This is a genomic window from Vibrio fortis, from assembly GCF_024347475.1.
GTDB classification, from domain to species: Bacteria; Pseudomonadota; Gammaproteobacteria; order Enterobacterales; family Vibrionaceae; genus Vibrio; species Vibrio fortis.
Genome location: NZ_AP025487.1, coordinates 1,268,772 through 1,384,114 on the forward strand (window position 1 = coordinate 1,268,772; position 115,343 = coordinate 1,384,114).

The following is a 115,343-nucleotide window of genomic DNA, read 5'->3' on the forward strand; positions in this document are numbered from 1 at the left end:
GAGTTGGAAGCAGTTCGCGATATCTACGGTGACGCACGTCGCACAGAGATCACTGCAGCTAGCCACGATATCGACATGGAAGAGCTTATTGCTCAAGAAGACGTTGTTGTGACGCTGTCACACGAAGGTTACGTTAAATACCAAATCCTGAGCGACTACGAAGCACAGCGTCGTGGTGGTAAAGGTAAGAGTGCGACTAAGATGAAAGATGAGGATTACATTGAGCGTCTGCTTGTTGCTAATACTCACGATAACATCCTATGTTTCTCGACTCGTGGTAAGACGTACCGTCTGAAAGTTTACCAATTACCACTAGCAAGCCGTACCGCTCGTGGTAAGCCAATCGTGAACATTCTTCCTCTAGAAGAAGGTGAGCGTATTACAGCAATCCTACCTGTTTCTGAGTTCTCTGAAGATAAGTTCATCTTCATGGCAACGGGTGACGGTACTGTTAAGAAGACATCTCTGGATCAGTTCGCAAACGTACGTGCTAACGGCCTAATCGCAGTTAACCTACGTGATGATGACTCGCTAATTGGTGTAGACATCACAACTGGCGATAGCGATATCATGCTGTTCTCGAAGTCGGGTAAAGTCGTTCGTTTCAACGAAGACAAAGTTCGTCCGATGGGCCGTACAGCGGCGGGTGTTCGCGGTATGAAGCTTCCAGAAGATGACCAAGTTGTGTCGTTGATTGTTCCTTCTAATGAAGGTGACATTCTAACTGTGACTCAAAATGGTTACGGTAAGCGTACTGAGCTAGCAGAATACCCAACTAAGGGTCGTGCAACGCAAGGTGTTGTATCTATCAAAGTCTCTGAGCGTAACGGCCCAGTTGTTGGTGCTGTTCAAGTTGAAGAAGGCGATGAGATGATGATGATCACCGACGCAGGTACGTTAGTACGTACTCGCGTAGCGGAAGTAAGCCAAGTTGGCCGTAATACGCAAGGTGTGACGCTAATCCGTACTTCTGACGATGAGAATGTTGTTGGTCTACAGCGCATCGACGAAGTAGAAGAAGCTGAGATTGTAGAAGGCGAAGTTGTTGAAGGTGAAGTTGCAGAAGGCGAAGCGCCAGAAGCAACAGCTGAACAACCAGCTGCAGACGCATCTTCAGATGAGCAAGACGCAGAATAAAATCTTTCGTTTAACGTGATTTTATTAATAAAAACCGAGCCTTAGTGCTCGGTTTTTTTGTGTTCTGAATTCAATACCAAAGTCAGGAAAGTTCGTAAACTCGATCAAAGTATCTCGCTGGATAAATAGGTAAAGTAAGACTTCTAGCCTAGGAGAATTACATGGAAAACTGGTTGTTGATCTCGATCCTACTTACAAGCCTCTTTATCGTTTCGATGATCATTATGAGTAGTCGCAGCAAGAAGGTACGCCATATAAACATACGATTGGGATTGCTCGCTGTTCTGGGAACCGTTGCTCTGTGGTACTTAATGAAACAAGAGGTACCGAAACCTGAGCTTTCCGACTCACAACCCGTTACCTTCGCGAACTATCAAAGCGAACTGCAGAGCAAGCTAGAGCAAGATCCTAACCAAGCGGAAATCTGGTTTAAACTTGGCAGTGTCTACCTAGAGCAAGGTGAATTTTCAGCAGCAGTAACAAGCTATGATTATGCCATCCGATTAGAGAATACCCCTGTAGCGCGCCTGTTTGCAGCGAAAGCCACGGCATTATACTACGCGAATAAGCAATTGATGGGGGAGGAGGTTACTTCGCTGCTTGATCGATCGTTAGATCTGGATCCAAATGATCGCACGGCTTTAATGCTGATTGCGAGCGATCACTTCATTAGTATGCGATATCAACAAGCGATCGATGTCTGGACTCAGTTGCTGGACTCGAACCAACAAGGGCTCGACAGAGTTTCAATCATCCACTCAATTAACCAAGCTAAGCAGATGCTTTAAGAAAAAGCCTAATACTGATTAGCTTGTCAGGATCAATTTGCGATCTTGCTTGAGGGTTGTGCTCTCGGTCTGAAATTTGAGAACAGGTGAGAGCTTATTTGTTTTGTTGCATCTCCACCAAGCCACCAGCATTGTGTAGATTGGTAAAGCCTTGCCTTTCTAACCATTGATAAGCTTGCCCTGAACGATTGCCACTGCGACAGTACAAGACGATTTGAGTGTCCTTGTCGATTGTTGCAAAATGCTGCTGTATCTCTGACAGAGGATAGTTGATCGCATTATCTAAGTGACCGTCTGCGAACTCTTGTGGCGTTCTGACATCAACAACCAGGGCGCCTTGTTCTATCCATTCCCATCCCGTTTTTGCTCGCTCTGAAGCTTGAGCAATACCACAGGTTAAGCTTACACACAGTGCAGTGATGACGAGTGTTGTTTTCATTGATTCTCCATCGGCTCTCAAGTGGATTGATAAAATAAAGAAAGCCACACATAGAGTGTGGCTTGATTTGATAATGACGTCTATTTTAAAGCGTTAAAAAGCAGCTTTTGGTCATAGAGTATGGATACTCTCAACTTGAGCTGTCGTCAGCGCTTGCAGGTGCCGCTAATTAGTAGTCGTAATTTGCTTCACGTTTCTCAGCCGCTTCATCCCATTTTGGAACGACAGTATCTAGGAAGTGCTTCTTATCAGCATTCATCTTATCCATGTCCATTCCCAATGCTTTTTGTGCAGCTGCTTTGGTTGAGATATCTGGGATCTCTACAGGATCTGTGATTCCTTTCTTCGCTAACAGACGAACCAACTTAGTACGAGCATCTGCAGCTCTATCAACCGCGGTGCCTAGTACTTCTAGTGCAACTTCAGGAGCGTGCATATGTACACCGTGAGAGGCAATCGCATAGTCCCAACGCCATTGAGCATGACGAATGTCTTGTAGGATGGGCTGCATTTCTTCTTCAGTTGCACCCGCATCCCACGCAGCGCCCGCTTCAAAGTGTGCGGCAACGATCTGCTTCTCGGCTGTTAGCTTCATGTTCAGTACTTGCGCTTTGCGACTAGAAACGATGTTCTGCATGGTCTCTTTGCTTTGAGTGTGACAATTTGCACAAGTGTCTTCAAAACGGTCGAACGGGTTTCCGACTTTGTGATCGGTATAAACTGTGCCATCTTCTTTGGTCACTTTAGGCATGTGACAGTCGACACAAACAACTTTGTTTTTGCCATGGATGCCTTCACGCCATGTTTCATAGCCTGGGTGCTGTGCTTTCAACATTGGTGCTTTGGAAACTTTGTGTGTCCAATCTTTGAAGTTAAGCGCATCGTAGTAGCGCTCCATATCTTCAACGGTTGTACCTTGATCCCAAGGGAACTTAACACTCTTGTTTGGACCGGTGAAGTAGTACTCAACGTGACACTGAGCACATACAGACGCTTGTTGATCGAGTCGACTCTGCTCATCAAACTTTTTACCGATGGCTTCGAATGCGCGCTCTACGTAAGGTCGAGTGACTTTCAAAGCTGGTTCGCCGTTTTTAAAGCCTTCGCTTTGAGTATCATGACAATCAGAGCAACCAATTGGGTTGACGATCTCTTCACCTAAGCGCGCCCATTTACCCTCAAAGTAACCATCTTCACCGCGCTCTTCGATAACACGCGCGACGTCTGGGCTTTTACAGCTCCAACACGCCATTGGCATTGGGCCAGATCCTTCGTCCATTGGCGCACCAGTACGAAGTGTTTGTCTTACATCGTCGAGTGCATAGAAGTGGCCTCTGGCTTTGTTGTAGTCTTTTGCAAAGCCATAGCCCGCCCACATGATCACCATATTAGGGTCTTCATGTAGCGCGTCTTCAATGTGTTCACTCTCTGACGTTTGTCGCCAAGAGTGGTATTGGTCAGGGTGGTTTTGCTCGAATTGATCGTTACGAGGGTCACCAATTGTTTTTTGTTCTGACGCAGCAAGGCTAGCTGCACTTACTAAAGAAGTGCTCACCAACAATAAGGCTGTGACGGAATTACGTATCCAGTGCTTTTTCACAGTGATATCTCCAATATACTGATTTTTATACCAAGCGTTGTGAGTTTGCTATTTCAAATTAAGAATTGGAGAATTCCTGTTTATATTAATTCATAAACAAACACATTTTGTTACGTCTTGAGGCATTGTTGTTTTAGATCAATTATCACTAGTGATATAAATCACGCTAACTCAACAATAACCCTAAAGGGGTAGGTGGGTGGGTTTTTGTGGGTGAGTTATAAGAATTATTCTCATTAAAGAACAATAACTTACGCATATAACCATAAATTAAATATGGTGATTTTGGTCACATAATCACCGATGCAAAATTCAACTTAACCCATTAGAGGTATATCCTTATTAATAGAAAGCGTTGTGGCTTTTCCAAAATAAGAATTGATATCATTTAGACGGTAATAGTGCTGTTTAAGGATACTTTTGTTTAATCGGATTTTTATTTAGTTGAGAGTTAAATAAATCCGATATAAGGAAAGGATAAAATGGGCAATATAAAATTGGCCATAGTCATAATGCTTAAATCCCTTCTAGCATTCTGCCTCTATGGTTATTCCATTCATGCTGTTGCCGAATCCGTTGAAATAACATCAGCGGAATCAAATAGACATGAAGTCGAATTAATTCGCGATAAAGATTATAAGTGCGTTCAATGTCATAAAGATTCCAAAGAAACATTATTGGGTTCACATGGCGTAGATGCACATAATATTGTTGGACGAGAAATTAACTGTACTGATTGTCACAGTAATATAAGTCCTGATCACCGAGAAGGGGCTCCAGAGGTGATCAAATATCGATCCGCACAGTCGCAAGAAGGAACAAATAAAGTATTTTTGGATCCTCAAAAGATCTTACAGGCAAATAGTGGGTGTACAGATTGTCATAAACCTGAATATTTGCAGGAAGATAACTGGACGCATGATGTTCATGCCAAAAACTTAACTTGTTCGAATTGTCATGATGTGCACGCTAATAAATCTAAGGTATTGAGTTTAGATAAGAAACAAACGATCAAACTGTGCGTTGATTGTCACTCAGACTTTAACCAGAAGAAAGAGGAGGAGTAATCTATGAGCTGTTCTAGAAGAAACTTTTTAGCTGGTGCCGGCGCTGTGATTATGACGACTGGAATAGCAGGTACCTCTGTTGTTACCAGTAGAAAAACATTGGCGAGCGTACAGACTGATGGCAATAAGCGCTATGGAATGATCCATGATGAAACGGCTTGTATCGGTTGTACGGCGTGTACCGAAGCGTGTCGTGAGGTGAATAAAGTTCCAGAAGGCGTTTCAAGGTTAGAAATTGTGCGCAGCGAGCCACAAGGGGAGTACCCAGACGTTGACTACCGCTTTACTCGAAACTCTTGTCAACACTGTGACAACGCACCGTGCGTCATGGTGTGCCCAACTGGTGCTGCTTATAAAGATGAGAAGACTGGCATTGTCGATGTACACAAAGATAAGTGTGTAGGTTGTGGTTATTGTCTGTTGGCTTGCCCTTATCAAGTTCGCTTTTTCAATCCAAAAGACGGTTCAGCCGATAAGTGTAATTTCTGTCGTGATACTAATTTAGCGCAAGGAAAACTGCCTGCTTGTGTGGAATCTTGTCCAACAACAGCGCTGATATTCGGTGATCTTAATGATCCAAATAGTCAGATCAATCAAGTGCTGAAATCCGAAGTGGTTTACCGAGATAAAGTCCATTTAGGCACTCAGCCTAAGCTTTACAAAGTACCACATCAGAAAGGGGAGATTTGATTATGAGTGCATGGGATACAGCTTTCCAATCTGGAACCGTGGTATGGGATTGGATCATCGCTATCTATCTGTTTTTAGCAGGTATGTCAGCAGGTGCGGTGATGATCTCTATCTACCTTAAGAGGAAGGTTATTGAAGGCGATGCTGCGAAGAATGGTGTGCTAAAGGCGACCGCATTTCTTGCGCCATTTGGCATCATTTCGGGCTTGTTGATTTTGGTGTTTCACCTAACTAAGCCACTCTCTTTCTGGAAGATCATGATCTTTTATAACCCAACGTCTGTGATGTCGATGGGTGTGATTTTATTCCAAGTGTATATGGCGATCTTATTCGTTTGGATCGGAATCATCTTTAGGGATCAAATCACCCTGTTTTTGAGTGAACAGACTTGGCTTAAAGGACGTTTAGACTTTGTTGGGAAACTCATTGGGAAATTTGAACCCCTTGAAAACGCGACAGAAATTCTGTTGGCTGTGTTGGCACTTCTGCTTGCGGCATACACAGGTTTCTTACTCTCAGCGCTAAACACGTTCCCAATGTTGAACAACCCGGTATTACCAATACTGTTCTTGTTCTCTAGTCTATCGTCCGGTGCGGCAGCCTGTATTTTGTTCGGGGTTCTGGTCTTTAAAGAGTCTCCTCAAGGGCCTAGTATCTCTTGGATCCACGGCTTTGAGCGTCCAGTAGTGATGTTTGAGTTGTTCGTCCTCGTTACGTTCTTTACAGGCTTGATTTTCGCTGGTGGTCAAAGTGAGCAAGCTGCGTGGAATGCAATTGGCAGTGGCTTCTGGGCGAGTTGGTTCTGGTACGGAGTGATAGGTGTGGGTATGGTTCTACCATTGCTGCTGAATGCTTTCACTCCTAAAGCGGTTCGTCATACCGGAGTGTACATTTTCGCTGTGACATGCTTGAGCTTGGCCGGTGTTTTAATGCTTCGTACCTTTGTACTTTATGCTGGTCAATTAACTTTGGCATAAAGTAGGTTATGTTTGTTCTTTTCGGCCCCTTCATTGGGGCCATATCGAGGTGATATGCTGGGTTCTTTAGGGCTATTCAATCTCATCGCTGTCGCAATACTCAGTAGCTTGGTGAGTATTGTATATCTGACGGGGCTGTATACTCAGTCAAAGCGTTACTCTGCCTTCATTCGTAGCGCAACTCAAACCGGTTCTCTGTTATCAATTGCTGCCGTGGTAATGCTTGCGGTGGCTTTCTATCAAGATGATTTTTCAATTCTTTATGTCGCTGAACATTCGAATACCCAACTGCCGAGCGCCTTCAAAATAGCGGCGGTGTGGGCTGGGCATGAAGGTTCATTGTTATTTTGGGTACTGACCTTAAGTTGTTGGGCAGGGCTTATCGCGAAGCAAAGTCACTACCGAGCAGATTATCACGACGCTGTCCTCTGGGTAATGAACCTGCTTCTGACGGTGTTTGCTTGGTTTTCCTTAGTTGCTTCCAACCCATTCGAACTCAACTCCGTGCTCGTGAGTGAAGGGCGCGATCTTAACCCTATGTTGCAGGATGTTGGGTTGATTTTTCATCCTCCGTTGCTCTACCTAGGGTATGTCGGATTTTCTGTCGTTTTGGCATTTTCAGTTGCGGCTTTGATGGTAAACCCTATTGAGCTCGAATGGGTAAAACATTGTCGTACATGGTGTTTAGTAGCTTGGTGTTTTTTAACAGCGGGTATTGCGCTTGGCTCTTGGTGGGCGTATTACGAACTGGGTTGGGGCGGCTGGTGGTTCTGGGATCCGGTCGAAAATGCGAGTTTATTGCCTTGGTTGACCGCGACCGCACTCCTGCATATTTTGGGCGTAGCTAATGGTAAAAAGCAGCTGTTGAAATGGTCTTTCAGCTTAGCCTTTATCACGTTTAGCTTAAGTATTTTAGGCACCTTTATCGTCCGATCCGGACTCCTTACATCGGTACATGCGTTTTCGGTTGACCCAAGCAAAGGGTTGGCGCTACTGACGATTTTAGTGGTCGTGTTAATGAGTTCGTTTTCTCTGTTAATTATTAAAGGTGAGCAATTCGAATCGCAAGCAATTAGAGGCTTCAAGAGCAAAGGCTTTATAGTGCTAATTGCTGCATTGATGCTGATATTGGCGATGTCGATTGTTCTATTTGGTACCTTCTATCCTATGGTTTTCGAATTGCTGGGTTTAGGGACGATTTCTGTTGGCGCACCTTATTTTAATTTGCTGATTGCCCCATTGGGGCTGCTCGCTCTGGCGGCGATGGGGGTTTCTCCACTGATTATTTGTAAGCCTCAATGCACAGCAAAATTGATGGTTGTTTTGGCCGTGATTTCGATACTCAGTGGCTCACTTTTCTACCTGTCACAAGTATTCACGAGCAACTGGTTATCAACGTCATGGATGGTACTAGTCACTTGGTGTTTAGCTTGCTGGGTAGTAACGACACATGGTTATAGTCTGTGGCGAACGCGAAACACACGTTATCAACATAAGTTACTTGGGATGTCGATGGCGCACTTTGGCGTGGCTCTGCTTGCGGTAGGAGCGGGGATGAACAGCTTCCACTCCTTTGAAGCAAGCTATCGTTTGGCACCAAGCAGCCAAGTTGAATTTATGGACTGGACGCTTAACTATCAACAAACTGAGTTGTATGTTGGGAACAACTACACTGCTGAGCGCGGCGTTATCGAAGCTGAAAGTGGCGCAAATCGTTTTGTCATTGCCCCTGAACGTCGTCATTACCCAGTGCGGGTGATGAATATGAGTGAGCCCGCAATGAAGTGGTTCTGGCATGGTGACATCTACATCACAATGGGAGAGAAAGTCGATAGCCAGGGTTACGCATTTAGAGTCCAGTATAAAGCGTATGTTCGTTGGATCTGGTTAGGTGCACTATTGATGATGTTAGGAAGCATAGTGTTAGTAGCACAAAGGTATAAACGACGAATAAAGGAGACGAGTTATGAAGTCCAATGTTCGCAATAAAATAGTGCTTCTGTTTGCATTAAGTGTCTTGGTGGTCGCAGTCTTTGGCTTAGCTTTGAATAAGACACAGAAAGTCAGCGTGACTGAGCAACACCCAACAGATTTCCCTGAGTTTTCGCTCCCAAGTTTATTGTTGTCTGATGGCAGTGCGCTAGGGGACAAATCATCAACAGCGGATAAGGTGTCGGTGACTTTGGCTAAAGAAGATGTTACCGCACACCCTTATCAATTGGTTAACGTATGGGCGTCATGGTGTGGCGTATGTAAGAAGGAGCATTCAGTCTTATTACAGCTTGCCGACGATAATATTCCTATTATCGGCTTAAACTATCGCGATAAGGCCACGGCGGCGATTAGAGAGCTTCAAACGGCGGGTAACCCATACCGCAAAGTGATAAGTGACTCGAACGGTGAGCTGGCGTTAGACCTAGGGGTGATTGGTACTCCAGAGACGTATTTAGTTGACCGGCAAGGTAAAGTGATAAAAAAACTAGTGGGCGCTATGACACAAGAAATTTGGCAACAGGAGTTTGCTGACTATTTTACGAATAAGGCGGCACTATGAATTACGTAGCCTTGGTATTATGTTTTTTGAGTGTATTAACTATAAGTTCATCATTAAAGGCGGATGAACTATTTGTCTCTAATAACAAACAGGTAGCGATAGAAGTAGAGCTATTTGAGTTTGACAATTTAGCTCAGCAGCAACAAGCAATATCATTAGCTAAAACATTGCGTTGTCCTCAATGTCAGAATCAAAATTTGATTGAGTCAAATTCGCCGATAGCAAAAGATTTACGACTTCATGTATTTAAAATGGTTAAGTCTGGAAAAACCGATACACAAATCATTGAATATATGACAGCGCGCTATGGTGAATTTGTTCTATATAAGCCTGCGTTCAATATGACAAACGGGTTACTTTGGCTATTCCCACTTCTTTTATTGTCTCTATTTATATATTTATTAATTAAAAGTGTTAAGGCGAGTCCATAAAAATTTAAATTAATTGTTTACCTGATGATCGGTATTTTGTAACATATCCCACTCGTATATGACTTAGCACTTTAATATAAGGACGTATTGGTGGAAAACGTAATCTCAAATCTAAAAAAAGAGTTTTATAGCCATGTCCAGTCAGAGCAGTGGGCAGACAAGTACAGTGCTAAGTCAACAGTATCTCTTCTGACGCAAGAAGAGTTGGCTGAGTTGGAAAATGCCTGGATTCAACTCGTGATCTGGAAGCAGAAACAGATCGGCTAAGTTAAGCTAACTGTCTAATTTTTAACCCCATGTCAACCTAGTTGGCATGGGGTTTTTTAATGCCGTTAACAAAAAGTGTTATATTATAACATTTTGTTGGCTCGGAGCCTTGAAAAAAGTGATCAACGGCGCCATAGTGTCTATCATTAGATTGTTCGCTACAAAATTATTACTTAAATGAATAACGTAGCGCTGTTAAATACAACGAATTGCAAGTGAGTGTAGATATGGCGGAAGTTCGTGCCAGAGTAGATTTTAAAGTAGGGGCCAGCAGCAACATTGATGCGGAGCTTCTTTCATTCCACGGCTTAAAAACAGACAAAGAACACGTTGCTGTGATCTTCAAAGCAGCTGACACAACGCAGGACATCCCATTGGTTCGTATGCACTCTGAGTGTTTAACTGGGGATGTGTTCCACTCGTCACGTTGTGATTGTGGCGAACAACTAGACGAGACGATTCGTCGTATGGGTGAATCGGGCGGTATCATTCTTTACCTTCGCCAAGAGGGCCGTGGTATCGGTCTTTATAATAAGATTGATGCATACCGCTTACAAAGCGAGGGTATGAACACCTATGAAGCGAATAACCACTTAGGTTTTGGTGATGATCTGCGTGACTTCACTGAGGCGGCAGAGATGTTACGCGCGTTAGATGTGACTAAGATTCGTCTGATTACTAACAACCCTAAAAAAATTAATGAGCTGAAATCGTACGGTATTGAGATCGAAGAAGTTGTAAATACAGCAGCCCACATCAAATCGGGTAACGAAAGTTACTTAAAAGCAAAAGTGTCTCACGGTAAGCACAACTTAACTATTGAGTAGTTTAGCGTGTCGCACCTAACACAAAATGAAGCAAAAACCTCACAAATGTGAGGTTTTTTTGTATTTGCCTTGCAAATAAATTGTAACTTTGTATTATCGCAACAAGTAGTGCAAATGATAATGGTTTGTACTACCAATATAAATAATAATTCAAGCTCAACAAGGATGCTTCATGACCATTAAATCTTTAGTGACTAAAGCGGTTACTTCGTCACTCATTTTTGCTTCTGCTTCATCTTTTGCAGCAGTGACCCAAGATCAAGTTGTCGAGCACTACGCTGACATCGCTCACGCGGTATTTGCTGACTCTGTGATCACAGCGAAAGCGCTTAACTCTTCTATCGACACATTTTTAGCTTCGCCGTCAGCGAGCAACTTCGAACAAGTTAAACAAGCTTGGCTGGAGTCTCGTGTTCCTTATCAGCAATCAGAAGTGTTCCGTTTCGGTAACGCAGTGGTTGATGACTGGGAAGGTCAACTGAACGCATGGCCACTAGATGAAGGCCTAATCGACTACGTTTCAACAAACTACCAGTACGAGCTAGGTAATGAAGGCGCAAGTGCAAACATCGTTGCAAACGAAACCTTCCAAATTGGTCAAACTAAAGTTGACGCATCAAACATCACACCAGAGCTAATCGCTGAACTAAACGAAATCGGCGGCTCTGAAGCGAACGTTGCATCAGGTTACCACGCGATTGAATTCCTACTTTGGGGTCAAGATCTAAACGGTACTAACGCTGGCGCTGGTGCTCGTGCATACACAGACTTCGTTGTTGGTGCTGAGTGTACAAACGGCAACTGTGAGCGTCGTGGTGCTTACCTTAAAGCGGCTGCGGAACTTCTAGTTCAAGATCTAGAGTGGATGGAAAAGCAGTGGTCTGCAGACGAGAAGGGCAACTACCGTCAAGAGCTACTGGCTGAATCTAGTGACAATGGCCTTCGTAAGATGCTATTCGGCATGGGTTCACTGTCTCTGGGTGAACTTGCTGGTGAGCGTATGAAGGTAGCACTAGAAGCGAACTCTACTGAAGATGAGCACGATTGTTTCTCTGATAACACGCACAACTCTCACTACTACAATGAGCAAGGCATCTACAACGTTTACACTGGTCTGTACAAGCGTGAAGACGGCACATTGCTTTCTGGTCCAAGCATCTACGACCTTGTTGAACAAAAAGATAAGCAAGCAGCAAAAGAGATCCAGAAGCAGTTTGATCTAGCACGTGCACAAGTGGGTCAACTTGTATCTTCAGCAGAGAAGAACAATGAGTACTTCGACCAGCTAATCGCGGCAGACAACGCTGCAGGTAACGCACTAGTGAACAAAACTATCGTTGCTCTGGTATCTCAAACAGCAGCAATCGAGCGTGCGGCAGGCATCATCGGTATCGATAGCCTAAACCCAGACACGGCTGATCACGAGTTTTAATCTCTTGTGATATCCCACTATTGATAAGGGCTCGTTTGAGCCCTTATTTGTTGAGGTCGAATAGGTTGCGACGAGTTGAAATGCTCTTATGTCCAACCAAAGATGACAGCTCACCTCGGTCGTCAAAGTTTAACCAATCTAATGAACCTAAGTATTAGCCCATAAAAAGTACAACGAAGCTAAATACTCACCAACTTAGCAAAGGCAATGTATGAAGTCGTATCTTTCCGCCTCGTTATTATCCGCTCTGTTTTTTGTGTCTCCATTACACGCCCATGATGTTTACTCTGGCGGCAAAACTACCGTTAAAAAAGAGGGAGCGAATGCATTCTCTCTACCTGCTGCCAATCTACCGATGACCAAACGTCTCGATTTCAGCGTAGGTAACAGCTTTTTTAGAAACCCATGGGTGCCAGCTCCATCATCCACCGATGCGCGTGATGGCTTAGGTCCGCTATTTAATACCAATGGCTGTCAAAACTGTCATATTAAAGATGGACGCGGGCATGCACCCGAAAGTGGTGATGAAAATGCCGTTTCAATGTTGGTACGACTGAGCATACCAGCAGAAACGCCAGAGCAGAAAACAGCCTTTATCCGTGATGGGGTGATCCCAGAGCCTACTTATGGCGGCCAACTCCAAGATTTTGCAATTCAAGGTGTTAAGCCTGAAGGCAAGGTCAACATTTCTTATACCGATGTACCCGTAACCTTTTCGGATGGCACAGTTGTGACACTTCGTAAGCCAACACTGACAATCACAGAGCTAGCTTTTGGAGACATGCACCCTAAAACGCAGTTCTCTGCACGTGTTGCGCCACCGATGATTGGTCTGGGTTTGCTTGAAAGTATTCCAGAAGAGACAATTCTAGGTTTTGCTAAACAACAAAAACAAGCGAATCAAGGTGTGTCAGGCAAAGCAAACCAAGTGCTAGATGTGCAAACAAATGAGATGACTCTAGGCCGTTTCGGATGGAAAGCGGGACAGCCAAATCTCATGCAGCAAAATGCCGCTGCGTTTAATGGTGATTTAGGCTTAACAAGCAATCTGTTTCCAAATGAAAACTGTACATCTGCTCAATCGACCTGTACTGAATTTCCTGACGGTGGAAAACCTGAAGTCAGTGACAATATTCTCGACTTTGTTGAGTTCTACTCTCAACACTTGGCGGTTCCAATTCGCCGAAATGTCGATGATCCGCAAGTGATTAAAGGACAGGCATTGTTTGCACAGTCGGGTTGTCAAAGCTGTCACCAAACCAATATTCGCACCATGGAGCGAGAAGGTTTACCGGCACTCTCTAAACAGCTTATTAGCCCTTATACAGATATGCTATTGCACGACATGGGCGAAGGTTTAGCGGATAACCGACCTGAGTATTTAGCCAATGGCCGCGAGTGGCGTACTACACCGCTTTGGGGCTTGGGTTATACGCAAGAAGTCAACGGTCACACCTTCTTACTGCATGATGGCCGAGCTCGCAACGTGATGGAAGCTGTTCTGTGGCATGGTGGTGAGGCTGAGCACGCAAAACAGAACGTACTTAAATTGAATAAGTCTGAACGTGACGCGCTTATCGCATTCCTAAATTCGTTATAATTTTAGGCTTTATATCTTTATCGGAAATTCACAATAGCGATACCAGCTTGTGAATTTCCTTTGCTATGCGCTAAGTAAATCTATAATCAAAAGCGCAGCCATGCTCAACATTAGGTAACAACATGAAAAATAAACAATTCATGAAAAGTAAATTGTGGGCACTCCCGTTATCAGCTTTGGTTGTAACGGGGTGTCAATCTTCTGGTGGATCAAACTCATCAGATGAAAATAACTTAGGCTTTTCGGCCGATACCGCTCAGCACTTGAGCACAAGCGTCTACCTGACAGAATTCAATTCAGCGGTAAACTTTGCAACACAAGCGTCAGAGCTCGAAGCGGCAGTTGAATCGTACTGTCAAAGCGATGCTGTGACGTTGGAGCAGCTGAAGTCAGAATGGCAACAAGCAATGACGGCTTGGATGGCGTTGCAGGGGCAGGAGCGTGGTCCTGTTAAAGCGCTTGAAGAGAGTTGGAATGTCCAGTTCTGGCCAGACAAAAAGAACACGACCGGGCTGAAAATGAGCCAACTCAACCAACAGAACAAGCTCTGGACACAGCAAGATATCGCAATGCAGAGTGTGACAGTTCAAGGGCTAGGTGCGCTTGAGTGGTCTTTTTACGACAAAGCGTCTCCACTTTTGGTTGATAAGGCGTCAGGTTGTCAGAGCGTCACTGCGATTGCGCAAAACCTAGCATTAAAATCTTCAAATATCGCCTCTGCTTGGCAGGTGAACCCATGGACATCTCTTGATGAGAAACAGTGGGAATCAGAATACATCGCGTTGATGACGAATCAGCTTGATTACAGCATGAAGAAATTGAGCCGACCGTTAGCGAAAATTGGTAAGCCGCGTCCATACTTTTCGGAGTCGTGGCGTGCGCAAACGTCAATGGCTCAGCTAAAAGCGAACGTTGTGGCCTTAGAGGCGCTCTACTTAGCTGACGGCAAAGGTTTAGATGCGATTTTACGCGAGCAAGGACATCAAGATCTTGCCGATCGCGTTTTTTCTCAATTTGAACTCACCATTGATACATGGCCAGAGCAAGAGAGCCTGTTTGAGTTGCTACAAAGCAAAGAAGGCTATCGCCTTGTGTTGTCGCAATACAATAAATTAGAGCAACTGAAATACCTTATCCATGAAGAAGTAGCCATAGAGCTTGGTGTTGTAATAGGATTTAATGCAACCGATGGTGACTGATTCTACACGCAGAAACCTGTTGAAGGCGGCGCTAGGTTGCGCCGCTGTTCCAGTGCTACCGTTTGGCTGTGCCGCTACGCAATCTGAGACCTCACTTACAGATAATTCGCCTAAGCTGATTGGTTGTGCATTGAATGGAAGAGATCGCTTCTCGGCGGTGGTTGCGAACCAATTTGGTCAACCACTTACTCAATTGCCTATTCCGGAGCGAGGCCATGGGGTCGCGATAAGCCCAAATCAAAATCATGCGGTGGTCTTTGCTCGCCGTCCGGGTAACTTTTTTGTTGTGTTTAATTACGTTACAGGACAACAAATCAAGATGACCGTGAAGGGGAATAATCGACACTTTTATGGTCATGGCGTGTATTCGTTAGATGGTCGTTATCTCTATGCGACAGAGGGCAAAAGTAACACCAGTGAAGGCGTAATCGGAGTCTACGATGTCCAGCAAAACTACATCAAAGTAGAGGAGTTTAGCGGTTTCGGAATTGGTCCACATGAAGTGATCATCATGCCAAGTGGTGATTTGGCGATTGGCGTGGGCGGCGTGCACACTGATGGGCGAACACCGAAAAACCTAGATACCATGAAACCAAGCCTGACTTATCTCTCTCCTACGGGGCAGATTATTGATCAAGTGGGGTTGCCAGATAAGAAGTTGAGTATTCGACACCTTGCGCACGATGGGGCTCAAACCGTGTTATGCGGACAGCAGTATCGCGGCGAACCTGACGAGTATCCTTCGTTGCTTGCGATGCACACCAAGGGCGGTGAATTTGAAAGCTTGAATGCTGAGCCGGAGCAGTGGGCGAGGTTTAATCACTATATCGCGAGTATTGCTGCTTCGGATGAGTGGATACTGGCGACCTCTCCGAGAGGCAATTGCTACGGAATATGGTCTAAAGCGACGAGAGATCTTGTTGAGCTTTCCTACCTTGCCGATGCTTCTGGTGTGGTACTACTTGCAGATGAATTTCGACTAAGTTCAGGTGCTGGTGGCGTCATAAGCCAGTCTGTTCCTCATGATAAGTCTACACTTCAATCGGGTATTCAATGGGATAACCACTGGAGTGCAACTTGATGCTTAAAAATCGTTAAAAAATAACATGCTTGCTCCAATTCTTTGCCATACTTAAAAGATGATTTGGCATAGGAGCATCGCATGTTAGTGAAGTATATTTTCGCCATATTACTGGTGGTCTCCACACATTCGTGGGGTTCTGCCAGTCATCAGATAAGACAGGATATTAAGCCTAGCTCTGACCTATCATTTTCGCTCCTATATCCAGAGTTAACGCAGCGTATCTATCAAGATGCTTCTTATCCTGTGGTTTGGGAGTCATCTACCGCTTTTAATGCATTTGAGTTTCAACTATCGCTGATCGATAAAGCGCAGTTTTCTCCACTGTTTAGTGAGCAATTTAAACAAATTGAGAGGTATAAAGCCTCTGGTGAGTGGGATAAGGTCGATATCTTAACCACAGATGCGCTTCTGCATTATCTAAGTTATGTAGAGAATGCACCACTAATCGGTAAAGAGTGGTATTTCTCTGAGAAACTTCAAGACCGATTACCTGAGCCCGCCCCTGAAACCATAGTTCGTGTGCAAGACAGCATTGATAATGGCTATTTATTGGAGCTAGTTCTTTCTCACGCTCCACCGGTGGGTAACTTTGACCAGTTTAAAGAGTCTTACGCCGTGCTCTCTCAGGCTATGAATGAAACCTTTCCTCTTTATGACCAACTCGGTCTAAAACGCTTGGAAGATGAGATCACACAAAAACCGATCTTGTTAGAAAGGATGGCTTTAGTGGGTGTCGATATTTCTCATGTCGATCCGAATATTCCTATTTTCGATCTAGAGCTTGAAATAGCAGTCAAATCTTTTCAGAAGATCCATGGAATAAAGTCAGACGGGATTATTGGTCCAGATACGATGAAATGGATCAATATGCCGTTTGAAGATCGCTTGCGTGCGATTGCTCTAAATGCTGAGCGAGCGCGTTTATGGCCCAAAGATAGAGACTCTCTTATTGTCGTCAATGTGCCTAGCTTCGAGATGAAGTATTGGGAAGGGGGTAAAGAAGTCTTTGAATCTAAGGTGGTAGTAGGCCGAAAATCTCGCAAAACACCTCTATTAGAGATCAATCTTGATTCGGTGATTCTTAATCCAACCTGGAACGTTCCCTGGAAGATCATGGTGAAAGACATTTTGCCTAAGGTTCGCGCAGACGAGAGCTATTTAACCAGCAACAACTTTCGAGTGATCGATGGTTGGAGAACGATGGAGACCATCGATCCCGAACTGATTGATTGGCAAAGCATTAACTTTAATTCTTTTCCTTATCGCATGAGACAAGAAGCCGGTTCACGCAACGCTTTAGGCTTGTATAAGTTTAATACACCAAACAATCGCGCCATCTACTTACATGACACTCCGAGTAAAGGACTGTTTAATGATGATTTTCGTGCCTACAGCTCAGGTTGTATACGCGTAGAGCATGCGGAAGAGCTTGCAGAGCTGTTGTTCGAGACGAAAGCGAGAAAAGCGCCACGACAAGATGGTTCGTTGGCACCTAACACCAAAGTGAGGCTCAAAAAACGAATTCCAGTGCATATCATCTACCAAACCGTTCTGTTTGAAGAGGAAGGGATTCAGTATCGCGGAGATGTCTACCAATATGACAAGGAAGGCGGAGAAGGGTGATCTTGACCAAAATTTACAAACAAAACTTTATTGATGAAATTATAATGCCTATCAATAACTAAGAGTTTTAAGGCATCAAAAATAGCGTTCTTGAGCAAATTTTGCTCATTGACGTTACAATACCCATTATGTATCGTGCGTTTTTTGTTCGATTTAATGGGATTTTTTGCTGTATGTCTCAAAATGTATTCTCTCGCCGTCAGTTTCTCACTCTTGCTGGTGGTTCTGTGGTCGCGGCTTCTCTCACACCTTCACTCGCGTTTGCTTCATACCCAGACCAACCAAGAGTCATTAGCATGAATAATCTTCATACTGGTGAAAGCTTGGAAAGCTGCTACTTCGATGGCAAGAACTACGTTGGTGATGAAATGGCTCGCTTGAGTAAGCTGTGTCGTGATTTCCGTCGTAATGAAATCCACCCGATGGATAAGAACCTGTTTGATCAGATTACGCAGATCCAAAATATCCTTGGTATTCAAAAAGAAGTACAGATTATTTCAGGCTACCGTTCTCCGGCAACCAATGAAGCACTGCGTTCTAATTCAAGTGGCGTGGCGAAAAAGAGCTACCACATGCTGGGTAAAGCGATCGATTTTCGCATTGATGGTGTGAACCTAAAAGAGTTGCGTGACGTCGCGAAGAGCTTGAAAGCGGGTGGTGTGGGTTACTACGCTCGCAGTAATTTCATTCATATTGATACAGGCCCTGTACGCAGCTGGTAATGACAGATAGCCAAAGTATGGCTTTATGTGTTTGGACATCCCAAGCTCAAAACTTGTCAAAATAGACATCCAATGTCATAGTTTGCGCCAGATTATGTAATGGAACGCTAAATTAGCCATTATTAAGTTTGCTTTCTAAGGTTTGTATATGTCTCTTAAGTATCAAGTTGTACCGGTTACCTCTTTCTCCCAAAACTGTTCGATTGTGTGGTGTGATGAAACCATGGAGGGCGTTGTTGTTGACCCAGGTGGTGACGTAAAACAACTAGCGGCAATCATCGAAGAGTTAGGTGTTAAAGTGGTGAATTTGGTACTGACTCATGGTCACTTAGATCATGTTGGTGGTACAGAACCGTTAGCTGATATTCTAAAAGTAGAAATCGTTGGCCCACACAAAGCCGATAATTTCTGGTTGCAAGGTTTAGAAGGCCAGAGCCAAATGTTTGGTTTCCCACGTTGTGAAGCTTTTGAACCCAACAAATGGTTAGAGCAAGGCGATAAGATCACGTTCGGCAACCAAGTGATGGACGTAATTCATACGCCGGGTCACACACCAGGACATGTCGTATTGTTCAGTGAAGAAGCGCGTTTAGCCTTTGTAGGCGATGTGTTGTTCAATGGTGCGATCGGTCGTACAGATTTCCCTCAAGGTGACTTCAACACGCTAATCTCTTCAATCAAGACTAAGCTTTGGCCGCTAGGTAACGACGTAACGTTTGTACCGGGTCACGGCCCTGAATCGACCTTTGGTCGCGAGCGTGCTTCGAACCCATTTGTTGCGGATGAAATGCCACTTTACTAATTCGGTATTTCCAGTCTCTAATTAAAATAAACAGCTCGCGCCAGAGCTGTTTATTGCTCACGCTCTGCTGCTGCAAGATAGCGTCGAGCTAATCCTACGAACTCCTCTCCACTCATTTTTAAGTCATTGGTAGATATGAAGATATCGTAGCCATGATAACCTCTTTGATAACGCATCCTGTTAGCCAACATTGCTTGCAAACCTGAATAGTGCCAACGCTTGTCTTTCTCTTTAGCTAGGGCTTGTGCTTTTGACGCACAGAGGGCGTCTTGGTCGATGAAAATAGAAGCCTCATCGTCGTTGAAGCGCACTTTTCCGTTGAATTGTGATGAATCCAAAACAATATCTCCAAACTTAGACTCTTGCCCGGCCTGCTTAGCACCAAGGTAGAGTAGTGCCCTTTGATTCAACAGCAACTCACACGTGATCTTAGGACAGATTGAATCTAGGTAAGGGGCGTAATCACGAATCTTTACCCCTATCCAAGGGAGTGGTTGGTGCCAGCCATCTTGTTGGTAGGTGCATAAACCGATTTTCTCTATGTTTGACCATTTCAGTACCCAGCCACCTTTGTAAAAGTGTTGCTGAAAGTGGGTGGGCGTTAACGTAAACAGAACTCGGCTTCGCAACATTAAATAGTAACCAGCGACAAGTAACACGATAACCAGAAAAGCACCAACAAAAAGGAGTCGAGGAGCGTCATAGTAGAGTGCAACGAATAAGCAGATGAAGCCCAAAATTACAGCGACATAACGATAGGCGCTTTTGAACTTCGGCAGTGAAAAGTTTGCAATATGACGTGTTTCCATAGGGTTCACCAAGTTTCATATTTTGGTCTGGATGAATAACCAGTAGATATGACCTCAAATTAATAATGCTATGTCTAAATAATAGACGTTGATAGACAATATCGTTATTTTTCGTCGACTTTCGACGCTTCACTCTACAAATAGCTCCTGTTTTTTGGTATAAATCGCGCTTCAAATTTTCACCACTGCGAGTAAGAGCAGTGAACTGGAGAAATATTCAATGAGACTTGCTCATAAGCGTAAGGTGCAGGCGAAGCTGCAAAAGCGCATTAAAGCGGCTGTAGCAAAAGTAGAAGCAACGCCAAAAACAGCAAAGCCTGTCGCAGAGAAAGTTGTAGCAGAAAAAACTGTAGCAGCAAAACCAGCGGTAGAGAAAACAGTAGCAGCACCAAAGACAGTGTCTGTATCACTGACTCCTAAACAGCAACAAGTTCTAGACATCGTTGCGAGCAATGCTGACGGCATCAACCCTAAAGGTATCGGCCTAGCAGCGGGTCAAGAAGATGCGAAAGCTGGTTCATGGGCAACAGGCGCATTGAAAAAACTTCTTGAAGAAAACCTAGTAGCGAAAGAGCAACTAGCAGGTAACAAGGTTATCTACAAAGCTATCTAATTCCTTTTGGAATAACTCGCTTGTCTAAGTTTTAAGCCTCGAATTGTTCGAGGCTTTTTTGTATCTGGCGTTTTGTATCACATCTGCTGTCGTTTCACGGCTTTGCTGTTATTTCGCTGGCTTTGCTGTTACTTCACTGGCATTACTATTGTTTCATCGGCGTTACCGCGCCTTTTATCGTTGTTTTATAAGAGCTTGTGTTCATATTTAATTTGCTCTCTACACGATGCTCGTCACGTTCTCGTAAAATGTTATTAACTTTATCCCTAGATTACTACGTACGAAGTTTTCTTTGAGATCTCACTTTTTATTTTCTGTTATCTCTCTGTATAAGGCGATTGGAGTTAATGTCCTACGTACTAATACTTAATTCTTTAGTCTAATACTGAGTTTTCGAGCTGCGTAGCCTGCGTGCTCATTCCCATTTCTTATTAACAGATGTCGATGCATTCTTTTGTTGAATCATAAAAGTACTCATAGAAAGAGTATTGAAACCCAACAAAGGACGTGAACATGAGTCTTATTTCTAACTCCCTCACTCGAGTGTTTAAAAACGTTGCGATAACTGCGACAGCTTGTTTAGCAATGGTTGCTACATGTGCTACAGCTGCTGAAAAAGTCTATCGTTTAAAATTGGCGGAAACTTGGGGTCCAAACTTCCCAATTTTCGGTGATGCAACGAAGAACATGGCCAAGATGGCTGAAGAGATGTCTAACGGTCGCCTACAGATTCGTATCGACTCTTCGAATAAACATAAAGCACCTCTTGGTGTTTTCGATATGGTGAAGTCTGGTCAATACGATATGGGACACTCTGCATCGTATTATTGGAAAGGTAAGGTGCCAAACACGCTTTACTTTACTTCGATGCCGTTCGGTATGCTACCAACAGAGCAATACGCTTGGTTCTACTACGGTGGCGGTATGGAGCTGATGGAGAAAGTGTACTCTCCACACAACTTGCTTTCGTTCCCAGGTGGTAACACGGATACTCAAATGGGTGGCTGGTTCCAGAAAGAGATCAACTCAGTGGAAGATCTACAAGGCCTGAAAATGCGTATCCCAGGGTTCGCTGGTGAGATCTTGGCAGAGCTAGGTGCGAAACCTACGAACATTGCACCGGGCGAACTGTATACGTCTCTAGAGCGTCGTACGATTGATGCATTGGAGTGGGTAGGTCCATCTCTTGATTTACGTATGGGTTTCCACAAAATCGCGCCTTACTACTACACAGGTTGGCATGAGCCAGGTACAGAGCTTCAGTTCCTAGTTAACAAGCGTACTTGGAACAAGTTACCTGACGACCTTAAAGCAATTCTACAAGTGGCGATGAAGACTGCGGCTTACGACATGTACACGCAATCTAAGCACGAGAGTGGCAAAAACTGGGCTTCTATCCAATCTGAATACCCAAATGTTCAGGTAAAAGATTTCCCAGTTGAAGTAATGACTGCACTTCGTGAAGCGAATGACCGCCTACTAAAAGAGCATGCAGAAAAAGACGCAACAGCGAAAGAGATTCAAGCTTCGCAAGCAGCTTACATCGAGCAAGTTCGTCCATGGTCAAACATTTCACACCGTGCTTACCTAAACAGCCAAGCACAATAATCAGCTTACGCGCTAAAGCGTAATCGAAAAAATCGGTAGCTTGGGCAAGTCTTAAGCTACCGAGAAGCCCAAGAAAACCTCTTTGTAGTTTCACCTTAAATAATAAAGAAACGCTAAGAGCCCACAATAATGCTCCGTTGTTTCAATGAGCGGAGCACTTTCAAATTCCATGGAGTAGGGAATGAGAAGTCTAATTTATATCGAACGAGCATTTAATCGTTTTGGTGATTTCCTTGGCTGGTTATCCAGCATCCTGTTCATTTTGTTGCTCGCCAACGTGGTGTACGACGTTGTGATGCGTTATGTGTTCAACGACGTGTCGATTGCGTTTCAGGAGATGGAATGGCACCTATTCTCGGCCGTATTCCTACTAGGCGTTCCTTATGCCGTTAAAGCGGGTGGTCACGTACGTGTAGACCTGTTCTATGAGCGCCTTTCCAATCGCGCTCAAGCTATCATCGATTTGTTAGGAACAGTGTTCTTCCTGTTCCCATTCTGTCTGCTCGTCGCTTGGTACGGTATTGATTTTGCCAAAGAGAGTTACTCATTAGGCGAAACATCAGGAGATCCGGGCGGCTTGCCTTACCGCTGGATAATTAAAGCGATGATCCCATTGTCATTCCTATTTATGGCAATCAGTGGTGTTGGCCTGATGCTCCACTCACTGAACAAGATATTTAACCCACACCTGATTCAGTCACACGAGCAAAAGTAAGGAGACAAAAATGATCGGTATTGTAATGTTTTTTGTAGCCTTGTTTGCGTTGCTACTTGGCTTCCCAGTTGCGTTTACCTTTGGTGGTATCGCGTTGATTTTTGGTGTGTGGGCCGAAGGCATGGATATGTTTGCCTTCATGCCTTATCGAATCCAATCCATCATGGAAAACACGGTATTGATGGCGGTTCCGCTGTTCGTTTTCATGGGTTTGGTATTGCAAAAGACTCGACTGGCTGAGCAATTACTTGAATCAATGGGTAAGCTGTTTGGTGGTGTCCGAGGCGGTATCGCTATTTCAACGGTACTGGTAGGCGCGTTGCTAGCGGCTTCTACAGGTGTAGTAGGTGCTTCGGTTGTTGCGATGGGTCTTATCTCTCTACCTGTTATGCTTAAGTACAACTACGACAAAGGCTTAGCATGCGGCACCATTTGTGCGTCAGGTACCCTAGGCCAGATCATCCCACCTTCTATCGTTCTTATCTTGTTAGGTGATGTGCTTGGTGTACCAGTGGGTGACCTTTTCCAAGCGGCAGTTTGGCCGGGCTTGGTATTGGTTGGCGCTTATGTGTTGTATATCCTTATCTACGCAAAAATGAACCCAGAAGCGGCTCAAGCGATCCCAAGTGACGATAACATCAGTCGTAAGCAAGAAGTGATTACAGCGCTAAAAGCAGTGATTCCACCTCTCGCTTTGATTGTTGTGGTACTAGGTTCAATCTTTGCTGGTGTAGCGACACCAACTGAGTCTGCTGCTCTTGGTGGCGCAGGTGCTATCGTTCTTGCACTGCTGTACCGTCAGTTTAGCTGGGGAATGGTTTACGAGGCATCGAAAGAGACCGTTAAAGTGACGGCAATGGTATTTGCGATCCTACTGGGCGCGACCGCTTTCTCAATGGCATTTACTTACACTGGGGGTGATTACCTTGTTGAAGAGTGGATGCTGCAAATCCCAGGTGAGAAGTGGGGCTTCCTGATCATTACCATGTTGGTGATTTTGATTCTTGGTTTCTTCATTGATTTCGTTGAGATCTGTTTCATCATTGTACCAATTATTGCACCAGTCGCTGAGATTATGGGTATCAACATGACTTGGTTTGCAATCTTGATCGCAATGAACCTACAAACCTCTTTCTTAACGCCACCGTTTGGATTTAGCCTGTTCTACCTGAAAGGTGTGGCACCGAAAGGCGTAACCACTCGTGATATTTACCGTGGTGTAATGCCGTTTATCGGGATTCAGATACTGGTACTTGCATCACTGTTGGTATTCCCTGAATTCTACGGAATGTGATCGCCTGATTACATAAAATTAACAAGTCTTGTTAAAGTAAAGCTGCTCTTAGGGGCAGCTTTATTTTTACTAAGCTGTAAGGAAACTGGCTGTTTCGGCCAAAGAGCGAAATAATGAAAGCATATAGAGCTGACGTATCCAAGGAGTGGAAATGCCTCTAAAAGCGAAACTGATTCTGTTAAGTCTATTGCCGTTGTTGTTGGTGATGGCGCTTACCAGCTGGATCTCTGTTTTCCAAGCCAAAACCTTGGGTGAAAAAGAGGTCGAGCTGTTCCATTCTAGTTTGATTAAATCCAAAGAGTTGGCGTTAAAAGATCTGGTTGATCTAGCATTTGACGCAATCTCTCACATCTACAACGATCCCGACATGGATGAAGCGGAAGCTCAGCACGCGGTTAAGGCTGTTATCAGCAAATTGCGTTATGGCACCGACGGCTACTTCTTTGTGTACGATGAGTTCGGGACTAACTTAGTTCACCCGATCATGCCTGAGCTGCAGGGCGAGAACTTGCTGCATATCCAAGATGAAAACGGGAACTACCTGATTGAATCTCTGCTCACTCAAGCCAAAAGCGGTGGGGGTTTTCACCATTATCTTTGGCATAAGCCGTCAACGGATGAAATAGTACCTAAACTGAGCTACGCATCATGGCTGAGTAAGTGGAGCTGGATGATAGGTACAGGGCTCTATATCGAAGATGTCTCTCAAGAAGTGGCCAATATGCAGTCCGCGGTCAACAATAATATTGAAACGACATTTTTTACTATGGTGGTCATTGTAACGGTAACGGTCGCCGTGATTGTGGTGTTGACGTTAGCGGTAAACCTACATGAACACCGCATCGCGGATAAGAGCCTAAAAGAGCTTGCCCATAAAACGGTGATGTTCCAAGAAGATGAGAAAAAGCACTTAGCTCGCGAGCTGCACGACGGGATTAATCAGTTACTTGTGTCCAGTAAATGTCACCTAGAGCTGTTAGGGACTAAACTGGATGATGACACTCAAAAACAACATTTGGAGAAATGTCAGAACTCGTTAATGACGGCCATTAATGAAGTGAGGCATATTTCCCATAATCTGCGCCCCAGCGCATTGGATGATTTAGGACTTGAAGCGGCTTTGAATTCGCTATTAATTGATTTTAAATCACACTCACAGATAGAGACTGAAGCGGCGATCAGTTTGAACAATTTAAAGTTGAAATCCGAAGTGAGTACGACGCTGTATCGTGTTGCCCAGGAGTCACTCACTAACATCGAAAAACACGCAAGTGCTCATAGTGTGAGTGTAGCGCTTCAACCCTTGGGGAATATGTTGCAATTGATTATACGAGATGATGGCGTTGGCTTTGATGTCAGTGCAACGTTACGCAAATCGGGTATTGGGCTACGTAACATGCGAGAGCGCGTCGAGTTTATCGGTGGTGAATTTGAATTGGAAAGTGAACCGGGGTTCGGAACAGAGATCACCGTATTATTAAGGTTAGATGGATTAGTTTATGGATAAACCAATTAAAGTGGTGATCGTCGATGATCACCAAGTGGTATTAGATGGATTTATCGCGCGCTTGCATTTGGAGCCCAAAATCGAAGTGATTGGCTCAGCAAGCAATGGCTTAGAAGCCGTCGAAGTGGTGAAAGATCTGCAACCTGATGTTGTCTTGATGGACGTCAGTATGCCGATCATGAATGGCATCGATGCCACTCGATTGATCAAAGAAGAAGCGCCAGATATCAAAGTCTTAATGCTCACCATGCATGATAACCGTGAATACATCATGAAAGTGATGCAGTCGGGGGCTGTGGGGTACATGCTTAAGGAGATCTCGGCAGAGAAAATGGTGCAGGCGATTAAGACCGTTAATCAAGGCTCTACTTATTTCTGCGAAAAGGTCACTCAAACTTTGTTTACACAGCCAATTACCCCAACTCAAACGGCGAAGAATCCGCTAAGCAGACGTGAGGAAGCGGTGCTGAAATTGGTGGCTAAAGGGGAGAGTAGTAAGGCGATCGCTAAAACATTGGATATTAGCTACCGAACCGTAGAAACACACCGACAAAACATTAAGCATAAGCTCGATATTCATTCGACTGCGGAGCTCGCTAAGTTCGCCGTTAATTCTGGGCTTGTGGAGTGATCTTACGCTAAATTACAGTAAATGTGTAATTTAATTACTAAATCTGCACGTGATGCCTGTTTTTAACGGGTTTATTTAGTATTTTTATGACAGCTTGTTATCCTCTTTTTCGAATTTTTGGCGCCAAACGCAATACTGCAGATGGAGCGCCGTAAAAATTAGAGAGGGAATATGGAACCTGTAGTCGATAGGTATAGTATTGAAAATACTGATTATACCGTAGGTCAGGATAACGTGCAGAAATGGGGATTTGATGTGCACAATCCCGTCTTTGGGATAAGTGCGGGATCAATCATTCTTTTCTTAGTGGCGTTACTGGTAGTGGAACCAGATACCGCTAAAGCAGCCTTGGATGGCATTAAATGGCAAGTTATTGGTAACTTTGATGGCTTGTTTATGTGGGCTGCAAATATCTTTGTCATTTTCTGTTTTGCCCTCATTGTCTCCCCTTACGGAAAAATCCGAATTGGTGGCAATGATGCCAAAGCAGAGCATTCAACACTTTCTTGGATGTCGATGTTATTTGCAGCAGGCATGGGTATTGGCCTGATGTTTTGGGGTGTAGCGGAACCACTCGCATATTACACGGGTTGGTACGAAACACCGTTAGCGGTGGAGGCATACACACCGGAGGCAGCAAAATTAGCCTTGGGAGCAACAATTTATAACTGGGGTCTTCACGGTTGGTCAATTTACGGAGTGGTGGCGTTAGCCTTAGCATTCTTTACTTTCAATAAGGGTTTACCCCTGTCTATCCGTTCAATCTTCTATCCAATCTTGGGTGATAGAACTTGGGGTTGGTTCGGACACGTCGTCGATATTGTTGCGGTACTAGCCACTCTGTTTGGCCTTGCAACATCATTGGGTTTAGGCGCTCAGCAAGCAACGAGTGGTATTAACCATGTCTTTGGTACCGATGGTGGTATCGGTATGCAGCTGGTCGTTATTGCTGTGGTGACATCACTCGCCACTATGTCTGTAGTACGTGGCATCAACGGTGGTGTGAAGCTGCTGAGTAATATCAATATGCTGGTGGCGTTGGGCTTACTTGTCTTTGTGACCATTGCGGGTGGTATGACAGGTATCAAAGCGATTCCAACCGCGCTGATGGGGTACATTGAGAACTTTATTCCGTTGAGTAACCCGCATGGTCGTGATGACGAAACTTGGATGCAAGGCTGGACGGTATTCTACTGGGCTTGGTGGATCTCTTGGTCACCATTTGTTGGCATGTTCATCGCGCGCATTTCTAAAGGCCGCACAATTCGTGAGTTTATGGTTGCGGTTCTTTTCATTCCGACATCAGTCATCATCATTTGGATGGCGATCTTTGGTGGCATCGCGATTGATCAGGTCGCCAACAAAGTGGGCGAGATTGGAGTGAACGGTCTGAAAGATATTACTCTGTCTTTGTTCCATACTTACGATGCTCTACCGATGAGTTCGGTGCTGTCTGTTGTTTCTATTGGCCTCATCATGGTGTTCTTCATCACTTCTTCCGACTCGGGTTCTCTGGTTATCGATAGTATTACCTCTGGCGGTAAAGTTGACGCACCTGTACCACAACGAGTTTTTTGGGCGGTGATTGGTGGTGCGATTGCTGCAGTTCTGCTTTGGGTTGGTGGCACAGAGTCTATTCAAGCTTTGCAAGCTGGCACGGTTTCTATGGCGCTGCCATTTGCCTTCATCCTACTGTTAATGTGTTTAAGTTTACTGCTTGGATTACGAACAGAAAGCCAGCTGATGGTCCAACAAAATGCTTTGAGTTAAAAGCAATTTAGTGAAAGAGACCGACTCGCTCGGTCTTTTTTTCGTCATAAACTAGAGTAAATAGTTGGCTTTTGGTTGAAAACTAAGCGAACCACCTTCAGTTTACTGAAAACAATAAGTTAACCTGCTAAACTTCATGCATCCAAGTATGTGAATTCCTGTGACAACGAACTTGTTTTGCTTGGATTGAATGTTCTGGTTTGTTTTTTTAGTCACAAATATGATTAGGGATGTTACTAAATAAGTAATGTCCCGTAGAGAGGGATAATGACTAAAGGTATAGATAAATACAGTATCGACAGTACCGATTACACGGTAGGTCAAGATAATGTACAAAAATGGGGCTTTGATGTTCACAACCCTGTTTTTGGCATCAGTGCAGGTTTGATTGCACTGTTTTTAATTGGGGTATTGGTGACAGATACCGCGTCTGCTAAGGCGGTACTGGATGGTGTTAAATGGCAAATCATCAACTCGTTTGATTGGCTATTCATCTGGTCTGGTAACATTTTCGTTATTTTCTGCTTAGGTTTGATCGTTTCTCCTTTCGGTAAGATTCGTCTAGGTGGTAATGACGCAACGGCTGATTACTCGTTCATGTCTTGGTTGGCAATGCTGTTTGCCGCGGGTATGGGTATTGGTCTAATGTTCTGGAGTGTCGCTGAACCTGCAGCATATTTCACTGGTTGGTATGAGACGCCACTTGGTGTTGAGCCTAACACACCAGAAGCGGCACGCTTGGCAATGGGTGCAACAATGTACCACTGGGGTCTACACCCTTGGGCTATTTACGGTGTGGTTGCTTTGTCTTTGGCGTTCTTTACGTACAACAAAGGCCTTCCGCTTTCTATTCGTTCTATCTTCTACCCAATCTTGGGTGACAGAGCGTGGGGCTGGGCGGGTCACGTGGTCGATATCCTAGCGGTATTGGCAACACTGTTTGGTTTGGCAACATCTCTTGGTTTAGGTGCGCAGCAAGCGGCATCGGGCATCCAGCACGTGTTCGGTATTGAAGCTGGTTTGTCACTGCAAGTAATTGTTATCAGTGTCGTGACTCTACTTGCTGTTGTTTCGGTACTACGCGGTATCGACGGTGGCGTAAAGGTCATCAGTAACATCAACATGCTGGTGGCGTTCTTGCTACTTATCTTGGTTGGTCTGATTGGTTATGCCGTGACTCTTGGCTCTATCCCAACCACATTGATGGCCTACATTGAGAACATTATTCCGCTGAGTAACCCGCACGGTCGTGAAGATGAGGCTTGGCTACACGGTTGGACGGTATTCTATTGGGCTTGGTGGATCTCTTGGTCACCATTCGTAGGTATGTTTATCGCACGTGTTTCTAAAGGTCGTACCGTTCGTGAATTTATCACTGCAGTACTGATTGTACCGACAACAGTAACCATCATTTGGATGTCAGTATTTGGTGGCCTAGCGATTGACCAAATTACCAATGGTATTGGCCAACTTGGTACAGATGGCCTAACGGACATTTCACTGGCGATGTTCCAGATGTTTGATGTGCTGCCGTTTGGTACGCTGCTGTCAATTATTGCGGTTGTTCTAGTGCTTGTGTTCTTTATTACTTCATCAGACTCAGGCTCTCTAGTTATCGATAGCATCACTGCCGGTGGTAAAGTTGATACACCAGTACCACAACGTGTGTTCTGGGCGTTCCTTGAGGGTGCAATCGCAGTGGCACTGCTATGGGTTGGCGGCACAGAAGCGGTACAAGCACTACAAGCTGGTGCGATTTCTACGGCTCTACCATTCACAATTATCTTATTGTTGATGTGTATGAGTTTGTTGATGGGTATGCGTACTGAGAAACGCTAATTACCCTGGTGAGTCTTGAAATATTTATAGATTCATAAAGTTGATATAAAGCGAAAGAGTGATGCTCTTTCGCTTTTTTTATATACAAAAACTAGGGTCTTTATGGGCACAATTAGGCCAAAAAGAGCGTTGTAAATTTGGCGAAGTGACAAGCTTTTGTCATTAAATAAAGTTATGAATTTCGCGACGTTATATTGCGCATTTATTTGTCAAAAGCACTCGAATTTGGATATTAATTTGGTTAGTATGCGCGGGTTTTCCAACCACTTGTGTACTCATAATGAAATTAACATTAAAGCAAAAGTTGATAGGCGCTAGCTTATCGGCAGTGGTAGTTATGGCAACAGCGTTGACATGGCTCTCTGCAAACCAACTATTTGAACAAACTCGCAGCGGAATTTACATGCGAGCAGAAAGCGTATCGGAAGCGGCTTCTGAAGGTATTAAAAATTGGATTGATATTCGTAGAGACATTGCATCTGCATTTAATGATTTTTCGCAAGAGAGCGATGTAGTTCCATATCTAAAGCAAGCTCGTATTGCGGGTGGCTTCGATGATATCTTCCTTGGCACACCAGAGGGTGGTATGTACCGTTCTCACCCAGAGCGTAACCGCGCAGGCTACGACCCGCGTCAGCGCCCTTGGTACCAAGAAGCAAACGCAGCAGGTAAGCAAATCATTACAACCGCTTACACAGATGCGATCACGAAAGCGCTTCTAGTGACGATTGCGGAACCAGTACGTAAGAATGGTCAATTTGTCGGTGTTGTTGGAGCTGACGTACTGATTGATCAACTGGTTAGTGATGTGATCAGCCTAGATGTGGGTGACAACGCATACGCAATGCTAATCGATGCGACCGATGGTACATTCTTGGCTCACCCTGATTCAGCACTAAGCTTGAAGCCTGTAAGCCAACTGTCTAATGACATTTCAATGCCAGTCATTGAGAATGCAGTACGCACTGGCAGCATCGAGATCATCAACGAGCGTGGTAAAGAGAAACTACTTTACTTCACTAAGGTACCAGACACGAACTGGATCTTCGGTGTTCAAATGGACCGTGCAACAGAAGAAGCGAGCCACTCGACACTTCTTACTCAGCTAATCATGACGGCTGTTGTAATCACATTGGTGGTTATCGCACTCGTATCTTGGTTAGTGAGCTTCTTGTTCCGCGATCTAAACCGAGTATCGGTTGCACTAGAAGAGATTGCATCAGGTGAAGGCGATCTAACTCAACGCCTTGAGCCTAAGAGCGATGACGAGATCGGCCAACTGGCTGAAAACTTCAACCGCTTTGTTGGCAACATGCACACAATGGTGCTTAAGCTAAGTGAAGTATCAGCTTCTTTGGCGAACCAAGCTCGTCAAACGGCTTCGCAAGCGGAAGAGCGTAGTGCACGTATCCAGATGCAGCAAGACGAGATCAACATGGTTGCGACGGCTGTAAATGAGATGGCAGCTGCAACGCAAGAGATTGCAGGCAACGCAGACCACACTGCACAGAACTCATCAGAAGCAGTAGGTGCTTGTGAGCACGGTACGGGTCAAGTGACTCAAACTCAAAGCTCTATTCAAAACCTTGCACAAGAAGTTCAAGTTGCAACAAACGTTATTCTTGAGTTGGAAGAGCACGGTAACAGCATCAACGCGATTCTTTCGAATATCCAAGGCATCGCAGAGCAGACTAACCTTCTAGCACTGAATGCGGCTATTGAAGCAGCACGTGCGGGTGAGCAAGGTCGTGGCTTTGCGGTTGTAGCAGATGAGGTTCGTGTTCTTAGCCAACGCACTCATGGCTCTACACAAGAGATCCAGCAAACTATCGAGTTACTTCAAGGTACTACAGGTAAAGCGGTTAGCATCATGAACGATAGCCGTTCTCTTGCTGAAACCAGCGTAGACGACGCAAACTCTGCAGCAGCGAGCCTAACGCAGATTCATGCTGCGGTTGAGCGTATCAGCGATATGGCGACACAAATCGCTTCTGCTGCGGAAGAGCAAGCGTCAGTAACGTCTGAGATTACTCGCAACACCGAAGGGATCCGTGACGTATCTAACGAGCTAGCTGACGAAGCGCACCAAGCTGCAGAACAAGCAGCTCAGTTGTCTGAACTTTCTCATGAGCTAGAGAACGAGATCAGCCGCTTCAAGCTGTAATCGAATTGAATTAATAAAATAAAGCCCCAGCCTAGATTTAGGCCGGGGCTTTTTTATATCAGCTATTTGAATCAGTGTCCAAGCTGGTTATTTAAATTCAAATTTGCCTTTCATGATTGCCCAGTGGCCTGGGAAAGAACAGATAAACGAGTAATCGCCACCGGCTTGCATTTTCTCGGTGCTGAACGTCACAGATGCTGACTCACCACCACCAATGATTCGTGTAAATGCGTACACGCGGTCGTCGCCCGGTTTTACGTAGTTGTTGTCTAAGCCCGCTGACATACCATCAATACCTACGGCTTGGACTGACGCTGTATCTGTGATGACAACATTGTGCCCCATGGATTGTGCAGGCATAGAACCTGTGTGGTTTAGCGTAAGCGTCACTTCTTTACAGCTCGCTGGAACGCTTAGGGTATCCGTTGAAAACTTCATTTGGTCGCTAGCATCAATTGATACTTCACACTCAGACGCTTGGGCAGTAAAACTCGCACCGATAAGAGCGACGGTGGTTGCGATTAATCGTAAAGACATACGTTGTTCTCCATTATAGTTTTTGGGGGGAGTTTATTCCTTAAGAACGATCGATACGTATTATCGTTGAAAGATGATCATAGAAATGTGCTATAGCCTAAATTATACGCAACTCATTGAGTGATAATTGTTAGCAAATAATATTTGATGAGAGAGTAGAGATCTCTTCATGTCTGACGTTGCTGAACAGCGACTCAAAGTTAAAAGGCCGAATAACAAGCTAGCAGAAGGGTTGGAAAATATAGATGAGGGGTGTCAAAGGTGGCGTGACCAAACGTCAGCAAAAATGGCCAGCTCAACATAAGAGTGAGCTAGCCAAACTAACCGTTCTTACGTTTATAGGTGCTTCTTAGCAACCTCAACAGCTTTCTCTAAGTCAGGAATGGTTGTTAACTCAGGAACACGTTGCAGGTAAACGATGGTGTTGTTTTTATCTACAACAAACGTTGTTCTGGTAAGCAGTCCCAACTCACTAATTTGCGTACCTGTCTTAAATCCAAAGGCATGATCTTTGGCATCTGAAAGCAGCACTAAGTCATTAGATAGTTTCTTCTCTTTTTTGAAACGATCTAGAGCGAAAGTGGTGTCCGCACTTAACCCAACGAAATCAATGTCGGCAAGCAGTTGCTTGTTGTTTTCTACGAATTTGGAAAGATCTTGAATTTGTTGATCACAAACAGGTGTATCTACAGAAGCCAACACACTAAAAATACGAACATTTTTGTTCTCAGCAGAGGTATCGTACGCTTGATTTTCGTTAGTCATTAGCGCGACTGAAGGCAATTTATCACCAACAGACAGTGATTCACCCACTAGGTTAAATGTGGTGTCTTGGAACATAGTTAGAGTTTGGTTGCTGCCTGTAGGTGCGTTGTCATTGGTTGTTGAGAACTGCGCAGCTTCGACCGTCGATGATATAGCCAGTGCACTCATTAAAAACAATGCGTTGTGCTTAGTGAGTTTCAGCTTGTTCTTTGATGATTTAAATAGCTCGTTTAGGTTGGCAATCGTTGTTCGGTTGAATTTCACAATGAGTATCCTTTAGTTAATAAACAGTAGAGAACACCAGTGTAGTGAGAGCGTAGATTTCGATATAAACAAAAACATAATCGATTCCAAACGATTTATATCATGGGGTTTTAAAGTGGGATTAGGCGTATTTCTTTTTGTCGGTTAGATATCTAACGTATTGTTCTAATTATTAATATCTTGTTTGTTAACGAGCGCCATCAAATAGTCGAATATCAGCGCTCTTCTCTGAATCAGTTCGTTGATTACCTTTTCTATAACATCATATTTGGTGGTGATGTTCAGTGTCCAAAGACTTTTTATATTGGTGTTGTTTTTGTTAGGACTTGGGAAATACGCCGTTGTACTTTACCCGCCAACAGAGATAGTCATCAGCGAAGCCTAATGTGACTGAGTCTGAATAGAACCCCTTACCTTGAGTACCTAAAGTAATAACTAAAAAAACAGTGTAGAAAGACTTTAGATACAAGTGAGAAAGAGTGATTTGAGACCTTATCAACATAGTATGTATATCGTAAGGGTGTGTGAAAAGTGTCGATTGGAGACGGTGCTGAGAAGAGTGAGACGAACGGCAATACAGAGATTGCGTTACCCCAATTCTTGGCGATGTCGTTGTAGTCAGTGTTTTAAGAAGCACCTCTATATTTTCTCTTAAACGTAGAACAACAAATAGGGAGCAAAGATAACAACCTAGAATGGACAGTTGAGAAACAACAAAAAGCCCGAGTAGACTGTACTCGGGCTTTGTCGTTTAATCTTGATGGAAGAAACGCTTCTTAGATGGCTTGTCTAAGCTGGAAGTAACGACCTTCACTCGACAGCAGCTCTGCGTGAGAGCCATGTTCTACAATCTCACCTTGCTCAATCAAGACGATGGAATCCATCTTCTCTAGTCCAATCAAGCGGTGAGTAATGAAGATAACCGTCTTGCCTTCGAAGTGCTGCTCAAATAGTGCCATGATGCTTTTCTCTGTCTGCTTATCTAAGCCTTCGGTAGGCTCGTCTAACAGTAGGATAGGGGCGTCATGAAGAATGGCACGTGCAATGCCAATACGACGTTTTTCACCACCAGAAAGCTGACGACCACCATCACCTAACCACGCATCTAGTGCGTTGTCCTCAAGCAACTTCTCAAGACCCACGCTCGACAGAATGCTTTGCAGCTCTTCGTCGCTAGCTTGTGGTTTCGCAATCAAAAGGTTGTCACGCAGGCTTCCGTTAAGGATATCAACACGCTGACTTACCACACTGATCGATTCACGCAGTTGGCTCTCATTCCACTGTGTTAGGTCGATACCCGCAATAGAAATTACACCACGCTTTGGATCCCAATAGCGAGTCAGCAACTGAATCAAGGTCGATTTACCAGAACCTGTTTGGCCGACAATCGCCACCTTGTTGTTCGCTGGGATTGATAGGTCAACCGAGTTCAGTACCGATCGTTCAGAGTCCGGATATTGGAAAGAAACCGCGTTGAATTGAATATCCAGCGGTTGGTCAATATCAAGTTTACTATCGCTAAACTGGACTTCTGGCTCCGATAGAATCACTTCATTCAAGCGACGAGCTGAAGTTAGTGTTTGACCTAAATGCTGGAAAGCGCCCGCGATAGGCATTAGTAGCTCGAAGCTTGCCATCGTTGCGAAAGCCATCAATGCGATCAGTGGGTCAGGGGCATTACCGCCAACACCGTCTGCAGCAAGCCACAACATCAATACCAAAGTTAAACCGTTGAACAGCATCAATGCTGCTGACGCCATGCCCGTTAGGTTGGCATTGACGAACTGGTTTGCCATGAGCTTTTGTTGCGTGCTCAGAATCGCATTGCGGTAGCGCTCTTCAGCGCCAAACAGAGTTAGCTCGCTGTAGCCTTCAATCCAATCTAGCGTAGTTACACGTAGATCGGCTTTGTTCTGGGTTAACTCACAGCCGTTGCGTTTACCCAGCTTGTAGAACAATACAGGCCAGATGATTAACATGATCAATAGGATAGAGCCTAAGATTAACCCTAGAGAGCTATCAAACCACATCAAAAATGCTGTTAGGAAGAAGATACCGAGTACACCCACCGTTACTGGGCTTACCAGCCGTAGGTATACGTGGTCCATCGCATCCACATCCGCAACCAAGCGGTTAAGCAGGTCAGCATCACGCAGGTTTGAAATACGACCTGGGATAAGCGGTGCGAGCTTTTTGAAGAAGAATATACGAAGATCAGTCAACAGCTTGAAGGTCGCATTGTGGCTCACTACACGCTCACCCCAACGACCAGCGGTACGGCTCATCGCTAGGCCACGTACACCACCACCCGGCAGCATGTAGTTAAAGGTTTCACGAGCAATTGTCAGGCCAGCAACCGCAGAAGCAGAAATGAACCAACCAGACAGGGTCAACAAACCGATAGATGCGGCTAATGTCAGGAACGCAAGTAGCATACCCAAAGATAGCCCAAACCAATGTTTCTTATACAGTTTCAGGTAAGGCAGTAAATCACGCATCTAAATTACCCTTATTATCTTGTTGAGCTAAGTTCGCGTTTAGCATCTCTTCAAATAGACCGCCAGACTGTGACAGTTCATTGAAGTTGCCTTGCTCTACGAGCGTACCGTCGCGCAGAACCAGAATGTTGTCTACCGATTGCAGCGGCGCAAGTTGGTGCGTCACGAGTAGGGCAGTGTTGTTTTGGATGCGGTTATTAATACCCTGCATGACCAGTTTTTCACTGCGCGTGTCTAGGCTGGCAGTCGGCTCATCCAGTAGCCAGAATTGACCATTTTGAATCATCGCACGAGCCAGCGCTAAACGTTGTGATTGACCGACAGACAAGCCGCCAGAGCGATCCGAGATCATGTAATCGAGTCCGTGCTCTTGAACAAACTCGTCTGCGAAAGATTGCTCTAGTGCTTGTTGAACAGTTTGATCGCTGATGTCTTGCTTACCTAGCGTGACATTGTCACGGATGGTGCCGTGTAGTAACAGTGGATTCTGACCAACCCAGCTGATTGCTTTACGCCACGATGCAAGGTCAAGCTCTCTTAACTCAACACCATTGATTTTCAAGCTTCCTTCATAAGGCATGAAACCAAGAATGGCATTGATCAAACTCGTTTTACCCGCACCACTTGGGCCAACAAGGGCAGTGGACTGCTGAGTATTAAGCGCAAAGCTAATAGGGGCAACTAACTGAACACCCTCTGGGCTCAGCACTTTTAGGTCTTGAGCTTCAATCGATATACCGGAATCGCTATTAAGCTGTGTATCGCCTGATTTTACTTTGTTGATGTCCGTTTCTAAGAATTCAACAATACTTTCGGCAGCGCCTACCGCTTGTTGCTTAGCGTGGTAGAAGGTACCCAGATCACGCAGAGGTTGATAAAACTCAGGTGCGAGAATCAAAATAAACAGACCTGCGAACAGAGTCACCCCAGCACCGTAGTGACCGAAGTTCAGCTCACCGATGTAAGTGAAGCCGAAGTAAACCGCAGTCATTGCGATAGAAAGCGAGGTGAAGAATTCTAGAACCGCAGAAGATAAGAAAGCTATCTTCAATACATCCATAGTGCGCGTACGGAACACTTCAGATGCACCATGCAGCACTTCTGTTTCCGCCGACGTGCGGTCAAACAGACGAATCGTGGTCATTGACTGTAGACGGTCGTAGAAGTGACCAGACAATCGTTGCAGCGCCTTAAAGTTTTTGCGGTTGGCATCGGCTGCCTTCATTCCCACCAGTGCCATAAAGATAGGAACCAGTGGTGCTGTGATAAGGAAGATAAGACCTGCTGCCCAGTTCACTGGGAAAACCACCACCAAGATAACAAACGGAATCATTACCGAAAGCGACATCTGAGGCAGGTAACGCGAGAAGAAGTCTTGCATGTCTTCGACTTGTTCTAGAAGCAGCGTTGCCCATGTACCTGCCGGCTTGCCCTTGATGTAGGCAGGACCAAGATCGCGAAGCTTATCCAGAACCAGCTGGCGGATGTAAACACGAACTTGCTCACCGCAACGGTAACCGGCGATCTCTCGCCCCCAAGTACAACCAGCTCGACCAACAACCGACAGAGCCAGGCCTGCAAAATGACCGACTAACTCAGATTTATCGACATTTTCGATAATCAGTTGATGAAGAATAGAGGCGAGAAGGGCAGCTTGAGCCACCAAGAACACGCTTGAAAGTACGCCAAGGCCAATAGCAATCATGAGCCAGCGCTTTGCGAGGCTGCTTTGTTGCTTAAGCCATTTATTCAAGCTGCGTTGTTTTTTCTTATCCATTATGAAGGCTTAATGATAATTATTATTCGGTTGAGGGCGGCTAGTATACAAAAGAAAACCCCGTGGATATACCACGGGGTTCTAGGGAATTATAACAAAGTGTATTTAAACTCAGTATTTAGCGTGCCAATCGGCAAAATTGAAAACTGAGGTTTTACTTATCGGTCAGTCCGTCTAGGAAACGTTCCGCATCAAGTGCCGCCATACAGCCTGTACCCGCTGATGTGATAGCTTGACGGTAGTTGTGATCCATTACGTCGCCCGCAGCAAAAACACCTTCGATGCTGGTTTGCGTTGCGTTACCTTCCAGACCAGATTGAACGATGATGTAGTCGTCTTTCATTTCTAGCTGGCCTTTGAAGATGCCAGTATTTGGCTGGTGGCCGATAGCGATAAATGCGCCCATTACGTCGATATCTTCTGTCTTATCAGACTGAGTATCTTTAATGCGAACTCCTGTAACACCCATATCGTCACCAAGAACTTCGTCTAGGGTGCGGTCTGTGTGAAGTACGATGTTACCGTTCTCAACTTTGTCCATTAAACGCTTAACCAAAATCTTCTCAGCGCGGAATGTGTCACGACGGTGGATTAGGTGAACTTCAGACGCGATGTTTGAAAGGTAAAGCGCCTCTTCCACGGCTGTGTTACCACCGCCCACGACTGCAACTTTCTGGTTACGGTAGAAGAAACCATCACATGTAGCACACGCTGATATGCCACGACCTTTGAATGCTTCTTCAGATTCAAGACCTAGGTATTTCGCTGAAGCACCCGTTGAGATGATCAGTGCATCACAAGTGTACTCACCTGAGTCACCTTTCAGTGTGAAAGGACGCTTCGATAGATCAACTTCGTTAATGTGGTCGAATAGGATTTCAGTTTCAAATCGCTCGGCGTGCTCTTTCATGCGCTCCATAAGCCCCGGACCTGTTAGGCCTTCTGCATCGCCAGGCCAGTTTTCAACTTCAGTGGTTGTTGTTAATTGACCACCTTGCTGCATACCGGTAACAAGAACTGGATTTAGGTTAGCACGAGCTGCGTAAACAGCAGCAGTGTAGCCGGCAGGGCCAGAACCAAGAATCAATAAATTACAATGCTTTACGTCGCTCATGAGGACTCCGAGATAGAATTCGTTTTTATTTATAATCGTTGATGATTGTATGGAAAATATGAGGGCAATTAAAGTTTTAACAAGGGCGCAAATGTAATTAATCGTTATAGGTTAGAACTTAACCGAGACAAACGTTCTCGTGGTGGAAGAACAGTCTAAGATTTGAAGTGTAATAGTGGAGAACAATAGCTAGTGCGTTAAGCTGACTGAGGCTACGGTAGCCAAATTCCCCCTTGCTACAGTGCTTTAAAAGCGAACTTGGGAAGCTCGCATGTTTGAGAGTTCAGTATATAGGAGAACAACCTCAGTTAAGCACTACAGTGATTTTTTAGAAGGCAGAGTCGGCGGCTCTGCCTTTATTAACTTTTTGTGCTTTTAAGATTGTTTAAGCCGCTTCACTAAGCCTTAAGCTCTCATAGTAATCTTCAGCCAGTGCAGTCATTTTGAACTCTGCCTCTGCACCAGAAATTTTCTCAACAGCTTCTTTGATGTCATCTAAATCGACACTGAAGAACTCTTTACGGTGATTGACTGCGTTGACACGTTGAGCATTAAACTCACGGTGCAATGCTGTTTCAAGAGCAGGAGCATCGTCAGTGTAAATCATGGCATGAACATCAAATGGGAATGGTACGCTGGCATCACCAAGCTCTTTAACTCTGTCCATAGGATCTAGTCTACGAGTTAAACCAATCTTATAAACATCTTCACCAAATGAGCCGATATTGCTAATCACATACACGTGACCTTTACGTGTTTGTTCAGCCATACTTTTCGCTCGTTCTTCTTTGGCTTCTGCTTCGACTAGTTGTTGTTCTAGAATGGCAATTCTATGTTCCATATCGCTGCGTTCTTGCTCAGATGCTTTAGCAAGTTCTTTCTGTGCTTTATCCAGAAGGTTTCGATACATTTTTTCTTCTTTCTCAGCTTCTGCAATCGCTTTTTGAAACTCTTTAATTGCCCTTTGCTCTTCGCGGATCTGTTCTTTAATAAGCTTTTGCTCAGTAATTTCTTCTTGCTTCTTCAAAGTGAATTGGTATTGGAGTTTGCATTCTTCGAATTTTAGTTCGATGTAATCAATATCAAAACCACATTCGAGAGTTGCCGCTGATTTCTCAAGATTGTTCGCTAGTTTTTCGATCCGTTCTAGTGTTCTCCCAAACGAGCTTGGAGAAACCTTGCCGATAAGCATGTCGCACTCAATATTAAATGCTGTGAGCATCAGCTTAACTTGACCGTTAAGAATCTTCTTATTAAAAGACTTATCATTGGAGATGACTGTTGTTTCTGGGAATGTAATGGCAGTTTTGTTTTTAATCATATCTTTTTGCTGCTGTCTAATGTCTTTGATCTCTTCAGCATAGCGTGTAGATGTTTCATAAAGGTATTTCGGCATTTCGAAATGACCATGAGCGGTGTATTCATCTAAACGTGAATATAGGTCTATATCACCCATTAACTCTTCAAGGTCAAGTTCACATTTTCCGATATTGTCGTTAAGTTCATTTAGGGTAATCTCAGTAGCCTCAAAGTGAGCTTGTTGCTCCCGAATGCTTAGATTAAGTGATTCATCTTGCCCTTTTAAAGCCTGTAGTTCAGTAGTCTCCGCGTTTACTATCTCAAGCTCTTCCTTAGCTGCTACAATGGATTTCTTAACTGATTTTCTAGTTTGTTCTAATACTTCAAGCTCTTTATTTTTTTGAGTTAGTGCTTCATCGAGAGACTTGTATCGACCTGCTTTTTTATCTGCTGCGCGTTTTGTTAATACATAGGTTAGTAAAATAGTGACTAAAGATAACCCTGCCAATATCATTATATTATTATTCATTGATTACTTTAAAACCTCTTGTATAAATTGCTTCCTAAGTGCTGATCGTTCTTCACAGCGTTCCTGATACTCTTCGTTTGCGGTTGCAATGGCGTCCTTAAAGGCTTGCTTTGCTGCGGATTTTTTCGCTCTAGCTTGTCTCTGAAGTTCTCTTTGAGCTTCGCGAATTGACCTTTCGTGCTCCCTTAACGCTTGAGCTTCTGCTCGTTGCCGAGCTTTCTCTCTACGCTGGGCTTCACGAATGGCTTGCTTGTTTGCTCTGTCAATTGCTTTAACAACTCTTACAGCTGTTCTTAAACCACTTCCTCGTCTAGCCAATGTTAGCCTCCATTGAGTAAGTTGATACCGAATTGACAATCGTAACATGTTCAGATTGTATTATTTTTACTTATATCAAATAGATGGAATATTTTGCTGTGCTTATGAAGTATTTATGAAGACGATTTGTAGGGCAGAATTAGAGTGGAATCATTTCTATTTTTTACGGTTTAGGTCATTTAGGCGCTTTTTAAGCTGTGAGCTAATCAAGTTGCTCTCTCAAAAGAAAGCAAATGACACTGGGGCGGTCGAGTTCCCCCCGAACTCGACCTGTTCCAGACGCGCAAGCAAAGGCGTTTGGATACTTTTCAGTTGATAAATTAACCAATGTGCGACCACTGTGTAAATGGTCAATAGTTGCTGGTTCATTAGGTGTGTCGCATTTCAGTCTGTAATCGTTTTTGTTGGCAATCATTATGATGTTTGTCCATTTCTGCTCATCTAAACTCCTCATCCATTCCCTTCAAAACACAACGCTGCGCAGAAAATTAGAGAATAGCGTGCCAAATTAAACATTGCCTTTTTAATTAAAAATAGTGAATAAAACTAGCCAGTGAAGTGTGCTGAATTTTAAAGGTGCCCAACTTTTGAACTGGTTTTAATCACTGGTTTTTGAGTTCAGGTTGGCATTAAGTTTTAAATTTATCTCTACGGCAGAATAAATGGTTGTTTAAAGTTGATTTAACCAGATCTTCACGTATCATTTATGTAAACAAAAGGTTAAATAAAATAAGTAAAGTGGACATTCATTAAGGAGTCGATGATGTTACATGCTCACGAAAACACCCTACATATTACCCACCTCAGCAACCATGCCGTGGAAGAGCTATCACCTTCGTTTGAAAAGCTACCAAGCACAGAACATGCAGATGGTAAGTTTCGTTTAAGAAGATACTCGGTAATTCGTTTTTGCGGTGGTCAGGTTGTGGAACAGGACAAGCACAACTTTGTTCAATCAGAAGACATTAATCACTTTCAAGGCGACGTAGTACGCGAATTTGAACCTGTTGAAGCTAACATTCTAAAGAGTGAAGGCATGAAAGAGATGTGTGAACTCTTCATCGAGACAAACGGTTTGAAAGACGGTCAAGAGATCGAAATTCACCAAATTCGTATCTCGGCAATTTACGAAGAGACGCAAGTAGCCCCTGAAGGTGTACACCAAGATGGTTTTGACCACATCGCACTGATTGGTATGAACCGTCACAACATTGTTGGTGGTGAGATTATGCTTTACCAAGATTCTCACGAAGCACCATTCTTTAGAAAAGTACTAGAAGATGGCGAAGTGGCGATGCTTGCAGACAGTAAGCTTTGGCACAATGCTCAACCTATCCGCACGATTGACCACGATGAAGTAGGTCATATGGATGTATTCGTATTAACAGCAAAGGATGAGCGTAATGTCCTTCACTCTTAATGAAGTTCGCCAGCAATTTAGCGCGTTAAGCCAATATCATAATGGCAAGCCTGTTACTTTTTTCGATGGGCCCGGTGGTTCGCAAGTCCCTGAAAATGTCCTAGCCTCAATGACTGAGTACCTTGGCCATTTTAATTCAAATCTAGGTGGACACTACTTTTCGAGCCAGAAAACAACAGGGCTAATGCAGCAGGCGAGAGAGTCGGTTCAAGCATTACTGAATGCAGAATCTTCTGGCAACATCGTTTTTGGTGCCAACATGACTTCGTTGACGTTCCAATTAAGCCGAGCAATTAGCCGCGATTGGAACGAGGGCGATGAAATCATTGTGACTGCACTGGATCACTACTCTAACGTATCAAGTTGGCAGCAAGCGGCGGAAGACAAAGGTGTTGTAGTACATCAAGTCCGTGTCGATGAATCAGACTGCAGCCTAGATATGGCGCATTTAGAGTCTCTACTGAGTGATAAGACTCGATTGGTCGCAGTAACGTTTGCTTCCAATACCACAGGCTCGATTGTTGATGTAGAGAAAGTCGTAGAGCTGGCACACAGCAAAGGTGCGCAGGTTTACGTTGATGCCGTTCACTACGCTCCTCATCACTTGATTGATGTGCAGAAGCTTAATTGTGATTTCCTAGCGTGTTCCGCATACAAGTTCTTCGGGCCTCATGTTGGTATCGCCTATGTTGCTCCGCAATGGTTGCATACATTGAAGCCTTACAAAGTTGAGCCTGCGACTAATGTTGGCCCAGGCCGTTTTGAAACCGGTACTCAGAGCTTTGAAGGCCTAGCTGGTGTGATTGCAGCGGTTGACTACCTTGCGCAGTGTGGCGATCCGGCAGACGATCTAAGAACGCGTTTGGTGCAGAGCTACAAGCTGTACAATCGCCATGAGAGTCAGCTGAGTGAGTATTTCTTGCAAAGGTTGAACGAGTTAAGTGGTGTTCGCCTTTACGGTAAAACAACCCATGACTCGAATTTGCGCACGCCGACGTTCGCGATTACGTTCGATGAGCACTCACCAGAGTCGATAGCTAAAGCGCTAGGCGAGCACAATATTTGTGTTTGGAATGGTCATTTTTACGCGCTTGGCTTAGTGAAACAGCTAGGCATAGAAGAGACTGGTGTGGTTCGCATCGGTTGTATGCACTACAACTCAATTGAAGAGATCGACTTACTGTTCAATGTGTTGGAAGGCATTCTTCGTAAAGACTAATCCGGACTCATAATCAAACGAAAAGAGCGCACTCGAAATAGTGCGCTCTTTTTTTATCCTTTCCAATTGAGATTTTGAGCCATCGCTTTAGCTACTCGCTCAAAGGTTGCGAGCTCTTCACTATCAATGCCTATCTTCATCTTCTTAAACATCTCGCTATCAACCTCAGTTAGCTGATCAACAATGGCTTTACCGCGCTCGGTGATGGCTAAACATTGACTGCGTTTGTCTTCGGGATTGGGCTCTTTAACGATCAATTCTTGTTTAATTAGGGCACTGAGAAGGCGAGTCACTTGCGCCTTATCTCGGTCCAAAAAGTTCGCGATATCAACAGCAGTACACTGCGGCTTCTTGGTGATGATCTTTAATACACGCACGTGCATGGGTGCAATATCGAGATCCAACGCCTCTATCTTTTCATGCACATTTCTTTTTACGGCATGTACCAATTTAAACAGGCTATCCAGTGATTTACCTTCAGACATAAAAACGCCTCAGTCAAACTAGTTGACATTATCAATCAAATTAAACTATAGTTGACATTATCAACTTAATTCAAAGCTAATTCAAGACTGGAGAAGAGAATGACTGTACAAGCTGTGATGAATGAATCAGTAATCAAGCCACAGAAAACGCCGCTTATCCAAAAAGTCTTGGTTATGTTGGGCATGGTTAGCCTAATGGGTGGCACGATCACCGGAACAATGACGTACCTTAACCTAGGTTTAACAGAGACTTTCTTTGTCGATTGGGCAACTAACTTTTTTACAGCGTTAGTTACAGTGATCCCAATGGGTTTCACCTTGATGGCGCTGTTAACCAAAGGCGCACAAAAGCTACTTCCTAATATGGCAGCGAAAGCGAGAGACGCGCTGGTTGGCATCATTATGGCGCTAGTGATGGAGTCGGGGATGGCACTAACAAGTGCGTATCACAATGTGGGGTTGAGCAATCGCACTGACTTTATAGAAACATGGATGAATGGAGTACTAGGAGCACTGCCTGTGGCGCTAGTGCTCATGATAACGGTCTCAATGACGATGAAGCCGAAGGTGGAGAAGTTCCTAAAGAGCTAACCAGAATCATCGTCATTTCTTAACTTTATTAACGACCAACTTAAATGCATTAGAGGCCATAAAATGATTTCGACAATTCGCAAAGATAAACAGTACCGCATCACCATTGAAGAAGTCGGTACCGAACAAGCAAGAACACTAGAGTTTGATTACCAAGACCGTGAAGATCTATTCAACGTTGTCGACAGTTTGAAAAAGGGTAGTGGGCTTGAACCTGAAATGGCAACGAAAGTGGCGGTAGCCCTTCGTCTGCTTGGCCCTGTGATGATGAAAGATCGCAAGCATCCTTTGTTTTTGGATTTCATGCCGCATTTTAAAACGTTCATGCAGAACCTTAAAAGTACTGTCAAAGAGAGGCTCTAAGTAGGCTGAGCTCTTAAAAATAACGGCGCAATATAGCGCCGATATTGTTATGTCATTTGAAGTATTACTCAGCAGACACTTCTACTTCGTACGAGCCAAATTTGCGAATGTTGATTACACCCGTATCAAGAATCAGGTATTGGCCTTTAATCCCTTGCAGTACACCGGCTACTTCTGGATTCTTATCGAAGTTATGTGACGTGATCTTCACTGGGTGTTGCTCAACTGGGTAGCTAAGTGGCGTGATGTTTTCATTAAGAACTTCAATCGCGTCATCACCAAATTGAGCTTTGATCTCTTGAATCTTGTCTTCCACAAGAGGTAGCAACTCTTTCGCGCGCTCAATCAATTCGATGTCATCGCCATCACCTTTTAATAGGGTGCGCCAGTTGGTTTTATCTGCGATGTGCTTTGCCAGTTCAACTTCAATCAGACCTGAGATCTGACGAGTCTTCACTTTCAAGATAGGCAAGCCTTGAGTGGCACCTTGATCAATCCAACGTGTTGGGATCTGAGTATGACGAGTAATGCCCACTTTAAGGCTTGAGGTATTTGATAGGTACACGAAGTGATCAACCATGCAGTTCTCTTCGCCCCATTGAGGCTCACGACAGGTGCCTTGATCGTAGTGACAAGTTTCTGGTTTCATGATGCACATATCGCAGCTTGCTAGCTTCTTCATACAAACAAAGCAGTGACCTTGAGAGTAGCTTTTCTTGGTTTTCTTACCGCAAGAGCAGCAGAAGATGTTGCCAGTGTGCGTGAGGTTAATGGTTTTGCCGATCAAAGGGTTAAGTTCTACAAACTCTTCGCCGACCGGTAGACGATACGTAACCGTACCATCAAGAGAAGCACTCATCTTTTTGAGTGTTCCTTTCGCTAATAAAGACATGACATTACTCGTGCGTTTTTGATTATATTTTGCGATCTAGCCGTAGCCTTTGCCGCATTGATTATTCAGTCAGTATACCAAATACAGATACTCTAAGTACGTAATATTGATGATTGATAAGGCGTTCGAACTTTTATTGAGCACTCTCTAAATTATAGTATGACATTTTGAAAAGCCGTGCTATAACGATGGAAAGCGAGTATGAGCGTTTGGCATAGTCGCAGAGTCTTGTTTGTACAAAACGCCGATTGTGCGCGTAAGATTGGAAACATAATCAGTGAAATGGATACATAAGGTTGTCATATTTTTGGTTGTGGCGACTTTGGCAATTGTTCAGCTATATCAAGTGAGTGGCAATCGGGTCATCACGGAAATTACCCCAAATAAGTTTGAATTTATCGCAACCAGCGATAAGGTCGACAATGGCGTCAGTACTTCGGTTTTGAGTTTCAAAGACGGTCATTATGTATTGGATTGTGAACTGATAAAGTCTGAATACCCTTGGCCTTATTGTGGGCTGTCTATCAAAATCAACTCTGATCCAACTATCGGGATCGACCTGTCTCAATATCATACTTTTCGAGTCAATATCGACTACCACACCAGTGAAGAGTCTAGTGGTCGATTGAGAACTTACTTACGCAATTATAACCCTGCTTATTCAACGCCAGATGATGAATATTCCTTTAAATACAATGGAATGGAGTTCCAGCCAGGTGTCGACGGTGGTGTGATTGAAATCCCAATCGCAAACTTACAAGTGATGACATGGTGGCTTGCAGATAATGACATTGCAATGGAACACTCTGCTCCTGAATACTCGAACGTGAACTTTGTTGAATTCGCCACTGGCTCAGGCGCCAAACTTGGTAAGCATCAGATTGTTATTAAGAGCATTGAATTCGAAGGCTCTTACTTCAGTGCGGAAAGTTTGTTTCTTATCCTGCTGTTTGTTTGGGTAGGAACAGGGACTGCTTTCTTGTTATCGGAGTTACATAGCTCGCGTAAGCGAATGGTGATTGCAGAAAAGCGTCATGCACACCTAAAGAACGTCAACAAATCTCTTCGTGAACAGAATTTTGAATTTTCAGAGCTCGCCAATCGTGATGAGCTAACTGGAACACTGAATCGTCACGCTGTCCGTGATTGGCTTAAAGCGCAATCTCAAGACGTAAAGCAGGGCTATGGTGTGTTTAGTATGCTCTATTTCGATATTGACCACTTCAAGTCGGTGAACGATCAGTACGGCCATCAAATGGGTGACCACATACTGCGCGAGTTTTCTATGGTGGTGGGGAGTCTAATTAGCTCAACCGACAAGTTGGTGCGATGGGGAGGGGAAGAGTTCATTGTTTTTTGCCCAGAAACGTCCATTGCGGAAGCGCAAGCCAAGGCGGAGAAAATCCGAAACATCGTAAGTCAGCATCTATGGATTCATGGCGATCCTCTAACCTGCAGTATTGGTGTTGCTCAAATGAAGCAGGAACGGATGACAGAAACCATCGCTAGAGCAGACGAAGCGCTCTATCAGGCGAAGCATTCAGGCAGAAACCAAGTGGTGGTGAGTCAATAGTAGATTAGAGATCGAAAGTCTACGTTTCTTGTATCGAAAGAGAGCTTTAAGAAAAAAAGGTGGCGCGTGAGGCCACCAAAGGGAAAGTATGCCTGTGTTGTTGTTAGTAGGTGCCAGGCTATGATTACACTCTTGATTATTGAAACGGGTTGTTAGGGGGAATCACAACCCGTTTTTGTGGAGCAAGGAGTGTTGATTACCAGAAGATCCACGCGAACAGTGTTAGTGCCATAATACATACAATGTTAAGCACCATACCGATACGCATCATCTCTTTCTGCTTGATGTGGCCAGAGCCAAATACAATAGCGTTTGGTGGTGTCGCAACAGGAAGCATGAAGGCACACGACGCTGCTACAGCAATCAGTGCAGACAAGATAACTGGTGACATACCTAGTGCTTCAGCAATCGTTGCGAATACAGGAACCAGAAGTGCTGCACTTGCGGTGTTACTTGCGAACTCTGTTAGGAATACCACGAAAGCCACAACCGCTAAGATAGTTAGAAGTACGCCAGCCTGTTCTAGGAAACCACTTAGTGAGTGAGCTAGGAAAACACTGGTGCCCGTCGCTTTAAGAATGTTACTTAGACAGATACCGCCACCAAATAGGATCAATACGCCCCAGTCAGTTGTTTTCTCAACGTCTTTCCATTCTACTGCGCGAGATGCACCAAGCAGGACGATAGCGCCAATAGCAACCAGGCTATCGAACTTCGAGAAACCACCGATCATTGCGTTGATTGGTTTGCCGAAAATCCATAAAGTAACCGTTAGCAAGAAGATCGATAGAGTGATTTTTTTGCTGTTTGTCCACTCAACTGGCTTATGGTCTAGCTCAAAAGTGTGGTTCAGCTGTGGCTTAGTCATCGCGTATAGAATAACCATCGCAATAGGTAGAAGAATCAGAGAGATAGGAAGACCTAGCGCCATCCACTCTGTAAAGCTTAAGCCAACTTCTGCCGCTGCGATTGCGTTTGGTGGGCTACCTACTAGCGTTGCTATACCACCGATTGACGCACAGTAAGCGATACCAAGTAGAACGAATACATAAGTATTGCGGTCTTCACGTTGGTCGACTTTGTTCATAACACCCAAAACCAGAGGCAGCATCATTGCTGTCGTTGCGGTGTTTGAAATCCACATTGATAGACCTGCACTCACACCGAATAGCATGAAGATCGCGACCGACATTTTACCCTTGGCGATAAGAAGTACTTTATCGGCGATCGCTTTGTCCAGCTCTTGCTTGTTTAATGCCGCTGCTAATGCAAACCCACCTAGGAAAAGAAAGATAATTGGGTTGGAGAAGTTTGCCAGTGCCGCAGGGGTATTAAAGACACCAAATACAACAGCGAGCAACGGAACAAGCAGTGCCGTGATGCTGACGTGAATCGCCTCTGTAAGCCAAAGTACGGCAACAAAGATCAAGATACTTAGACCAGTGTTGACCTGCGATTCGAAGGGTAGGGTATTAATCAAGGTCGCAAACAACAAGAAATTCCCGATTAGGATCATGCTGTTGCGGGTGAACAACCAGTGTTTCAGTGTAGTAACAAGTGCCGTCATATGGCGCTCCTTTTGTTTCACCTCAGTTATTAGGTGCGCCTATTTTTTATGTGGCGCTTATTGTGTTTGAGGTGTTTGACTTGATGTAGGGTCAGACTTTGTTGACAGAATGTTACTCAAGTTAATAAAGGAGTGTTGGTGTGTTTTGTTCTTGGTGTAGCAAAGTGTGAGGCGACAAATCGAAAATGTGTAGATTTCTACACATCGGGTTGTGGATTACTGTTTTCCGGGGTTGCGCTAGGTTGAATCGGTTCTTTAGGACCCAAGAATTTAGGTGCGGTACCTATGATGTAGAGGTCTAAAAATGCCTTGGTTCGTGCAAAAACTTCACGTAATCGAATAGAGAAACCGGAGTGTTTAGTTGGGCCTGAAACCGCTAAACACTGCGCGTGGATATCGTAAGAGCTCGCGATAAATAACGCGCGCTCACAGTGAAACTTTTGAGTGATAATTAAGAAGTTATCCGTATCAAAAATCTTTTTGGCGCGAACGATGGAGTCGAGTGTTCGGAAACCCGCGTAATCGAGGTTGATACGCTCTTCTGGTACACCGGCTTTAAGAAGGTCACGCTTCATGGTCCAAGGCTCGTTATAAGAGCGATGTGCGTTATCACCACTTAATAGAAACTGATTTATGGTGCCTTGATTATACAGTTCGATAGCGGCATCGATTCGGTGTTTATAGTATTCATTCAGAGTGCGACCTAGGTACTTACTGGTTCCTAAAACAACCGCCACTTCACGTTGTGGAACGTCGTCAATCTGCGTAATGATGCGCCCTTTAGCTTGCCAAGAAACCCAGTAATCAATACCAATAACCGATGCAGCCCCAATCAATACAATGATGAATAGGGAGAACAGGATGGTGTGGATTTTTTTGCTCGCCTTCTTAAAAAGAGCGGTCAAATTTGAAGAACTGAATTTCACTCGAGGTAGGGTCCTTGCGCCTGAGCATCATTAACGAATTGTCGATAGTAACAAAAATATCTTATAAAAATGAACGATTAACTGATGCCAAAATGAAAAAAAAAGCCCCTGCTAGGCAGAGGCTTTAGAGACAGTCGTTAGTCTGGCTTAGAAAGCAGTACGCTTATAGCGACGGTACACTGGCTGCCAGAAGTGCTGGTCGATAGCTTGTTGTAGCGCTTCTTCTGTAATTTCTAGCGCAACACCTTGCTCGATCGCTTTCTTACCAACGGCAAAAGCAATCTTCTTAGAGACAGTGTGGATCTCTTCCAATGGTGGTAGAAGAGCACCAGAGCCATTGATTGCTAGTGGAGAACAAGTCGCTAGTGCACGGCTTGATTCCATCAACATTTCGTCGGTAATGCGAGAAGCATTAACCGCTAGAACACCAAGACCAATACCCGGGAAGATGTAGCTGTTGTTACATTGTGCGATTGGGTAAGTTGTGCCTTTGTGAGTCACTGGCTCAAACGGGCTACCTGTTGCAACAAGTGCTTGGCCTTCTGTCCAACGAATGATGTCGTTTGGCGTCGCTTCAACACGGCTTGTTGGGTTAGATAGAGGGAACACTATTGGGCGTTCACAGTGAAGGTTCATCTCTTGGATAACTTCTTTACTGAACAGACCCGGCGCGCCCGAAACACCAACAAGTACAGTAGGTTTCGCGTTACGTACAACATCCAGTAGCGAGAAACCAGTACCTTCTGTTTCCCAACCTTCAGTGTTCTTATTGGTTTGAACTAGACGTTGTTGGAAGTCCAGTAGGTTTGGCATGCCTTCTTGTAGCAGACCCCAACGGTCAACCATGTAAACTTGTGAGCGAGCTTGCTCGTCGCTGATACCTTCAGACACCATTTGTGCGATGATCGCTTCTGCGATACCACAGCCTGCAGAGCCTGCACCTAAGAATGTTACGCGCTGCTCAGATAGTTTGCTGCCCGCCGCTTTACAAGCCGCCAATAGTGAACCAACGGTTACTGCAGCGGTACCTTGAATATCATCGTTGAAACAACAGATGCGGTTTTTGTAGCGCTCAAGTAGTGGCATTGCGTTCTTCTGAGCGAAATCCTCAAATTGAACTAATGCATCTGGCCAACGACGTTGAACGGCTTGAATGAACTCTTCAACGAATGCGTCGTAATCCGCACCCGTAATACGAGGATGGCGCCAACCCATGTACATTGGATCTGCTAGACGTTGCGGGTTGTTGGTACCAACATCAAGAACGATAGGTAGCATGTAAGCTGGGCTGATGCCGCCACATGCTGTGTATAGAGAAAGCTTACCAATTGGAATACCCATACCACCGATACCTTGGTCTCCCAAACCAAGAATGCGCTCACCGTCCGTTACCACGATTACTTTTACGTTGTGGTTTGTCGCATTGTTCAGTAGGTCATCGATACGATCACGGTTCGGGTAAGAGATAAACAGACCACGACCACGACGGTAGATGTTAGAAAAGTTTTCACATGCCGCACCTACTGTTGGTGTGTAGATGATTGGCATCATTTCAGAGATATGATTCTGAACTAAACGATAGAAGAGTGTTTCGTTAGTATCTTGGATGTTGCGCAGGTAAATGTGCTTATCCATGTCGCTTTCGAAGTTGCAGTACTGCTTGTAAGCACGACCAACTTGCTCTTGAATCGTTTCTGTATTTTCAGGCAGAAGGCCTTCTAAGTTAAAAGAAGAACGCTCTTCAGCGGTGAATGCACTGCCTTTATTTAGAAGAGGAGTACTTAGTAGCGCAGGGCCTGAATATGGGATGTACAGAGGACGTTTGTCGTTGTTCATTGGAAGCCTAATATGGGAGAAAGAAAAACGGAAAAAATGATAACGGTTTAGTTATTCAATTGTAAACTGTTTATCCCTTATATAACCAAACAAAATGACGATCTCACTGCTTTGCCACACTTCTCGAATATCGAGCCAAGATTTAGGTATACTTAGCTCACATTTTTCATCTATTGACACCTTTTATGTCTCTACTACCCATCGATTCTTATCAACATGCACTTCATGAACTCCTCCCTTCAAGCCACCTCGTTGTAGAAGCCGAAACCGGCTCTGGTAAGTCGACGCGTTTACCGGTTTGGGCGTCAAAGCATGGTCGAGTATTAGTGATTGAGCCGAGACGTATTGCTTGTACTTCGCTGGCTGAGTTCTTAGCGACGTCATCAGGTAAGCCACTTGGAGAAGAGGTGGGTTATGCGATTAAGCTCGAAGCCAAGTACAACGAATCGACTCAGGTGACATTTGTTACCCAGGGTGTTGCGTTGCGCTGGTTAGTAGAAGATGGGTTGAAGACGTTCGATATTGTAGTGGTTGATGAATTTCATGAGCGTCGCTGGGATATTGATTTGTTGGTTGCGATCTTAAAAGCGCGTAGCCAACATCGACTAGTCGTAACGTCGGCGACAATCGAAGGTGCGAAGCTTGCGCACTATCTCAATGCAAAGCGCATCACCTGCGAAGGTCGAAACTACCATGTCGCTATTGAGCATCGAGCGTCAGACTCTCGTCATTTACCAGATAGTCGTAATATAGAGCGACGCGTTGCTGATGAAGTGAAGCAGCAGTTAGTAGCGTGCAGTGGCGATATTCTTGTTTTCCTGCCGGGTAAAAAAGAGATCCTACAAACGGCTCAGGCACTGAATGCCATAGACGGGATTGGCGTATGCCCGCTCTATGCATCGGTTTCAGATGGCGAACGTAATCGTGCATTGTCAGATATCCCGTTAGATACACCACAGCGAAAAACCAAAGTGATTCTGGCAACTAACGTGGCCGAGACCTCCCTAACCATTCCAAATATTGCGTTAGTGATAGACTCTGGTCTTGAGCGAAGAACGGTTCAGCGTAATGGTAGAACGACTCTGACATTGAAGGCTATATCACAAGCCAGTGCGAAACAGCGAGCAGGGCGTGCGGGGCGCGTTATGGACGGTAAGTGTGTTCGTCTATTCGGTGAACATGCTGCACTTGAGCTCGTAACGCCACCTGAGATGCAACGTGAAGAGTTGATTGAGCCGATGTTAGCGGCAGCCTGCTGTCAGATGAGGCTTGAAGATTTAGACCTATTAGATGAGTTACCGGAAAAGTCACTGTTAAAAGCGAAGCAGACTTTGCTTTTGATGGAAGCGATAGACAGTGAAGGGAAGGCGACAGAACATGGTAAACGCATGTATCCGTTACCTATCGATGCCTTGCATGCAGATATCGTGACCCGAATTAAGACCAAAGCGCTTAAAGAAGCGATGATTGATCTTACCGCAGCACTCTCAGTGCCTGCTCGGCTTTATCAGCTACCGAATAACCCAGAACAGTTAGATGCTCTGTTCAAAGAAGAGAAAGAGGGCTGCGATCTTACGCTATTAATCGGTGTCGTCCGTGGTAAAGAATACCCTCATCTTGTAATCGATAAGCAAGCATTATTAGAAGCTCAAGGTTTAGCTGAGCAGATGCGCGAGCTGTTTGAGTTACCTCAACTGGAAGTCGCGTCTCGATATAATAGGGTCGATTTACTCAAAGAGATTTTACGCCTGCACCCAGAGCTTGCGTTTGTTCGCAGAACTAAGCGTCGAGAGGCATTTGCCAATGGGGAGCTCGAAGTCATGTTAGGTAGGGAAAATCGAGTTCCAGACAGCAGTGAAGCTTTGTTAGTGCTTGATACCTATAGTTTACCGGGGCGAGGCGTAAAACAGACGTTGACGTTAGCCACGACGGTGGCTCCGATTCCAATTCAGTTGCTTGTCGAACAAGAGTTGGGTGAGTGGCAACAAGGAGAAACCGTTGTAGAAGGGTCATCAGATAACGCTGGTCAGGTATTCACAACCATGTCTTTGATTTACGCAGGCCGCGTGATTGATACCAAATTGATTGAGGCTCAAGGTCAGCTTTCACTTAAACCTGTCATTGATATGGTTCTTAATGACCAATATTTGGAAGGATTTGCAAAACAGAGAACTCAAGAGATCAAGCATTGGCAGCTCTATGTGAGAATGGGTTTGAGTGAATGTTGTGAGTACTCGCCAGAAATCGAAGCGCTCAACTTTGTCGATTGGTTTGCAGCGCAGCTAGAAGAGTTAGGCGTGAGCCAAGTCGATGAGCTAGAGATGTTTGATGCAGAAGATATCCCATTTGATGGTATTCCATATTGGGAGTACGCGGAATTTGCAGAAAAATACCCATTCCATTTACTATTGGCCGACCTCCAGCTCGATGTCGAATATCTTCCTCAGAGAAAGCTAGTGTATGTTCATTATTCAAGCGGTGGACGCAAAACTCCGCCCAAGCGCTGGGAGCTGCCCGTTTGGTCAGGTTGGCGTATCCAGTACAAGAAAGCGAGCCGAGTTTTGGACGTAAAATAAGACGAATTACTTCAATTTGTAAAATATTAATCAAATAGACGCATATATGAGTTTTCAGTGCGTCTTTTGTTACAAAATTGATTTTTATATGCCTTTTTAACCAATCAAAAGGTCATAAAAGACCATTCTTCTATATCCTATTGCTATAAAGAAAGAGTTAGTGGATATTAAAAGTATATTGTGTTGCCAATGTGTCGGGGGACATCATGGATAAACAAAAAGAAACCTGTGTAGAATTTGATTACACAAACTTTCTTGGCGCGTCATGCGACAAAAAATGGACTTTTCTAGAAGCACTCACCACATTTGCCCCTGTGTTCGGTACGGTTTGGAAAGATAGCATCAAAGATCTGGCGACTCCGGAAGATCGTTTATGGGAAAAAGCACTCAAGTCGCTCTCTACGCGAAAGAGTGATGAGTCGAACATCGTGACATTACTTAAGCTGGCAAAGTTGGAAGGCATTAATGAACTAAAAGTAGTCATGCCGTACTCGTTGGAGGATGAGCAGATCGAGTACATCGAATCACGAAGCCACTTGGTGATCACGGGAAGCTCAGCGGAAGAGTTCACAATAAAGTTATAGAGTTATAGATAGCGAGGCGTTGTACCAACCACAGTGAGTATTATCTCGACGCCAAGTTGAATAACAACAAAGGGCCGCTTATCAACTTCATTAATCGATTTACTGATTAATAAAGCGATAAGCGGCCCTTTGAGTAACAGACCTTATTGATAAAAAGGAGTGTTAGTCGATTAGGTTGTACTCAGCACGTAAGATGTCAACGATCTCTTGCTTAGGATTATCGCTCAACTCAATTTTGCTACCTGTAATCTTTTCAGCAATATCAAGGTAGGTACGAGACAGTGACATTAGCGCATCAAGCGGCAGTTCGTTATCACGAGCCAACGCTTCACGTTCAGGCATGCGCTCTTTGTTAAGTAGAATGTCAGCATCTGGGAAGTGGTTCAGCAAGAACTGGCGGAAGCCTTCTTTAGAGTTCTCGACGATGTTGCCTTTGTTGTACTCTTCGGTATCCCAAATACGTGATGAATCTGGCGTGCCAACTTCATCCATGTAGATGAGTTTTTCATTGCCTTGAGCATCGTTGACGTAACCAAACTCAAACTTGGTATCAACGAAGGTTTGATCAACCTTGTTCAATGCTTCACTAATCACGCCAAAGCCTTCTTTTAGTAGCTTTTCGTAGTGAGCAATATCGCTCTCTTTTGTGAAGTTAAATGCTGCGAAGTTCTGCTCGATATTCTGACGAGTGATATTGACATCATCAGCTTCTGGTACGCCAGGAATGCCCTTAAGAATACCCTTAGTCGACGGTGTGATCAGTAGCTCTGGAAGCTTCTTATCTTTCTCTAGTCCTTCTGGCATTTCGATGCCACAGAACTCGCGTTCACCATTTGCGTATGCACGCCACATTGAACCAGTAATGTATTGGCGACAAATCGCTTCAATCATCACAGGACGTGCTTTTTGTACAATCCAAACGAATGGGTGAGGGATATCTAGAATGTGACTGTCAGCCAGACCGTTATCTTTAAACAGCTTAAACCAGTGGTTAGAGATAGCGTTGAGTGCAGCGCCTTTACCAGGAACACCTTTTAAGCCGCCTTCGCCATGCCAAATACAGTCAAACGCAGAGATACGGTCACTAATAACCATGATTGCTAACGGCGCATCAGGTGCGACATCGTAGCCTTTCTCTTTAATTAGTCTTTGACTATCTTCTTCGGTTAACCAGTAAACTGAGCGAACTTTGCCACTGTGGACAGGTTTATCAGTACGGATGGGTAGATCATCATTTACGGCTAGAACTTGATCAGCGAGGCTCATTTAGACATTCCTATCTTTTATCAAACGTCATACAGAGAAGTGCATAACACACTCGATTAGGTGGGCATTATACCCAATCTAAATTCTGCTTCCAGAGAAAAAGCAAACGTTTGCCTATTTCTTTTTAATCCGCTGTTTCTTTTCTATCCACTATATTCTTTGCGCTTACTCGTTCTTTACAAAAAATAAAACCCCGCTCAATGCTGTCGTTGGTTTCGACAGAAAAGAGCGGGGTAGGCAGTGTTCGATTAGTGAATGTGATGAGTAGTGCTGGACTCAACAAAGAAGACTTCACATTGATATTGAATAGCGAGCTCACGTAAGTACTGTTGACCAAATGCATCGATCTGGTTACTCGCGACAATTGCACTGGCGTTTCGAGAGCGTATCGCTTTCTCTACTGTCTCCATTTCGCTCATTTGACGAGAAGGCTTCATATGAATGATGCGTTCGCAACAAATATTGAACTGAGAGAGTTCTTTTGCCGAAGGGCGAGGGGTTTGTGCTGTGAATAGCAACCATTGCTCTTGATTGGACAGCAAAGCCATACGCGCTAGCAAGTCGGCTTGATGGCGAGATTGATTAGAGCTTTGCGGCAGATGCGATGCCGCAGAAAATGCGCATTGAACTAGCGGGCTAGAGTGTTGTGCTTTTACGTGAGCTGGAATCATTTTTGCTGTCCTTATATACATGCTGTATGTGTATACAGTAGTTTTTGTGGTGCATAAGATCAAGCAATTTTTTGGGGAAATTATGTACAGAAAATCTGATTTTAATTGACATTTATAGCTAAGGTGTTGTTTTTGTTTGTGTTTTTAAATTTGAATGAATTCGCAAAATTTCTCATGATTAGGAAGGTTTGAGATCTACAGCACTGTTTCTATACAGGTTTATACAGTGGTTTTCTAAAAGTACTGTATAGGGGAGAGAGTAGGTTTAGATAGATCGGAGATTCTAAATACCGGGTGTTTTGAAGGGGGAAGGAGATTATTGCTAATCGCTTGTCGAATAAAGAGTGGTTAGGTGGGCGCTATTCGTGGCGATCAAAAAAGCGCCTCGATTGGCGCTTTTTTACTTCCGTGTTGAGGTAACTATTATCTTCTTGTTGCCTCGGAGAGTTTTGCTCTCATTTCCATTTCGCCGATATTGAACTGGCGAACGTCCATGGTTGCAATGTCATTGCATTCTTCACATGAACAATGAGACTTACCATCAAGGTAGTCATGTTTTTTTACTAGGCTTGGCTTTTTACACCAATCACATACGCCTTCAATTGTGAACATATTCTCTCCTCACCTGTATCGTCAGGTGTATTTTCGGCGTGAATTATGACACAAGTAGGACTAAAAAGTTAATTGTTTGTTACCTGTTTTTGAGAGGGAGATCGTTTGCGACACCAATAAAAATGGGTTTCCGTGCACTAGGTCGTTCCCGCTAGATTTTATTTGTTACGTTTTGGTAACATTTTGTAAAATTGTTTTCAGGGCAGCATTCAGTCTTTTCATCTCTTCATCACTTCCTTGGCCATCGGGGTGATAGATTTTAGACAGTTGCTTATAACGAATTTTGATCTGTTTTTGTTCAGGGATGGCCGAGCTTTTATACCCAAATACAGCACACGCCAATTGTAGGTTATGGTTACTCTTACTGTTTTGGCGCTTCTTCAACTCCTTATAGAGTGTCGCGATTTGGTGTTTTTGTTGTGATAGTTGGATATCTTTAAGCTTGATCTGTTCTCGGCTGATATCTTCAGTCTTGGTTTGAGCACCTTTACGAAGCTTTGTGATTAGAAAGCCAGAGAAGCCAATCAGTAGCATGATAGTAATCGCCAAGCCGATGATTATGTTCTGAGAAACGTTGTTTTCTTGATCAGATTGAAGCGTGGCTTGTGAGGGTAGCGTAGTGGTTACGATAGACGAAGCGGGTGCTTGAGTTGTCGTTTGCTCACTATATTGCTCATCAAGCGCCTTAAATGATGAGACTTGCTCGGAGCGGCGCTTATTAAATTGTGCTTGCAGGACTCGCTCATAAGCCTGTTGTGCCTGAGGCAGCTGGGAGCTGGCTAAGCGATACCAAAGTTCTGCTTGGTCAAGTGCATCAAATGACCCTGTTTCCAGCTCGTAGAGCTCTCCCAATTTGTATGCGGCGTGAGAATTACCTTCTATAGCCAGTTGCGTATACCAAAGTGCAGCTGCATTGATGTCCTTTTGAGTACCTTGTCCCTTGACTAGCATATCAGCGGTTTGCAGTTGAGCTTGTTGGTGACCTTGCTCTGCGGCACGCGAAAACCAATAGAAGGCTTCCTCTTCGTTTCTGATGTTAGATTCAGCCAAGTAGCTATCCGCTAAACGAAATTCATCTTCTGAATTGCCTAGGTTGGCTTTCTCTTGAAGCTGAATAAGCTCTTGCTGTGTAATCTCTGCAAATGACTGGGGGCTAAAAAGACAAAAAAGTAGGGGGATTAAAGGGAGCTTATGCAACATACATCCATCTTTCTCGGTAGTTCCTATAAAAAAGCCCAGCGATTTGGCTGGGCTTAATCGAGATTATTTCAGCGGTAGAATTTGAATCTCTACGCGGCGGTTACATGCTCGACCTTGAGATGTACCGTTGTCACAGATTGGGTAGCGTTCACCGTTACCACGAGCAATAGCACGGCCTGCAGCAACATCTTGAGAGATCAAGAATGCACGTACAGATTCAGCACGACGCTCAGATAGGATTTGGTTAGTAGACTCGCTACCTGTGCTATCAGTGTGGCCATCGATCACTAGGCTTGTGTCAGGGTATTCAACCAGGATACGCGCCACGCCACGCAATGTATTGTGAATACTTGACTCAAGAGCGTAAGAGCCAGATTCAAAACCGATGCCGTTTTCTAGGCGAAGTAGTAGTTGGTTTTCGCCAACACGCTCTACTTGAACACCTGAATTCAGTAGTTCTTGACGTAAAGCTGCTTCTTGCTGGTCGAAGTAGTAGCCAATACCACCACCGACAGCCGCGCCACCTGCTGCACCAATCAGTGCACGCTTACGACGATCTTTAGAGTCATCACCCGTTGCAGCGCCCGCTACGGCACCAGCTATAGCACCAATAAGTGCACCTTGTGTCGCAGAGTTTGTTTCAGTTTCACCTGTTGTTGCGTTTTGACGCTGAGTCGCCTGACAGCCAGTTAGAGCGATAGTCAGCGCAAGTGCTAATGTGATTTTTTTCAACGTGTTGTCTCCATGTTGTACTTCAGTCATAACAGTCGATGTGTATGACAAACATATTGTTCTGTATATCCGTCGAAGGAAATATTTATCAGCGGTTTACTGTTAAGTAAACCCGGTATTAGGATTTGGTAATCCGTTTTGCTGCCTGAGCACCCGCTACAGGGCGGTTTACAGACAGCTTACGACCTTTCTTTAAGCCTACTTCATAATCAGCAGTGAGATTCTTCATTGCTTCTTTCAGTTGCTGCTTAAAAGTTTCGCGGTCGATGTTTTTAAACTCTTTATCAATATAGTTGTTAATTTTGTTATTTGACTCGTCATCGGGTGTGATCGTAGGTAGTTTTTCAAGCGCACCCTCAACCCAGCCAGAAACAAATGAGTTTACTCTGCGCGTGACTTCCGTCGAACTGGTTCCAGAACCTGCGAAGCTGTTACGGAATTGGCCAGTATGCTCGTTCATTTCACGATAGATGATGTCGAAGGCGAAAGCGGCGAAAATTGCACGATCCGCTTCACCGATGAATTCAGCGCGTTTAAGGCCTTTGTGGTTAAGTAGAACGGCTTCTACTCCAAATTTAGTATTGATACCACGGATGACACGCAAAAGAGTCGAGCTAATGTTAGCCGGAAGCAGATGTGTTGATTGAGTTTTCCCCATCTTGATGAATTCAATATCGTCCTTCTCGAGGCCGTATTTGAGCATCAAGTTATGCGCCATTTTGATCGCGTTAGCGGCTTCGTTAACGTTGGCTGAGTTTCCAAGTTCTAGGCACTTGGCAATTTTTTTGAGGGCTCTTTTCTTATCCATCGACTGACTTAATCATTACCACATTTTTTTAAAAGTCCGACATTTTACCCGTTTTAGCGAGTAACAGAAAGTAAAACTCGTGTCAGTAATTGGAAGGGGAAGTATGGATTTGGGGGATAGAAACGAAAAACACCATCAAATGTATGATGGTGTTTAGTGTATGAAAATGAGATTTCGCTTAGATGCCTAGCTCGTCAAGTAGGTCTGCTGCTGCGTCGTTGTCAGACGGTTTGTTGTCTGATTTTTCATCGTTCATTTTCTTTTGAGTTGCCTCTAAAATGCTGTCTGGGCATTCGTCTTCAGAAATTTCAAATTCCTCAAGCTGAATAAACTCAGTTTTGTCCATTGCCAGCTCTAGGTAGAAGATGTTGTTCTTTTCAGTAGAGAAGGTAACACGGCGCGCTTGTGGGCGGTCTAGGTTGGTGTCGACAGACAGGTTTACTTGTTTGTTCAGCGCCAGCATTTTAGGTTGGTTCTGAGTAATGTTGGTTTGCAGCTCTTTGCGTACCTTATTAGTAAAGTCGCCAACCAGTTGGTTCATTAGTTCACCCAAAACATCGCCCACTTCATCAGAGGTGTGCAGTACAGCAAGCTCATCTTCTGGCATGCCCATGTTGCGCATGTAGTTGGTGTAGATCTCTAGAGCCGCTTTTGAAGTGAAGTTGATAACAACTAGACCAGAAAAACCGCCGTCGAATAGAACAAAACAACCAAAATCTGGCTTAAGGCTGGTCTTACTGATCTTTTGGACCATCGCTGAGTATTGAACAGAAGAAGCTGTCGCAGAAGTCAGTACACTAGATACCGATTGGCATAGTTTTAGAAGAATGTCTTCCGTTGTGACTGTTTTATTTTTTCTCATTATATTGTGCTCATGGGTATCTTTAACAAAACGATATCCAGTATGTTACTACTGAAAGAATAGAAAAGTGACTATTATTGCATTCTTGCATTGAGATTCTTATTTGATCACCTTTTTATATGAACTTATTAGTAGTAAAGTGACGAAATTCAAAGAAAATTATTAAAATTCTAATTTAACCCATTGCTGATAGGATCAGCGAAGTAGGGGCAGGAAGCAAATGTTACCAAGACTTCAACTCAATGCTGATGTCGATCCAGTTGTTGTTCGCTTTTTAGAAGAGTTAAAAGCGGCCGGTTTTACTGGTGACATCGAATCTCATTATTCAAGCCGTTTAGCCGTCGCGACCGATAACAGTGTTTATCAACAGCTGCCACAGGCGGTGGTACTCCCTAAAACCACTCACGATGTTTCATTAGTCGGAAAAATCAGCGCGAAATCCACGTATGAAAGGGTAACCTTTTCCCCTCGTGGTGGTGGCACTGGGACGAATGGTCAATCTTTGACGAAAGGTGTGGTTGTTGACCTCTCTCGTTACATGAATCGAGTTATTGAGATAAATGAGAAGGAGGGTTGGGTTCGTGTTCAAGCCGGTATCGTTAAAGATCAGCTAAACGATGCAGTTCGCCCTTATGGCTATTTCTTCTCTCCAGACCTTTCAACCAGTAATCGCGCCACCCTAGGCGGCATGATTAATACAGATGCTTCAGGCCAAGGTTCATTGAAATACGGCAAAACTTCCGACCACGTATTGTCACTGCAAGCGGTGTTTGCCGACGGTTCTATTCTGGAATCTGATCTTTCAAATGGGTTACCTAACGTTGGCGAGTTCGCACATGAAGCGTTAGAGGTAACGGAATCTGTTTGTCGTGAAAAGCGCCAACAAATCCTAGAAAAATTCCCACCATTGAACCGTTTTCTTACTGGTTACGACCTAAAGAACGCGTTGAATGAAGAAAACGATCGTTTTGATATCACTCGCGTGCTGTGTGGTGCTGAAGGGTCATTGGCTTTTATTACGGAAGCTAAGCTAAATCTGACTCCTATTCCAAAAGCACGAACGTTGGTCAACGTGAAGTACAATTCGTTTGACTCTGCATTGCGTAATGCTCCGTTTATGGTGGAAGCGAACGCTCTATCTGTCGAAACCGTGGACTCACGTGTATTGAATCTCGCTAAGCAAGATATTGTTTGGCACACAGTAAGTGACTTGCTGACCGATGTGCCGAACAAAGAGATGCTCGGCATTAATATGGTTGAGTTTGCTGGTCAAGATGAAGCTGAAGTAGAAGCGCAAGTCAGCGCCTTAACTGAGCGCTTGAGTCAAATGCTTGAAGCGGAAGAAGCGGGCATCATCGGATTCCAGGTGTGTAGCGATTTAGCGAGCATCGGTCGTATCTATAATATGCGTAAAAAAGCCGTAGGCCTGCTTGGCGCAGCAAAAGGGCGCGCTAAGCCAGTCGCGTTCGCTGAAGATACTTGTGTTCCGCCTGAAAACTTGGCTGACTTTATTGCTGAGTTCCGCGAACTGCTTGATGCTAAATCTCTCAACTATGGCATGTTTGGTCACGTTGATGCGGGTGTTTTACACGTGCGTCCAGCGCTGGATCTTTGCGATCCACTACAAGAAGCTTTAATGCACGAAGTCTCTGACGAGGTTGTTAAGCTGGTTGCCAAATATGGCGGCCTGATGTGGGGTGAGCACGGCAAGGGCTTCCGCTCTGAGTACGGACCTGATTTCTTTGGTCAGGAGCTGTTCACTGAGCTTCGTCGAGTTAAGGCGGCATTTGACCCACATAACAAGATGAACCCAGGTAAGATCTGTACACCGCTGGATAGTGACGCAGAACTGGTTAAAGTTACCGACACTAAGCGCGGTTACTACGACCGTCAGATTGACGTACAAGTCCGTGATAGCTTCAAGCAAGCGATGGAATGTAATGGTAACGGCTTATGCTTTAACTACGACACAAGCTCACCAATGTGTCCATCGATGAAGGTGACGGCGGACCGTCGACATTCTCCGAAGGGTCGAGCGGGCTTAGTGCGTGAGTGGTTACGCCAGTTAACTGAACAAGGTGTCGATATTCTAGATTTGGAGCAGCAAGCTCTTAACGATTCAACACCAGTGAAAACGATGATTGAGCGTGTTCGTAACTCTCTGAACAAGCGTCACGAATACGACTTCTCTCATGAAGTGCACGAAGCGATGAATGGCTGTCTTGCCTGTAAAGCGTGTGCGAGCCAGTGCCCGATTAAAGTTGACGTTCCGAGCTTCCGTTCTCGTTTCTTAAACATTTACTACTCTCGTTACCAACGCCCAGCCAAAGACTACTTGGTGGCAAACATTGAAACTATGTTACCGTTAATGGCCAAAGCGCCAAAAGTTGTCAATGCAGCTCTGTCTCAAAAGTGGGTGCAAAGCGCGACAGCCAAGACCGTGGGTTATGTTGATGCGCCTCTGATGTCAGTGCCTACACTCGATAAGCGACTGGCTGAGAAGCAGCTCAAGGCGTTTGACTTGCAGTATTTGGAAGGTTTGTCGAATGAGCAAAAACAACAGCACGTTCTGATTGTTCAAGACCCATTTACCAGTTACTACGATGCAGAAGTCGTTGAAGACTTTGTTTCGTTACTTATCAAGCTTGGGAAAACACCAGTCGTGCTACCATTCAAACCGAATGGTAAGGCTCAGCACATTAAGGGCTTCCTAAGTAAGTTTGCCAAGAACGCTAAATCTACCGCTGATTTCCTATCACTTATCGCTGATATCGGTATTCCGCTGGTGGGTGTCGATCCTGCTTTGGTTCTCTGTTACCGCGATGAGTACTTAGAAGTGTTAGGTGATAAGCGTGGTGATTTTGATGTACTCACGGTACATGAGTGGATGTTGCCACGTCTTGAGGAGTTTACTGCTCGCGAATCTAACCAAGAGATGTGGTATCTGTTCTCTCACTGTACTGAAAAGACCAAAATGCCAAACGCAGAGAAAGAGTGGGGCGCAATATTCGCTCACTTTGGTGCCGGGTTAACCACTGTGCCTGTTGGGTGTTGTGGTATGGCCGGTACTTTTGGTCACGAAGTCGATAAGCTACAGATGTCGAAAGATATCTATGGACTGAGTTGGAAGCCACAAATTCAAGATCTTCCTAAAGATCGATGCCTAGCAACAGGCTATTCTTGTAGAAGTCAGGTTAAGCGTTTTGAAGGTGAGAAACTTGCTCACCCACTGCAAGCGCTTGAAAAATTGATATAAATAATGAAGCCCAGTAAGTCACTGGGCTTTTTAATATCTTCAATATCGCATAAGGAAGGCTATGAAGTTCTTGGAATTAAAAATCCCACCGCTCGCGCTGTTTGTTGTGATCTTACTGTTGTCATACTGGCTCGCTAATAGCCTGACATTCGCTTCGTTTCCTTTCCCTTACTCGCGAGTCATATCAGCATTAGGTATTTTGGTTAGCGGCATTATTGGTGTTTCTGCCGTCTGGGAGTTCAAAAAACGCAAAACCACAGTCAACCCAATCAAAGTCGACAATGCCTCACTGGTTGTTGATTCGGGCATCTTTGGGTACAGCCGAAATCCAATGTACCTTGCGCTTTTCATCTTGATATTTTGCTTCGGATATTACCTGCAAAACCTGCTCAGCGTATCCCTTAGCTTCTTGTTCGTTATTTACATGAACCGCTTTCAAATCTTTCCTGAAGAACGAGCATTAGAATCGCTGTTTGGTACCGAATACGTTGATTACAAACAGAAAGTTCGCCGTTGGATTTAAGTAGACTTGTCTTGTAAATGAGAATGGCTCTCATATTTCGTTGCATATCACAAATATAATAAACTTCGATACCATATGGTTTATTTATAAATTAGCCTGCGACCATTATCGAAAAGTAATAAAGGTTAGGTAAAAATATGAAACAGGCTAAGTTGCTGTCCGCTGTTATTGGATTGGCATGTTTTTCTTCGACGTCAACGTTCGCTGACGTTTCTTCTCGAATCATTAATGGTGAGCAGGCTGCTACGGATAGTTGGCCATTCATGACTGCATTGGTCTCAAAAAATGTTGATGCTTACAACGGTCAATTTTGTGGTGCGAGCTTTATTGGCAAGCGCTATGTATTAACGGCTGCACACTGTGTTGAAACGATCAGTGCTGAAGATCTTGATGTTGTAATTGGTGTATCTGATTTAGCGGCAAGTGACGTTGAAGATCATCGCTATGCCGTTAAAAATATCTATATGCATCAAAACTACGCTGATAAAGGCGTTAGCAATGATATTGCTGTATTGGAGCTAACCAAAGTACCGCAAGAAAATACTATAGCACTTGTTGATCGTCGCGAGCGCAATCTCCTACCGGATGGTCAGTCGTTAACTGTGATGGGGTGGGGAAATCAAAATGCATCAGGCGGTTACTCGTCATCTAGCGAGCTGTATCAAGTAGTTGTTCCACTTGTTAACCAATCTGTTTGTAAAAGCGCCGGTGGCAAAGATAGTGGTTATAGCGATATTGGTGATGATGCCTTTTGTGCAGGCTTGCCCGAAGGAGGCAAAGACTCTTGTCAAGGTGACAGCGGTGGCCCAATTGTTGTTAAGACGAACAACTCCTATCAACAACTTGGGATTGTGAGTTGGGGTGTTGGATGTGCTCAAGCAGATGCCTATGGGGTCTATACCAACATAAGCCACTTTGAATCTTGGATCGCTGATAGAACGAGAGGCTTTAGTTATCGTGCAAATGAGTATCTAGGTATGCGTACTCCAGGGGAGGTTACCCACACCTTTGAATTCAGCAACTACAGTGATCAGGTCGTTACTGTTTCTAATTTTACACCGCTATTTGATTCAGTAATCACTAACAATACTTGTAGTAACGTTGCCATCGGTGAGACCTGCCAAATTAAGGTAACAAAAGACATTCAAACTATGGGCGATAATTCATTTGGTGTTCAGGTGAGCACTAACCTAGCCGGTTCTGAAACTGTGACGAGTAATGTCAAAGTGATAGGTGCGCGTCAATTGAATCAGCCCGCATTGGATCTTATCGATATCCCTAACAGTGGAGTATTGAGCACTGAAGCGTGGGAAGTTGATGGAAGTAAGATTGTATCACCAGATTTAAGTAGCAGTGAAACAGCTCAAGTCAGTATTCAGGGGATTCCTAAAGGTACTGTAACGTTAGATGTTAGTGTTTCATCAGAGCAAGACGCAGATGTCATGTATGTTTATATCAATGGCTATTTATACTATAAGGCTTCGGGTTCTAAGTCCGAATCTATTCCGCTAGCGTTAGTTCGAGAAACGAATAACAGTATTAAGATCGCATATGCAAAAAATGCCAGTATTTCTATGGGCCAAGACCAAATTAAGTTTGGCAACCTTAGGTATACCGACAAGATTATGATATCGAAATCCAATGGCACCCAAGTCGCTAAGTCCGGCGGTGGTGGCTCATTTGGTTGGCACTGGCTGCTAATGTTGGCAGGCGTTGGTTTACTAAGAAAGCGCCACTAATTTTCTAATGTTTTGATTTAAAGAGCTTCACAGTGTGAAGCTCTTTTTGTTTAAACCTTATACGTAGTTTATCAAATCGCAGACATCAAAAAGCCCAGCTTATCTCAAGCTGGGCTTTATAATTTTTGCTATCGCTTTGAACTATCGGGGTGTTTGAGCGATTAAGCGGCTGCAGCGAACTGTGCTAGAAACATGTCTTTGCGCTCGTTAAAGCGGTTTACTAGGTCGTCAACTGACGCTTGGTCGTATGGCTTAAGGCCACTTGCTACCATGCGCTTTACGCCTTTACCTACAATTTCACCATCTTCTTTAAAATCGAAGTTAAGAGTTACAACACCACGCTTGCCTTCAACATCGAATGTTGCGCCAGAGAACTCAACTTCTGGGTGAGTTAGGTCGATACGAGAGAACTCTACTTCCATGCTTTCATAGATAACCAGTGGACGCTGGCAGTTGATCATCATTTGTTGCTCTTCCATAAGAGGAACCATGATGTGCGGGAAGTTCATGCCAGAAAACTGAACGTAGTTAGTTACGACATGCTCGATGAATGCTTGATCTTGGCTTGTTTCACCTTCACATGTCATGTGTAGGTACTCTTTGCCTTTTTCATCAACAACAGCACTTTCTTTATCGCATTTGTTTTCTACATCTAGTGCGATACCATCGCTTACCATGCCTGAAAAATCAAAACGCATCTTTTGGCTGATGCCTTGCTTTTGCAGTAAAACAGCAAACAGCAGGTCGCCAGGTACACAGAAGCGTTTGTTATCTTCATCGTGAATTGGGTTGAAATCACCAGCTACCTTTTTTGCGAAGTGGCTAGCTTGTTCACGAGTGAATTGAAATTTGTTTTCTTCAGTAGAAACGTATGGTGTCAGAAACATAATACCGCTATTCATTATCAAAACTGCTGCGATTATAACGGACTAATTCAAATCTAATGGTCTATCCAGTTAGTGACTGTGTTCATATGCTACAGAATGGTAATGAAGGTGTTATGTGATCTTGGTTGCTATATTTGTGTCGCAAATGATAGGAGTGTTTTGTGGAGACAAGCTGTTATATGGGGATAGCTGCACTCCATCTTTGAGCGATGAAGTGCAGATTTAGTCGGTTAAGCAGAGATATCCTTAACGTAGAATATTGCTACTTAGAAGCTACATAGAATACCGTCTGGCATTAGATGGTTGTGTACTGAAAGCTTAAGCAGCAAGTTAGCTTGTTCGATGTCTGGCGCGAAATAGCGGTCTTTGTCGTAAAAGCTGACTTTCTCTCGCAGGATTTGCTTCGCTTCTTCTACTCTAGCTGAAGACTTGTTTGGCGCTCGGAAATCAAGCCCTTGCGCTGCTGACAAATACTCAACGGCAAGAATGCCACGGGTGTTTTCGGCCATGTCACGCAAGCGGCGGCCTGCGAATGTCGCCATAGAAACGTGGTCTTCTTGGTTTGCTGATGTTGGTAAGCTATCAACCGAAGCAGGGTGTGCGAGTGTTTTGTTTTCACTTGCTAGCGCTGCCGATGTTACCTGAGCAATCATAAAGCCTGAGTTTACCCCACCGTTGTCGACCAAGAATGGAGGTAGTTTGCTCAATGCACTGTCAATCAATAGCGCCATGCGGCGTTCAGACAGACTGCCAATCTCAGCAATTGCTAGCGCTAAGTTATCTGCGGCCATAGCGACAGGTTCCGCGTGGAAGTTACCGCCAGAAATGATGTCGCCATCGTCTGCGAAAACCAGCGGGTTATCAGACACAGAGTTTGCTTCGATCTTTAGGATATCCGCTGCATTGCGGATTTGTTGCAAACAAGCGCCCATCACCTGAGGCTGACAACGCAGTGAATACGGGTCTTGAACCTTTTCACAGCAGGTATGAGACTCACCAATTTCACTGGTTTGATCAAGTAGGTGACGGTAAGCCAATGCGGCGTCCATCTGGCCACGATGACCACGTACGCGGTGGATTCGAGGGTCAAATGGTCGACGGCTTCCAAGCGCCGCTTCAACTGACATTGCCCCACATACTGTTGCTGAGGCGAATAGATCTTCTGCCGCAAACAGGCCTTCTAGCGCGAATGCTGTCGAAGCTTGAGTGCCGTTGAGTAGCGCTAGACCCTCTTTTGGCGCTAGGGTAATTGGCTCAAGTCCTGCAATTTGCATCGCTTCTAAGCCAGTAATGATCTTGCCATTGTGACGTGCTTGACCTTCGCCAAGCAGAACCGTACTCATATGAGCCAATGGTGCTAAATCACCCGACGCACCAACCGACCCTTTTTGTGGCACACAAGGGTAGACTTGCGCGTTCACTAGGTCGATAAGTGCATTGATGACTTTAAGACGAATACCCGAATAGCCACGTGACAGGCTGTTTATCTTCAGTACCATCATTAGACGAACGGTTTCGTCAGACATGAACTTGCCGATACCAGCAGCATGAGAAAGCACGATACTTTTCTGCAGTACTTCTAAATCTTCAGGTGCGATTTTGGTGTTTGCGAGTAAGCCAAAACCAGTGTTGATGCCATACACGGTGCGATCTTCGGCGATCACTTGTTCAACTACCTGAGTGCTTGCTTCGATATCAGGAATGGCTTCAGGATCCAACGATAGGTTCACCGGGCTACGGCTGATTTTACGAAGCTCGGATAGGCCAAGTTGTCCTGGTTTCAGTAATAGGTTCGACATATCTTCTCTCACTCTTAAAGCTTACGTAGTTCAGCGTTTAGCATCGGTAGGTCTAGTTTTTGGTCTTTCGCACACTGCTTAGCAATGTCGTAGCCTGCATCTGCGTGTCGCATTACTCCGGTTGCTGGGTCGTTGTGCAGTACGCGAGCAATACGACGAGACGCATCATCACTACCATCACAACAGATCACCATACCTGAGTGCTGTGAGAAGCCCATACCTACGCCACCACCGTGATGCAGAGAAACCCAAGTTGCGCCGCCAGCGGTATTCAGCAGAGCGTTGAGTAGTGGCCAATCTGATACAGCGTCAGAGCCATCCATCATGCTTTCTGTTTCACGGTTAGGGCTAGCTACTGAGCCAGAATCTAGGTGGTCACGACCAATAACGACGGGTGCTTTTAGCTCGCCATTTTTAACCATTTCGTTGAACGCTTGACCTAAACGTTCACGGTCTTTCAGGCCAACCCAACAGATACGAGCTGGTAGGCCTTGGAACTGAATGCGCTCACGAGCCATATCTAGCCAGTTGTGAAGATGTGGGTTGTCCGGAATCAGCTCTTTTACTTTCTGGTCAGTTTTGTAGATATCTTCTGGATCACCAGACAGTGCAGCCCAACGGAATGGACCAATACCTTCACAGAAAAGAGGACGGATATATTGAGGAACGAAACCTGGGAAATCGAATGCGTTTTCGACGCCTTCTTCCAGTGCCATTTGACGAATGTTGTTGCCATAGTCCACGGTTGCTGCGCCGCGCTCTTGTAGATCTAACATTGCTTGAACTTGGATCGCCATAGATTGCTTCGCGGCTTTTACCACTTTCGCTTCATCGGCTAAACGTTCTTCCGCCGCTTTCTCCATTGAGCAACCTTGAGGGAGATAGCCATTGAGTGGGTCGTGAGCAGAGGTTTGGTCTGTTACTGCATCAGGGGTGATGTTACGTTCTACAAGCTCAGGGAATACATCCGCTGCGTTGCCAAGTAGGCCAACAGAGACTGGTGTTTCAGATTCTGTAATGATCGCCATTGCTTCATCTAAGCTGGTGGCTTTCTTGTCGACATAGCCAGTACGCAGACGGTAATCGATACGAGATTCGTCACACTCAACCGCGATCATAGAGAAACCTGCCATGGTTGCCGCTAGAGGTTGAGCGCCGCCCATGCCGCCAAGGCCGCCTGTTAGGATCCAGCGACCTTTTGCATCACCATTGAAGTGCTGTTTAGCCATTGCAACGAAGGTTTCGTAAGTACCCTGAACGATGCCTTGTGAGCCGATGTAGATCCAGCTACCTGCGGTCATTTGGCCGTACATCATCAAGCCTTGTTTATCGAGCTCGTTGAAGTGCTCCCAGTTTGCCCAGTGCGGTACTATGTTTGAGTTGGCAATTAATACACGTGGTGCGTCTTTGTGAGTTGGGAAAACGCCCACTGGTTTGCCTGACTGTACTAATAGGGTTTGGTCGTCTTCTAGGCGCTCTAATACTTCAACAATAGTATCGAAGCATTTCCAGTCGCGAGCAGCGCGGCCAATACCACCATAAACAACCAGCGAGTGAGGGTGTTCAGCTACGTCTGGGTCTAGGTTATTCATTAACATGCGTAGTGGCGCTTCTGTCAGCCAAGATTTAGTACGCAGTGTCGTACCATGCGGAGCGCGAATCTCACGTGAGGTATCTAGGCGAGGGTCGCTATTGTGATGTTTCGTCATGTTGGATTTCCTTATGTTCACGTTATCTTTTGTTTTTATTAAAGTTATGCGTTTGCCATAGCGTTGGCGATATCCCAACATAGGCGCGCAGCAAGTCGAGCCGTCTGTTGGTCTATGTCGTAATTTGGGTTGTACTCAGCAATGTCAGCGAGTAGCAATTTATCAGGGTGTTGAAGTACTAGTTCTAACAGCGGCGCGAGATTGTCATAGCTGACTCCGCGTGCTGCTGGAGCACTGACTCCGGGTGCAGTTGCCGCAGGGAACACATCAAGATCGATGGTTAGATATAGGTAGTCACACTGTTTGATAAATTCAGACAGCTTTTCTAAGTTACCGACCAGATTAGGGTAGGTGATCTGGTGGTCGTTCAAATACCAAACATTGAGCGCGTCTGCTTTTTTAAACAGAGCTTGCGTATTGCTCGCAGCGCTTACACCTAAACAAGCGTAGTGAAATGGCCAACCATTCTTTTGGCACCATTGGTGGATTTGATTGAATGGTGTGCCAGAGCTTGGCTTCACTTCGGCAATCTCACTTTCATGCTCGCGCAAATCGAAATGCGCATCGAAGTTGATGATGCCAATACGAGGTGGTTGATCTTGTGATATCTGATCAAGGTGATTGGCTAACCCTTGAAATGATGACCACGCTATCTCATGTCCACCGCCCAATACTATGGTGCGTGTTTCGTTTAGGGCTTGAGTAACCACCTCAGCACATTGTGTTTGTGCGTTAGTGAGATCATCGTCTTCACAGGTTACATTTCCGAGATCGTAAACATTCGCTTGGTTATGCCATGCCATATTCGCGAGTGCTTGGCGAATTAGATTCGGCGATTGCTTAGCTCCGACGCGTCCTTTGTTTTGTGCGACGCCAGCGTCAGTCTCAAAGCCTATAAGCGCAACGCCTCGCTCAGAAGGTATGTTCAAGCAATCAACGACCTGCGTGATGTGGTGAACTCGCTTGCCATCTACACCGTCTTCTAGGTCATCACGACCTGTCCATTTATGATTGTGTTGGGTTAGATTAGAAGCTGTCATGGCATAGCTCTCCTGCAACGATACGTTTAGATAGGCGTGGTACACCGACCTGATAGCTAAGATCCGCTGGATGCTTAATGTTCCAGATTGTGAAATCTGCGTCGTAACCTTCTACAATTCTCCCACGTGAACCAGCTTTGCCAATGGCTTGCGCTGCGTGGCAGGTAACGCCTCTTAAAGACTCTTCCGGGGTCAAACCAAAGAGAGTGCAGCTCATGTTCATCATCAGAGTGAGATCGGCAAAGGGTGAAGTCCCAGGGTTTAAGTCGGTCGCGATCGCCATAGGCACCTTGTGTTCGCGCAATAGTTCGATAGGTGGCTGCTGAGTCTCTTTTAAAAAGTAGAAAGCTCCCGGTAGCAGGCTTGCAACGGTATTGTTTTCGCTTAGTGCTTTTACACCTGCAAGGTCGAGATATTCAATATGATCAACAGAGGTCGCCCCATAGTTTGCCGCTAAGGCACTGCCACCCATATTGGATAGCTGTTCTGTGTGACCTTTTATGGACAAGCCATGCTCTATAGCTGCTTGAAAGACTCGCTCGGTCTGTTCCAAAGTGAAACCAATGGATTCACAGAACACATCGACTGAATCAGCGAGTTTTTCAGTGGCTACTTGTGGGATGATCGTGTCACAGATGAGGTCGACATATTGGTCGGTATTATCTTTAAATTCGGGCGGTACAGTGTGAGCAGCTAAAAGGGTGGTCGTGATACGAACGCGGCGATGATTTTCCAAAGCTTTAGCAGCTTTTAACATCTTTAGTTCGTCTTCGAGAGTTAAACCATAGCCTGATTTAACTTCAACGGTTGTGACTCCACTACTTAGCAAGCCATCGAGTCGAGGAAGTGCTAACTCAATGAGCTGTTCTTCGCTCGCGGCACGCGTCGCTCTAACCGTCGATAAGATTCCACCGCCTTGCGCTGCGATGTCTGTGTATGCTGCACCTTTGAGTCTCATCTCAAATTCATTGGCGCGGTTACCTGCATAAATGAGGTGAGTGTGGCTGTCGATTAGCCCCGGCGTGACTAACTTGTTTGAACAGTCAACGACATGGTGATCTGACTTCGATTCTTGCTCGGCAAATACGTTGGACTCTGATGGGGCAATTTGAGCGATTTTGCCGCCCACGACCAGTACGTCTTGAGTGTGAGACGGAGTGTAGCCGATCTCCTCACCTGTCATTGAACAGAGACTCGCATTTTTAAGGATCAAGTTTGTCGCCATTTCGATCGTTAACCTTGGTTGTTTAAATGTATATACAAATAAATAAGCTAAAGTCGTTAACTAATCAAGTTAATGTTGCAAAATTGTGATCGATAAGCAGGATGATGTGCTTTAATCGAGCAGTATCTTAGAGCTTAATTTGTATTTAGACCCTGGATGATAAAGCAGGGCAAAGCTAACCAATCGCTCAGAACTCCAAGTGCGGCGATTAAGCAATAAACAGGGTTCGTTGTTGGCCATTTCGAGGCTCTCTTGAACTCTAGGTTCTGGCACAATGGCCTCTACGGTATGTTCAATAGCGCTCAGCGGGCAGTTATTTGAAAGGTATTCGTTCGGGGTTGAGTGTGTAAAATCTTGATCGAGGTAGTTAGGTACAATATCTGAATTCACCCATCGGCACTCTAACTGAGTCGGCGTGTCATCTGAAAAGTGAATGATTTCACTATAAAAAATAGGTGTGTTAATCATGACGCCTAATTGCATTGCGGTCTTTTCATCGGCATTGATTTGCTGGTGTTTCACCACTTGGCTTCGGTGATCTTGTCCACGTTCACGTATCTCTTGAGCGATGTTATTAATATCGAGTAGCGGAGATTGTGCTTTTTCTTCCGGCTCACAAACGAAAGTACCGACACGCGGTTTACGCGCCAGTTTTCCTTCACTCACCAGATCTCTGATGGCCTTGTTCACCGTCATTCGGCTGACGTTAAATTGCTTAGTTAATTCTAATTCTGTGGTGATTCTGTGCCCCGGAGGCCAGTGGCCCATAGAAATTTTGTCATCGATAAACTGCTTTATCTGCAAATATAACGGCGCGTTCGACATACTTAACCCTCAATTGACTATACAAATAGAGTACCTGATTTGCGAACGATTACAATATTTACACGAAATGTGTGGTGTGATGACTCATCGGTAGGGCAAATTACTTGCTTATCTGATGTAACTACAGCAAATTTGTCTTTAAACCTCTAAGTCATTCAAAAATGATAATTCTAAAAAGGGAAAGTATGTTTAAAAAACTCAAAGCTTCGTTGGGTATCGGGGCAGCTAAAGTCGATACTGTGTTGGATAATATTGAAGTGTTCCAAGGTGGTGAGTTATCTGGCAATGTTCATATCCTCGGTGGTGACGTAGAGCAACAGATCGATTTGATTAACTTAGTGCTCAACACAGAAGTGAAAGTAGAAACGGAAGACAGCACAAGCTACGAGACGTTTTCTTTAGGACGCATTCAAGCAGTAGAGCCGTTTACCATTCAACCAGGTGAAACCAAACAAGTCCCATTTCGCTTAAAGTTGAATGATGAAACACCAATCACGGCACTTAATGCAAAAATGAATCAGTGCCACGTGTGGGTAGAAACAAACCTAGATATTGGCTTTGCGATCGATCCTAAAGACCGTGATTTTATCGTTGTTAAACCACTACCAACGGTCGAGAAAATTATTCAAGGCGTAGAAGCTGCAGGAATGACAATGGTGAAAGCCGATGTTGAAAAAGGTTATCTAAAAGGCAACAGCTTCTCATCGGTGTCGGGTTGCTACCAAGAGATAGAATTTAGAAGCGGTGGATTCATCAATAATAAAGAGATCGAACTTTCATTCATCGTAAATGGAAATACAGTTCACTGCCTAGCTGAAATCGACCGTTCATTAAGCTTCCGCGGTGATCAATACATCTCTTTTAGTTTGCCAATCAATGCATCTGATGCTGATATTCGCGCTGCTGTCTCTCGTATCATGAGCTCATAAACAGATCGTTAGACACAATCACAAGTTAAGAATAGCCGCGGTAATACGCGGCTTTTTTGGTTTCTCTCCATAGAGAACTTAAGTGAAAATCCGAGTCATTCAGTCGCTGTTTCTAATACGGTGGCGATAGGCAATCTGGAAGCCGACATCGGTTGAGTTATCCATGTTGATGATGTTTTCAATAATAGAGAGTTCGACCGCGCCAAACGGCAATTTATAGCGGTAGCCAAAGAGAATTTCATTGGCAGACTCTGAAAACTCAGTCGGGCCATTCTCTGCGCCTTCATAAAGTCGATATTCCAAATGAAGCTCATGATTGGTTAGCAATTCTAATCGATAGCCCGCCATAAAAGAGAGTAGGGTACTTTTGTGTGGGAAATCATTCTTTCGTTCGTAATCGGATTGGTGTGTGATAGCAACAGACGTATAGATACTCTGGTCAGTAAACGCATAACTGTAATTAAGCTGTGCACTCTGCTCAAAACTCTCCCCTTCAAATATGCCGTTGTTAACGTTGTTCCTATAAAGGGCAACACCGAATGACAACCCATGCGATTGCGTATTGATGAGTTGATATTGGCTATAAAGTGTAAACGCGCTGGTTAACGTGTCTCCGGAGAAATCAGAGACCTTAACGTCATGTTGTGGTGCATAAATGTCAAACTCGTGCTTATTCTTCTGGTCGCGTCCTGCTTGGTCAATGCTAAAGAAATCATGGAAATCGATGATCAAGCTATCAAGGTGATTATTGCCCGCATACAACCATCGATAATTGAGCTCAAATTGCCAGTTGTTGCTTACTTGCCAGCGAAGCCCAGTATGAAGCTGGTTTTGATAGTAGTCGAGATGGTAGTGATCAGAATTTGCCCAGATACTCGCTGCTGTGAAACTCGCGAATAGCTCGACGTCACCATCATTAATAGGAAAGCCAGAACGCAGTGTGGGAGTATGACGAGTCGAATGCAGAGGGGATTGGACATAACTCAACAACGGCCCATATTCATCGCTAGAAAGACTAGGAGCAGTATAAAAGAGAGTCACAAAGCTCAGTGTTTGAATTATAACTTTGTTTTTCATTCCCACCCCCAAGGCTAACCAGCGATAGTAAGTTAAGCTTAGTGGTAAATGAGGGTTTTAACATATTATTAACGTTTGATTTTTGCTTAAATCTCGGACTTTTCTTGCATACGTAACATGAGGGATGGAAAGCGGTCATTGTTATTTAATATTTATTCGTTACAATGCTTGCTTACTTTTTAAAGAGGCATCTGTATTTGTTTCTTGAAAGGTAAATTAATTTTTCATATATCCCCAACCAACTCCGCTTGGTTGACCGACATATATTAAACATTTTCATGTGTTGCTTGGTGTGCAACACCACTGTAAAGGACAAATAATGCCAATTATTACTCTTCCTGACGGCAGTCAGCGTCAATTTGACAACCCTGTATCAACTCTAGATGTTGCCCTATCAATCGGTCCTGGTCTTGCGAAAGCAACCATTGCTGGTCGTGTAGATGGCGAACGCGTTGATGCTTGCGATCTAATCGAGAACGATGCAAGCCTAGAAATCATCACCGCGAAAGATGAAGTTGATGGTCTTGAAATTGTACGTCACTCTTGTGCTCACCTTCTTGGTCACGCTGTTAAGCAGCTATTCCCTGAAGCTAAAATGGCGATCGGTCCAACGATCGACAACGGCTTCTACTACGACATCGACCTAGAGCACTCTCTAACGCAAGAAGATCTTGAGAAGATTGAAAAGCGTATGAAAGAGCTGGCTAAGACCAAATACCAGGTTGTTAAGAAGAAAGTTAGCTGGCAGGAAGCGCGTGATGCTTTCGAAGCTCGCGGCGAAACATACAAAATGGAAATCCTAGACGAGAACGTTTCTAAAGACGACCGTCCAGGCCTATACCACCATGAAGAATACATCGATATGTGTCGTGGTCCACACGTACCGCATATGGGTTTCTGTCAGCACTTCACTCTACTAAACGTAGCGGGTGCTTACTGGCGTGGTAACAGTGACAACAAGATGCTTCAACGTATCTACGGCACTGCATTCCACGATAAAAAAGCGCTGAAAGCTCACCTAGTTCGTCTAGAAGAAGCAGCTAAGCGTGACCACCGTAAAATTGGTAAAGCATTGGATCTATTCCACATGCAGCAAGAAGCACCAGGCATGGTGTTCTGGCACCACAACGGTTGGACTATTTTCCGTGAACTAGAAGTGTTCGTACGTCAAAAACTGACTGAGTACGATTACCAAGAAGTAAAAGGCCCTCTAATGATGGACCGTGTACTTTGGGAACGTTCTGGTCACTGGGACAAATACGCAGAAGCGATGTTCACAACGTCTTCAGAGAACCGTGAATACGCAATCAAGCCAATGAACTGTCCGGGTCACGTACAGATCTTCAACCAAGGCCTGAAATCTTACCGTGATCTACCGCTACGTATGGCTGAGTTCGGCTCATGTCACCGTAACGAGCCATCTGGTGCACTTCACGGTATCATGCGTGTTCGTGGCTTTACTCAAGATGATGCTCACGTATTCTGTACTGAAGACCAAGTTCAACAAGAAGTAAAAGCTTGTATTGAAATGGTTTACGACACTTACACAACTTTCGGTTTCGAAAACATCGTTGTTAAGCTGTCTACTCGTCCAGAGCAACGTGTAGGTTCTGACGAAATGTGGGACCGTGCAGAGGCTGACCTTAAGCTTGCACTAGAATCAATGGAGATTGCATACGAGATTCAAGAAGGCGAGGGTGCGTTCTACGGACCTAAGATTGAATTTACTTTGCATGATTGTTTGGACCGTGCATGGCAATGTGGTACAGTGCAGCTCGATTTTGCATTACCAGAGCGTTTAGGTGCAACTTACGTAGGTGAAGATAACGAGCGTCACACGCCAGTTATGATTCACCGCGCGATTTTAGGTTCTCTAGAGCGCTTCATCGGTATTCTAATTGAAGAATACGCTGGCTTCTTCCCAACGTGGTTGGCGCCAGAACAAGCAGTCGTAATGGGCATTACCGACAAACAGTCGGAATACGTACAAGAAATTACGAAAAAACTGCAAAAAAGTGGATTTAGAGTCAAAGCAGACTTGAGAAATGAGAAGATTGGCTTTAAAATTCGCGAACACACTTTGAAACGTGTACCGTTCATGCTCGTATGTGGTGACCAAGAAATGGAAGCCGGCGAAATTGCAGTACGTACACGTAAAGGCAAAGACCTAGGCAAGTTTAAAGTGGATGACTTTATTTCTTACATCCAAGCCGAGGTTTCAAGCCGTAAGCTCAATCTGGAGGAATAAGCTATTAAAGGCGGAAGACGTGGCCAACAACCGGCCAAACAAAACCAGCATCGTTTAAACGGTGAAATTCGTGGCGTACGTGAAGTTCGTCTAACAGGCGCTGACGGCGAAGCCGTTGGTATCGTTTCTATCCAAGAAGCGCTTGATGCAGCTGTTGAAGCTGGTATGGATCTTGTAGAGATCAGCCCTAACGCCGAGCCGCCAGTTTGTCGTGTGATGGACTACGGTAAGTTCCTCTTCGAGAAGAGCAAAGCTGCGAAAGAGCAGAAGAAGAAGCAAAAGCAGATCCAGATTAAGGAAGTAAAATTCCGTCCTGGAACTGATATTGGAGACTATCAGGTAAAACTACGCAACCTGACGCGTTTCCTAGAAGACGGCAACAAAGTGAAGGTAACAATTCGCTTCCGTGGCCGCGAAATGGCTCACCAAGACATCGGTGTCGACGTTTTGAATCGTCTGAAAGAAGATACAGTAGATTTAGCTGTTGTAGAATCTTTCCCGACTCGAATCGAAGGTCGCCAGATGATCATGGTATTGGCCCCTAAAAAGAAGTAATTAACGGCTTTGCAAGTAATTGAACCCTGCAGCCTCTGGTTGCGGGGTTTTATTCGCCCTAATTACTATTGTTATTAACAACTCAACAATGCGGAGTTATTCATCATGCCTAAGATGAAAACCAACAAAGGTGCTGCTAAGCGTTTCCAGAAAACTGCTGGTGGTATTAAGTTTAAGCACGCTGGTAAACGTCACATCCTGACTAAGCGTACTACTAAGAACAAGCGTCAGCTACGTCCAAATGCAATCCTTCCTAAGTGTGAAGTGGCTGCAGTTGCTCGTATGATGCCATACGCTTAATTCTTTTTAGTTTAATAATCGTTTAGTTTAGGAGAAGCATAATGCCTCGCGTAAAACGTGGTGTACAAGCTCGTGCACGTCATAAGAAAGTTCTAAAACAAGCTAAAGGTTACTACGGTGCACGTTCTCGTGTTTACCGCGTAGCTTTCCAAGCAGTTACTAAAGCTGGTCAATACGCTTACCGTGACCGTCGCAACAAGAAACGTCAATTCCGTCAACTATGGATTGCACGTATCAACGCTGCATCTCGTCAGAATGGTCTATCTTACAGCCGTTTCATCAACGGTCTTAAGAAAGCATCTATCGAGATCGACCGTAAGATCCTTGCTGACATCGCGGTATTCGACAAAGCTGCATTCGCAGTTCTAGTTGAAAAAGCAAAAGCTGCTCTTTAATTAGAGTTTGCATTTAGGATTAAGAGAAGGAGAGCTTAGGCTCTCCTTTTTTATTGCCCGCAATTTGGCCTTGTCATATTCTCTCGCATCTCGCATCTCGCATCTCGCATCTCGCATCTCGCATCTCGCATCTCGCATCTCGCATCCAATTTTAATTCGCTTCGCTAGATATTCTGTTATATAAACAAGTATCTAATTTTTAATGACAAGCGATTGAAATCTATGACCGCACCTACCACTATGACGTTCTTCGAACGTTTCGAAGCTGATATTCTTTCCGGAAAAAAGACCATTACCATCCGTGATGAATCTGAACGTGACTACCAACCGGGTAGCGTTGTCGAAGTCTCAACGTTAGAAGAGGGACGTGTGTTCTGCAACCTTAAGATCATCAGCGTAGAGCCAATTCTGTTTGATGAGCTAGGTGAGTTCCATGCTCAGCAAGAAAACATGACACTGCAAGTACTGAAAGATGTGATTCAAGACATCTATCCGGGTATCTCTCAGCTTTATGTTGTCTCTTACGAGTTGGTCTAATCAAGCGCGAGGCGAGATTGAATGAGCAATCCAGCACAGAAAACTTTTCTTCAGCTATATTGCAAAGAAGTGAAGCAGAACGAGTTATTGGATATAGCGGCGCTAATACCTGAATGGGCGATGGAACCTGAATTTCATACCTGGCGTCAGCAGAAACGAGAACTCACCAATGATGATGTCTCTGACCGAGTTTGGGTAAAGAGTTGTCCAGCGGGATATATCACAGAGGTGCATTTTCATCCTGATGGCAGGCTCAACGAGTATCGTCTATTTGATCGCTTCGAAACGTCCGGCCGTTGGCGTTTGAATAATGGTTTGTTGGAAGTGTCGATAGAGAAGGGCGACAATCAATATCGCTTTGTTGTGATTGCCAACCGAGGTGAGAATATCCACTCAGCCATCGAATATAAGAACGATGAATTGCACTCTTATTTAAAGCTTTTTCAAGTGGAAGCTGTGACAAGCTAATAGCGATAGTTTTGCTTAACTTTCGACTCAATGACGATTTACATCATCATTGAGTCGATGTGTTTCTTAGCTCTAGAATGTTAACTGAGTGAGCGCTCGGTGTTGCTGAGAGTCGAGATCCTCTTTGCGGCAAACACTTAATAGGTCGTCGATGAAGTGCTTAAGTGCTCTAGCTTCAATCGCCTTTATTCCTGATTGCTGTTTTTCGGTTAAATAGCCATAAATGGTAGCCGCTCCGAAATCACCAAAAATCATTTCACCCTGTGCATTCACAAGCGTGTTGTGCGCATAGAGATCACCGTGACAAACTTTGTTGTCGTGTAAGTGATTAAAGACATCAATCATCTGCTCAACAATACTAGTGATTTGAGTGATTGAAAGTTCAAAGCCCTCTTTGAAAGTATCACGCGTACAGGTTTCGAGTGTTGGTGGTAAACCTAAGTTGTAGTAGGTCTCCGGGATAAGCTCCATCACCAATGCTAGGTCTTTGCCATCATCAACCTGTGCAATGGACTTAACGAGATTATCGTGATGACCAGCTTGGAGACACGCCTCTAACTCATCATGCGGGTAGCCATCGCTAGTCACTTCACCTTTAAATACTTTAACAGCGACTTCATTTGGAAATGCGAACTTCTCATCTTGCCAGTTTGCGTGAGAAATGACACCGCTGGCTCCTTGACCAAGCACGTGGTTCAGACTGTAACTCGCTGTCGTTACCTGTGGCACACTGTCTAGCGATTTAGGATGCTTACAGAAAGGGTTTCCGGCAAACGCAAGCCATGCGAGTTTCGGTAGTTTGACGAGCAATTCAGGAAACTCAGAGAGCTGGTTAGCAGAAAGGCGAATCAACTCAAGGTTCAGCAAGTTTTCCATGCTGCGTGGCAGTGCTTTAATTTGATTTCCTGCCAGAGCGAGTTTTTGCAGCCTTGGGCGGTGTCCTAAGCTTTCAGGCAGCATTTCAATGGCGTTATCAGTCAGAATTAACCAACGTAATTTCTGTGGTAAGGATTTCTCACTAACTGTTTTGATTTGATTGGTCTTAAAGCCGACCATCTCAAGGTTTGGCAGGTCGCCTAACACTTCTGGAAGATGAGTAAACTGGTTATTAGAAGCAAAGATAATGCGTAGCTTGGTCAGTTTCGCTAATTCTTTCGGAAGCTCTGACAAGGCATTTCCTGAAAGGTCGAGTACCTCAAGGGTGTCTGCAAGCTCTATGATTTCCATTGGGAACGTTTTGAGGCCTTCTGCCAGTTTCAAATGTGTTGATCCCAATAATTGTCCGGATTGTAGTTGTTCTAGAGTTTGCAAATCTAAGCCTTCTGATGGTGTTTTATTTTGAGAGGGGTAGTGTACGTGGCTTAGCTATTGATTGCGAGGGCTGTCACGGTATCGAAACCGAGAAGAGTGGAAGACTTATGGGTTTAATTTGTCCAGTGTACCCCAAAACAAAGCCAACTATAGAAGCTGGCTTTGTTAAGAGAGAAAGTAATAAAACTAATTATTGGGTTTGGCCACCAATCGCTCGCCAACACATGTCAAAACTTTGCTGAACATAGCTCTGCTGTTGTTCTGCGGATAGCTGTGGTTGGTCTAGCAGCCAGTTGACCGATATTAAGAAGTGGCTATGAATGAAATAGCGCACTAATTCGATGTCTAACGTCATCAGATCACCAGCTTCTTGTCCTAAACGTACATTGTTATCCAAGGTAGCAAACATTTCGGAAACAATGGTCTGTCTCGCTTCGGTTGCCGGATGAAAATGAATGTTAGAAAAGAACTTCATCGCTGTTGGATGAGCAGCGGCCCAATCGATCCCGACTTTCCACAGTTGGCTCATCTTTAAATAGAGCGGTTCTGACGTCGAATCTAGATCCTGAAAAATACTCTTAAACAGTGCCTGCTTCAACTCTCTGAATAGCTCATCAACCAGTAGTGATTTGTTTTCAAAGTGATGGAACAGAGTCGCCTTTGCTACACCTGCCGCTTTAGCAATTTGAGCGGTTGATGTGCCTTCAACACCTTGTTCAGCGAAGAGTTGAAGTGCGGAATCTAAAATCTGCTGTCTTTTGGTGGTCATCGGTTAATCACTTTAAAAATCAATTTCTTGAACAAGCTATTATACGGAGGGTGCAATAGTTTTGTGTAGTTGATTTTTCCTCGGCTCAGAACCGTTTTCGCATGGCTGAAGGTTTTGAAGCCCTCGATTCCGTGATAATGCCCCATGCCCGATGGGCCAATACCACCAAAAGGAGCGTCATCCACTGCAACATGAACAAGAGAGTCATTGATGCACACGCCGCCGGAATGCGTTTTAGACAGTAATTTCTCTTGTACTTCGTTGTCATGACTCATGATGTAAAGAGCCAGTGGGCGCGGACGGTCGTTAATGTAATCAATAGCTTCATCCAAAGACTCATAAGGGACGATAGGCAATATCGGACCAAACAACTCTTCTTGCAATGCGAGCATATCGTCGTTGACTTCAGTCAGCAGATGCGGAGTCATACGGTGGTTTACGTCATCTTGAGCTTGCTCACTGACAGTATGAATGGTTGCGCCTTTCTGCTCTGCATCCTCAATGACACTTTTTAGTCGAGTGTATTGACGTAAATTGATCACAGAGGTGAGATCTTTGCTCTCAAGTCCCGCAAGGTAGAGCTTTTTGAAGTAACTTTTATAAGCGTCAACAAACTCATTTACTTTCGCTTTAGGGAGTAGGATGTAGTCTGGTGCGACACAGATTTGACCAGCGTTGAGACTTTTCGAAAATAGGATTCGTTGAACTGCGTCCATGATATCCATATCCGGTGCGATAACGGTTGGCGATTTACCACCTAGCTCAAGCGTCACCGGGGTTAGGTTAGCAGAAGCTGCTTTCATCACATGTTTGCCAACGGCTGTCGAGCCAGTAAACATAATATGGTCGAACGGAAGGGCGCTGAATTGCGCTGCGATATCCGCTTCACCCTCAATGATCGAGATTTGATCTTCACTGAATCCTTCGCTCAACATCTTTTTCAACACACGGTTTGTTGCGGGTGTGAACTCAGACATTTTCATCATCGCTGTATTGCCAGCGGCTAAAGCTGTAGCAAGTGGGCCGATTGATAACATGATAGGGAAGTTCCAAGGAACAATGATTCCAATAACACCTAGTGGCTGATAATGAACACGCACTTTTGCAGGCTGAAGCATCAAACCGGCACCTCGACGAGAAGGCTTCATCCATTTTTTTAGATGCTTTCGGTTGTAGTCAATCAAATGCAACGAAGGCGTGATATCGGCGATCAAAGAGTCGTATTTTGCTCTTTGGCCATAATCTTCAGATAGGGCTTCGATGAGTTGGTCTTGATAACGAACGAGCAGCGCCTTCAAGCGTGCCAGATCTTCTTGACGCGATTTAATATCGGGATTTGAGTTTGAACGAAAGCGTGCTTGTTGAGCCGAAAACGTCGCGTTCATATCTACACTGACGGTGGATTCATCATTTGTTATTGGATTGTGGTTCATTGTATTTTATTCCCCATTTTGCTGACTGACCGATCGGTCAGTGGTTTAAATTTATACTAGCCATCTCCGTTTTACAAGTTACAACCAGAAAAAGTTTAAAAACTGTGCAGAGAAAACATGTGTGATAGGAGCAAAAGGAGGCGGTTTTTATGCACGTAGCGAAAAAAAACTAACTCAATGTTCACCGCGTATTAGTACCTGAACTGGTGGCAGGCCTTGGTGTACCGTTATCTCACACGTGATTAAAGAAACGATTGTCGAGACGACAAATATCTATGATTGGACTCGCTCGCCAGAATATCAGTTAATGCGCCCAATGAATCGTAAAGCGTCGATTTAACTTGGGTAATGCCGTATGTATGAATAGGGCGTTGCTTGGTGATGGCCCTATATTGTGAGGTCTCTTGAAATGGAACAATCAGTTAATTTAGATCGCATCCGTGCAGAATATAACGTAAAGCACTGGAGCCAAGGTTTCTACGGTATTGATGACAATGGAGAAGTGTATGTCTCTCCAAGTAAAACGGATCATCAAATTCCTTTGAGCAATATTGTAAAGCAGCTTGAACAGAAGAATGTCGGCTTACCTGCATTGGTGCGATTCCCGCAGATTGTTCATCAGCGAGTTCATAATATTTGTAATGCGTTCAACCAAGCTATCGATGAATACCAATATGACAATCGCTACTTACTGGTTTACCCAATTAAAGTAAACCAGCAGAAAGAAGTCGTAGATGAGATTTTGGCAAGCCAAGCTCAGCTAGAACAAAAACAATTGGGCCTAGAAGCGGGCAGCAAACCAGAGCTATTGGCTGTGCTTGCGCTAGCGCAAAAAGCGAGTTCAGTGATTGTTTGTAATGGCTACAAAGACCGCGAGTATGTTCGTTTGGCTTTGATTGGTGAGAAACTGGGTCACAAAGTTTTCATCGTACTTGAAAAGCTGTCTGAGCTTGATCTTGTGCTCCAAGAAGCGAAAGCACTGGGTGTGAAACCACGCTTAGGTCTACGTATTCGCTTGGCTTCTCAGGGGGCAGGTAAGTGGCAGGCAAGTGGTGGTGAGAAGTCGAAGTTCGGCTTGTCTGCATCTCAAGTGCTTACTGTGATTGAGCGTTTGAAAGCGGAAGAACAATTAGAAGCGTTAGAGCTAGTTCACTTTCACTTAGGCTCACAAATGGCAAACATTCGTGACGTACGAAATGGGGTGAGTGAAGCTGCGCGTTTTTACTGTGAACTGCGTGATATTGGTGCTCAACTGGATTACATCGATGTGGGTGGCGGACTAGCTGTGGACTACGATGGTACACGTAGCCAGTCTTCTAACTCGATGAACTACGGTCTCTTAGAGTACGCACGCAATATCGTGATGACAGTGGGTGACATTTGTAAGCAGTACCAACAGCCAATGCCGGTGATCATTTCTGAATCTGGTCGCTCTTTGACAGCGCACCACGCAGTGTTGATCACGAATGTAATTGGTACCGAAAGTTACTCACCAGAGGTGATTGTTGAGCCTGAAGAAGACGCGCCACAATTATTAAAAAACATGTGGCGTAACTTTCAGTCACTCAGAGATGGCAGCGATGACCGTGCCTTGATTGAGATTTACAACGATACCCAAAGTGATATTGCAGAAGCACATAATCAGTTTGCGACTGGTATGTTGAACCTTCAAAGCAGAGCTTGGGCTGAGCAGATCTCTTTACGCATCAACTACGAATTGAACCAGTTGATGAGCACAAAGAACCGCTACCACCGTCCAATTTTGGATGAGTTAAATGATCGATTGGCTGATAAGTTCTTCGTGAACTTCTCACTATTCCAATCGCTACCAGACGCATGGGGTATTGATCAGGTGTTCCCTGTGTTGCCACTAAGCGGTCTAGATCGTGTAGACGAGCGACGTGCAGTGGTGCTGGATATTACTTGTGATTCAGACGGCACCATCGATCAGTATGTTGATGGTCAAGGTATCGAAACGACGTTGCCAGTACCAGCATGGAATCCAGATGAACCGTACTTGATGGGTTTCTTCTTGGTTGGCGCATACCAAGAGATCTTGGGTGATATGCATAACCTATTTGGTGATACGCATAGCGTGGTTGTGAATGTCGACAACGATGGTAAGGCGAACCTAGATTACATCAACGAAGGTGACACGGTTGCGGACATGATGCGCTACGTGCACATTGATGTAGATTTGATTCGTCAAAACTATGAAGAGATGGTCAGTGCTAAAGTCCCACAAGAGGAGCAGCAAAACGTGCTTGCTGAGTTGGAACAAGGCTTGATGGGTTACACTTACTTAGAGGATTTTTAATGAACGATCTGTTTACTAAAAAAGACTATTCATTGTACTCCAATGCAATGACCTTCATGCGTCGTCCATTGGTGCAAAATCCAGTGGATGCAGAAGCTGATGTCGTTGTGCTAGGTGCACCGTTAGATATGGCGACATCTGGTCGACCGGGTGCGCGATTAGGCCCTGATGCGATTCGCCGTGCCTCAGTAAACTTGGCGTGGGAAGGTAAGAAGTTCCCTTGGGACTTTAACGTCTTCGATCACACCAAGGTTATTGACTCGGGTGACTTAGTGTTTGATACCGGCGATGCTGAAGATTTAACCGTTCGACTAGAAGCAGCGGCGACCGAAATCCTCAATAGTGGTAAAACGCTATTAGGTCTAGGCGGTGATCACTTCATCACATTGCCTTTGCTGCGTGCTTACGCGAAAAAGTATGGCGAGATGGCTCTGATTCATTTTGATGCGCATACGGATACTTACAGCCACGGCAGTCGTTATGACCACGGTACTATGTTCTATCATGCGCCAAACGAAGGGCTAATTTCGAAAGAACACTCGGTTCAAGTCGGGATTCGTACAGAGTATGACAAAGATGATCATGGCTTTAACGTTATCAATGCGATGGAAGCAAATGATCTGAGCGTCGATGAGATTGTATCTCGTATTAAGCAGACGGTTGGCGATAAGCCTGTTTATCTGACGTTCGACATTGACTGCTTAGACCCGGCTTTTGCTCCTGGTACAGGAACACCAGTTTGTGGTGGGTTGAATTCAGACAAAATCTTGAAGATCATTCGTGGTCTTCAAGGTGTGAATATGGTCGGAATGGATGTTGTTGAAGTATCACCGGCTTATGACCAAAGTGACATTACGGCGTTAGCGGGAGCAACTATTGCTCTAGAGCTTTTGTATGTTTGGACAGCAAACCGTCTAGCTAACTGATTTATTCAAAGTTATATCTATTTTCAAGCCACTGCTCGTACGGGTAGTGGCTTTTTTGTTTGTCATGCTAATAGGTATAGAGTTTTTAACGTAGCGCTATTTTAGGACGCATACGTTGCCATTCCCACGTATCGAGTGAATGCACGAGAGATCAAATTACCCAAGTCAGTGCGTTTATCAATAATGAGAATAGTAAGTCCTTATTTGCACTGACTTATTATTAGAAAGCACATTAATTAAGAGCATGTTGTTTTATATGTGGCCGATTGCTACCAAAAATGGAATTTTCTTAAGGAAATACTAGTCTTAACAGTAATTGAGTTCGAAAACAGAGAGCAAGAACAAAATCAGAGCTCGATAACTTAAAGATTGATAATTAGAGATAAAACAGAGGCTGAATTTAAGTAGCAGCCCAATTCGCGCTTACTAAAATTTTTTGCACGATTTGAGAACATCGATTCGTGCATCTAGGGGGACATATGGATGTCGAAGTTTTGCGTAACGCAGCAATAGTTCAGCAAGTAAGTGGTGATGTGGTTGTCATGCGCCCAGATGGTAGCGCCCGAAAATTGAAAGCGGGCGACACCATTCGTGACAATGAGATTATCATTACCTCGAAAGGCGCTAAGTTGGTGCTTGTTCAAGCGAATGGCGAGGTGAATGTTGACGAGAATTGTGTCGGCTGTCTTGATGATGCATTCGCTTGGCGAGAGCAGCCTGTCGGTGGCGACGTTGAAATAGACTTTGTTCAAACGGGGAATGAAGCATTCGATGCCGATAATATTGCAGCGATTCAAGAGGCAATTCTAGCAGGGGAAGATCCTACTGAGATATTAGAAGCGACTGCTGCTGGGGGAGCTAGTGGCTCTGCCAACGCAGGCTTTGTGACCATTGATTACAATTATACCGAAACGCGACCTGCAACGTTTTTTGAAACCTCAGCGTTAGCGCAAGAAGATGTTGATGAAGATGACGATGGATTTAGAACTGACGTCACGGCATCATCGGGCGGGCAAAGTTTTTCTCAAAGTTTAACGGAAGGCTCACTATCTCAAGGAACCTATCCTCAAATTATCTCTACAAGTCAACTCATTCAAAGTGGTAGCCTCGATTTAGACCCTAACTCTTTTGTACCAACTGCTGCTTCCTTGTCGACTCTGCTTAGCGAACTTAACAATGACATTACGTCCGGTGGCGTTGCGGTTCAGTTTGCTTATGATGCTACTGAAAACGCCATTGTTGGTACTCAAAATGGTGCGGAAGTGCTGAGCATTGATATCGACACCATCAGCTCAGGCTCGAATGTAAACTTGACGCTTACTTCCACGTTGTCTGCTCCTATTGATCATGTTCCTTCGGTGAGCGATGGGCAAGTTTCATACATTGATAACCAAATCACTCTTACCTTTGACATCGAAGGTGCTGACATAGGTGGTAATGCTATCGCAGCACCTATCTCTGTTGGTGTCGCTATTTTAGATGGTGCCGACCCAATTCCTGAGACAGTCACGATTACTAATCCAGAAACTAACACGACGTTGATTGAGGGTAGCTTGGTTTCTATTGAGAGTGATCGTCTCGCGTCTGTGGTATTTGATTCGTCTTCGCTGTCTCAATTCGATGGTATTTTGAGTGATAACCAAAATACACTCGCGCAACTTTCAGATGACGGTACCGAAATTACCTTGTCTATTTTAGGACGAGGAGAGGTTGTTTTAACGGTGTCAGTGGACACGAACGGCGAATACCACTTCCAACAGTTCAAACCGATAGAACAGATTGGCTCTGACTCTCTCGAGTTTTCACTGCCCGTTACAATCACTGACTTCGACCAAGACTCGGTGGTGAGCACTTTAAATATCACGATCTCGGATGGCGACCGACCAACGGTCAATTCAGTCGATCCAATTTCCGTCCAAGAGAGTGGCCTTGTTGGCGGCTCAGAAGAGGGCGTAGGAACGGTCACAGGTTCGGGCTCTGTTGATTCAGATACCTTCGCCAGTGATATCATTGACCATCATGAACTAGAACCATTGGAGTTTAATACCGATGGCAGTCTACTTTCTAACGGAGAGCCTGTTGCGCTGGAGTTAGTTAGTGAAGTCAATGGCGTGAGAAATTACGAGGGTTTCGTTATTTTAGATGGCGTGCGAACGGTCGTTTTTGAAGTCGCTGTCGATAGTCCAGTATTAGGTTCCTATGAGTTCACACTTATTGATTCGCTTACTCATCAAGGCTCGCAAGATGCAGAATTGAGTTTTGAGTTACCTATCTATGCCGTTGACACAGACGGCGATCGTTCTTCTTTGGCTGGTGGTTCAGGGGAAGCTCAAGCTGCTCTGATAGTAGTGACGGTAGTGGACGATGTTGTCGAGTTAATTGATAACAGTGTCGCACTTGATGAGCCAACGCTAGTGGGTGAATCAACGGTTTCTTATAACGTATTCAACTTCACTGGTGCTGATGATGCGACGGTACAGTCTTTTGTCTACGATGGCACAACATATAATCTAGACCTTCAACAAGATGCTGCGGTTCAACAAGCTTTCGTGTTTGATGCAGGTACGCTCAATATTGCTTTGAACGGTGATATTACATTTGTGGTCGCGCGCGATATAGATCATTCAGCGAATGAAACCATCATCCAAGACATTACGTTTAACGCGGTTGATGGCGATGGTGATACAGACTCTTCTTTACTACAAATTTCTATCACTGATGGTCAAATCCCAACCATTAACGATATACCGAGTGTTACTTTGCAAGAGCCAGACTTAGCTTCTGGTTCATCTCCAACGGGCTCAGATGTTAGCTCAACCCAAACCATAGACTTTACGCCGGGTAGTGATGATGTCGCTCGTTTTAGACTTGAGAGTACTGAATTTAATACCAGCGGTGCGTTAACGTCGAATGGCTTGGTTGTAAGTTTGAAAGAGGAGCCAGCAGGTTCTGGAAACTATATTGGTTTTGTAACGGACGCATCAAATACTGAAACACCAGTCTTTACCCTTGAATTTTCTGGTTCCACGCTCGGTGAATATACCTTCACACTGCTTGAGTCGTTAGAGCATGCCGACGGTCAGTCGAATAACGAACTCACTTTCGAACTTCCAGTTTATGCGGTCGATTCTGATGGTGATGATTCACTCGGCGCTGCGCTGGCCGTCACCATCGGTGATGATTTGCAGAGTATGCAAAATGGTGTGTTAAGTATTCGAGAACCGACTTTAGCGGTACTGACGCAGTCAGTGGTGACAACCGAGACAATCAATGTTCTTCCAGTACAAGGTGCGGATGGTGCCGCGATAACACGCTTTACTTTCGATGGTGCCATTCGAACGTTGGACCCTGACGATACGAGTGAGCAAGAGTTCCAATTCTTAGAGGGCTCGCTTTTCGTAACACTTGATGGCGATGTGCGTTTTGAGCCGAATCGTAATCTCGACCAAGCCAATGGTGATATCGTTAAAACGGTGGTCCTGACATCAAGTGATGGTGATGTCGATATAGACACGGCAACAGTCATCTTAACGATTACTGATGGTGATGATCCAACCATTGATAATGTTCCAAGTGTCACGCTCGACGAATCAGGCCTTATTGATGGTTCGGCACCTAGTGGCGTTTCTGTCGACTCAAAGAATACGATTTCATTTACTGAAGCGAGCGATGACGTCGCACGAATCGAAGTTGTGGTCGGGCAGTTTAATCGAGATGATTCGTTAACATCGAATGGCTTGATCGTTGAAATTCGAGAGGAGCCAGCAGGTTCGGGTAGTTATCTTGGCTACACGACTGACATATCAAACACTGAAACACCTGTATTCACACTGACTTTTGATCAAACAAACATCGGTGATTTTACGTTTGTGCTACTCGAAGCGTTTGATCATAGACCTATACAAGGTAACAACCTGTTATCTTTTGATATTCCTATTTTGGCCATCGATACGGATGGTGATAAAACCGCAATTAGTCAACTGGTTGTGAATATCAATGATGATGTGCAGGTTATGCAAGATGCCGGCTTGAACGTGACAGAACCGAATCAAGCAGCCTTGAACGCAGGCACAGTTACGACAAGTACGGTTGATGTATTGACTTCGCCAAGTGCTGATGGTGCCAGCGTCACTCAGTTCACTTATGATGGCACTATTTACACGCTCGACCAAACGGATAGCTCTGAGCAAGAGTTTACCTTCACAGAGGGTTCACTATTTATCACCACCCAAGGTGAAGTACGCTTTGAGCCAAACCGAGATTTAGACCATTCGGCAGGTGATATTGTTAAGAGCATTATTGTGACTTCTAGCGATGGTGACGATGATGTTCTGACTTCTACGGTTACGCTGACCATTACCGATGGCGATGTACCGACTATTGATGTCATTCCTCCTGTTTCACTCTCAGAATCAAGCCTTGCTGATGGTTCAGCCCCAAGTGGCTCAGCAGTGAGTCAAACAGAGACCATCTCTTTTACTAACCAAAGTGACGATGTTGATCACTTTAGAATTGCGACTGATGAGTTCAATCTTTTAGGTACACTGACTTCAAATGGCTTAGAGGTTGAGCTTCGTGAGTTTCCTGCAGATTCTGGTCAATACACAGGGTTTACAACCAATGCTCTAAATCAAGAAGTTGAAGTCTTTAACATCAACTTTGATGACGTTGTGCTAGGGCGTTACACCTTCACGCTACTTGAAGCGTTAGATCATGAAGATGGCTTAGATAACAACAACCTCAGCTTTGATTTGCCAGTGTATGCGGTTGATAGTGACGGCGATGATTCTGCAATGTCGCCACTCACCGTGACCATCGAAGATGATGAGCAAGGCATGAGTAACGGTGTCTTGACCATTGAAGAGCCGACAGTGGCGGATCTGGCGGCTGGGGTGGTGACCACAACCACGATTGATGTGATGCCAGAGCAGAGTGCCGATGGCGCGACCATCACTCAGCTTACTTACGATGGTGGTGCGCCACTGACGCTCGATCAAACAGATACGGGTGAGCAAGAGTTCATCTTCACCGAGGGCTCCCTATTTATCACGCTTGAAGGTGATGTGCGCTTTGAACCGAATCGCGACCTCGACCATGAAAGTGGTCCAATCGTGAAATCAATAGTGGTGACTTCTAGCGATGGTGATGTGGATGTCGAAACTGCGACGGTTCTGCTGACGATTACGGATGGTGATATCCCAACCATCGAATCAGTACCAAGCGTGTCGCTGTCTGAATCTGATCTGGCCGATGGCTCTGCACCAAGTGGTGTTGCGGTTAGCCAAACCGAAACTATCTCGTTCACCAACCAAAGTGATGATGTTGAGAGGTTCCGACTTGAACCAACAGAGTTCAATATTGGTGGGGTGTTAACCTCAAATAACATCGCTGTAGAGCTAAAAGAAGATCCAGCAGATTCTGGTAACTACGTTGGTTATATTAATGACGGCGGTACGGAAGTGACAGTCTTCACACTGAGCTTCTCGGGAGCCACTCTTGGTGAATACACCTTTACGTTACTTGAAGCGTTAGACCATGCTGATGGTCTAGATAACAACGAACTGACTTTCGACTTGCCTGTCTATGCCGTAGACAGCGATGGTGATGATTCACTCATGACGCCACTGTCAGTCACCATAGGTGATGACGTGCAAATCATGGCGAACGGCACGCTTGATATCACCGAGCCAAATTTGGCGGCTGGTACGGTGACCACCAATACCATTGATGTGATGCCCGCTCAAAGTGCTGATGGGGCGGTAATTACCCAGTTCACTTACGATGGCGGTGCGGCTCAAATTCTAGACTCAACCATCACGGGCGAACAGAAGTTCACGTTCACCGAAGGCGATGTGTTCGTCACCATCGAAGGTAATGTACGCTTCGAGCCAAACCGAGATTTAGACCACGAAGCTGGCGATATCGTTAAGTCTTTAGTGTTCACCTCAAGCGATGGCGACGTTGATGTAGAAACGGCGACAGTAACGCTTACGATATCTGATGGTGACATCCCAATCATTGAATCAGTGCCAAGCATCGCACTTTCCGAAGCAGATTTAGCCGATGGCTCTTCCCCAATTATTGGCGCAGTAAGCCAAACCGAGACCATTTCGTTTACTAGCCAAAGTGATGATGTAGAGAAGTTCCGATTAGAGCCGACGGAGTTTAATACCGATAACTCACTCAAATCAGATGGTTTGATCATTGAGCTCCGCGAGGAGCCAACAGGGTCGGGCAACTACATTGGCTTTACCACCGATGTTTCGAATGCAGAGACTACGGTCTTTACACTGGATTTCAGCTCAACAACGTTAGGTGAATACACGTTTACTCTTTTTGAAGCGATTGACCACGATCCGATTCAAGGCAATAACGATCTAACGTTTAATCTACCAGTTTATGCCGTTGATACTGACGGTGATGACTCGTTAATGTCACCGCTTTCAGTGATGATCACCGATGATGTTCAAGTGATGGCGATCGGTGCTCTGAATATCGAAGAGCCTACTGTCGCTGACTTAGCATCGGGCACTCCAACCACATCAGTCTTCGATGTGTTAACTAGCGCAAGTGCCGATGGTGCCAGCGTCACTCAGTTTACTTACGATGGTACGGCTTATACGCTTGATCAAACGGATAGTTCTGAGCAAGAGTTTATCTTCACAGAGGGCTCGCTATTTATCACCACCCAAGGTGAAGTACGCTTTGAGCCAAACCGAGATTTAGACCACTCGGCTGGTGATATTGTTAAGAGCATTGTTGTGACTTCTAGCGATGGTGACGATGATGTTCTTACTTCTACGGTTACGCTGACCATTACCGATGGTGATGTACCGACAATTAACGTGATTCCGCCTGTTTCACTTTCAGAATCCAACCTTTCTGATGGTTCAGCTCCAAGCAATTCACCAGTCAGTGATACCAAAGTCATTCAATTCACGAACCAAAGTGATGATGTGGTCTCGTTCCGTATTGAGCCAACCTTGTTCAATACGTTAGGTGCTTTAACAGCGAATAACTTAGCGGTTCAGATTAAAGAAGATTCAAACAATTCAGGTGATTACATTGGCTTTGTTAAAGATGCTTCCGATGTTGAAACCAACGTCTTTACCATCAGTTTCTCTGATACAAATTTAGGCCAGTACACCTTTACGCTTCTGGAAGCGCTCGACCATGAAGACGGTTTGGACAAAAACACGGTCATTTTCGATGTTCCTGTGTTTGCCGTTGATAGTGACGGTGATGACTCTGCAATGTCGCCACTTACCGTGACCATCGAAGATGATGAACAAGGCATGATTAACGGTGTCTTGAGCATCGAAGAGCCGACAGTAGCCGATCTGGCAGCTGGGGTGGTGACCACAACCACGATTGATGTGATGCCAGAGCAGAGTGCGGATGGCGCGACCATCACTCAGTTTACTTACGATGGTGGTACGCCTCTGGTGCTCGATCAAGATGACTCTGGTGAGCAAGAGTTCATCTTCACCGAAGGCTCCCTGTTTATCACGCTTGAAGGTGATGTGCGCTTTGAACCGAATCGCGACCTTGACCATGAAAGTGGTCCAATCGTGAAATCGATTGTGGTGACTTCGAGCGATGGTGATGTGGATGTCGAAACTGCAACGGTTCTGCTGACGATTACAGATGGTGATATCCCAACCATCGAATCAGTGCCAAGCGTGTCGCTGTCTGAATCTGATCTGGCCGATGGCTCTACACCTAGTGGCGTTGCGGTCAGTCAAACTGAAACTATCTCGTTCACCAACCAAAGTGATGACGTTGAGAAGTTCCGACTCGAACCATCAGAGTTTAATATTGGCGGTGCGTTAACATCAAATAACATCACGGTAGAGCTAAAAGAAGATCCAGTAGATTCTGGTAACTACGTTGGCTTTATCGATGACGGCGGAACGGAAGTGCCAGTCTTTACACTGAGCTTCTCGGGAACCACTCTTGGTCAATACACCTTCACACTACTTGAAGCGTTAGACCATGCCGATGGCTTAGATAACAATGAGTTAATGTTCGATTTACCTGTCTATGCGGTGGATTCTGATGGTGATGACTCGTTGATGTCGCCACTGTCAGTCACCATCGGTGATGATGTGCAAATCATGGCGAACGGCACGCTCGATATCACTGAGCCAACCGTAGCAGATTTGGCTGCTGGTACGGTAACCACCAACACCATTGATGTGATGCCAGCGCAAAGCGCTGATGGGGCGGTGATTACCCAGTTCACTTACGATGGTGGTACTGCTCAAACTCTAGACTCAACCATCACAGGCGAACAGAAGTTCACGTTCACCGAAGGCGATGTGTACGTCACCATCGAAGGTAATGTGCGCTTCGAACCAAACCGAGATTTAGACCACGAAGCTGGCGATATAGTGAAATCGCTGGTGTTCACCTCAAGTGATGGCGACGTCGATGTAGAAACGGCGACAGTAACGCTTACGATATCTGATGGTGATATTCCAACCATTGAATCAGTACCAAGCATCACACTTGCCGAAGCAGATTTAGCCGATGGCTCTTCCCCAATCATTGGCGCAGTAAGCCAAACAGAGACCATCTCATTTACCAACCAAAGCGATGATGTTGAGAAGTTCCGATTAGAGCCGACGGAGTTTAATACCGATAACTCACTCAAATCAGACGGTTTGATCATTGAGCTCCGCGAGGAGCCAACAGGATCGGGCAACTACATTGGCTTTACCACTGATATTTCGAATGCAGAGACTACGGTCTTTACACTAGATTTCAGCTCAACAACGTTAGGTGAATACACGTTTACTCTTTTTGAAGCGATTGACCACGATCCGATTCAAGGTAATAACGATCTAACGTTTAACTTACCAGTCTATGCCGTTGATACCGATGGTGATGATTCGTTAATGTCGCCGCTGTCAGTGACGATTACCGATGATATCCAAGTGATGGCAAGCGGAGCTCTGAGTATCGACGAGCCTACTGTTGTTGACTTAGCATCGGGAACGCCAACTACATCAGTCTTTGATGTGCTAACTAGCGCAAGTGCCGATGGTGCGAGTGTCACTCAGTTTACGTACGACGGCACGGCTTATACACTCGACCAAACGGATAGCTCTGAGCAAGAGTTTTTCTTCACAGAGGGTTCGCTGTTCATCACCACGCAAGGTGAAGTGCGTTTCGAGCCAAACCGAGATTTAGACCACTCGGCTGGTGATATTGTTAAGAGCATTGTTGTGACTTCTAGCGATGGTGACGACGATGTTCTTACATCTACGGTTACGCTGACCATTACCGATGGCGATGTACCGACTATTGATGTCATTTCTCCTGTTTCACTCTCAGAATCAAATCTTGCTGATGGTTCAGCCCCAAGTGGCTCAGCAGTGAGTCAAACAGAGACTATTACATTTACTAACCAAAGTGACGATGTTGATCACTTTAGAATTGCGACTGATGAGTTCAATCCTTTAGGTGCGCTGACTTCGAATGGTTTAGAGGTTGAGCTTCGTGAGTTTCCTGCGGATTCTGGTCAATACACAGGGTTTACAACCAATGCTCTAAATCAAGAAGTTGAAGTATTTACCATCAACTTTGATGACGTTGTGCTAGGGCGTTACACCTTCACGCTACTTGAAGCGTTAGATCATGAAGATGGCTTAAATAACAACAACCTCAGCTTTGATTTGCCAGTGTATGCGGTTGATAGTGACGGCGATGATTCTGCAATGTCGCCACTCACCGTGACCATCGAAGATGATGAGCAAGGCATGAGCAACGGCGTCTTGACCATCGAAGAGCCCACAGTGGCTGATCTGGCAGCTGGGGTGGTGACCACAACCACGATTGATGTAATGCCAGAGCAAAGTGCCGATGGCGCGACCATCACTCAGTTTACTTACGATGGTGGTGCGCCTCTGGTGCTCGACCAAACCGATACGGGTGAGCAAGAGTTCATCTTCACCGAGGGCTCCCTGTTTATTACGCTTGAAGGCGATGTGCGCTTTGAACCGAATCGCGACCTTGACCATGAGTCGGGGCTAATCGTGAAATCGATTGTGGTGACTTCGAGCGATGGTGATGTGGATGTCGAAACTGCAACGGTTCTGCTGACGATTACAGATGGTGATATCCCAACCATCGAATCAGTGCCAAGCGTGTCGCTGTCTGAATCAGAGCTTGCAAATGGATCTGCACCAAGTGGTGTTGCGGTTAGCCAAACTGAAACTATCTCATTCACCAACCAAAGTGATGATGTTGAGAAATTCCGACTTGAACCAACCCAATTCAATATTGGTGGTGCGTTAACCTCAAATAGTATCGCGGTAGAGCTAAAAGAAGATCCAGTAGATTCTGGTAACTACGTTGGCTTCATTAGTGACGGCGGTACGGAAGTGCCAGTCTTCACACTGAGCTTCTCGGAAACCACTCTTGGTCAATACACCTTTACGTTACTTGAAGCGTTAGACCATGCCGACGGTCTCGATAACAACGAGCTGACTTTCGACTTGCCTGTCTATGCCGTAGACAGCGATGGCGATGATTCACTGATGTCGCCACTGTCAGTCACCATCGGTGATGACGTGCAAATCATGGCGAACGGCACGCTCGATATCACTGAGCCAACCGTCGCAGATTTGGCTGCTGGTACTGTGACCACCAACACCATTGATGTGATGCCAGCTCAAAGTGCTGATGGGGCGGTGATTACCCAATTCACTTACGATGGCGGTGCGGCTCAAACCCTAGACTCGACCATCACAGGCGAACAGAAGTTCACATTCACGGAAGGTGATTTGTACGTCACCATCGAAGGTAATGTGCGCTTCGAGCCTAATCGAGATTTAGATCATGAAGCTGGCGATATCGTTAAGTCTTTAGTGTTTACTTCAAGTGATGGCGACGTTGATGTAGAAACGGCGACAGTAACGCTTACGATATCTGATGGTGATATTCCAACCATTGAATCAGTACCAAGTATCGCACTTGCCGAAGCAGATTTAGCCGATGGCTCTTCTCCAATCATTGGCGCAGTAAGCCAAACAGAGACCATCTCGTTTACTAATCAAAGCGATGATGTAGAGAAGTTCCGATTAGAGCCAAGCGAGTTCAACAGTGATGACTCTTTGAAATTCGACGGACTTCCAATAGATTTGAAAGAAGACCCAGCAGGCTCGGGCAATTACGTTGGTTTCACGACCAATGCAACTAATGTTGAAACGCAGATCTTCACACTAAGCTTTAATGCTGCGACTCTTGGCGAATATTCGTTCACGTTGTTGGAGAACATTGATCACGAGGATGGTCGAGGCAATAACGATCTAACGTTTAATCTATCAGTCTACGCCGTTGATACTGACGGTAATGACTCGTTAATGTCACCGCTGTCAGTGACCATAACCGATGATGTCCAAGTGATGGTGAGCGGGGCTCTGAGTATCGAAGAGCCTACTGTCGCTGACTTAGCATCGGGCACTCCAACCACATCAGTCTTCGATGTGTTAACTAGCGCAAGTGCCGATGGTGCCAGCGTCACTCAGTTTACTTACGATGGTACGGCTTATACGCTTGATCAAACGGATAGTTCTGAGCAAGAGTTTACCTTCACAGAGGGCTCGCTGTTTATCACTACCCAAGGTGAAGTGCGTTTCGAGCCAAACCGAGATTTAGACCACTCGGCTGGCGATATTGTTAAGAGCATTGTTGTCACATCTAGCGATGGCGACGACGATGTTCTGACCTCTACGGTCACACTGACGATTACTGATGGTGATGTACCGACCATTAATGTGATTCCGCCTATCTCACTGTCTGAATCGAATTTAACAGGCGGATCTGATCCGTCGAGCTCTGCGGTCAGTGACACGAAAGTTATTCAGTTTACTGATGAAAGTGATGATGTGGTCTCGTTCCGTATTGAGCCAACCTTGTTCAATACGTTAGGTGCTTTAACAGCGAATAACTTAGCGGTTCAGATCAAAGAAGACCCGACCAGCCCTGGTGATTACATTGGCTTTGTTAAAGATGCGTCCGATGTTGAAACCAACGTCTTTACCATCAGTTTCTCTGACACAAATTTAGGCCAGTACACCTTTACGCTTCTGGAATCGTTAGACCATGAAGATGGTTTGGACAAAAACTTGGTCATTTTCGATGTTCCTGTGTTTGCCGTTGATAGTGACGGCGATGACTCTGCAATGTCGCCACTCACCGTGACCATCGAAGATGATGAGCAAGGCATGAGTAATGGTGTCTTGACCATCGAAGAGCCGACAGTGGCCGACCTGGCGGCTGGGGTGGTGACCACAACCACGATTGATGTGATGCCAGAGCAGAGTGCTGATGGCGCGACCATTACTCAGTTCACTTACGATGGTGGAACGCCCCTGGTGCTTGATCAAGATGACTCTGGTGAGCAAGAGTTCATCTTCACCGAAGGTTCTCTATTTATCACGCTGGAAGGTGATGTACGCTTCGAGCCGAATCGCGACCTCGACCATGAAAGTGGTCCAATCGTGAAATCGATTGTGGTGACTTCGAGCGATGGTGATGTGGATGTCGAAACTGCAACGGTTCTGCTGACGATTACAGATGGTGATATCCCAACCATTGAATCAGTGCCAAGCGTGTCGCTATCGGAAACGCAGCTTGCCGATGGCTCTGTACCAAGTGGTGTTGCGCTCAGCCAAACCGAAACTATCTCGTTCACCAACCAAAGTGATGATGTTGAGAAGTTCCGACTTGAACCATCAGAGTTCAATATTGGCGGTGCGTTAACCTCAAATAACATCGCGGTAGAGCTAAAAGAAGATCCAGCAGATTCTGGTAACTACGTTGGTTTCATTAATGACGGCGGAACGGAAGTGCCAGTCTTTACACTGAGCTTCTCGGGAACCACTCTTGGTCAATACACCTTTACGTTACTTGAAGCGTTAGACCATGCTGATGGTCTAGATAACAACGAGCTGACTTTCGACTTGCCAGTCTATGCTGTGGACAGCGATGGTGATGATTCACTCATGTCACCACTGTCAGTCACCATCGGTGATGATGTTCAAATCATGGCGAACGGCACACTCGACATCACTGAGCCAACCGTCGCAGATTTGGCTGCTGGTACTGTGACCACCAACACCATTGATGTGATGCCAGCCCAAAGCGCTGATGGGGCGGTAATTACCCAGTTCACTTACGATGGTGGTGCGGCTCAAACTCTAGACTCAACCATCACGGGGGAGCAGAAGTTCACGTTCACCGAAGGCGATGTGTACGTCACCATCGAAGGTAATGTGCGCTTCGAGCCAAACCGAGATTTAGACCACGAAGCTGGCGATATCGTTAAGTCTTTAGTGTTCACCTCTAGCGATGGTGACGTCGATGTAGAAACAGCGACGGTAACGTTAACGATATCTGATGGTGATATTCCAACCATTGAATCTGTATCAAGCATAACACTTGCCGAAGCAGGTTTAGCCGATGGCTCTTCTCCAATCATTGGCGCAGTAAGCCAAACGGAGACCATTTCGTTTACTAGCCAAAGTGATGATGTAGAGAAGTTCCGATTAGAGCCGACGGAGTTTAATACCGATGACTCACTCAAATCAGATGGCTTGATCATTGAGATCCGCGAGGAGCCAACGGGGTCGGGCAACTATATTGGTTTTACCACTGATATTTCAAATGTTGAGACTACAGTATTCACAGTCAATTTCAGCAGCTCTACTTTAGGTGAATACACATTCACTCTTTTAGAAGCCATCGATCATCGACCTATTCAAGGCAATAACGACCTAACGTTTAATCTACCAGTCTATGCCGTTGATACCGATGGTGATGATTCGTTAATGTCACCGCTGTCAGTGACCATCACCGATGATATCCAATCATTAGTTGCTGGTTCTATGACGGCCAAAGAGCCTTCAACCGGCATTGAAACATCTAATACCATTGATCTAATGCCTGATAGCAGTGCAGATGGTGGAATGCTTACGAGTTTTAGCTACGATGGCGAGGCTTTACAAACACTAAACCAAAATATCGTCGGCGAACAATCATTCACTTATGACGAAGGCACGCTATTCGTCACAATTGACGGTAGCATGCGATTTGAACCTGTGTCCGATCTCGACCATTCTGGTGGCGATATCGTTAAAACCATTTCGGTGAATTCTATTGATGGCGATGGTGACATTGTCAGCACTTCAGTATCGTTGACAATAGAAGATGGCGACGAACCGGTGATTGATATCATTCCTGATGTTGCATTGAATGAAGCAAATCTAGACGGTGGCTCTGCCTCTACGGGTACCGCGGTCAGTGAAACAAAAGTTATTACCTTTACGGAAGGTAGTGACGACGTGACAGATTTTAGAGTAGATACCGCGAACTTCAATACTTCAGGAACGTTGAAGTCAAATGGTCTGACAGTTGAAATGAAAGAGCAGTCTGCTGATTCAGGAAACTATGTCGGCTTTATCACTGACGCATCAAATGTTGAAACGAATGTCTTCACGTTGGAGTTTTCAGACACGAATCTTGGTCAATATACATTTACCTTGTTAGAAGCTTTGGATCATGCTGATGCTAGCCTTGCCAATATGTTAGATTTCGATATTCCTGTTATAGCGGTTGATGCTGACAATACAGATTCCGCTTCGTCATCGTTGAACGTCACCATTACCGATGATCTACAGCAAACGCAAGACAGAACTTTAAGCATTGTAGAGCCTGTTACGACCTCTGGCGCTGGCGGTCCGCCAAGTACAGGCATTGTTGACGTAATGCCAACAGACAGTGCAGATGGCGCCACGGTTACTCAATTTATGTATGGAACTGACGGACCGTTTACTCTGGATCAAACGAACTTCACTGAACAAGAGTTTGCGGTAGCTGACGGGAAACTATTCGTTAAGTTAGATGGCTCTGTACGCTTTGAACCAGACAGAAACCTCGATCATTCTGATGGTGATATTGTTCGTAGTATCGTTGTAACCACCAGCGATTTCGACAAAGATGTTGAAACAGCAACAGTGACCTTGACGATCACGGACGGCGTAGATCCTGTCATCAATATCGTTCCAGATGTGTACTTGTCTGAAGTTAATCTAGCCGATGGTTCGATGCCAACATCTGGTCCAGTAAGCTCGACTCACACCATCACTTATACCGAAGGGAGTGACAATTTTAGTCATTTCCGCATAGATACCAATGACTTCAATTTTGGTGGCTTGCTGAAATCGAATGGTTTAGTTGTTGAATTAAAAGAAGAACCCGCGGATTCAGGTAACTATGTCGGTTTCACCACTGATGCTTTAGGTGCAGAAACGGACATCTTTACTATCAACTTCGATAGCGTCAACAAGGGTCAATTTACCATTACCTTATTGGAAGCGGTCGATCATCTTAATGGCCTTAATTACAACGACCTGAATTTCCGCTTACCTATCTATGCGGTTGATACGGATGATTCTGAGTCAACACGACGCGATATTGTGGTAACGATTGAAGATGACATTCAGCAAATGCAGGATGGCATCCTAACGATTACTGAACCAACTTCAGGTACACCAACGACGGCAACGGTTGATGTGATGCCATTGTCGAGTGCCGACGGCGCGACTATTACTCAGTTTACCTACGATGGTGGGCTAGCGATCTCGCTCGATCAAACTATTACCGGTGAACAAGAGTTTACCTTCACGGAAGGTTCACTGTTTGTCACGTTAGATGGTGATGTGAGATTTGAACCTAATCGAAATCTCGATCACTCAAGCGGGAACATCGTCAAAGATGTCGTGTTCACTTCCTCAGATTTTGACAACGATGTCTTCATGTCGAGTGTTCGATTGACCATCATCGATGGTGAAGACCCTGAACTGAACGTAGTTCCAGGAGTGAATTTATCCGAAAGTAACCTATCCGATGGCTCTTCTCCAGACTCCAACCTGATTAGTGAAACCAATACCATCACAACGTTTGCTAGCAGTGACGACATTGCGAAAATTATCGTCAACACGTCGTTGTTTAATGTTGGTGGGACGATCCGGTCAAATGGGTTGGTGGTTGATCTACGAGAAGACCCAGTAAATTCGGGCGACTATTTGGCGTTTACCACGGTATCACCGGGCGTCGAAGTCCCTATTTTCACCTTAACGTTTGACGATTTAATTCCGAGCAAATATACCTTCACGCTTTTGGAGCATTTGGATCATCCAGATGGCGACGGAAACAACGAGATCCGCTTTGACTTATCGGTTCGCGCTCAAGACACAGACGGTGACATTTCGGACCCTAAACCACTTGAAGTTATCATTGGTGATGATGTTCAGGTCATGCAGTCAGGGGATCTAACAGTCACAGAGCCGACTGCAGGTACTGTGACTAGCGATGTGTTTGAAACCATAACGGGACCAAGTGCGGATGGTTCAACAGTCATTGGGTTTACTTATGATGGCGGAGCGGAACAGTTACTGAATCAAAACGATACTGGTGAGCAAGCTTTTGTTTATCCTGAAGGGACACTGTATATCAAGTTGAATGGCGACATTCGCTTCGAGCCAAACAGAAATCTAGACCATGAAAATGGCGACATCATCAAGGACATCGTTGTGAACTCTCGAGACCAAGATCTCGACCCAGAAGACGCAACCGTAAGGTTAATAATTAGTGATGGTGCTCCACCGACGATTAATCTCATTCCGCCAGTAAGCTTGAGCGAAGTGAACTTAGCGGATGGTTCTTCTCCAAGTTTACCAGTGAGTGACACCAAGCAGATCTCGTTTACAGCAGGGAGTGATGACGTAAGCTACTTCCGTATTGAGACCACTGAGTTCAATGTTGGAGGATCGCTGAAATCAAATGGGCTTGCTATTCAGTTAAAAGAAGATCCTTCCGTTTCTGGTGGTTATATAGGTTTTACTACAGAAGACCCTCTTCTTGGACCGGAAGTCGAAATCTTTAAAATTAGCTTCTCACAGTCAGTGTTAGGAGAGTACACCTTTACACTACTGCAAGAGATCGATCATGCCGACGTGCAGGGTAATAACGATCAAGTGTTTACACTGCCAGTTTACGCTGTTGATACCGATGAAACAGATTCAACGATGACACCACTCAGCGTGACGATCACTGATGACGTACCTGAAATTACAGATACAGGTGTTGGCAGTACCTTCATTGTTGATGAGGAGGACATTGGTAACCCAACCCAGGCGACAGGCTCGTTCGTGACAACTGAAGGGGCAGACCAAGTAGATGCTTACGAACTTCGCAACATAGCGGCTTTGGAAGCGATGCTTTCGTCTGGAAGTGAAGGTATCGAAATTAACAAGATATCCGGGTCTGCCAATACAACGACTTACCAAGGTGTGACCGACACTACTGATACGCCAATCTTTACTCTGGAATTGACCAATGACGGCGATTATACCTTTACCTTATTGGGCCCACTAAATCATGCCATGACACCAACAAACCTCGATACGCTGACCATACCTTTCGACGTGGTAGCGGTTGATGGTGATGGTGATGATTCGAATCAATACGAACTACCAATCGTCGTATTGGATGATGCCCCAACCATGACGGCTCCAACTGGAGAAACGGTAGTTGATGAAGATGACTTGGCGGGAATTGGTTCAGATCAATCTGAAGATACCGTTATTAATGGTTTGTTTACCATTGATGAAGGCGCTGATGGTGTGGTTCTGTATGAATTGGTGAACCCAGATGCCGTAATAACAGGGCTGACCTCGGAAGGCGAAAGCTTAGAGTGGCTAGCAGTTGTCGAAAGTGGCACAACCTTTACCTATACAGCGCAAACAGAAACAAGCAACGAAGCTGTGTTTGAGATTGTGTTTGATACTAGTGACAACAGTTATCAGTTTGAACTGTTTAAGCCGCTCAAACACCCAGATGCGGATACAGAAAACAGTATTCCACTTAACTTCTCTGTGGTCGCAGAAGATTTCGATGGCGATCAGTCTAACGCTATCGCGCTTAACCTATCAGTGACGGATGATGTGCCTCTTGTCACGACTCAATCGATTACTCGTCTTGAAGGGCAGAATTACAACGGCTCTAAAGTGAACATGTTCGCCACTGCAACAGATACTGGTGCTGATGGCACCGTGCTTACGCAAATAGAGGGAACTTCTGATGGTGATACCGGCATCGTATTTCGAAGAAGGCCGAATGACACAGAAACTGATACTTATGATCTGAACTCAGGTCGCCAGCAGGTGCGTGTTTATGAACAGGAGTACGACGCTGGAGGCAATGTTGTCGATGAGAGAGAGTTAGGTCGTTTGCGTATCAATTCTAACGGCGAGGTTGAGTTCAGAGCAAATAGTTATCTAGAGCACAATGGCGATGAAATCAACTTCTCGATTAATGTGATCGCGACCGATGGGGACTTGGATACCTCTGAAACACCTTTGAACATCACTATTGTCGATCGTGACTCAACGGCTGTTTCATTGAAAGTGACCACTACTGAGGATATAGGTCGTGACCCTTCAATTGATTACGCTGCAGGTAGCGAACCAACAGACCTAGAAAACACCTTTGACAATCAAGATGGTCTGTCTGATACGCCCGCTAAAGTTGAGTTACAAGTCAATTTCTATGACCAAGACAACAGTGAAGAAATTGGTCAACTGAAGATCTTCGACAATACCAATCATAGAGGCACTTTCTATTACTTTGATGGTTCCGAATATGTGAAATTGGCGACCGATGTGGATGGTAATTTTGTTCTAGATGGCGCCAACATTGTTCAGACTTTTGTGCCAGACCCGTATGATCCAAACAATCCAGGAGATACGATCGCCACTATCGAAAACCTATACTTTGTACCTGACCGAAACTTTAGCACCGGCGAAAATGGCGTCAGAATTAACTATGAATTGGAGATCGATAAGAATGGCTCATTTGATCATACCGTTACCTCTAACTTTAGAATTGAAATTGAGGCGGTAGCCGACGAAGCGGAGTGGGATGACGTAAATAGCACGTACACCTACCTCCCAGATACTGACAATATGGGCACAGAAATACCGGTAACTGAGGATGGAAATACCATCACTCTTAACCTTGAAGCTAACTCTCAAGACACTTCACGCCCAGAGACACTCACATATCAGCTCACGGTAGAGGAAGGTGCCGGTCAATTTACTCTATTGGATAGCTCCGGTGATCCGATAGGGCCTGTTGGTGGCCCATATATTATTGATGCAGCAGACATTAATAGCACCGTCGTTGACCCAATTGATAACTTTTCGGGCACCATTAGTTTTAAAGTGGTGGCTTTGACGGAAGAAACGACCAATCCATTCCTAGATAGCGACAATAGCGGTGCGAATAGCAAACAGTTTGCGACTTCTGACGAGCGAACCATCGTGATTGACGTACTGCCAGACGCAGACTTGGGTACGCTAAGTGTCAATCGCAAAACGATTAATGAGGATAATATTCTTGACCCTGATGTTGTTGGCGATCCAAGTAATCGAGTTGCATTAACACTTGATGAAGTTATCACCATGACAGCGTCGGAAGATGCAGATACATCAGAAACATTGTATGTGCGAATCAACAATATTACTGAAGGTGCTGAGCTTTATTGGTTAGGTACAAACACGGTGGTGCCTACCGTGAATGTTAACGGTGTCGACTATCAAGAAATTCTTTACTCTGAACTTGCTAATGTTGAAGTGATTCCTAAAGAGCACAGCAACGAGGATTTCAGCTTTAGTGTCTTAGGCGTAGTTAAAGATGAAGCTTCTCTATCAACTGGCACCGTGGTTGATGAAATTACCTTTGGTCCAAAAACGGTCAATATTGAAGTGATTGGTGTTGCTGATGTGCCGTTCGGAGGAACAAATGGTACAGATTGGACGGCAATTACAGATGGCACAGCAAGCGGCGTGCAAACCACAATCCAAGAGAGCCAGAACGGAGACAGTTTCGCTGTTCTCGATTTTACTGTGTTGTCTGGTGAGCGAAGACCTGATGATCCAGCTGATTCCCCTCTTGCTGGCGATGGCTCAGAAGCGATTACCGTTATCTTGTCAGGTATCCCAGAGGGCGTAGTTATCGAAGATGGTGATGGCACGGTTATCGACCTTAACTTCGTCGGTTATGAAGATGACATCAATGGGAACCCAGATCTCAATAAGCCAATCTACGAAGCGAATATAACGGAGGAGGGCATCACCTCAGGTATTCGAATCCGCCCCGTTGATTCATCCACAGAGAACATTCATATCAAAGGACAGGTTGTTGTTACTGAAAACGATGGGCACACCTTAACGTTCGATCAAGAAGTTCGAATATTGGTTGAACCTAGAATCGATACGTCAGCAACTTACGGTAATACAACGACTGGCAATGAAGATACTGCGATTAATATCGATTGGCATCCGCAAGGTGCTGATTACATAGATGATGATGAGCATTTCACGTCTATAACCATTAATGGAATCCCTGCAGGAGTCACCGCGGTCGTTAATGGGGATGTTACGGTTGATGATAGCGTTCCAGGTACTTTAGTGATTACACCGAAAGATGCCTCTCAAACACCAGCGCAGTTTACTCAGATCGCCTTGGCCAACGACTTCATTCAGATGACACCACCAGAAAACTCGAGTGAAGACTTTACGCTGACAACCGTCGTCGAGATGGAGGAGAGAGATTTCGAGTACACCGATGATGCTATTGTGGGTGAGGGCGGACGAGTAGTTGCTAACCCAGCAATTGAGGGCACCATTACAGTGCAAGTTGTACCTGTCGTGGAACCTGAAGATCCTGACGGAGATAATGTTGACGAGAACTTTATTGTTTTCTCCAATGAAGACGGCACTGGTGAATTAACATCAATTACTTCTGATAACGCTGGGGTAATTAAATTCACGACCAATAGCGATAACCAAGCTGTAGATGGCGGTGGTGTTGAGATCTTGGATGGTGAGTACGTTATCCGTTACAAAGAAGAAGATGTCTCGCCTGAGTTCGCTATCAATGAAGTGGTTAACGAGGTTGTCATTCAACTGAACACAACGTCAGATGGAGCATTACCTGAAGAAGTGTTAAGTCAGCTACTTGTTACTGGTGCTGTATATGAGGGTAATGGTCGCTGGGTGGTGACAGATGAAGATGCGTTTACGATTAGCGCTCCTGAAGGTCTAGATCTCACTGCCCCATATGATGATGGGATAAATACGAACACCAGCAGCATCAAAATGACCGTATTCACGCAAGTCGAGGACTTAGGAGATGAGGCCGGTGATCAGAACTCCCAAATTGTTCAAAGACAAGGTGAAGTGACGCTAACCTTCCCAGAAGACATTGCAGGCGGTGGAGAAATTGCTGCAGATATTTCGGCGACACCAAATCAAACAATTGACGCGGTTGAAGACGTTCAAGTGATGCTTGGTGATGCCCTTGAGAGCATTATTAGCTTCAGCGGTGGAGATGCGTTTAATGATCAAATCACCATAGTGATTGATGATACCGTGGTTGTTAACCCAGGCGACCCTGACGAAACAACCATTAATATTAGCATCGGTGGTAGTGGTGAGATCGACTTTGTTAACGGAGAATATGTGTACCAATCCACTTTGGTACAAGGTGTAACGCCAGATTTCTCCGACTTGGTACTGAATTTACCTGCCGACTATTCAGGTGACTTTGAGTTGCCATTTACGGTGATCACCAAAGATCTAATATCGGGTGATGAGAAGGTACTCGATACCAGCGCCGTCATTAAAGTGTCTGCGGTAACCGATGTAGCGCCAAGTATTTCTGTAGATATCACGGGCTCTTTAGATGATTCGTTGAACCCAGTTGATATTGACGGTCAACCGGGTGCTGAAGCTGTGGGTTATGAAGATACTTATATCGTGCTTGATTTCTCCGGTTCGGTTGCAGACCAAGTTAATGGCGTTGAAGGCGGTGATGAGCGTTTCACTGATATCACATTAACGTTAACTGATACAACCAATGGGCAGTTCTACAGCAGCACGGGGGCACCACTCGGTACAACCATCTCTTTCACTGAAAGTGAAATTGAAAATGGCGCTTTGTCAGGCGTACTGTTTAGACCGAAAGAAAACTTCCCGACTTATGATGACGTCAATGGTGTTGATGTCAGTACGGTTAGCGTTACTGTGAGCGGGAACATTTTAGATACTGCGACTTTTAATGAAGGTGGTTCTAGCACAACAGAAGATGCAACAAGTGAGTCTTTCTCAACGGTGGTGAGTTTTGATGTTGTTCCTGTCGTGGATGATGTTCAAATTACAGGGCCAGGAAGTGACCCTGATATCATCGAAATCACAGGTGATGAGGATCAGGAGATCTCACTTGCAGGTTCAAGTCCTGTATCAATTGCCTTGGCCGATCTCGATGGTTCGGAAGAGTTTGTCTCAATCAAGTTCACTGATGTGCCTGATGGCTTCCAATTTAGAGTAGATAGCGGCTCTGATTTTACCGTTAAGAATAATGGCGGAGGCGTGTGGAGTGTTCAACTGCCATCTAGCGTGTCGAATTCATTTGATTTGAGTGAAGTATCGGTACTACCTCCGAAAGACTTCAGCGGTACTTTTGAATTTGGTGTTGAAGTCTTTACGCAAGAGTCTCTGCTTGGTGTACCAACCAACGCAGGTACGCTGCCGAAGTTCCAAGTACATGTATTACCGGTAGGGGACGATATTGATACGGATCCCACTGATTCTGTTTCAGGATTGGAAGGTCAAAACATTGATATCGAAATCAATGCGAGCATTCTTGATAATGAGGCGTCTGCACCTGGACTTATGACCGAGAATGACCCAGAGACTATCCGTGTGGTGGTTAGCAATGTGCCTTCTGATGCTTCAATCTTGTATCCAGATGGAACAACGTTAGGCACCTACGATGCGGGTAGTGACACTTGGACGCTAGATGTAGATGCAACCGAACTCGACAAGATTGTATTCAATTCTGGTGAGCACAATTCAGAAGCGGGTAACGCACTGGGCATTGATGCGCCCTTGACTATCTCTGTACGCTCAGTGGATACGGATGCCGATAACACCGAGTACTTAGGTACAGAAACCATTTTCAACGTGGATTTGGTTATTGATCCAATCAATGACCAACCAATCTTCGTCAATATTGAGAACTTAGAGACACCAGAAGATACCTCTGTTGCCTTGAGTGATATGTCGGGCTTCAAAATCGAAGATCCTGATGCCGTCTATGATGACCCAAGTGCGATATACACACTCACGCTTTCGGTTGATCAAGGCACGTTGAGCTATACCTCTTCTACGGGAGTAACCTCAACACCAACAACGGGTACCTCAATCGTTCTTTCTGGCACCTTAGCCAATATTAATAATGCACTAGACAGTGGTAGCGTCAGATTTGAGTTGGGCGCCGACGAGAATTACTTGAATCAGGGCGGTGTAGCGACAGTTACTGCCACTGTCGATGATGGTGGTAATAATGGCTCTTCGGGCCCGTTAACCAACCAAACCACGTTTGAGATTAAAGTTACAGAAGTCAACGACATGCCTGTTGCTCCTAATATCGATTTAGGAACGATTGCTGAATATGATCAAATCGTTATCAAAGCATTAGATTTGATTGCTGCATCGAGTGACCCTGAGGGGGACAACTTAACAGTAACAAATGTTAGCCTCACATCAGGTCAAGGCCAGTTGCAGTACTTTGAAAATAGTGGTGGTGTTGATGACCCATCGATTACTGGCCCATACTGGGTGTTTGATGCGAATGATGAATACGATGCGATTAGTGGCGATATCAGCTTCACATACACCATTCAAGATGATGGGAAAACCAATGGAACTGATGACTTCTTAACAGATACCGGAGATTTGAGCTTAACAGTGACAGGTGTTAATGATTCGCCGATTATTAATGGTGACAATGTCACGTTTACGATCGACGAAGATGTTGACCAGTTGATCAGTGGTATCACCGTTGCGGACCCTGATTACGTTGGTGTTCATGCGGGGGATTTCATGACAGTCACCTTGAGTGTCGACTTTGGTACGCTATCAGCAACATTGCCGGGCACGACTACCGTGACTGTGAGCGGGCAAGGTACAAACTCAATCATGTTAGAAGGGACACCTGCGGACATTAATGCGATTCTTAACACGCCAACCAATCCTGTAGGTGTGTTTGTTGATACCCAGTACATTCCATCGAACAGCATTAAACTGCAAGTTGTGGCGGAAGACAGTGGTAACCCATCAGGCATCATTATTGAGACACCACCGCAAGAGTTCACGATTCAGGTAACGCCAGTGGCCAACACGCCAAGCCTGTCGATTGATCCTGCATTGAATTACGTTCGCAATATTACGGCAAGCCAAACTGCCAGTGCGAGCGGCATTCCATTGGTAGGTATTGTGGCGGCGTTGGCTGACATTAATGAAGTTCTGACGTTGAATATCAAAGATGTGCCAGCAGGTGCTTCTGTAATTAGTAGCGCGGGTACTGTTTCTCTTAATGGAGGAGTATGGGTTGCATCCGCCGATGCGATTGATAGCCTACAGATCGTTGACCTCCCGCAAGCTGTTACACCGCATACTATCAAGCTTGAAGCTGTGTCATCGGAGTTGGATGATGGTAACGCTGTTATCACTCCGGGAGCCACGTCTACTGAGATCGATCTCAATCTCACTATTGTTGCGGATGCTACTGATATCGACCTCAGTGCGACATCCGACGACGTGCAGTTGATTGGGGATGGTGGCAATGCGGTTCTTGAAGCCGGTAGTGGGGATGACCGTCTTGAAGGTGGTAGCGGTAACGATGAGCTGATTGGTGGTGACGGCAATGATACTTTAATCGGTGGTGATGGCTTCGACATCCTGACAGGTGGCGACGGCATGGACTCTTTTGTCTGGCTTAATATCCAAGATGGTGTTGAAGATACGATTACCGATTTTGACTTGTCTGAGGGCGACACCATTGACTTGAGAGAAGTATTACCTGAGCTGCAAAATGCGACGCTAGACATGGGGGTGTTGTTACAACAGATAGACGCTAAAGTCGTAGACGGCAGTAATATTGAGCTAACGATAAACCCTGATGGTATGGGCACTACTCAGCAAACTATCTTAGTTGAAGACCTTGCTCCGCAACTGACTCTTGTTAGTACCATGCCTGATGACATCTTAGATGCGTTAGTTCAACAAAATGTGATTGTTCATGGCTAGCCGCTAAGTTGTATCGAAAAACGCCGACTCAACCGAGTCGGCGTTTAATTTTTTAATAAAAGGAGAGACTACTTTAAAGAGTTTTTCTGTAGTAGTTCATCTTCAACACCCTTGAGCTTCATCTCGTCCATAATGAAGTTAACGGTGTTCAATAGGCGTTGTTCACCTTTTGGGATCAAGTAACCAAACTGACTATTGGTAAATGGCGTCTCACAACGTGCCGCTTCTAAACGTTCATCGGTAACTTGATAGAACAGGCCTTCTGGTGTTTCTGTCACCATGACATCAACCTTACCCGTTGCAACCGCTTTGGGCACATCCAGGTTGTTTTCGTATCGAGTAAAGCTCGCTTGTTGTAGATGCTTGTCAGCAAATGCTTCGTTAGTACCACCGATATTAACGCCCACTTTTACAGAAGGCTGGTTCACTTTATCTATGGTGTTGAATTGGTCGACTTTGCCTTTGGCTACAAGGAAGCATTTACCAAAAGTCATGTAGCCTTGAGTTTGCTCTGCAGCAAGTTGGCGTTGCATCTTACGAGTGATTCCCCCCATTGCAATGTCGTACTTATCTGCTTCAAGATCCGTTAATAGGTCTTTCCAGCTAGTACGCACAAGCTTAAGTTCAACACCCAGTTGGTCGGCTATGTGTTTGGCAACATCAATATCGTAGCCTGAGTAGCCTTTGCCATCGAAATAAGAGAAAGGTTTGTAGTCACCCGTTGTGCCGACTCGTAGCATGCCTGACTCTTGGATGTCTTCCAATTGGTCAGCGACGACTGATCCGCTGGCAGCAAGAGCGATAGAAGCGAGTAATAAAGATATCTTTTTCATTGTTATTGTCTGTTGTGTTTGGTTTGAGAATTAAAACTAACAGAAAGGAGAAGAGAAAGAGATCAAACCAATGCGTAATTAGACTTTATTGTCAAAAGTCGCAATTAGTCTGACTATTAACTGACATATTGTCTGATTTATACCCCATGATAAGCCTAATACGTCTAGTTGATCACAGATTCTTACTTAAGGTCATTGCACAATAGGTTTTGCACCAATATAATATAATCATACAATAACACATTACTTGAGTATAGGAGTTAGTTATGACAAAACCTGTCATTGGTTTCATTGGCCTTGGTCTTATGGGCGGCAACATGGTTGAGAACCTACAAAAACGTGGTTATGAGCTAAACGTTATGGATCTTAACAAAGAAGCAGTTGCGGCTTGTGTAGCTCGTGGTGCAAAAGAAGCAACTTCTGGCAAAGAACTTGCGGAAAACAGCGACATCGTAATGCTATGTCTTACAACGTCTGCTGTTGTAGAAAAAGTAGTTTACGGTGATGAAGGTATCCTAGCGGGCATCAAAGAAGGTGCAACACTGATTGACTTCGGTACTTCTATCCCAGCTTCAACTCGCAAGATTGGTGAAGACCTTGCAGCGAAAGGCGCAGGTATGATTGACGCACCACTAGGTCGTACACCAGCACACGCTAAAGATGGCCTGCTAAATATCATGGCTGCTGGCGACATCGAAACATTCAACAAGGTTAAACCTGTTCTTGATGATCAAGGCGAAAACGTATTCCACCTAGGTGCTCTAGGTTCAGGTCACGTGACTAAGCTTGTAAACAACTTCATGGGTATGACAACTGTAGCGACAATGTCTCAAGCATTCGCAGTTGCAAAACTGGCTGGTGTTGATGGCCAACAACTGTTCGACATCATGTCTGCAGGTCCATCTAACTCTCCGTTCATGCAGTTCTGTAAGTTCTACGCAGTCGACGGCGAAGAGAAGCTAGGTTTCTCAGTAGCAAACGCGAACAAAGACCTTGGTTACTTCCTAGAGATGGTTTCTGACCTGGGTACTGAGTCTCTAATTGCTGAAGGTACTTCTAAGAGCCTACAAGCTGCAGTTGATGCAGGCCTAGGTCAAAACGACGTACCTGTACTATTTGATTACTTCACTAAGCTAGAGAAGTAATACAAATAAACCCTACTCATGAGGATTTTTCTTCCTTTTCTCTCATGAGTAGGGTTGTTTATTTGTCTGACTTAATCGTCAGTAATTATGCCTTATACTTACGCTTAAAACATAACCTCTCAGTTCATTCTCTTCTGTTTTAATCATTTCCAATCTTTCGATTTCTTAGCTCTTACTTCCTCTGTTCGTGAGATTTCATAATCATTAAAGATCTTAAAAACCAAGATTTTATTTGTGTGCAATCTACCCAGACAGAGACTCCATGTTACTCTTAAACCATAATAGAGTGAGATATTAGAATTCTGACTCGCGAATATCGGATTAGAGAGAGGTAGGCATGAAAGTGTCTAAGAAGGAACGCAGAATTATTGGTAACGCGCTCGATGAGTGGCAATCCCAAG

General features: G+C 44.9%; 81 protein-coding genes (2 of these 81 cut by a window edge). 48 read left to right on the top strand and 33 right to left on the bottom strand.

Annotated elements, in window-relative coordinates; genetic code table 11:
- Positions 1 to 1,137 carry the 3' end of a DNA topoisomerase (ATP-hydrolyzing) subunit A gene (gyrA, locus tag OCV50_RS05760; RefSeq protein ID WP_261903937.1) on the top strand. Its footprint begins 1,509 nt before the window's first position, so 1,137 of the gene's 2,646 nt are visible here — the last part of the coding sequence; the start codon falls outside the window, past its left edge; the stop codon is at positions 1,135 to 1,137.
- Positions 1,138 to 1,298: 161 nt separating this feature from the next.
- On the top strand, positions 1,299 to 1,925 hold the full coding sequence (locus OCV50_RS05765; protein WP_239840689.1) for a TPR domain-containing protein: 627 nt from the start codon (positions 1,299 to 1,301) through the stop codon (positions 1,923 to 1,925).
- Between the two features lie 94 nt (positions 1,926 to 2,019).
- Here the strand turns inward: OCV50_RS05765 and OCV50_RS05770 are convergent, their stop codons facing one another.
- Positions 2,020 to 2,364, bottom strand: coding sequence for a rhodanese-like domain-containing protein (locus OCV50_RS05770; RefSeq protein ID WP_239840690.1), 345 nt, complete (start codon positions 2,362 to 2,364; stop codon positions 2,020 to 2,022).
- A 169-nt stretch (positions 2,365 to 2,533) separates the two neighbouring features.
- Positions 2,534 to 3,964: an ammonia-forming nitrite reductase cytochrome c552 subunit gene (gene nrfA, locus OCV50_RS05775; protein ID WP_261903938.1), complete on the bottom strand. Its 1,431-nt coding sequence runs from the start codon at positions 3,962 to 3,964 to the stop codon at positions 2,534 to 2,536.
- Positions 3,965 to 4,446: 482 nt separating this feature from the next.
- On the opposite strand from nrfA, the gene nrfB reads away from it, so the two are divergent.
- From nrfB to OCV50_RS05850, 15 genes are all read left to right on the top strand, one after another.
- On the top strand, positions 4,447 to 5,031 hold the full coding sequence (gene nrfB, locus OCV50_RS05780; protein WP_261903939.1) for a cytochrome c nitrite reductase pentaheme subunit: 585 nt from the start codon (positions 4,447 to 4,449) through the stop codon (positions 5,029 to 5,031).
- A gap of 3 nt (positions 5,032 to 5,034) precedes the next feature.
- Positions 5,035 to 5,721 carry a cytochrome c nitrite reductase Fe-S protein gene (nrfC, locus tag OCV50_RS05785; RefSeq protein ID WP_239840693.1) on the top strand — a complete coding sequence of 229 codons (687 nt, stop codon included), beginning with the start codon at positions 5,035 to 5,037 and terminating at the stop codon, positions 5,719 to 5,721.
- A gap of 2 nt (positions 5,722 to 5,723) precedes the next feature.
- Entirely contained in the window at positions 5,724 to 6,698 is a 975-nt protein-coding gene (nrfD, locus tag OCV50_RS05790; protein WP_261903940.1) for a cytochrome c nitrite reductase subunit NrfD, read from the top strand.
- Positions 6,699 to 6,752: 54 nt separating this feature from the next.
- Positions 6,753 to 8,687 (top strand): heme lyase CcmF/NrfE family subunit, encoded by a 1,935-nt coding sequence (locus tag OCV50_RS05795; RefSeq protein ID WP_261903941.1) that lies wholly within the window; start codon positions 6,753 to 6,755, stop codon positions 8,685 to 8,687.
- Positions 8,665 to 9,252, top strand: a complete 588-nt coding sequence (locus OCV50_RS05800) for a DsbE family thiol:disulfide interchange protein (RefSeq protein WP_261903942.1) — start codon at positions 8,665 to 8,667, stop codon at positions 9,250 to 9,252. The genes OCV50_RS05795 and OCV50_RS05800 overlap by 23 nt, the downstream gene beginning before the upstream one ends.
- Positions 9,249 to 9,683 (top strand): heme lyase NrfEFG subunit NrfF, encoded by a 435-nt coding sequence (nrfF, locus tag OCV50_RS05805; protein WP_239840697.1) that lies wholly within the window; start codon positions 9,249 to 9,251, stop codon positions 9,681 to 9,683. The genes OCV50_RS05800 and nrfF overlap by 4 nt, the downstream gene beginning before the upstream one ends.
- Positions 9,684 to 9,773: 90 nt before the next feature.
- The gene (locus OCV50_RS05810; protein ID WP_239840698.1) at positions 9,774 to 9,950 is read left to right on the top strand and encodes a hypothetical protein; all 177 of its coding nucleotides are present in this window, start codon (positions 9,774 to 9,776) and stop codon (positions 9,948 to 9,950) included.
- A gap of 227 nt (positions 9,951 to 10,177) precedes the next feature.
- Complete coding sequence (locus OCV50_RS05815; protein WP_239840699.1) at positions 10,178 to 10,777, top strand: GTP cyclohydrolase II; 600 nt, start codon at positions 10,178 to 10,180, stop codon at positions 10,775 to 10,777.
- Between the two features lie 172 nt (positions 10,778 to 10,949).
- Positions 10,950 to 12,209 (top strand): imelysin family protein, encoded by a 1,260-nt coding sequence (locus OCV50_RS05820; protein WP_239840700.1) that lies wholly within the window; start codon positions 10,950 to 10,952, stop codon positions 12,207 to 12,209.
- 211 nt (positions 12,210 to 12,420) lie between these two features.
- Positions 12,421 to 13,809, top strand: a complete 1,389-nt coding sequence (locus OCV50_RS05825; RefSeq protein ID WP_261903943.1) for a di-heme oxidoreductase family protein — start codon at positions 12,421 to 12,423, stop codon at positions 13,807 to 13,809.
- 140 nt (positions 13,810 to 13,949) lie between these two features.
- Positions 13,950 to 15,008 (top strand): imelysin family protein, encoded by a 1,059-nt coding sequence (locus tag OCV50_RS05830; RefSeq protein WP_239840986.1) that lies wholly within the window; start codon positions 13,950 to 13,952, stop codon positions 15,006 to 15,008.
- Entirely contained in the window at positions 14,998 to 16,089 is a 1,092-nt protein-coding gene (locus tag OCV50_RS05835; protein WP_261904127.1) for a DUF1513 domain-containing protein, read from the top strand. Before OCV50_RS05830 ends, OCV50_RS05835 begins: the two co-directional genes overlap by 11 nt.
- 81 nt (positions 16,090 to 16,170) lie before the next feature.
- Complete coding sequence (locus OCV50_RS05840) at positions 16,171 to 17,715, top strand: L,D-transpeptidase family protein (RefSeq protein WP_261903944.1); 1,545 nt, start codon at positions 16,171 to 16,173, stop codon at positions 17,713 to 17,715.
- Positions 17,716 to 17,888: 173 nt separating this feature from the next.
- Positions 17,889 to 18,437 carry a YcbK family protein gene (locus OCV50_RS05845; protein WP_261903945.1) on the top strand — a complete coding sequence of 183 codons (549 nt, stop codon included), beginning with the start codon at positions 17,889 to 17,891 and terminating at the stop codon, positions 18,435 to 18,437.
- A gap of 148 nt (positions 18,438 to 18,585) precedes the next feature.
- A complete protein-coding gene (locus OCV50_RS05850; RefSeq protein ID WP_239840705.1) occupies positions 18,586 to 19,239 on the top strand; it encodes an MBL fold metallo-hydrolase in 654 nt (217 codons plus the stop codon).
- 50 nt (positions 19,240 to 19,289) lie between these two features.
- Here OCV50_RS05850 and OCV50_RS05855 read toward each other — a convergent pair whose 3' ends face one another.
- Positions 19,290 to 20,048: a DUF2982 domain-containing protein gene (locus OCV50_RS05855; protein WP_261903946.1), complete on the bottom strand. Its 759-nt coding sequence runs from the start codon at positions 20,046 to 20,048 to the stop codon at positions 19,290 to 19,292.
- Between the two features lie 220 nt (positions 20,049 to 20,268).
- Between OCV50_RS05855 and OCV50_RS05860 the strand changes: the two genes are divergently transcribed.
- The 9 genes from OCV50_RS05860 to OCV50_RS05900 all read left to right on the top strand — a co-directional run bounded on the left by OCV50_RS05860 (position 20,269) and on the right by OCV50_RS05900 (position 32,189).
- Complete coding sequence (locus tag OCV50_RS05860) at positions 20,269 to 20,661, top strand: MarR family transcriptional regulator (protein WP_239840707.1); 393 nt, start codon at positions 20,269 to 20,271, stop codon at positions 20,659 to 20,661.
- A gap of 513 nt (positions 20,662 to 21,174) precedes the next feature.
- Positions 21,175 to 22,269: a TRAP transporter substrate-binding protein gene (locus OCV50_RS05865; RefSeq protein WP_261903947.1), complete on the top strand. Its 1,095-nt coding sequence runs from the start codon at positions 21,175 to 21,177 to the stop codon at positions 22,267 to 22,269.
- A 181-nt stretch (positions 22,270 to 22,450) separates the two neighbouring features.
- Entirely contained in the window at positions 22,451 to 22,984 is a 534-nt protein-coding gene (locus OCV50_RS05870) for a TRAP transporter small permease subunit (RefSeq protein ID WP_239840709.1), read from the top strand.
- 10 nt (positions 22,985 to 22,994) lie between these two features.
- On the top strand, positions 22,995 to 24,278 hold the full coding sequence (locus OCV50_RS05875; RefSeq protein ID WP_239840710.1) for a TRAP transporter large permease: 1,284 nt from the start codon (positions 22,995 to 22,997) through the stop codon (positions 24,276 to 24,278).
- Between the two features lie 151 nt (positions 24,279 to 24,429).
- Positions 24,430 to 25,785 carry a cache domain-containing protein gene (locus tag OCV50_RS05880; protein ID WP_261903948.1) on the top strand — a complete coding sequence of 452 codons (1,356 nt, stop codon included), beginning with the start codon at positions 24,430 to 24,432 and terminating at the stop codon, positions 25,783 to 25,785.
- Entirely contained in the window at positions 25,778 to 26,416 is a 639-nt protein-coding gene (locus OCV50_RS05885) for a response regulator (protein WP_239840712.1), read from the top strand. The genes OCV50_RS05880 and OCV50_RS05885 overlap by 8 nt, the downstream gene beginning before the upstream one ends.
- Positions 26,417 to 26,587: 171 nt before the next feature.
- A complete protein-coding gene (locus tag OCV50_RS05890; protein ID WP_261903949.1) occupies positions 26,588 to 28,186 on the top strand; it encodes a BCCT family transporter in 1,599 nt (532 codons plus the stop codon).
- A 267-nt stretch (positions 28,187 to 28,453) separates the two neighbouring features.
- Complete coding sequence (locus OCV50_RS05895; RefSeq protein ID WP_239840713.1) at positions 28,454 to 30,025, top strand: BCCT family transporter; 1,572 nt, start codon at positions 28,454 to 28,456, stop codon at positions 30,023 to 30,025.
- A gap of 280 nt (positions 30,026 to 30,305) precedes the next feature.
- On the top strand, positions 30,306 to 32,189 hold the full coding sequence (locus OCV50_RS05900) for a methyl-accepting chemotaxis protein (RefSeq protein WP_239840714.1): 1,884 nt from the start codon (positions 30,306 to 30,308) through the stop codon (positions 32,187 to 32,189).
- Positions 32,190 to 32,276: 87 nt separating this feature from the next.
- Here the strand turns inward: OCV50_RS05900 and azu are convergent, their stop codons facing one another.
- The 7 genes from azu to OCV50_RS05935 all read right to left on the bottom strand — a co-directional run bounded on the left by azu (position 32,277) and on the right by OCV50_RS05935 (position 41,290).
- Positions 32,277 to 32,726 (bottom strand): azurin, encoded by a 450-nt coding sequence (gene azu, locus OCV50_RS05905; protein ID WP_032549254.1) that lies wholly within the window; start codon positions 32,724 to 32,726, stop codon positions 32,277 to 32,279.
- Positions 32,727 to 33,062: 336 nt separating this feature from the next.
- On the bottom strand, positions 33,063 to 33,755 hold the full coding sequence (locus OCV50_RS05910; protein ID WP_261903950.1) for a redoxin family protein: 693 nt from the start codon (positions 33,753 to 33,755) through the stop codon (positions 33,063 to 33,065).
- A gap of 776 nt (positions 33,756 to 34,531) precedes the next feature.
- The gene (gene cydC, locus OCV50_RS05915) at positions 34,532 to 36,253 is read right to left on the bottom strand and encodes a heme ABC transporter ATP-binding protein/permease CydC (RefSeq protein ID WP_261903951.1); all 1,722 of its coding nucleotides are present in this window, start codon (positions 36,251 to 36,253) and stop codon (positions 34,532 to 34,534) included.
- Positions 36,246 to 38,030 (bottom strand): heme ABC transporter permease/ATP-binding protein CydD, encoded by a 1,785-nt coding sequence (gene cydD / locus OCV50_RS05920; RefSeq protein WP_261903952.1) that lies wholly within the window; start codon positions 38,028 to 38,030, stop codon positions 36,246 to 36,248. Before cydD ends, cydC begins: the two co-directional genes overlap by 8 nt.
- Before the next feature lie 154 nt (positions 38,031 to 38,184).
- Complete coding sequence (trxB, locus tag OCV50_RS05925; RefSeq protein ID WP_261903953.1) at positions 38,185 to 39,144, bottom strand: thioredoxin-disulfide reductase; 960 nt, start codon at positions 39,142 to 39,144, stop codon at positions 38,185 to 38,187.
- 385 nt (positions 39,145 to 39,529) lie between these two features.
- Complete coding sequence (locus tag OCV50_RS05930) at positions 39,530 to 40,972, bottom strand: DUF4041 domain-containing protein (RefSeq protein ID WP_261903954.1); 1,443 nt, start codon at positions 40,970 to 40,972, stop codon at positions 39,530 to 39,532.
- A gap of 3 nt (positions 40,973 to 40,975) precedes the next feature.
- A complete protein-coding gene (locus OCV50_RS05935; RefSeq protein ID WP_261903955.1) occupies positions 40,976 to 41,290 on the bottom strand; it encodes a hypothetical protein in 315 nt (104 codons plus the stop codon).
- A 763-nt stretch (positions 41,291 to 42,053) separates the two neighbouring features.
- Between OCV50_RS05935 and OCV50_RS05940 the strand changes: the two genes are divergently transcribed.
- Together OCV50_RS05940 and OCV50_RS05945 are read left to right on the top strand one after the other, a co-directional pair.
- The gene (locus tag OCV50_RS05940; RefSeq protein WP_239840720.1) at positions 42,054 to 42,710 is read left to right on the top strand and encodes a 2OG-Fe dioxygenase family protein; all 657 of its coding nucleotides are present in this window, start codon (positions 42,054 to 42,056) and stop codon (positions 42,708 to 42,710) included.
- Positions 42,694 to 43,929: a cysteine desulfurase-like protein gene (locus OCV50_RS05945; RefSeq protein WP_261903956.1), complete on the top strand. Its 1,236-nt coding sequence runs from the start codon at positions 42,694 to 42,696 to the stop codon at positions 43,927 to 43,929. The genes OCV50_RS05940 and OCV50_RS05945 overlap by 17 nt, the downstream gene beginning before the upstream one ends.
- 53 nt (positions 43,930 to 43,982) lie before the next feature.
- On the opposite strand, the gene OCV50_RS05950 is transcribed toward OCV50_RS05945, so the two are convergent.
- Positions 43,983 to 44,414: a MarR family winged helix-turn-helix transcriptional regulator gene (locus OCV50_RS05950; protein ID WP_261903957.1), complete on the bottom strand. Its 432-nt coding sequence runs from the start codon at positions 44,412 to 44,414 to the stop codon at positions 43,983 to 43,985.
- Positions 44,415 to 44,513: 99 nt separating this feature from the next.
- Here OCV50_RS05950 and OCV50_RS05955 point away from each other — a divergent pair, with 99 nt between their 5' ends.
- Both OCV50_RS05955 and OCV50_RS05960 read left to right on the top strand, forming a co-directional pair.
- Positions 44,514 to 45,005 carry a DUF2798 domain-containing protein gene (locus tag OCV50_RS05955; protein ID WP_261903958.1) on the top strand — a complete coding sequence of 164 codons (492 nt, stop codon included), beginning with the start codon at positions 44,514 to 44,516 and terminating at the stop codon, positions 45,003 to 45,005.
- Positions 45,006 to 45,068: 63 nt separating this feature from the next.
- Positions 45,069 to 45,368: a DUF3861 domain-containing protein gene (locus OCV50_RS05960; RefSeq protein WP_261903959.1), complete on the top strand. Its 300-nt coding sequence runs from the start codon at positions 45,069 to 45,071 to the stop codon at positions 45,366 to 45,368.
- Positions 45,369 to 45,432: 64 nt separating this feature from the next.
- Here OCV50_RS05960 and OCV50_RS05965 read toward each other — a convergent pair whose 3' ends face one another.
- Positions 45,433 to 46,260, bottom strand: a complete 828-nt coding sequence (locus tag OCV50_RS05965; protein WP_261903960.1) for a DUF2797 domain-containing protein — start codon at positions 46,258 to 46,260, stop codon at positions 45,433 to 45,435.
- A gap of 277 nt (positions 46,261 to 46,537) precedes the next feature.
- Here OCV50_RS05965 and OCV50_RS05970 point away from each other — a divergent pair, with 277 nt between their 5' ends.
- Positions 46,538 to 47,833 carry a GGDEF domain-containing protein gene (locus tag OCV50_RS05970; RefSeq protein ID WP_261903961.1) on the top strand — a complete coding sequence of 432 codons (1,296 nt, stop codon included), beginning with the start codon at positions 46,538 to 46,540 and terminating at the stop codon, positions 47,831 to 47,833.
- A 196-nt stretch (positions 47,834 to 48,029) separates the two neighbouring features.
- Here OCV50_RS05970 and OCV50_RS05975 read toward each other — a convergent pair whose 3' ends face one another.
- The 3 genes from OCV50_RS05975 to OCV50_RS05985 all read right to left on the bottom strand — a co-directional run bounded on the left by OCV50_RS05975 (position 48,030) and on the right by OCV50_RS05985 (position 52,162).
- Entirely contained in the window at positions 48,030 to 49,400 is a 1,371-nt protein-coding gene (locus OCV50_RS05975; protein ID WP_239840727.1) for an SLC13 family permease, read from the bottom strand.
- 197 nt (positions 49,401 to 49,597) lie between these two features.
- Positions 49,598 to 50,326, bottom strand: a complete 729-nt coding sequence (locus OCV50_RS05980) for a SanA/YdcF family protein (RefSeq protein ID WP_239840728.1) — start codon at positions 50,324 to 50,326, stop codon at positions 49,598 to 49,600.
- A gap of 147 nt (positions 50,327 to 50,473) precedes the next feature.
- Positions 50,474 to 52,162 (bottom strand): NAD-dependent malic enzyme, encoded by a 1,689-nt coding sequence (locus OCV50_RS05985; RefSeq protein WP_239840729.1) that lies wholly within the window; start codon positions 52,160 to 52,162, stop codon positions 50,474 to 50,476.
- Positions 52,163 to 52,347: 185 nt separating this feature from the next.
- Here OCV50_RS05985 and OCV50_RS05990 point away from each other — a divergent pair, with 185 nt between their 5' ends.
- Together OCV50_RS05990 and OCV50_RS05995 are read left to right on the top strand one after the other, a co-directional pair.
- A complete protein-coding gene (locus OCV50_RS05990; protein ID WP_261903962.1) occupies positions 52,348 to 54,738 on the top strand; it encodes a helicase-related protein in 2,391 nt (796 codons plus the stop codon).
- A 206-nt stretch (positions 54,739 to 54,944) separates the two neighbouring features.
- Entirely contained in the window at positions 54,945 to 55,322 is a 378-nt protein-coding gene (locus OCV50_RS05995) for a transporter (RefSeq protein ID WP_239840731.1), read from the top strand.
- Between the two features lie 162 nt (positions 55,323 to 55,484).
- Here the strand turns inward: OCV50_RS05995 and OCV50_RS06000 are convergent, their stop codons facing one another.
- The 7 genes from OCV50_RS06000 to OCV50_RS06030 all read right to left on the bottom strand — a co-directional run bounded on the left by OCV50_RS06000 (position 55,485) and on the right by OCV50_RS06030 (position 61,473).
- A complete protein-coding gene (locus OCV50_RS06000) occupies positions 55,485 to 56,588 on the bottom strand; it encodes a phosphoribosylaminoimidazolesuccinocarboxamide synthase (protein WP_261903963.1) in 1,104 nt (367 codons plus the stop codon).
- A 248-nt stretch (positions 56,589 to 56,836) separates the two neighbouring features.
- Positions 56,837 to 57,259, bottom strand: a complete 423-nt coding sequence (locus OCV50_RS06005) for a SulA-like leucine-rich domain-containing protein (protein ID WP_239840733.1) — start codon at positions 57,257 to 57,259, stop codon at positions 56,837 to 56,839.
- Between the two features lie 423 nt (positions 57,260 to 57,682).
- A complete protein-coding gene (locus tag OCV50_RS06010) occupies positions 57,683 to 57,871 on the bottom strand; it encodes a hypothetical protein (protein WP_032549228.1) in 189 nt (62 codons plus the stop codon).
- Between the two features lie 165 nt (positions 57,872 to 58,036).
- Complete coding sequence (locus OCV50_RS06015; protein WP_261903964.1) at positions 58,037 to 59,071, bottom strand: hypothetical protein; 1,035 nt, start codon at positions 59,069 to 59,071, stop codon at positions 58,037 to 58,039.
- A 63-nt stretch (positions 59,072 to 59,134) separates the two neighbouring features.
- Positions 59,135 to 59,803, bottom strand: a complete 669-nt coding sequence (locus OCV50_RS06020) for an OmpA family protein (RefSeq protein WP_239840735.1) — start codon at positions 59,801 to 59,803, stop codon at positions 59,135 to 59,137.
- Positions 59,804 to 59,921: 118 nt separating this feature from the next.
- Positions 59,922 to 60,611, bottom strand: coding sequence for a DUF2786 domain-containing protein (locus tag OCV50_RS06025; protein ID WP_032549226.1), 690 nt, complete (start codon positions 60,609 to 60,611; stop codon positions 59,922 to 59,924).
- Positions 60,612 to 60,789: 178 nt separating this feature from the next.
- Positions 60,790 to 61,473, bottom strand: a complete 684-nt coding sequence (locus OCV50_RS06030) for a DUF3334 family protein (RefSeq protein ID WP_239840736.1) — start codon at positions 61,471 to 61,473, stop codon at positions 60,790 to 60,792.
- Between the two features lie 220 nt (positions 61,474 to 61,693).
- Between OCV50_RS06030 and ydiJ the strand changes: the two genes are divergently transcribed.
- The 3 genes from ydiJ (at position 61,694) to OCV50_RS06045 (ending at position 66,991) form a co-directional block, all read left to right on the top strand.
- On the top strand, positions 61,694 to 64,729 hold the full coding sequence (gene ydiJ / locus OCV50_RS06035; RefSeq protein WP_261903965.1) for a D-2-hydroxyglutarate dehydrogenase YdiJ: 3,036 nt from the start codon (positions 61,694 to 61,696) through the stop codon (positions 64,727 to 64,729).
- A 61-nt stretch (positions 64,730 to 64,790) separates the two neighbouring features.
- Entirely contained in the window at positions 64,791 to 65,252 is a 462-nt protein-coding gene (locus OCV50_RS06040) for a methyltransferase family protein (protein ID WP_261903966.1), read from the top strand.
- 137 nt (positions 65,253 to 65,389) lie between these two features.
- Positions 65,390 to 66,991, top strand: a complete 1,602-nt coding sequence (locus tag OCV50_RS06045; protein ID WP_261903967.1) for a trypsin-like serine protease — start codon at positions 65,390 to 65,392, stop codon at positions 66,989 to 66,991.
- Positions 66,992 to 67,152: 161 nt separating this feature from the next.
- On the opposite strand, the gene OCV50_RS06050 is transcribed toward OCV50_RS06045, so the two are convergent.
- The 6 genes from OCV50_RS06050 to hutC form a co-directional block, all read right to left on the bottom strand.
- Positions 67,153 to 67,878 (bottom strand): DUF3581 domain-containing protein, encoded by a 726-nt coding sequence (locus OCV50_RS06050; RefSeq protein WP_032549220.1) that lies wholly within the window; start codon positions 67,876 to 67,878, stop codon positions 67,153 to 67,155.
- Between the two features lie 266 nt (positions 67,879 to 68,144).
- On the bottom strand, positions 68,145 to 69,677 hold the full coding sequence (gene hutH, locus OCV50_RS06055) for a histidine ammonia-lyase (protein ID WP_261903968.1): 1,533 nt from the start codon (positions 69,675 to 69,677) through the stop codon (positions 68,145 to 68,147).
- 14 nt (positions 69,678 to 69,691) lie between these two features.
- Positions 69,692 to 71,386, bottom strand: coding sequence for a urocanate hydratase (hutU, locus tag OCV50_RS06060; protein ID WP_261903969.1), 1,695 nt, complete (start codon positions 71,384 to 71,386; stop codon positions 69,692 to 69,694).
- Between the two features lie 44 nt (positions 71,387 to 71,430).
- On the bottom strand, positions 71,431 to 72,426 hold the full coding sequence (hutG, locus tag OCV50_RS06065) for a formimidoylglutamase (RefSeq protein ID WP_261903970.1): 996 nt from the start codon (positions 72,424 to 72,426) through the stop codon (positions 71,431 to 71,433).
- Complete coding sequence (hutI, locus tag OCV50_RS06070) at positions 72,413 to 73,651, bottom strand: imidazolonepropionase (protein ID WP_261903971.1); 1,239 nt, start codon at positions 73,649 to 73,651, stop codon at positions 72,413 to 72,415. The genes hutG and hutI overlap by 14 nt, the downstream gene beginning before the upstream one ends.
- A gap of 111 nt (positions 73,652 to 73,762) precedes the next feature.
- The gene (gene hutC, locus OCV50_RS06075; RefSeq protein ID WP_261903972.1) at positions 73,763 to 74,476 is read right to left on the bottom strand and encodes a histidine utilization repressor; all 714 of its coding nucleotides are present in this window, start codon (positions 74,474 to 74,476) and stop codon (positions 73,763 to 73,765) included.
- Positions 74,477 to 74,661: 185 nt separating this feature from the next.
- On the opposite strand from hutC, the gene OCV50_RS06080 reads away from it, so the two are divergent.
- On the top strand, positions 74,662 to 75,405 hold the full coding sequence (locus tag OCV50_RS06080; RefSeq protein WP_261903973.1) for a sporulation protein: 744 nt from the start codon (positions 74,662 to 74,664) through the stop codon (positions 75,403 to 75,405).
- 99 nt (positions 75,406 to 75,504) lie between these two features.
- Here the strand turns inward: OCV50_RS06080 and OCV50_RS06085 are convergent, their stop codons facing one another.
- Positions 75,505 to 76,482: a DUF3187 family protein gene (locus OCV50_RS06085; protein WP_261903974.1), complete on the bottom strand. Its 978-nt coding sequence runs from the start codon at positions 76,480 to 76,482 to the stop codon at positions 75,505 to 75,507.
- A 319-nt stretch (positions 76,483 to 76,801) separates the two neighbouring features.
- Here OCV50_RS06085 and thrS point away from each other — a divergent pair, with 319 nt between their 5' ends.
- The 6 genes from thrS (at position 76,802) to OCV50_RS06115 (ending at position 80,985) form a co-directional block, all read left to right on the top strand.
- Positions 76,802 to 78,730 (top strand): threonine--tRNA ligase, encoded by a 1,929-nt coding sequence (thrS, locus tag OCV50_RS06090; protein ID WP_032549211.1) that lies wholly within the window; start codon positions 76,802 to 76,804, stop codon positions 78,728 to 78,730.
- Positions 78,731 to 78,796: 66 nt separating this feature from the next.
- Positions 78,797 to 79,285, top strand: coding sequence for a translation initiation factor IF-3 (gene infC / locus OCV50_RS06095; protein ID WP_301339526.1), 489 nt, complete (start codon positions 78,797 to 78,799; stop codon positions 79,283 to 79,285).
- 105 nt (positions 79,286 to 79,390) lie between these two features.
- Positions 79,391 to 79,585: a 50S ribosomal protein L35 gene (rpmI, locus tag OCV50_RS06100; RefSeq protein WP_032549209.1), complete on the top strand. Its 195-nt coding sequence runs from the start codon at positions 79,391 to 79,393 to the stop codon at positions 79,583 to 79,585.
- A 41-nt stretch (positions 79,586 to 79,626) separates the two neighbouring features.
- A complete protein-coding gene (gene rplT, locus OCV50_RS06105; RefSeq protein ID WP_004401084.1) occupies positions 79,627 to 79,980 on the top strand; it encodes a 50S ribosomal protein L20 in 354 nt (117 codons plus the stop codon).
- A gap of 222 nt (positions 79,981 to 80,202) precedes the next feature.
- Entirely contained in the window at positions 80,203 to 80,517 is a 315-nt protein-coding gene (yqfB, locus tag OCV50_RS06110) for a N(4)-acetylcytidine aminohydrolase (protein ID WP_008224694.1), read from the top strand.
- A gap of 21 nt (positions 80,518 to 80,538) precedes the next feature.
- The gene (locus OCV50_RS06115; RefSeq protein WP_261903975.1) at positions 80,539 to 80,985 is read left to right on the top strand and encodes a hypothetical protein; all 447 of its coding nucleotides are present in this window, start codon (positions 80,539 to 80,541) and stop codon (positions 80,983 to 80,985) included.
- A gap of 72 nt (positions 80,986 to 81,057) precedes the next feature.
- Here the strand turns inward: OCV50_RS06115 and OCV50_RS06120 are convergent, their stop codons facing one another.
- The 3 genes from OCV50_RS06120 to OCV50_RS06130 form a co-directional block, all read right to left on the bottom strand.
- The gene (locus tag OCV50_RS06120) at positions 81,058 to 82,296 is read right to left on the bottom strand and encodes a leucine-rich repeat-containing protein kinase family protein (protein ID WP_261903976.1); all 1,239 of its coding nucleotides are present in this window, start codon (positions 82,294 to 82,296) and stop codon (positions 81,058 to 81,060) included.
- A 190-nt stretch (positions 82,297 to 82,486) separates the two neighbouring features.
- Complete coding sequence (locus tag OCV50_RS06125; RefSeq protein WP_239840750.1) at positions 82,487 to 83,065, bottom strand: TetR/AcrR family transcriptional regulator; 579 nt, start codon at positions 83,063 to 83,065, stop codon at positions 82,487 to 82,489.
- A complete protein-coding gene (locus OCV50_RS06130) occupies positions 83,062 to 84,498 on the bottom strand; it encodes a coniferyl aldehyde dehydrogenase (RefSeq protein ID WP_261903977.1) in 1,437 nt (478 codons plus the stop codon). The genes OCV50_RS06125 and OCV50_RS06130 overlap by 4 nt, the downstream gene beginning before the upstream one ends.
- 409 nt (positions 84,499 to 84,907) lie before the next feature.
- Between OCV50_RS06130 and speA the strand changes: the two genes are divergently transcribed.
- The 3 genes from speA to OCV50_RS06145 all read left to right on the top strand — a co-directional run bounded on the left by speA (position 84,908) and on the right by OCV50_RS06145 (position 112,964).
- Complete coding sequence (gene speA / locus OCV50_RS06135) at positions 84,908 to 86,815, top strand: arginine decarboxylase (protein ID WP_239840752.1); 1,908 nt, start codon at positions 84,908 to 84,910, stop codon at positions 86,813 to 86,815.
- Positions 86,815 to 87,741, top strand: coding sequence for an agmatinase (gene speB / locus OCV50_RS06140; RefSeq protein ID WP_261903978.1), 927 nt, complete (start codon positions 86,815 to 86,817; stop codon positions 87,739 to 87,741). Before speA ends, speB begins: the two co-directional genes overlap by 1 nt.
- Before the next feature lie 479 nt (positions 87,742 to 88,220).
- Positions 88,221 to 112,964 carry a retention module-containing protein gene (locus tag OCV50_RS06145; RefSeq protein ID WP_261903979.1) on the top strand — a complete coding sequence of 8,248 codons (24,744 nt, stop codon included), beginning with the start codon at positions 88,221 to 88,223 and terminating at the stop codon, positions 112,962 to 112,964.
- 68 nt (positions 112,965 to 113,032) lie between these two features.
- Here the strand turns inward: OCV50_RS06145 and OCV50_RS06150 are convergent, their stop codons facing one another.
- A complete protein-coding gene (locus OCV50_RS06150; protein WP_239840755.1) occupies positions 113,033 to 113,797 on the bottom strand; it encodes a transporter substrate-binding domain-containing protein in 765 nt (254 codons plus the stop codon).
- Positions 113,798 to 114,063: 266 nt separating this feature from the next.
- Here OCV50_RS06150 and OCV50_RS06155 point away from each other — a divergent pair, with 266 nt between their 5' ends.
- Both OCV50_RS06155 and OCV50_RS06160 read left to right on the top strand, forming a co-directional pair.
- Positions 114,064 to 114,942: an NAD(P)-dependent oxidoreductase gene (locus OCV50_RS06155; RefSeq protein WP_239840756.1), complete on the top strand. Its 879-nt coding sequence runs from the start codon at positions 114,064 to 114,066 to the stop codon at positions 114,940 to 114,942.
- Positions 114,943 to 115,279: 337 nt separating this feature from the next.
- Positions 115,280 to 115,343 carry the beginning of a hypothetical protein gene (locus OCV50_RS06160; protein ID WP_261903980.1) on the top strand. It continues 968 nt past the right edge of the window, so 64 of the gene's 1,032 nt are visible here — the first part of the coding sequence; it begins with the start codon at positions 115,280 to 115,282; its stop codon lies beyond the right edge, outside the window.

Coding starts and splice junctions, on each gene's coding strand:
- OCV50_RS05815 (WP_239840699.1), top strand. CDS start 10,178: ATGGCGGAAGTTCGTGCCAGAGTAGATTTTAAAGTAGGGGCCAGCAGC.
- OCV50_RS05940 (WP_239840720.1), top strand. CDS start 42,054: ATGTTACATGCTCACGAAAACACCCTACATATTACCCACCTCAGCAAC.
- OCV50_RS05845 (WP_261903945.1), top strand. CDS start 17,889: ATGTCTCAAAATGTATTCTCTCGCCGTCAGTTTCTCACTCTTGCTGGT.
- OCV50_RS05990 (WP_261903962.1), top strand. CDS start 52,348: ATGTCTCTACTACCCATCGATTCTTATCAACATGCACTTCATGAACTC.
- OCV50_RS06045 (WP_261903967.1), top strand. CDS start 65,390: ATGAAACAGGCTAAGTTGCTGTCCGCTGTTATTGGATTGGCATGTTTT.
- cydC (WP_261903951.1), bottom strand. CDS start 36,253: ATGCGTGATTTACTGCCTTACCTGAAACTGTATAAGAAACATTGGTTT.
- OCV50_RS06010 (WP_032549228.1), bottom strand. CDS start 57,871: ATGTTCACAATTGAAGGCGTATGTGATTGGTGTAAAAAGCCAAGCCTA.
- OCV50_RS05860 (WP_239840707.1), top strand. CDS start 20,269: ATGAGACTTGCTCATAAGCGTAAGGTGCAGGCGAAGCTGCAAAAGCGC.
- OCV50_RS06030 (WP_239840736.1), bottom strand. CDS start 61,473: ATGAGAAAAAATAAAACAGTCACAACGGAAGACATTCTTCTAAAACTA.
- OCV50_RS05900 (WP_239840714.1), top strand. CDS start 30,306: ATGAAATTAACATTAAAGCAAAAGTTGATAGGCGCTAGCTTATCGGCA.
- OCV50_RS06025 (WP_032549226.1), bottom strand. CDS start 60,611: ATGGATAAGAAAAGAGCCCTCAAAAAAATTGCCAAGTGCCTAGAACTT.
- hutI (WP_261903971.1), bottom strand. CDS start 73,651: ATGGCGACAAACTTGATCCTTAAAAATGCGAGTCTCTGTTCAATGACA.
- trxB (WP_261903953.1), bottom strand. CDS start 39,144: ATGAGCGACGTAAAGCATTGTAATTTATTGATTCTTGGTTCTGGCCCT.
- OCV50_RS05960 (WP_261903959.1), top strand. CDS start 45,069: ATGATTTCGACAATTCGCAAAGATAAACAGTACCGCATCACCATTGAA.
- nrfC (WP_239840693.1), top strand. CDS start 5,035: ATGAGCTGTTCTAGAAGAAACTTTTTAGCTGGTGCCGGCGCTGTGATT.
- nrfF (WP_239840697.1), top strand. CDS start 9,249: ATGAATTACGTAGCCTTGGTATTATGTTTTTTGAGTGTATTAACTATA.
- OCV50_RS06015 (WP_261903964.1), bottom strand. CDS start 59,071: ATGTTGCATAAGCTCCCTTTAATCCCCCTACTTTTTTGTCTTTTTAGC.
- OCV50_RS05975 (WP_239840727.1), bottom strand. CDS start 49,400: ATGACGGCACTTGTTACTACACTGAAACACTGGTTGTTCACCCGCAAC.
- OCV50_RS06125 (WP_239840750.1), bottom strand. CDS start 83,065: ATGACCACCAAAAGACAGCAGATTTTAGATTCCGCACTTCAACTCTTC.
- OCV50_RS05855 (WP_261903946.1), bottom strand. CDS start 20,048: ATGGAAACACGTCATATTGCAAACTTTTCACTGCCGAAGTTCAAAAGC.
- OCV50_RS05865 (WP_261903947.1), top strand. CDS start 21,175: ATGAGTCTTATTTCTAACTCCCTCACTCGAGTGTTTAAAAACGTTGCG.
- yqfB (WP_008224694.1), top strand. CDS start 80,203: ATGACCGCACCTACCACTATGACGTTCTTCGAACGTTTCGAAGCTGAT.
- OCV50_RS06040 (WP_261903966.1), top strand. CDS start 64,791: ATGAAGTTCTTGGAATTAAAAATCCCACCGCTCGCGCTGTTTGTTGTG.
- hutC (WP_261903972.1), bottom strand. CDS start 74,476: ATGTCGAACGCGCCGTTATATTTGCAGATAAAGCAGTTTATCGATGAC.
- OCV50_RS06130 (WP_261903977.1), bottom strand. CDS start 84,498: ATGAACCACAATCCAATAACAAATGATGAATCCACCGTCAGTGTAGAT.
- OCV50_RS05870 (WP_239840709.1), top strand. CDS start 22,451: ATGAGAAGTCTAATTTATATCGAACGAGCATTTAATCGTTTTGGTGAT.
- OCV50_RS06145 (WP_261903979.1), top strand. CDS start 88,221: ATGGATGTCGAAGTTTTGCGTAACGCAGCAATAGTTCAGCAAGTAAGT.
- OCV50_RS06085 (WP_261903974.1), bottom strand. CDS start 76,482: ATGAAAAACAAAGTTATAATTCAAACACTGAGCTTTGTGACTCTCTTT.
- hutU (WP_261903969.1), bottom strand. CDS start 71,386: ATGACGAAACATCACAATAGCGACCCTCGCCTAGATACCTCACGTGAG.
- cydD (WP_261903952.1), bottom strand. CDS start 38,030: ATGGATAAGAAAAAACAACGCAGCTTGAATAAATGGCTTAAGCAACAA.
- hutG (WP_261903970.1), bottom strand. CDS start 72,426: ATGACAGCTTCTAATCTAACCCAACACAATCATAAATGGACAGGTCGT.
- OCV50_RS05995 (WP_239840731.1), top strand. CDS start 54,945: ATGGATAAACAAAAAGAAACCTGTGTAGAATTTGATTACACAAACTTT.
- OCV50_RS05795 (WP_261903941.1), top strand. CDS start 6,753: ATGCTGGGTTCTTTAGGGCTATTCAATCTCATCGCTGTCGCAATACTC.
- rplT (WP_004401084.1), top strand. CDS start 79,627: ATGCCTCGCGTAAAACGTGGTGTACAAGCTCGTGCACGTCATAAGAAA.
- OCV50_RS05875 (WP_239840710.1), top strand. CDS start 22,995: ATGATCGGTATTGTAATGTTTTTTGTAGCCTTGTTTGCGTTGCTACTT.
- OCV50_RS05945 (WP_261903956.1), top strand. CDS start 42,694: ATGTCCTTCACTCTTAATGAAGTTCGCCAGCAATTTAGCGCGTTAAGC.
- OCV50_RS05880 (WP_261903948.1), top strand. CDS start 24,430: ATGCCTCTAAAAGCGAAACTGATTCTGTTAAGTCTATTGCCGTTGTTG.
- OCV50_RS05800 (WP_261903942.1), top strand. CDS start 8,665: ATGAAGTCCAATGTTCGCAATAAAATAGTGCTTCTGTTTGCATTAAGT.
- OCV50_RS05890 (WP_261903949.1), top strand. CDS start 26,588: ATGGAACCTGTAGTCGATAGGTATAGTATTGAAAATACTGATTATACC.
- OCV50_RS05850 (WP_239840705.1), top strand. CDS start 18,586: ATGTCTCTTAAGTATCAAGTTGTACCGGTTACCTCTTTCTCCCAAAAC.
- OCV50_RS05765 (WP_239840689.1), top strand. CDS start 1,299: ATGGAAAACTGGTTGTTGATCTCGATCCTACTTACAAGCCTCTTTATC.
- OCV50_RS05950 (WP_261903957.1), bottom strand. CDS start 44,414: ATGTCTGAAGGTAAATCACTGGATAGCCTGTTTAAATTGGTACATGCC.
- OCV50_RS06150 (WP_239840755.1), bottom strand. CDS start 113,797: ATGAAAAAGATATCTTTATTACTCGCTTCTATCGCTCTTGCTGCCAGC.
- speA (WP_239840752.1), top strand. CDS start 84,908: ATGGAACAATCAGTTAATTTAGATCGCATCCGTGCAGAATATAACGTA.
- OCV50_RS06050 (WP_032549220.1), bottom strand. CDS start 67,878: ATGTTTCTGACACCATACGTTTCTACTGAAGAAAACAAATTTCAATTC.
- OCV50_RS05985 (WP_239840729.1), bottom strand. CDS start 52,162: ATGAACAACGACAAACGTCCTCTGTACATCCCATATTCAGGCCCTGCG.
- ydiJ (WP_261903965.1), top strand. CDS start 61,694: ATGTTACCAAGACTTCAACTCAATGCTGATGTCGATCCAGTTGTTGTT.
- OCV50_RS05825 (WP_261903943.1), top strand. CDS start 12,421: ATGAAGTCGTATCTTTCCGCCTCGTTATTATCCGCTCTGTTTTTTGTG.
- OCV50_RS05840 (WP_261903944.1), top strand. CDS start 16,171: ATGTTAGTGAAGTATATTTTCGCCATATTACTGGTGGTCTCCACACAT.
- OCV50_RS05885 (WP_239840712.1), top strand. CDS start 25,778: ATGGATAAACCAATTAAAGTGGTGATCGTCGATGATCACCAAGTGGTA.
- OCV50_RS05770 (WP_239840690.1), bottom strand. CDS start 2,364: ATGAAAACAACACTCGTCATCACTGCACTGTGTGTAAGCTTAACCTGT.
- nrfB (WP_261903939.1), top strand. CDS start 4,447: ATGGGCAATATAAAATTGGCCATAGTCATAATGCTTAAATCCCTTCTA.
- nrfD (WP_261903940.1), top strand. CDS start 5,724: ATGAGTGCATGGGATACAGCTTTCCAATCTGGAACCGTGGTATGGGAT.
- OCV50_RS05820 (WP_239840700.1), top strand. CDS start 10,950: ATGACCATTAAATCTTTAGTGACTAAAGCGGTTACTTCGTCACTCATT.
- OCV50_RS06080 (WP_261903973.1), top strand. CDS start 74,662: ATGTTTAAAAAACTCAAAGCTTCGTTGGGTATCGGGGCAGCTAAAGTC.
- OCV50_RS06155 (WP_239840756.1), top strand. CDS start 114,064: ATGACAAAACCTGTCATTGGTTTCATTGGCCTTGGTCTTATGGGCGGC.
- OCV50_RS05830 (WP_239840986.1), top strand. CDS start 13,950: ATGAAAAGTAAATTGTGGGCACTCCCGTTATCAGCTTTGGTTGTAACG.
- azu (WP_032549254.1), bottom strand. CDS start 32,726: ATGTCTTTACGATTAATCGCAACCACCGTCGCTCTTATCGGTGCGAGT.
- hutH (WP_261903968.1), bottom strand. CDS start 69,677: ATGTCGAACCTATTACTGAAACCAGGACAACTTGGCCTATCCGAGCTT.
- OCV50_RS06005 (WP_239840733.1), bottom strand. CDS start 57,259: ATGATTCCAGCTCACGTAAAAGCACAACACTCTAGCCCGCTAGTTCAA.
- OCV50_RS05965 (WP_261903960.1), bottom strand. CDS start 46,260: ATGTCTTTATTAGCGAAAGGAACACTCAAAAAGATGAGTGCTTCTCTT.
- speB (WP_261903978.1), top strand. CDS start 86,815: ATGAACGATCTGTTTACTAAAAAAGACTATTCATTGTACTCCAATGCA.
- OCV50_RS06115 (WP_261903975.1), top strand. CDS start 80,539: ATGAGCAATCCAGCACAGAAAACTTTTCTTCAGCTATATTGCAAAGAA.
- OCV50_RS05895 (WP_239840713.1), top strand. CDS start 28,454: ATGACTAAAGGTATAGATAAATACAGTATCGACAGTACCGATTACACG.
- OCV50_RS05835 (WP_261904127.1), top strand. CDS start 14,998: ATGGTGACTGATTCTACACGCAGAAACCTGTTGAAGGCGGCGCTAGGT.
- OCV50_RS05930 (WP_261903954.1), bottom strand. CDS start 40,972: ATGAATAATAATATAATGATATTGGCAGGGTTATCTTTAGTCACTATT.
- OCV50_RS05955 (WP_261903958.1), top strand. CDS start 44,514: ATGACTGTACAAGCTGTGATGAATGAATCAGTAATCAAGCCACAGAAA.
- rpmI (WP_032549209.1), top strand. CDS start 79,391: ATGCCTAAGATGAAAACCAACAAAGGTGCTGCTAAGCGTTTCCAGAAA.
- OCV50_RS06000 (WP_261903963.1), bottom strand. CDS start 56,588: ATGAGCCTCGCTGATCAAGTTCTAGCCGTAAATGATGATCTACCCATC.
- thrS (WP_032549211.1), top strand. CDS start 76,802: ATGCCAATTATTACTCTTCCTGACGGCAGTCAGCGTCAATTTGACAAC.